The following is a 115,343-nucleotide window of genomic DNA, read 5'->3' on the forward strand; positions in this document are numbered from 1 at the left end:
TTCCCGGGCGGGAGCGTTTGATCGTCTCGCGCACCATGAGCAAGGCCTTTGCCCTTGCAGGTGCACGCCTGGGCTACATGGCCGCCGCACCTGAGGTTACTGATGCCATCAGGCTCGTCCGGCTGCCGTACCACCTCTCAGCGGTCACGCAAGCCACGGCCCTGGCTGCCCTCAACCACCGCGAAGCGCTCATGGCCGACGTCGAGGACATCAAGGTCCAACGCGACCGCATTGTGACCGAGCTCCTCCGAATGGGACTCAAGCCTGCGGCCTCGGACTCAAACTACGTTTTCTTCGGTGGGCTTTCGAACCCGCACGCGATCTGGCAGGGCCTGCTGGATGCGGGCGTCCTGATCCGTGACGTCGGCATTCCAGGACACCTGCGGGTGACTGCGGGAACGGAAAAGGAAACAACGGCCTTCCTTGAGGCCTTGGAAGCCCTTCTGGACAGCCCTGCGTCCCAGCCCAACTAAACTTGTCAATAGACCCACCCCATTCTTCGTGTATAAGGACGTCCCAATGAGCGAAACCGGCGCCACGCCGTCCGCTGACCGCACTGCGCGCATGGAGCGCACCACCAGCGAATCCTCCGTCCTGGTGGAGATCAACCTGGATGGCACCGGTGTCTCGGACATCAGCACCACGGTTCCCTTCTATGACCACATGCTGACGGCGTTGTGCAAGCACTCCCTGATCGACATGACCGTCAAGGCCACGGGTGACACCCACATCGATGCCCACCACACCGTGGAGGATGTGGCCATTACTTTTGGTGAGGTCTTGCGTACTGCCTTGGGCAACAAAGCCGGAATCCGCCGCTTTGGTGAAGCTACGGTTCCATTGGACGAAGCCTTGGCGCACGCTGTCGTGGATGTTTCGGGGCGCCCATATCTGGTACACGGAGGAGAACCCGCGGGGCAGGAGTACCACCTCATCGGTGGCCACTTCACGGGTTCGTTGACCCGTCACGTCTTTGAAGCCATCACGTTGCACGCCGGTATCTGCCTGCACATGAACGTCCTTGCAGGCCGCGATCCGCACCACATCGTCGAGGCCCAGTTCAAAGCCTTCGCGCGGGCTCTTCGCTCGGCAGTGGAGTCGGATCCCCGAGTCGAGGGCATTCCATCCACCAAGGGGGCGCTATGAGCGGGCAAATCCTGAAGGACGGTGCGGTTACTGACGCTTCGGCTAACCTCAAGCCGGAGTCGCCTGAAGGTAAGCCCACGGTTACGGTGCTGGACTACGGTTCGGGCAACGTCCGTTCGGCCGTTCGCGCCCTTGAGCGTGCCGGCGCCGAAGTGGTTCTCAGCTCCAAGCCTGAGGATGTGCTGAATGCCGACGGGCTGCTGGTCCCCGGCGTCGGCGCCTTTGAAACGGTAATGAAGGAACTCAAGGCCGTCGATGCCATCCGCATGATCGGCCGCCGCGTCGCAGGTGGGCGGCCCGTCCTGGCAATCTGCGTTGGGCTGCAGGTGCTCTTCGAAGCCGGAGTCGAGCACGGCACCGAGTCCGAGGGCATGGCCGAATGGCCGGGCAAGGTTGAACTCCTTCCCGCCCCTGTGGTTCCCCACATGGGTTGGAACACGGTGGACGTCCCTGAAGGATCAAAGCTTTTCGCGGGCGTTGAGCAGGAACGCTTCTACTTTGTGCACTCATACGGTGTGCAGGAGTGGAACTTCGACGTCGTCCAGCCTCGGATGGCCCCACCTCTGGTGACCTGGTCCGAGCACGGCGCACGCTTTATCGCCGCTGTCGAAAACGGCCCCCTGTGCGCAACCCAGTTCCACCCTGAGAAATCCGGAGACGCCGGGGCGCGCCTCCTGCGCAACTGGGTGGACGGCCTTCGCAAGCCTGGATCCACGGTGGCACAGGCTCCGGCAGCGGACGATCGTGGTGCAGCCTAGATGTGGTCGGTAGTGCTCATGGGCCTTGCCGGCGTGCTGGTGGGTGGAGGTATCTCTTTTCACCAGCAGAAGAAGCCACTGTGGGTTTCCGTTTCCTTCTATGTGCTCGCGGGGATGTCCCTGCTGGCCGCCTATCTCCTGACGCTGCCTGGCAACTGACGCCTCGCATCCCCATCAACTCCTAGGACACACATGACCACCTCTGCCCAGTCCGTTCTGGAACTCCTCCCCGCCGTCGACATCGTTGATGGCCAGGCAGTCCGCCTGCTGCAAGGCGAGGCAGGCTCGGAAACCAGTTACGGCACGCCCCTCGAAGCTGCCTTGAACTGGCAGAACGCCGGTGCTGAGTGGGTGCACATGGTGGACCTCGACGCCGCTTTTGGCCGTGGCAACAACGCGGACCTCATTAGCGAGGTCGTGTCCCAGCTCAACGTCAAGGTTGAGTTGTCCGGCGGCCTGCGGGATGACGAGTCGCTGGAACGGGCCCTGGAATTGGGCGTGGAGCGGGTGAACCTCGGTACAGCAGCATTGGAGAACCCTGAATGGACACGGCGCGCCATTGACCGCTTCGGTGACAAGATCGCCGTCGGCCTCGATGTCCGTGGTACCACCCTGGCCGGTCGCGGCTGGACCAAAGAAGGCGGCGACCTCTGGGAAGTTCTTGCCCGCTTGGAGGACGCCGGCTGCGCACGCTACGTGGTCACCGACGTCACCAAAGACGGAACCCTGCAAGGTCCAAATGTTGACTTGCTGCGCCAAATGGTGGAGAAAACGGGTAAGCCCGTGGTGGCTTCAGGTGGTATCTCCAGCCTTGAGGATCTTCGCGTGCTTCGTGAACTCGTGCCCCTGGGCGTTGAGGGCGCGATTGTTGGCAAAGCCCTTTATGCAGGTGCTTTCACCCTGCCCGAAGCGTTGGACGTAGCCGGTCGTCGTTGATGTCCGATTCACGACGCGAACTTCCAGGCCACATTGCTGCTGCCTTGGCCGGTGCCGGCGGAGCCACCGACTCGGCGGGGCAGCCTTGGGAAGGCCGCAGCCTTAGCGGTGACGATGTCAGGATCCACAATTTTGAGGACGACGACGGTTCGGCGGACTCAGGCTACCTCGCTGCCGTTGCTGCCCTGCTGAATGGGACGGGCAGTGAGGCGGAGGTTGTAGCTTCACTTGCGACCGCCCGGGTCTTCGTTCCCGTGGTAGCCCAGCTCGCCGAGGAAGCCGAAGGTGTTGATGGGCTGCACGCGGACAAGCATGCCGATATGGCATTAGTCACACTCAAGGCCCCTGATGGTCGGAAGGCCATGCCGGTGTTCACGACGGCCGCTGCTCTTGAAGCCTGGCATGCGGACGCCCGGCCGGTAGCTGTTTATGCGGCAAGGGCTGCCCTTTCGGCCGTTTCCGAAGGCGCACAATTGCTGGTGCTGGACCCCGGTTCCGCGTTCACGTTCGTGGTTCGGCGGCCAGCCATGTGGGCGTTGGCGCAGCAGCGGGACTGGACGCCGTCTTACCTTGATGATCAACTGGAGTCTGCTCTCGCTTCACAGGCCGAGGCGTTTCCGGCGGTTCGCCGACTCAAAACACAGGCCGGTGGTGGCGTAGCCTGCCTGACGGCGGATGGCCGGACGGTCCCTGGCGGAGGCGCTGGCCCGGAACTGCGGATAGTGCTGTTCCTTGAGGACGGACTCGACGCCGCATCCGTCCAGTCGCTGGTGGCTGACCTGAATGAGGCGTGGGCGAAGCTGGAATCGTTTGCCGAGGGCGTCGACTCCATCGAAGTAAAACTGCAACGTGCGGCGCAGGAGCCTGGGCTGCACTAGCGGCAGTACCCGTCCACCGGGACTGCCCCGGGGGAACAAGAGGAATTAGTCCGTGAACTTCGCTCTCTACAAAGAGATGCTGTCTATCCGCCCTGTCCGGCGGCTCCTGCTGGTGGGCATGATCGCCCGCATCCCACATTCGGCGGCTGGCGTGCTCCTGACGTTGCACATTGTCCTGACGCTGGGGGAAGGTTATGCCGCCGCGGGCGCCGCTGCCGCCGTCATGACCATTGGCATTGCCTTGGGGGCGCCTTGGCGTGGTCGGCGCGTGGACATGGTGGGCCTGCGGAAGGCCCTGATCCCATCCGTCATCTCGGAAACAGTGATTTGGTCCATTGTTCCGCACGTCCCGTACGCCTGGTTGCTTCCCTTGGTCTTCGTGGGGGGCTTGTTCACGTTGCCGATCTTCAGCGTCGTCCGTCAATCGCTGGGTGTCATGGTGGACGGGGACCAGCGACGCTCGGCGTTTGCGCTGGATTCCATCGCCACTGAGCTCGTGTTCATGATCGGCCCGGCTGTTGGTGCGATCGTCGCCACGAGCGGCTTCTCGGCAGTGGGACTCACCGCAGTGGGAATCTCTGTCTCCGTGGCTGGCCTGTTTTTGATCTGGTTCAACCCTCCCACCCGCAGCGATCCCAACTGCACTCCGGAGGAATCTGCGGCACGGGCCGCCGCCGACCTTGCCGCTGCCGAGGCGGCCATGGTGGCCTCCGCACCAGGTCACGTGCAGGAGGCGGCGTCTGAAATGGCGCCGGCGGCCGTGTCCCGCACAGCCGGCCTTCGGAATCGCGTGGCCCGCAATTTCACCTGGTTTACAGTTTCCGTTGCGGCCCTTTTCGCCGTAGCTGCGGGATCGGGGATGGTACTTAGCGGCTCCGACGTCAGCATCGTTGGCCTGTTGGAGCGCGGCGGTCACCAGAACGAGATCGGCATCGTCTTTTTCTTCTGGTGTGCGGCATCGGTTGTGGGTGGGCTCATTTACGGAGCCATGAACCGTTCGGTCTCTCCCATGCTGCTGTTGTTGGGCATGGCCGCGCTCACCATCCCGATGGGTTTCGCACACGACACCTGGACGCTTGCACTGCTCTCGATTCTCCCGGGCCTTCTTTGCGCTCCGGTGTTGTCGGCGTCCTCGGAGAAGGTGGCGGACCTCGTAGATGAGGAACGCCGCGGCGAGGCCATGGGCTGGTACGGATCCGCGCTAACGGCTGGCATCGCCTTCGGGGCGCCCCTTGCCGGGATATTTATTGACACTGTGGGGCCGTCCGGAGGTTTTGCCTCCGTCGGAACCGCAGGAGTCGTACTCTGCATCGCCGGCTTCGCCCTCATGTCCAGGCGGCGCCGGGCCCGGGTGTAGCTCCAACGTCGGTAAGTCTTCAGTGATCCCAGCGTTGACGACGATGGCGGCATTAACGACGACGGCGGCCCAGACCACATGTGGTCGGGGCCGCCGTCGTATGTATTTTGGGGCAGTTCCTGGCTAGTTCACCGGTCCGGTGAACTTCTCACCAGGGCCCTTGCCTGGTGCGTCAGGGATAAGGGAAGCTTCGCGGAAAGCCAGCTGGAGGGAGCGCAGTCCATCACGCAAAGGCCCGGCATGCTGGGAACCGATTTCGGGGGCAGCTGCCGTTACGAGGCCAGCCAATGCAGTGATGAGCTTGCGGGCCTCGTCAAGGTCTTTGAGGTCTTCAGCGTTGGGGTCATCGGCAAGGCCGACCTTCACAGCGGCGGCGCTCATCAGGTGGACCGCGCCGGTGGTGATGACTTCTACTGCCGCAACTTCCGCGATGTCACGGATCTGTTGGGAAACCCCGGCATCGGCGGCGGGGGCTGTGGCTGTGTCCTCGGAGTAGGAGTTGCGCGAATTGCTGTCTTCAGTGCTCATACTGGTAAGCTTGTCACAGACCGACTGGAAGTCGTTATTCGCATTAAATGCTCCCGCCACGTGCAGTGTGCGCTTGGCGGGTTATTTCTGTAGAATTGATTTTCAGTTTGCAAGCGGAGTTCTCTCCCACCCGCGTCAGCCGTTTTCCCTTCGGGGAACAGGATTCCTTCACGGAACAAGAGGTTGCCGGGTACTGGTCGGACGCTCAGAGGCCCAGCCTCCGGAGTGCGTGCTTCTTCACAAGGGAGCACACCCGATCCTTGAGGCCTTCGATTGCACCAGCAATTGGAGGCCTTCTCTATTTGCCGGTGAAACTCACCACAACCACAGGAGCTTTAACATTAGCGAGCCAAGAATCAATGAGCGTATCCGCGTCCCCGAGGTGCGGCTGGTCGGCCCTGCCGGCGAACAGGTAGGAATCGTCCGCATCGAGGACGCCCTGCGTCTTGCTGCCGAATCCGATCTCGATCTCGTTGAAGTTGCCCCGCAGGCTAAGCCTCCTGTTTGCAAGTTGATGGACTTCGGCAAGTACAAGTACGAAGCTGCCGTGAAGGCGCGTGAGGCCCGCAAGAACCAGACCAACACGGTTCTGAAGGAAATCCGTTTCCGCCTCAAGATCGACAAGCACGACTACGAAACCAAGCGCGGACATGCACTTCGCTTCCTCGGCGCTGGTGACAAGGTCAAGGCAATGATCCAGTTCCGTGGCCGCGAACAGCAGCGTCCGGAGATGGGCATCCGCCTGCTTCAGAAGTTTGCTGAAGACGTCGCCGAGGTTGGCATTGTTGAGTCCAGCCCACGCATCGATGGCCGCAACATGGTCATGGTGATCGGTCCGCTGAAGAACAAGGCAGAAGCCAAGGCTGAAGCCCGGCGTGCAGCCCAGCGTGCCGAAGCCAAGGCGCAGAACGAGGCCAAGGCCTCCGGACGCGTGGACACCACGGGTGACCAGGCTCCGCTGACGCAGACCCTGGGCGACCTTCTTCCGGCAGGCCTGCTTGCTTCCGAAGAAGAGCCCACGCAGGAAACTGTGGAGGCTTCCGAGGCTGAAACACCCGTTGCCGAAGAGGCTCCGGTTGTTGAGGAAGCTCCGGTAGTCGAAGAGGCACCGGTTGTTGAGGAAGCTCCGGTAGTCGAAGAGGCGCCGGTTGTTGAGGAAGCTCCGGTAGTCGAAGCGTCACCGGTAGCTGAAGCGGCTCCGGTAGTCGAAGAAGCACCCGTGGTTGAGAAAGCCCCGGCTGTGAAGGCTGCACCGGCGGAGAAAGCACCGGCCCCCAAGGCAGCCCCCGCACCGGCAGCTCCGAGGCCAGCTGTTCCGGCTGCTGCCCCGAAGCCTGCAGTTCCCTCGGCTCCGAAGCCCGTCGCCAAGCCGGCAGCTCCCAAGCCGGCAGCTCGGCCCGCAGCCCCCAAGGCTGCGCCGAAGCCTGCATCACGCAAGACCAACTAGTTCAACGCCGCGGAGGCTCTGGCCTCCAACGGCAAGCAACCAGCACGCCGGCCCTTGTAGGCCGGCTGCACGAAAGAACTGCGGACTTTGTCCGTGGACACGTAAGGAGATCGGTTCCCATGCCGAAGATGAAGACCCACAGCGGTGCTAAGAAGCGCTTCAAGCTGACCGGCACCGGCAAGCTGAAGCGTCAGCAGGCCAACCGCCGCCACTACCTGGAGCACAAGTCCTCCACGCTGACCCGTCGCCTCGCCGGCGACAAGATCGTCTTCAAGGGCGATGCCAAGGTCATCAAGAAGATGCTCGGCGTCTAAGTTCCAAGTTCTTTGGTTGCTGCCATCCGGTAGCGACCGACTACACCAAAAGCCTTCTCAGGCCGGCCGGATTTCCGGCAGTAGCAGCTTGGGATAAAGATTTCTGAAGGAGTACGCACGTGGCACGTGTGAAGCGGGCGGTAAACGCCCACAAGAAGCGCCGGGTTATCCTCGAACGCGCCAAGGGTTACCGCGGTCAGCGTTCGCGCCTGTACCGCAAGGCCAAAGAGCAGCTGCTGCACTCGTTTGTGTACAGCTACGGCGACCGCCGCAAGAAGAAGGGCGACTTCCGTCGCCTCTGGATCCAGCGCATCAACGCTGCATCCCGCGCCAACGGCCTCACCTACAACCGCCTGATCCAGGGCCTGAAGGCTGCTGAGGTTGAGGTTGACCGCCGCATGCTGGCCGAACTGGCTGTTTCGGACGCCAACGCATTCGCCGCACTGGTGAACATTGCCAAGGCTGCCCTCCCGGCCGACACGTCTGCTCCGGCTGCCAAGGCCGAGGTTGCCGCACCGAAGGCTGCCAAGGTTGCTCCGGCTGCTGCTACCGCAACGGCTGTCAAGGCTTCTGTCTCCGAGAAGCCGGCCATCGATGGCGCTATTGCTGCCGTTGAGGGCGAAGGTGCTCCTGAAGGCCACGCCATCAAGGGCAACGCCGAGTCCAAGAAGTACCACGTACCGGGTTCCACTTGGTACGAGAACACTGCTGCTGAATACTGGTTCTCCACGGTAGAGGCTGCAAAGGCTGCTGGCTTCGAGCCGGCCGGCGGCGAAGCCCGCCAGCAGATCAAGAACTAGTTGCAACTGCCACTAAAGTTCTTTATATGAACCAAACCGGGCGCCCGCAAGACTTTCCGATGACCAACCCCCGAGCAGATCGGGTGAGGGACGTCGCCAAGCTTGCCGGGCGCCCGGCCCGTTTAAAGCGCGGCCGTTTCCTGGCTGAGGGTCCACAGGCGGTTCGCGAGGCTTTGACGCTTCACCGGGAGCGCACAGCGGCTGGCGGTGCCGCCGTCGTGCATGAAGTCTTTGCGAGCGAAGCATGCCTTGAGCGGCTCCCGGAACTCGCGGACCTTGCAGTAGGAACACAGCTTCGGCTGGCCAGCGACGAAGTCCTTGCAGCCATGGCGGACACCGTCAACCCGCAGGGCATTGTTGCCGTATGTAGTTTTGTGGATGTCAGCCTCGAATCAGTGCTCGACGCCGGTCCTCGCCTTATTGCGGTGATGTGCCAGGTACGGGACCCCGGCAACGCGGGCACTGTCTTACGTGCGGCCGACGCTGCAGGTGCCGACGCTGTGATCCTGACGGGCTCCAGCGTGGACATCTACAACCCCAAGGCGGTACGGTCCACGGCCGGTTCGTTGTTCCACCTGCCTGTGGTCCTGGGGGCTGATGTTGAAGATCTCGTCGCGCGCTGCCGGGCACAGGGGATAGGAGTCCTGGCTGCCGACGGCTATGGGACAGTAAACCTGGACCAGCTCCAGGACGAGAATGCTGCCCGGAGGCTCGGAAATGACTCCGTTGCCTCGGATTATGCCCTTGAGGCACCCACAGCCTGGTTGTTCGGGAACGAAGCGCAAGGGCTCTCCGATGCTGAACTGGCACTCGCGGATCACCGCGTAGCCGTTCCTGTTTATGGCGCTGCCGAGAGCTTGAATCTGGGTACAGCGGCCACCGTTTGCCTCTATGCAAGCGCCCGTTCGCAGCAGGGCGCCCGGGTCGGGAATGCAGAAATAGCCTGACGCCCGGTACGGTATTTCTTGCAAGATAAGACGATGACGACTCTTCTTGGCACAATCCATACTTTCCCAAAACCGAAGAGGTGAAGCTTTCGTGGCTGCAAGTGGCGGTACCAAAGCGATCGTGGCGGCCCTCGCCGCGAACCTGACCATCGCTGTCCTGAAGTTCGTTGCATTCGTCCTGACACTGTCATCATCCATGCTCGCCGAGGCCATCCACTCGGTGGCCGACTCCGGCAACCAGATCCTTCTCCTGGTAGGAGGCAAGCGCGCACAGCGTGCCGCAAGCCCCGAGCACCCCTTCGGCTACGGACGCGAGCGGTACATCTACGCGTTCATCGTCTCCATCGTCTTGTTCAGCGTGGGTGGCCTCTTTGCCCTGTACGAAGCGTGGGAGAAGTTTCAGCACCCGCATGGCATCGAAGGCGACTTCTGGTGGGTGCCGTTGGCCGTCCTGGTTGGTGCCATCGTTGCCGAGTCGTTCTCCTTCCGAACCGCCATTGTGGAATCGAACCATATCCGTGGCAAGCAGACGTGGGCCAAGTTCATCCGCAACGCCAAGCAGCCCGAGCTGCCGGTCATCCTTCTGGAAGACTTTGGCGCCTTGCTGGGCTTGGCGTTCGCGCTCTTCGGCGTCAGTATGACCCTCGTCACCGGCGATGGCGTCTGGGACGCCTTCGGTACGGCCATGATCGGCCTGCTGCTGGTCGCCATTGCTGTCATCCTTGCGGTCGAGACCAAATCGCTTCTGTTGGGTGAGTCGGCTACCAAAGACGACGTCGCACGAATCACCGAGGCCCTGCAGGCGGATGGCACCAGGATCATCCATCTCAAGACGATGCACCTGGGGCCGGAAGAACTGCTGGTTGCTGCCAAGATCACCATGGGTGCCGCCGATACCGGTCAGGCAATTGCCCGGGTGATTGACGACGCCGAGCAACGGATCCGGGCGGCCGTTCCGATTGCGCGGGTCATCTACCTTGAACCGGATGTTGAGCGCGTCCAGGCGTAGTCAGGTCAGCATTAACCCAAGGTGGGCTCCGCTATTTGAACTGGTCAAATAGCGGAGCCCACCTTTTTGTTGCAGCATCCAGAAGTTAGATCACGCTCTATCGATTTATGAGGTAGCCAGCGGCTTCCTGCGTTCCAGCAGCCCGCTGATGATGGCAACTCCCAGACCGAGGATGGCGAGGACCGCACCCACGAGGGCCGGAGCCACGTAGCCCCAGCCCCAAGCGATCACGGTCCCGCCGAGGAAGGCGCCCAGAGCGTTGGCAATGTTCAGGGCGGAGTGGTTCAGCGATGAAGCGAGCGAGGCAGCGCCCGGGGCGGCATCCAGGAGACGGGTCTGCAACGCTGGCGTGAGCATGGAGCCTATGCCGCCAACGACGAAGGCCATGATGAATGCGGACCAAGCCCAGTGCGCTGCGACTGCGTAAACGACCAATGCTGCGGCGATGCCCGGCATGACCCAATAGATGGTGCCCATGACGGACTTATCCGCAATGCGGCCGCCAATCATGTTCCCCGCAACCATCCCCAGCCCGTATAACGCCACCACTGCCGGAATGAGGCTTTCTGGTATGCCTGCCACGCCCGTCATGGTGTGCGCGATGTAGGTGTAGACGGCGAAGAACCCACCAAAGCCTATGATGCCGATCAGCAAAGCAAGCCATACCTGAAGCCGCTTGAGGGCGCCGAGTTCGCGTCGAATACTCGCCTCGGGGTGCGCTGCTTCGAAGGGGACGAATTTCCACACCATGAACACAGTAAGCAAGCCAATGGCCCCAACGATGATGAAGAGAAGCCGCCAGCCGAAGGTCTGCCCCACCCAGGTAGCCAGAGGCACCCCGATGACGTTGGAGACGGTGAGGCCTGCCATCACCATGGAGATGGCCCAGCCCCGTTTGGTGGGTGCCACCAAGCCCGCAGCGATGACAGCAGCCACACCGAAGAACGCGCCGTGGGGCAGACCGGACCCGAAACGCGAAAGCAGCATGAAACCGTAGTCGGGAGCAATGAAAGAGGTCAGGTTGGCGATGGAAAGGAACAGCATCAGCCCCAGTGCCAGGTGCTTCCTGGGAAGTTTGGCTCCGAAGGCAGCGAAGATGGGCGCTCCAATGACAACGCCCAAGGCATAGGCGGAGATGAGGTTGCCAGCCTCGGGAGTGCTGATGCCCAGTCCTTCCTCAATTTCCTTGAGAAGACCCATCATGGCGAACTCGGTGGTGCCGATGGCGAACCCTCCCATGGCCAGCGCCAGGATGGCCAAGCCTAGGTGGCGCCTTGCTGCTTTGGCGACGGCCGGTGGGGACACAGTGATAGTCATGAGCCTGCTTCGTGAGGTGCCTTGAGGGCTGGGAAAAGGTGGAGAAAATCCGATAACAAGCTTAGTCCCGTGACCGTGACTTGACGTCGCTATGTGACGATCCCCATGATTCCCAGCACATAGACTGGTTCAGTGATTGGACTGGTAAACGTGGTGGGCGCCGCCGTCGTCGACTCCTTGGACGCCCCGGCCCGACTCCTTGTAGCGCGTCGCACTGCGCCGCCGCAGTTCGCCGGAATGTGGGAATTTCCCGGCGGCAAAGTAGAGGAGGGTGAGTCGGCCGAAGCAGCCCTTCATCGGGAGCTCGCGGAGGAGCTGGGAGTTACAGTTCGTCTCGGTGCGGAGCTGGAGTCCGGTGAGGCCGCGGGGTGGCCCCTCAATGAGCGCGCGGCCATGCGCGTGTGGTTGGCGGAACTCGCTGAAGGCACACCCCGTGCCCTGGAGGATCACGACGAATTGCGCTGGGTATCACTGGTTGATGAGGAAGAAGCTCTTAGCCTTGCCTGGATCCCGGCGGACTTCCCAATAGTCCGGGCATTACTGGAACGCGTGACTGCACGCGCCTAGCTGCCTAGAAAAGTGGCTCCTGCCCTGGCAACGGCGTCCCAAGGGCACTATCCGTGACCGAGGCGGCAGTGGTGGCTGGCCGGGCATTACGGTGGCTGAAGCCTTGTGTTCCAGTAAAGCAATGCTTGGCTTTGAAGTGATTGATCCTGGCCGACAACCAGGAGCGGTACTCTTTTGACGCATAAGATCCCTGCCCGTACAGGTGACGGTATCGTCCTACAAGTTCGGGATGGTGGGCGGCGAGCCACTTCATGTACCACTCACGTGTACCGGGCTTGAGGTAGAGGGCTCCTGCAGTGACGCCCGTGGCGCCTGCCTTGGAAAGTTCCGAGAATAAGGACTCAAGGGCTTCGTCTGAATCCGTGAGCCAAGGCAGGATGGGCATGGCCATGACTCCGCAACCCAGACCTGCCTCACGTAGCCGCGCAATGAGCTTGAGGCGGGCTCTCGGCGAGGGGGTGCCGGGCTCGACAATCTCGGCAAGGTCCTCGTTGGTCATGGCCAGTGAGATGCCCAGGTCCACTGGGACCTGGGTAGCCGCATGCTTGAGCAGGGGAATATCCCGGGCAAGCAACGTGCCTTTGGTCAGGATCGAAAACGGTGTGCCGGAATCGGCAAGGGCCCGGATGATCCCCGGCATCAGCGCGTATCGGCCTTCGGCGCGCTGGTAGGGGTCTGTGTTGGTTCCGAGGGCAACCTGGTGCCGTTCCCATGAGGGTTTGGCCAGTTCCTTCCGAAGGACCTCTGCCGCATTGATCTTCACTACCACCTGGGAGTCGAAGTCGCGTCCGGCGTCGAACTCCAGGTAGGTGTGCGTCTTCCGGGCGAAGCAATAGACGCAGGCATGGCTGCAGCCCCTGTAGGGATTCACTGTCCACTCGAAAGGCATGTTGGAACCGGAAGGCACCTTGTTGAGCACTGACTTTGCGGTGACCTCATGGAAGGTGACTCCGGAGAATTCGGGTGTTGAGATGGAACGCACAAGCCCGGCCAGCGGCAGCAGGGCGTCCATGGCCGGGGCAGGGCCAGGTGCCATACTGTCAAGGCTTTCGGACGCCGATCCATGCGTTGGCGAAAGTGCTTGTGCGTCCCATCTCATGCACTCCATTCGAATGTATGTTCGAACGAATGTCAAGGACTACGAATGCCGATTCCGGACATTGCTAAGGTTGGCCCATGATTCTGCTGACTGGCTTCGAACCGTTTGGCGAAGAGAACGTCAACCCTTCCTGGCAGGCTGTCCTGCTCGCTCGCGACATCCTTCGTTCGGAGGGGCACACGGTGGAAGCTCTAGAGCTGCCCTGCGTGTTCGGTGAAGCGGCGACAGTCCTGCTGGCCGCCGTCGAAACCCTGACGCCGGACGTCGTGGTGTGCGCTGGATTGGCGGGAGGGCGGGAAAGGGTCTCCCTGGAGCGTGTAGCCATCAATTGCGATGACGCCCGCATCCCGGATAACAAGGGCAAGCGGCCCATCGACGAGGATGTGGTTCCTGGCGGCCCGGCGGCTTACTTCTCGACGCTGCCGATCAAAGCCGCCCTTCGGAACTTGCAGATCGAAGGCATCAAGGGTGAGATCTCGCAGTCTGCAGGAACCTACGTCTGCAACCACGTGTTCTATGCGCTGATGCATGCCCTCGCAAGTAAGGACGGCGTTCAGGGAGGATTTGTCCATCTTCCCTATCTTCCGGAGCAGGTGCCCGAGGGGAACCCGACGCCGTCGATGCCGCTGGAGGCCATGGCCGCTGGTATCGCAGTGGTGGTGCGGACGGCGCTCCAAGTGCCATTGGATGGACCTAGGGTTTCAAAAGTTCCCATTCCACAGTGACGCTTGCCGCTACGGACGACTCGCCGGCCTGGATGGGAAGTGCTTCAGCAGCGGAGGCCCTAACGAGTCCACCCATCGGAATGGGGGAGCCGGGCATAGGTTGCTGGGAAATCGAAACCACGGAGCCCAGCCGGGCGGACGCTAAGGACGCGTACTGTTCAGCCCGCTGAAGCGCGTCCTGCCATGCCGCTTCCTGCGCCTGTTTAGTAACCGGGGATATATCTCCAAAACCCTGCTCTATGCCGTTGATCCGGATGTCGTCCCCACCGGCGGCCACCGCGGCAGCGATGGTGGCCGGAGCTTGGGCATGTGAGCGGATGCTGACGCGAACATTGGTGGTCGCCACATAGGCAGCGACCCTCTGTCCTTGTCCCTCTACCCACACGAGGTCTGCCCGAAGGTTTAAGCCGCTGGTGCGCATATCGGCGTCCTGCAGGCCAGCCGCCCGCAAACTGGCGACGACGGCGGCGGCTGCCTGGCCGGCGTCGTCGTATGCCTTGGACGCAGTCTCCCGTCGCGTCTCCACGCCCAGAGTCAGTGTCACCAGGTCCGGAACTGCCTTGGCGCTCGCCGTTCCGGTGACGGTTATGGTGCGCTTCATGCTTCGGCCTCGATTCGCTGGTCAATCTCGATTCGCTGGTCAATGTAGCCGCCCGCTGCGAGTCCAGCCTGCCGTTCAAAGAAATTCCTCGACGCCGGATTGCCCGCACGCAGCATGGACCAGCCAGCGGCGACACCGTAGAAAACGAGGAACGGCAACCCCAGACAGTAGGCGTACTGAGTGCTGTGCCGTTCCTCGTGGGCAAGGAGCAGCTCATTGCGTCCTGCCACGCCGTGGGCTGCACGGTAGAGGATGACGTTCCCCACCGTAAACGCCCCGGCGTGTGGGAGCTTCCACGCATACCCTGCTGCTATCAGCAGTCCCCGGGGCCCACGCGAAATGCGCGATCGGGACGTCCGCGCGACCAACAGCCCCAGCGGTGTGGTCAGGTTCAGCATGTTGGCCACTTGCCGTAAGCGCTGCCCGGGAGTCATGAAGCCATGCTAGACCCGTGGCGTACACAAACCAGGGGTTAAATGGCGCCTGTGAGCTTCAACTAGACTGAAGGGTAGTGCCTGCCATCCGTGGTGAGCACTGCCCTTTCGTTTTGCAGGCCAGCCATGCCGGCCGCTCCCGACTCGTAGCTAAGAACAGTAGATGACTGACACTTTGCCAGGCGCTGCCATCCCGAATCCGCTGGATGAAGCCGCCATCAACGCCGCCGTTGAGGATGCGATCGCCGCGATTGCGGCTGCCTCCTCCCTCGAAGAACTCAAGGCTGTCCGCCTCGCCCACACCGGAGAGAAGTCGCCCCTGAGCCTGGCCAACCGTGAAATCGGTGGCCTCGCCAAGGAGCACAAGGCTGCCGCCGGAAAGCTCATGGGATCCTCGCGCGGCCGGGTCAACCAAGCGCTCGCAGCCCGGACCGAAGTCCTGGAAGCCGAGAACGACGCCCGGATCCTGGTGGAGGAAACCGTTGATGTCACGGCTGCTCCGCGTCGACGCCGGGCGGGAGCGCGTCATCCGCTGTCCACGCTGCAGGACCGTGTTTCGGACATCTTCGTCGGCATGGGCTGGGAAATTGCCGAAGGCCCAGAGGTCGAGTCCGAGTGGTTCAACTTTGACGCCCTGAACTTCAAGCCGGACCACCCGGCCCGTGAAATGCAGGATACGTTCTTCGTGGAGCCTCCCGAGGCACACCTGCTCATGCGCACGCACACCTCTCCGGTGCAGGTGCGTTCCATGCTGGAGCGCGAAGTTCCCATCTACGTGCTGTGCCCGGGCAAGGTGTTCCGCACGGATGAGCTCGATGCAACGCACACGCCTGTCTTCCACCAGTTCGAAGGCCTGGCGATCGATAAGAACCTGAGCATGGCCGATCTCCGTGGAACCTTGGAGCACTTCGCCCGCCAGATGTTTGGCGACGAAGCCTCCATTCGCCTGCGCCCGAACTACTTCCCGTTCACCGAGCCCTCTGCTGAGCTGGACATCTGGCACCCCGGTGCCAAGGGTGGTCCCCACTGGATCGAATGGGGTGGCTGCGGCATGGTCAATCCCAACGTCCTCCGGGCTGCCGGCATCGACCCGGACGTCTATTCAGGTTTTGCCTTCGGCATGGGCATCGAGCGCACGCTCATGTTCCGCAACGAGGTCGGCGATATGCGCGACATGATCGAGGGCGATGTACGTTTCAGCGAGCACTTCGGGATGGAGATCTAACAGTGCGTATCCCACTTTCCTGGCTGCGTGAATTTGCGCAGGTTCCGGCCGATGCTACGGCCGAAGATGTCATGGCGGACCTGGTCAAGGTCGGTTTCGAAGAAGAAGAAGTCCACCGTCCCACGGATGAACTCACGGGTCCCATCGTGGTTGGCCAGGTGCTGAGCCTGGTCAAGGAACCGCAATCCAATGGCAAGACCATCAACTGGTGTCAGGTCCGTGTTGTCCCTGAAGGGCAGGAACAGACCCTGACTGGCGAGGGAATCGATCCCTCCGGCGTGCAGGGCATCATTTGTGGTGCCCACAACTTCGTGGAAGGCGACAAAGTTGTTGTCACGCTTCCCGGAGCTGTGCTGCCCGGAAACTTCCAGATTTCGGCGCGGAAGACCTACGGTCACCTGTCCGCAGGCATGATCGCTTCCGTTCGCGAATTGGGTATCGGCGATGACCACGATGGAATCCTGGTCCTCTCACGGATCGGGCTGGATCCGGAAATCGGCACGGACGCGATGAAACTCCTTGGTCTCTATGACCAGGCTGCAGAAATCAACGTCACCCCGGACCGCGGCTACGCCTTCTCCATCCGTGGTGTGGCACGCGAGTACGCACACGCCACCGGAACATCCTTCGTTGACCCGGCCTCCAGGGTCAACGCTCCGGCCAGCCTCCAAGGCGGGTACGGCGTCAAGCTCAACGACGACGCCCCCATCTATGGCAAGCCGGGCTGTGACCGCTTCGTGGCACGCACAGTGCGTGGCGTGGACGCTTCCCGTCCCACCCCGCCGTGGATGTCCGCCCGTCTTCGTCTGGCCGGCGTCCGTTCCATCTCCCTTCCCGTTGATATCTCCAACTACGTCATGCTTGAGCTCGGTCAGCCGAACCACTGCTACGACCTCGACAAGCTTGCGGGCGACATCGTGGTCCGCCGTGCCGTGGCCGGGGAGAAGATCACCACTCTGGACGACAAAGAGCGCACGCTCGACGTCGAAGACCTGCTGATCACTGATGACTCCGGAGCCATCGGCATTGCCGGGGTCATGGGCGGTGCCCACACCGAGGTTTCGGATTCCACTACGAACATCCTGGTGGAAGCCGCGCACTTCGATGAAGTATCTATTGCCCGTTCGCGTCGTCGGCACAAGCTCCCGTCCGAGGCTTCCAAGCGTTTCGAACGTGGGGTTGACTGGCACGTTGCCAATATCGCTGCCCAGCGCGTCGTGGACCTCTTGGTTGAACTCGCTGGTGGCACCGCTGACGAGACCGGAACCGACGTCGGAACGGCCCCTGACGCCGTCACGATTGAACTGCCGGCAGAGTTCGCGGCCGCCCGTATCGGCATCGACTTCACGGAAGAGCAGATCACCACGTCCTTGGTGGATCTTGGTGCTGCGGTGGAAAAGACTGCCACCGGCTACCTGGTGACGGCTCCGAGCTGGCGCAACGACCTCGAAACCAAGGAAGACCTCTCCGAGGAAATTGCGCGTTTGGTGGGTTATGACAACATCCCGGCCACGCTGCCCGTGGCGCCTCCGGGCCGTGGCCTGAGCCGCAGCCAGCAGCAGAAGCGCCGCGTGGTGCAGGCACTGGCAGATGCCGGGCTGACGGAAGTCTTGTCCTATCCGTTCGTGGCCAAGGCAGCCAACGACACCTTCGGCGTGCCAACGGAAGGCGAAGAACGTCCGGCGTTGAAGCTGGCGAATCCCATCAGCGAGGAACACGGTTACCTCCGTACGTCCATCCTGCCAGGACTCATCGAGGTTGCCCGCCGCAACCACTCCCGCGGCTTCCGTGACCTGGCACTCTACGAGGCCGGCTCTGTCTTCCTCCCTGGCGAGAAGCTTGGTACTGAATCCATCCCGCCGCTGGGCATCAAGCCTTCCGATGAGGTACTGGATGCACTGTACGACGGCGTCCCGCACCAGCCGCTGCACATCGCCGCTGTCTTGACTGGCCACGATTCGCCTGCGGCCGCGACGCACACGCCGCGTGCGTGGGACTGGGCCGATGCTTTGGACGTAGCCCGGCTCATCGCGGATGTTCTCGGCGTTGAACTCGTAGTCAGCCAGGGAAGCCACCAGGCATTCCATCCCGGACGTGCCGCACAGTTCGCGCTGCGGTCAGGCGACGTGGTGGGCTACGCCGGTGAGCTGCACCCGAAGCTCCTGGCAGCCCACGACATGCCAGCACGTTCTGTGGCGGTTGAGGTCAACGTGGAGGCGCTCTTTGAAGCTGCTGCCGACGTCATTGTTGCCAAGCACATCTCCGGATTCCCAGTGGCCACCCAGGATGTGGCCCTGGTTGTTCCGCAGGACGTGCCGGCTGACCAGGTCCTTGCAGCATTGCGTGAAGGTGCGGGCGAACTCCTCGAGGACGTCGCATTGTTCGATGTCTACGTTGGACCCGGGATTGAGGAAGGCAAGAAATCCTTGGCCTTCGGCCTTCGCTTCCGTGCCGACGACCGCACTTTGACGGCTGACGAGGCCTCGGAGGCCCGCGCCGGAGCCGTGGCTGTTGCTTCGGAGCGCTTCGGAGCAGTCCAGCGCTAGGCCTCTCTCTGCGAAGAAATCCCCGGAACCTCCTGGTTCCGGGGATTTTTTTCAGTTGCCTCCCCACGCGGCGGTGCTGGCGTGCCGAAATATAACCAATTGGTTAGTGTTTAAACTCAGCCGCGGCTCGTAGCCGTCAGGGACGTCCTGAACGATCGCTCCACGTCCCAGCCGGACCGAACTCGCAGATAGGAATCCTCAGGATGAAGTACTCCGTTCTCGGCCCGACCGGCGTGCGTGTGTCGCGCATCTGCGTGGGCACCGCGACCTTCGGCGTAGCACCGAGCGCACACGAAGCTAATGGCGTGGTCGAAGCAGCCCTGGATCTGGGCATCAACTTCTTCGACACCGCAGACGTTTACGGCTCCACGCCAACATTCGACCGGCCTGGTGCCCCGCCTGCCTCGGAGCGGGCGTCGGCAGAGGAGATCCTTGGTCGCGCCCTCGCCGGTCATCGGGATGAGGTGGTGCTGGCCACGAAGTCGGGGGAGCGCCGCTTCGACCCGGATGCCGGTCTCTCGCGCCGGTACATCATCCAGCAGGTTGAGCAGAGCCTGCGCCGGTTGCGCACAGACCGCATTGACCTCTATTACGCCCATTTCCCTGATCCGAATACGCCGCTGGAACAGACACTTGCTGTCTACGACGACCTGATCCGCCAAGGAAAGCTGCGCTACGTCGCACTGTCCAACCACCCGGCCTGGCAGGTGGCCGAGGCCCTGTGGATCGCCGATGACCGTCGGCTGGTCTCTGCTCCCGTGGCTGCGCAGGTAATGTACAACCTCCTGGACCGCAGCGTCGAGCGGGAGCTGAGCGCTGCCTGCCTGCGGTTCGGGGTGTCGATCGTCCCCTACGCGCCGCTGCACGGCGGCCTGCTCGCCGATCTGAGTGTTCTGGATCGCGAAATTGCGGGGGACAAGCGCTATGGTGGACCCGGATATTCGGAGTCCGCAATCGCCGTTGCCCGCAAGCTCGACCGTCTGGCCAGGGAATGGGGGCTCGGAATGCAGCAGGTGTCATTGGCGTGGCTGCTCTCCCGTCCTGCCGTGGCCTCGGTGATCGTCGGGGCCGAGACCGTCGACGAACTCCGCGCCAACGCCTCGGCAGCGGACCTCGAGCTCACGCCGGAGCAGCTGGATGCGGTCTCAGCGCTTACTGACGGGTCCACGTCCTGATCGGAAGGAACGGCGATAGTGCAAAGCCCTGTGCTTGAGCTGCAGAAGCTCGCCGACGTTCCTGTTCCGGACTCTGCCGTTCAGGAGCTCGGGCCGGCTGCCATGGAACGCGCACAGCGGTTCGCCAGCACCAAGGCTCGGGAAGAATTCATCGCCGGCCGGGTTGCCCTGCACCGCTTCGCGGCTTCGCTCCTTGGGGTAAGCCCCAACCGGCTGAACCCCGACTATCACTGCCCTCAATGCGGTCAAGGAAAGGACCACGGCCGCCCGGGCTTCACGCTCGACGGCGTGCCCGCGCCTCTCGCGCTGAGCGCGTCCAAAGCGCAGGGCTGGGTGCTGCTGGCCGCCGTCGTGAATCCAACGCTTGGCCTCCGGCTGGGAGTGGACCTTGAAGCGACTGATCAAGCAGCGTTCGTGGGCTTTGACGATGTCGCCTTGACCGAAGGCGAGAAGCATTTCCTGGCGTCCATCCCGGATAATCAGCGAGCCGGGCAGCGTGCCCAGCTCTGGGCGCGCAAGGAGGCCTGGTTGAAGATGACCGGGGATGGCCTTCGAAGGAACCCGGCGGAGGTGGATGTGCTGGAGCGTCCGGGCTTGCGGGACCTGAACAGCAGCGGCGATGCGGGCATTGATCTGCCGGAAGGTTTCGTCGCCGCCTTGGCAGTGGGCTAAAGAGGCGACGCTAGTGGAGGAAGTGCCGCCTCGTAGAGCCATGGCCAAAGGACGCTCGCGGCATCAAACCCTGGAATGAAAGAATCGGCGGCATCGATGAATGCCGCCGTGGAAATGGATCCATGCCGGTTCCGCTCCGTCCAATGCTGCAGGAACCCGAAGAACGCTTCGTCCCCGGCTGCCAGTCGGACGGCGTGGACAGCAAGGGCGCCGCGCTTGTACACGCGGTCATCGAACATCAGCTCCGGACCGGGGTCGCCAACCAGCAGGTCCTGGGGCCCGGCGTCGAGCTTTTTCCAAGCGGCCAAGGCGCGGGCCGCGACTGGCATGGTTTCGGACTCCTCGGACCACAGCCACTCGGCGTAGCAAGCGAACCCCTCGTGGAGCCAGATGTCTTTCCAGTTGCTGGCAGTCAGGGAGTTACCGAACCACTGGTGAGACAACTCATGGGCGATCAGTCGTTGGGCCTCCCACGTGCCGCGCATGTGATTGCGGCCGAAAATGGAGACGGTCTGTGCCTCCAATGGGATTTCCAACTCATCCTCGGTGACGACCGAGGTGTAATCACTGAACGGATAGGGGCCGAAGCAGTCCTCAAACGTCTTCATCATGTCCGGCTGGCGTTGAAGCCCTTGGCGGGCGTCGCCAGCCATGTCCGCAGTGACCGCGGCGAACTGCGGGACCCGATGATGGGTGTCTGAAGGGTTGAGCGGGATCATGACGTAACGGCCGATCTGCAGTGTGGCGAGATATGTGGCCATGGGCTCGGAATGTTCGTAGACCCAGGTCTCACGGCTCGATTTTCGTGATCGGGATACTAGCTGGCCGTTGCACACCGGCCGGTAATTGTCATCCGTGGTCACTGAAATCCGGAACGAGGATTTGCTGCGGGGATGATCGTTGCAAGGAAACCATGACGCTGCGCCGTTGGGCTGGCCGGCCACCAGGACGCCGTCATTCAGTTCTTCCCAGCCAACCTCGCCCCACAAGCCTCGGCGCGGTTGCGGATTGCCCTCATAGCGGATCTCGAGGACGAACGGCTGACCCGCCTTCAAGGGCGACGCAGTGGTGACCACGAGGTGTTCGGCCCGCTGGCTGAACCTTTGGACCTTCCTGCCATCCACCTGGATTTTGGATGCCCGAAGGCCCACCAGATCCAGGACTATCTGGGCAGCAGGCTCCAAGGCAGTGCAGCGGAGGATCGCTTTTCCGATCAGCTTGTTACTGCCGAGCCTGACATCGAGATCCAACTCATACCGATCCACACGGTAGCTCGTGCTGCCGTGGTCCAGGGTATAGGGGTCAGCAGGGGTCACAAGTTTGGTGATCGGTTCCGTCATGATCTGCCCCAATCTACTTGAGTCGGGCGGCCCGTGCTGCCGGACCCTCCCAAGGACTCACCGGATTTCCCATCCAGTATGTTCCGGCCGGCACGGTTTCGCCGCGCATGACCAACGACGCCGGCCCGACAGTTCCGCCGTTCCCGATGCTGGCCGCGGGGAGGATGACGCCGTGTGGTCCCATCGTCGCACCATTTCCCAACGTGACCGTATCCAAGCTCATGACCCTGTCGTGGAAGAGGTGTGTTTGGACAACGCAGCCCCGGTTGACTGTGGAGTTCTCCCCAAGTGTCACGAGGTCAGCCTCGGGAAGCCAATAGCTTTCACACCACGTTCCCCGCCCAATTTTCGCCCCGAGGCCGCGAAGCCACCACACCAGGGCCGGCGTGCCCGCTGCCGAACGGGCGAACCACGGTGCGCTCACCATCTCGATGAAGGTGTCCACTACCTCGTTCCGCCAAATGAACGAACTCCACAGCGGGTGTTCGCCGGCCCGGATGGCACCCACCAGCACCCACTTGGCAATGATGGAACTGAACGCGGCCACGGCACCGGCTGCCAGAACCACAACACCGCCCAGCAGGGCCGCTATCCCGTAACCCCAACCACGGGCAATCGAATCCAAGGCCAACATCACGCTGGCTGCGATGGCGACCGTGAGGATGACCGGGACAAGCCGGCATGCCTCCCACAGTGCTCTGGCTACCTTGAGTTTCAGGGGCGGCTGGAACGTCCGGGTCTGGTCGGCGTCGACGGCGGTCCGGCGCAGTCTGACAGGCGGGCTGCCCAGCCAGGAGGTCCCTGACTTCGCTTTTGCAGGCGTTGCCGAGAGCACCGCCACGAGTGAATTCTTGGGCACATTCCGTCCAGCTGCCGTCATGCCCGAGTTGCCCAGGAATGAGCGTTTTCCGATTTTGGCAGGGGCGATCCTCATCCAGCCGCCGCCGAGTTCATAGGACGCCACCATGGTGTCGTCTGCGAGGAAAGCACCATCGCCGATGGTGGTCATCCTGGGCACCAACAGCACAGTTGATGCTTCCACGTTCTTGCCCACTTTGGCCCCCAGCAGGCGTAGCCACACTGGAGTGAAGAGGCTTGCGTAGATGGGGAAGAGCAGGTCCCTCGCCATGTCCAGCAACCGCTCAGTGGCCCAAACCTGCCAGCCAATGCGGCTTCGGACCCGGTAATAGCCTCCCTTCAAGCCCAAGCCAAGAAGCCGCGCCACGGCCAGGATGAGGATGAGGTTGCCGAAGAACCAGACGAGGGCTGCGAGAGGCAGTGCAAGTGCAATCCGGGGGACTGCAGTCTCCAGGGAGTCATGGCCTTGGATGAAAGCAAGGACCACCATGGCGCCTGCGAACGCTGAAATGTAAGGGATCAATGCCAGCAATGCCGACGCAGCAGCGAAGGCGGAGAACCAGAGCCGGTCCATCAGGGAACGCCGGTTGCTGGGCTCAGGCCAGTCGTGTTTTGCTTTTCCGCGGCGTCCGGCGGGGGAACCGGCCACGAGGTGCCCGGCCTTCACCTTGCCCAGCACGGCAGACCCTGCTTCGACGTGTGCGCCTGCGCCGATGGTGGCACCGGGCATGAGCGTACTTCGGGAGCCCACGACGGCTCCAGCGCCAACATGGATTTGCCCTATGTGGACAGAATCGCCGTCCACCCACCAGCCGGAGAGATCCACCTCCGGCTCAATGTTGGCGCCAGTTCCCAAGGACAGTAGACCGGTTACCGGCGGCAAAGAATGCAGATGGACGTCCCTTCCAATCTTCGCGCCGAGGGCCCGTGCGTAGTATGGAACGAACGGTGCGCTGGCCAGACCAATGGCACCGGAGAGGTCCTGTATTTGCTCAGCCAGCCAAAGCCGCAGGTGCGTCTTGCCGGATCGGGGATATGTTCCTGGCTCAACCTTGCCCAACAGGATGCGGGCAGCCACCACCGAGATCGCCATCCGGCCGAGCGGACTGACGAAGACCAGCCAGGATGCCCCTATCCACCACCAGGAAACAACGGGGGCCGCAGTGAACCCAGCGAAATCGGCCAACAGCCTGTTGGCAGCCATAAGGTAGGTCAACCACCGCATCCCGACCAGGATGTGCAGTGGTACGCCCATGAGCACCTGGAAGACCTGCGACTTAAACGCAGTGGGCCGTACGGTGCGCTCCGCAGCGGGACCGGGCATGCCGCCGTCGGGAAGTGACTGCCGGGCAGTATCTATGAGCGCCCCCACCCGCGGTGTCGCGTAGATGTCCGCCACCGTGATGATCGGGTAGCGAACGCGCAATGCGGAAACAAGCTGTGCGGCCGCCAGTGAACCGCCACCGTACGCGAAGAAGTCCGCATCGAGGGAGCTCACAGGGCTGCCGAGGACCGATTCCCACTGCTCCACAATCCATCGGGCGTCGTCCGGCAAATTCAGCGGTGCTTTGCCGGCCTCCTTGGCCCCGGCCCCGGCAAGAGGCCACGGAAGCGCGCGACGATCCACTTTGCCGCTGGTCTTTGTCGGCAGCGAATCAACAACCGTCAGCAGGGGGATCAATGCTGCCGGCAGGCTCCCGCTCAACCGGCTGCGGGCTTCGTCCAGGTCCAGTACGTAGCCCTCGGCGGCCGCAAGGTAACCGACAAGGATTTGGTTACCTGCCGCCGTCGTTTGCACCGCGGCGGCCGCACCTGCCACCCCAGGCAGCGCCTGCAGTGCGGCATCGACTTCGCCCAGTTCGATCCGTCGCCCACCGAGCTTGACCTGTTCGTCCGCCCTGCCGATGAAAACCAGCCCCTCAGCTTCGAAGCGCACAAGGTCCCCGGACCGGTAGGCCCGGACCCAGCCCAGGGTGGGCATGGCCGCATACTTCTCAACGTCCTTGCCGGGATCCAGGTATCGGGCCAGTCCGACTCCGCCGATGATTAATTCCCCAATTTCGCCTTCGGCCACGGGAACGCCGGCAGAATCGACGACGGCGAGGTCCCAGCCGTCCAGCGGCAGTCCGATCCGAACGGGGCCGGGTCCGCCCAAGGGCGCCGCGCAGGCCACCACCGTAGCCTCGGTGGGCCCGTAGGTGTTCCAGACTTCACGACCGTCGACGGCGAGCCGTTCGGCAAGTTCAGGCGGGCAGGCCTCCCCACCGAAGATGAGGAGACGCACATTCTCGAGGGCTTCGACTGGCCATAAGGCAGCGAGGGTGGGCACTGTGGAAACAACGGTGATGCCGTGGTTGATGAGCCATGGGCCCAGATCCATGCCGGTCCGGACAAGGGCGCGCGGAGCCGGTACCAGGCAGGCGCCGTGCCGCCAGGCCAGCCACATCTCCTCGCAGGAAGCATCGAACGCAACCGATAGGCCTGCCAAGACTCTGTCCTGCGGTCCGATCGGGTCGGATTGAAGGAAGAGACGGGCTTCGGCGTCCACGAAAGCGGCCGAGGAACGATGAGTGACGGCTACACCCTTCGGCGTACCCGTGGAACCCGAGGTGAAGATGATCCATGAGTCGTCATCCAGCCCGGGTCTCTGCGGCTCGGTCACAGGCTGCCGTGCCTCGCCTGCCAGGTCAAGGGCCAGACCGGCGCCAACCACAGCGCCAGCCTTTGCTTCGCCGAAAACCAGCCTGGCGCGCTCGTCGGGGTCGTCCGCATCAACTGGGACGTACGCTGCTCCGGCCATGAGGATTCCCAGGATGGCGATGTAGAGATCGCTGGTGCCGGATGGGACGCGGACGCCGATCTTGTCCCCTCGGCCCAGACCAGCGGCGTTCAGGGTCCGCGCGAACGCTCGGACTGCTCCCAGGAGTTCGGTGTAGCTCAGTGACTTCCGGCCATCGTCCAGCGCCGAGGATTCCGGAAAAGCTGCCGCAGTTGTCTCGAGGATATCCACCAGGGTCCGCTGGGCCGGTGCTGCAGAAGCCCCCGGAAATTGGGGGCGATAGGTAGCCAAGGCAGGTGTGTTCCCGGCCACGGCAGAATGTTCTGTGCTCACGCAGTCAGCTTTTCCCAGAAAGGTGAACAAAAGGTGTCGGACGCTTCCTGCCCGTCACGGTTTGTTGCACAGATGTTCGCTTAGCGGTCACAGCTGAACTGCCCACTGGAGGTTCAGCGGGGCGACTACGGAAGCAGGAGGACCTTCCCCGTGGTGTGGCGCCCTTCAAGGTCCCGGTGCGCCTGTGCCGCTTCGGCCAGGGGGTAGGTAGCGCCGACGCGAACCGCCAGCGTACCGTTCGCTGCGGCTTCAAAGATCTCAGCTGAACGCCAACGCCGCTCGTGCCTGTTCTGGACGAAATGGCCCATCGTGGGGCGCGTCAACGACAGGGACCCGCCGGAGTTCAGGCGTTGGGGATCGAACGGGGGGACGGGCCCTGAAGCGGCGCCGAAGAGCACCATCGTCCCCCTGATGCGCAGGCTTCGGAGGGAGTCGTCGAACGTATCCTTGCCCACGCCGTCGTACACCACGTTCACGCCCCCGCCGTCGGTAAGCTCGCGGACCCTGTCCGCGAAGCCTTCATAGCGCAGGACTTCGTCGGCGCCGGCGAGCTTGGAGAGGTCGGCCTTTTCATCGGAAGAAACGGTGGTGATGACCCGTGCCCCCCGTGCCTTCAGCAGTTGGGTCAGCAGCAGCCCCACACCGCCGGCTCCCGCGTGCAGCAGCACTGTGTGCCCGGGTTCCACGCGGAAGGAGGAGTTCATGAGGTAGTGGGCGGTAATTCCTTGCAAGGGCAGGGCGGCGGCAGTGTGATCATCGACGCCGGCCGGCACGGGTAGCGCCTTCTCAGCTTCCACAATCGCGTAGTCAGCGTACGTCCTGGAGCCTTCGGCCGTGGCAATCCTGTCGCCTACCGCAAAGTCCTCCACACCCTCACCGATTGCTTCGATCGTACCGGCCGCTTCCGCGCCGGGGGTGAAGGGGTAGTCAACCTTGTAGGTGCCGCTGCGCTGGTAGGTTTCGATGAAATTGACCCCGGCAGCTGCGACTTTGATCAGCAGCTGCCCGGGACCTGGTACTGGTGGCTCCACGGAGGCATATTCGAGGACTTCAGGTCCTCCGGGCTCGTTGGCAACAATGGCGTGCGTCATGGTGGCTCCTTACTCCGGGGCGGTCCTTCCGGTGCCCGGTTCCAGGATCCATCCTATGAAGGATGCCGCCTTTGGTTGCGGAGGCCTAGAAGCGTCCGTGCGTCGAAGCGACGGGGCAGTCGAAGCCACGTCCAGCTGCCAGGCCTACCTCGTTGAGGTAGCTGACCACTATTCCATAGGACTGAATCAGCGTGGTTTCCGTGTAGGGGATGGAGTGCTTCGTGCAGAATTCGCGGACGATTCCGGCGGCCTTGTGAAGGTGGGGCCGGGCCATGTCAGGGAACAAGTGGTGTTCTACCTGGCGGTTCAGTCCGCCCAGCAGGAAGTCCATGAAGCGTCCGCCCGAGATGTTTCGCGAGGTGAGGATCTGGCGGTTGAGGAAGTCGACGCGGCTGTCCTTGGGAAGGACCGGCATGCCCTTGTGGTTGGGAGCAAAGGAAGCGCCCATGTAGAAGCCGTAGACCATGATCTGGACGCCGAGGAACGCAAACGCCAGACCAATCGGGAGGAACGTGAAGGCAAGGACGGGAAGAGCGGTAAGACGCGCAACCAGGATAGGCGTCTCCACCCAGCGATGGCGTACCTTCTGCTTGCCGAAGATAAAGCGAAGCGAGTCGAATTGCAGGCTCAGGCCAAGGAGTGTCAGGAGCGGAAAGAAGAACCATCCCTGTTTCTTGGTCAGGAAGGCCAGGCGTCCTTTGCGTTCGGCGGCTGCATCTTCGTAGAAGACCAGCGCGTTGTTCCGGATGTCGGGGTCCTTGGAAATGACGTTGGGATGGTTGTGGTGGGCACCGTGCTTTTGCTCCCACCAGGAGTAGCTGATGCCTGCGATTCCTGTTGCCAGGAGGCGGGCCGACCAATCGTTGGCACGACGCGAGGCAAAGATCTGCTTGTGCCCGGCCTCGTGGGCCAGGAAGCTCAACTGTGTACAGAAGATACCCACGGCGGCAGCGATCAGGAGCTGAAACCAGGAATCACCCAAGAGGGCGAAGCCTGTCCAGGTGGCGGCCATGAGGATCATGAGGGCTACGAAGAGCCAGATGTAGAACCCGCTGCGCCGTTCGAGGAGACCGGCAGCTTTCACGCTCTTGAGGAGCTCCGAATAGCTTTGGACAACGGGGTTTGGCTGAATTGCGCGTGTTTTGGGGCGCTCAGCGGTGGACGTGGGTGCCATATATGTGCCCCGTATCGCTAACGGGCAACGCTGCAGCCGACGTTCGGACTGCACGGTCTGGATCACCCTCCACTAAGCATACGCTGTCGGCACTAACCTATTGTGACGCCGTGCACTTGCCAGAAGACGGCATGCATAAATATCGGCAACCATGAATAGTTTTGCTGTACAGTGTAGCTATGACTATTTCTGTTGCCGTCTCCGGTGCCAGCGGCTACGCCGGGGGAGAAGTGCTGCGCCTGCTTGCAGGCCATCCGAACGTCACTATCGGTGCTATCACTGCGCACAGCAACGCCGGTTCCAGACTAGGGGAGTTGCAGCCTCATCTCCACGGTTTGGCCAGCCGGATTCTGGAAGACACCACGGTGGAGAACCTGTCCGGGCATGATGTCGTCTTCCTGGCACTCCCGCACGGCGCTTCTGCAGAGATCGCTGCCCAATTGCCGGAAGGCACAGTGGTCATCGACGCCGGTGCGGACCACCGCCTGCAGGATGCGGCTGCATGGGAAAAGTTTTACGGCTCGGCCCACGCTGGCACCTGGCCGTATGGGCTCCCGGAACTGCCGGGACAGCGCGACGCGCTCAAGGGCGCCAAGCGCATCGCCGTTCCTGGTTGCTACCCGACGTCGGCCCTGCTCGCCTTGACGCCCGGGTTCGCCAACAATCTCCTCCTGACGGACGACGTCGTGATTGTCTCGGCCTCTGGTACCTCCGGTGCCGGCAAGGCGGCAAAGGTCAACCTGATCGGCTCCGAGGTCATGGGTTCCATGAGCCCTTACGGTGTTGGCGGCGGTCATCGGCACACGCCGGAAATCGAGCAGGGATTGTCCAACGCCGCCGGCGAGCCGGTGACAGTGTCCTTCACTCCCACTCTCGCGCCGATGAGCCGTGGCATTCTCACCACGGCCACGGCAAAAGTTGGTCACGGCGTTACTTATGCAGAACTGCGCCAAGCCTGGGCGGACTCCTATGACGACGAACCGTTCGTCCACCTGCTGCCTGAAGGCCACTGGCCCACGACCAAGTCGGTGCAGGGTTCCAACCATGCCGTCATGCAGGTGGCTTTTGATCAGCACGCTGGCCGTGTGATCGTGACGTGCGCCATCGATAACCTGACCAAAGGAACCGCCGGCGGAGCCGTGCAGTCCATGAACATTGCCCTCGGCCTGGACGAAACCGCCGGCCTTAACCTGCAGGGAGTTGCACCGTGACCATTACCGCACCCAAGGGATTCCGGGCTTCCGGCGTCAAAGCCGGCATCAAGGCATCCGGCAACCCGGACCTGGCCCTGGTGGTCAACGACGGCCCCCAAAAGTCCGCTGCTGCTGTCTTCACCTCAAACCGCGTGGCCGCTGCTCCGGTTCACTGGTCACGCCAGGTGGTCAGCGACGGACGTGTTGACGCAGTGGTCCTGAACTCAGGGGGCGCCAACGCCTGCACTGGTCCGCAGGGATTCCAGAACACGCACGCCACGGCCGAGAAAGTGGCAGAAGTGCTGGGAGTCTCAGCTTCCGACGTCGTGGTTTGCTCCACTGGCTTGATTGGTGAGCAACTGCCCATGGACAAGATCCTTCCGGGCGTTGAGGCCGCATTCGGCGAGCTGTCCGCAGACGGAGGTTCGGCTGCTGCAACAGCCATCATGACGACGGACAGCGTGTCCAAGGAAGCTGTCTTCACAGGCACTGATGCTGAGGGCAAGCAATTCACCGTTGGCGGCATCGCCAAGGGTGCCGGCATGCTGGCCCCTGGCCTGGCAACGATGCTGGTTGTCCTCACCACCGACGCCGAGGTACCGGCGGACGAGCTCGACGTCGTCCTCCGCGATGCCACGCGGGTCACCTTTGACCGCGCCGACTCCGACGGCTGTATGTCCACCAACGACACCGTGGTGCTGCTGGCATCAGGTGCCTCGGAAGCTTTGCCTTCAGCGGAGCAGCTGAGCGAGGCCATCACGAAGGTCTGCGCCGAGTTGGCCCGGAAACTCATCGGCGACGCCGAAGGTGCCAGCCACGATATCGCCATTCGTACCTTCAATGCAGCAAGCGAAGGCGACGCCGAGATCGTTAGCCGCGCCGTTGCACGCTCCAACCTCTTCAAAGCCGCCATTTTCGGCAAGGACCCCAACTGGGGCCGCGTGCTCTCCGCCGTGGGCACCACCGACGCCATATTCGAGCCGGAGCAGCTCAACGTGTCCATGAACGGCGTGCAGATCTGCCGCAACGGCAGCATCGGCGACGACCGCAACCTCGTTGACCTGGAACCACGTGAAGTGCTCGTCGACATCGACCTTCAGGCCGGCAACGCCGAAGCAACCATCTGGACAAATGACCTCACGCACGACTACGTGCATGAGAACAGCGCATACTCGAGCTGAGCGGATGACTATGACTGCGCATACCCGGGAAACCACCTCCACGAGCCACGTTTCGGCGGAAGCAGCCCAGGACAAAGCGGGCACCCTGATCGAGGCACTGCCGTGGATCCAGCGTTTCGCCGGCACCACCATGGTGATCAAGTATGGCGGCAACGCCATGGTCAACGATGACCTTCGCCGTGCCTTCGCCGAGGACATCGTGTTCCTCCACCACGTGGGCATCCACCCTGTGGTGGTCCACGGCGGCGGCCCCCAGATCAACTCCATGCTGGGCAGGCTTGGCATTGAGTCCGAGTTCAAGGGTGGACTGCGGGTCACCACTCCGGAAGCCATGGACGTTGTGCGGATGGTCCTTACCGGTCAGGTAGGACGCGAACTCGTCGGCTTGATCAACTCCCATGGTCCTTACGCCGTTGGCATGTCCGGCGAGGATGGCGGCCTGTTGCGCGCAGTCCGTACCGGCACCGTGGTGGACGGCGAGGAAGTTGACCTCGGCCTGGTGGGCGAAGTCGTAGGCGTGGACCCCGCCGGGATCAAGGACATCCTCGACGCCGGTCGCATCCCGGTGATCTCGACGGTCGCCCCGGAAATCCTCGACGACGGGAACGGTTCCGGTCCCACTACCGGCCAGGTCCTGAACGTCAACGCAGACACAGCGGCCGCAGCTGTCGCCTCGGCGTTGGGCGCCACCAAGCTCGTCATCCTGACCGACGTTGAAGGCCTCTACGCGAACTGGCCGGACAAGTCGTCTCTGATCTCTTCGCTGACCGCGTCCGAGCTCCGAGAGATGCTGCCCAGGCTCGAGTCGGGCATGATCCCCAAGATGGCCGCGTGCCTGAAGGCGATCGACGAAGGCGTGGAACGCGCGCACATCGTGGATGGCCGCCTGCCGCACTCGATGCTGCTTGAAACTTTCACCACCGCCGGCATCGGCACGCAAGTAGTACCTGACGAGGAAGTGAACGCATGAGCACCGAACTGAGCCATACCGCTATCGCTGCGGAGGCTGCCGCAACCGCGCTCGTTTCCCAGAGCTCAGGCGCTGACTGGCTGGCCCGCTACTCGTCATCCCTTATGGGTGTCTTCGGTACGCCTCAGCGGGTCCTGGTCCGCGGCGCGGGTTGCCTCGTGTGGGACGCCGACGGGAAGGAGTACCTGGATCTCTTGGGCGGTATTGCCGTGAACGCACTGGGCCACGCCCACCCGTTCGTCACCTCAGTCATTTCCAGCCAGCTCGCCACGCTTGGACACGTGTCCAACTTCTTTACGAGCCCCACGCAGATCGCGCTGGCTGAAAAGCTGCTGGCCATCATCAACGCTCCTGCCGGTTCCAAGGTATTCTTTGCCAACTCCGGCACGGAAGCCAACGAGGCAGCGTTCAAGCTGGCCCGGCGGAACAGCGACGCCAAGCGGACCAAGATCATCGCCCTCGAAGGCGCTTTCCATGGCCGCACCATGGGTGCCCTCGCGCTCACGGCCAAAGAGGCTTACAGGGCGCCGTTCGAGCCCCTGCCCGGCGGCGTGGTCCACATCCCGTTCGATGACATCGAAGCCCTGCGCTCCGCCGTCGACGAATCCACAGCAGCCGTCTTCCTGGAACCAATCCAAGGCGAAGCGGGTGTCCGGCCGCTGAGCGCCGAATATCTGCAGGCGGCACGTGAAGCCACTACGGCGGCTGGCGCCTTGTTGATTTTGGACGAGGTCCAGACAGGCATTGGCCGGACCGGCAAATGGCTCGCCAGCGAGGATGCGGGCATCGTTCCCGATGCCATCACGCTTGCCAAGGGCCTTGGTGGCGGGTTCCCCATTGGTGCGCTGATCACCCTCGGAAGCACGACGTCGGCCCTGCTCACGGCCGGGCAGCACGGCACCACTTTCGGTGGAAACCCGGTGGCCACGGCCGCCGCTCTTGCCACGCTGCACGCGATCGAGAGCCAGGGTGTGCTGCAGAACGTACTGGCAGTCGGCGCTCATCTTCGCGAGGGACTGGCCGCCATCGAGGCTGTCACTGAAGTCCGCGGTGAGGGCCTGTTAATCGGGTTCGATGTGAACGCCGACGTCGCACCCGCCATGGTCACAGCCGCACTCGACGCTGGATTCATCATCAACAGCCCGGGCCCGAGGACCATCCGCCTCGCACCGCCGCTGATCCTGACCATCGATCAAGCGGACCGTTTCCTGGACGCTCTTCCCACCCTGATCGCTACGGCTACAGCCACCACCGCTAAGGACGCACAGTGACTACATCCACCACCACCCGTCACTTCCTGAAGGACACGGACCTCAGCCCGGCTGAGCAAGCCGAGGTCCTTGAACTCGCTGCCCGCATGAAGGCGGCGCCGTACAGCGTCCAGCCCTTCGCAGCCGATGGCAACGGACGTAAGACCGTCGCTGTCATCTTCGACAAAACCTCCACCCGCACCCGTGTTTCCTTCGCAACCGGCATCGCGGACATGGGCGGCAACGCCCTCATCATCAATCCCGGTGAAGCGCAGATTGGCCACAAGGAATCCGTCGAGGACACAGCCAAGGTCCTGGAGCGCATGGTCTCCACCATCGTGTGGCGGACTGGGGCCCACTCTGGCCTGGTGGCCATGGCGGAAAACTCGAAAGTCCCCGTCATCAACGCCCTGTGCGACGATTACCACCCCTGCCAGCTCCTCGCGGATCTTCTGGCCGTCAAAGAGCACAAAGGTGAACTGAAGGGCCTGAGCATGGCCTACCTCGGTGACGCGGCCAACAACATGGCCAATTCCTACCTTTTGGCAGGCGTTACAGCTGGCATGCACGTCCGCATTTCCGGACCCGAAGGCTACCTGCCCGCAGCCGAAATCGTCGCTGCCGCAGAAGAGCGCGCTGCTGAGACCGGTGGTTCTGTGCTGATCACGAGCGATGCCTCCGAGGCCCTTAAGGGCGCCGACGTCGTAGCTACAGACACCTGGGTGTCAATGGGCCAGGAAGCGGAGAAGGAAGCCCGGATGCAGTTGTTCCGCGACTACTCCGTCGATGAGGCAGCAATGGCACAGGCCGCGCCCGACGCCGTCGTTCTTCACTGCCTTCCCGCTTACCGCGGGTATGAAATTTCCGCTGGGGTTATTGACGGCCCGCAGTCGATCGTCTGGGACGAGGCGGAGAACCGCCTCCACGCGCAGAAGGCACTCATGGCCTGGCTGATGCACCGCTCGGGGCTCGCTTTTGTCGATGGCCTTTCACCTGTTGAAGGTACCGGGGAGAGCACGTTCTAGTGTCCACGAATCCGTCGGTTCCGGGTGCCAGCCCGGCCACCAAGACTGCCCGCCAGGCGCGTATTACCGCGATCCTGACGGGTGAGTCCGTGCGTTCCCAGGCAGAGCTTGCAGCCCTGCTGGCGGACGACGGCGTTCAGGTCACCCAAGCCACGCTGTCCCGCGACCTTGTGGAACTTGGGGCGGTGAGGGTCCGAGGCAAGGAAGGCGCCCTGGTCTATGCCGTTCCGGGGGAGGGCGGGGACCGCAATGCCAAGAGCGGCGTCACGCAGGAGATCCTGGACGCACGGCTTTCCCGGCTCTGCGGTGAACTGCTGGTCACTGCCGAGGCATCAGGCAACATTGTGGTCCTGCGAACACCTCCGGGAGCCGCGAACTTCCTGGCACTGGCCATCGACCACTCCGTAATGCCGTCGGTATTGGGTACGATCGCAGGCGACGACACTCTGCTGTTGGTTGCCAGGGATCCCGACGGCGGGGCGGAACTCGCGGCTCGCTTCCTCCAGCTGGCCGAGGAAGCCGGGCCTGGAAACTAACCGCCGTGGACGCGGCCCATGATTTTCACAGCATTGATTCACACAGCATTGATTCGAATGAACCAAGCAACAACAAAGGAGCACTCTCGTGACTGAGCGCATTGTTCTGGCCTACTCCGGTGGCCTTGATACGTCCGTAGCCATCGGCTGGATCGGTGAAGCCACCGGCGCCGAGGTCATCGCCGTGGCCGTCGACGTCGGACAGGGCGGCGAGTCCTTGGAGACCATTCGCCAGCGCGCCCTCGGTTGCGGCGCCGTCGAGGCTTACGTGGCAGACGCCCGCGACGAATTCGCCAATGAGTACGCCATGCCCACGCTGAAGGCCAACGCCCTTTACCAGGGGCACTACCCGCTGGTTTCGGCCATCTCGCGTCCGGTTATCGTGAAGCACCTCGTGAAGGCTGCCCGCGAATTCGGTGCCACCACCGTTGCCCACGGCTGCACCGGCAAGGGCAACGACCAGGTCCGCTTCGAAGTTGGCATCCAGACCCTCGGCCCGGACCTGAAGTGCATCGCACCGGTCCGCGACCTCGCCCTGACCCGCGACAAGGCCATTGCCTTCGCCGAGGAAAAGGGTCTGCCGATCGAGACCACCAAGAAGAACCCGTACTCGATTGACCAGAACGTCTGGGGACGCGCCGTCGAGACCGGTTACCTCGAGGACATCTGGAACGCTCCCACCAAGGACATTTACGACTACACCGCCACCCCGGAATTCCCGCCGGCACCGGATGAGGTCACCATTTCCTTCCAGGCTGGTGTACCGGTAGCGATCGACGGCGTCAAGGTCACCCCCTTGCAGGCCATCCAGGAACTGAACCGCCGAGCAGGCGCCCAGGGCGTTGGCCGCATCGACGTCGTCGAGGACCGCCTTGTGGGCATCAAGTCCCGCGAAATCTACGAAGCACCGGGTGCCATGGCGCTGATCACCGCGCACAAGCACCTCGAAGACATCACCATCGAGCGCGAGCAGGCCCGTTTCAAGGCCACCGTTGGCCAGCGCTGGGCAGAGCTGGTCTACGACGGCCAGTGGTTCTCCCCGCTCAAGCGCTCCCTGGACGCCTTCATCGAGGACACCCAGCAGTACGTTTCCGGCGACATCCGGATGGTCCTCCACGGCGGTCAGGCAATCGTCAACGGTCGTCGTTCCGAGACCTCGCTGTACGACTTTGACCTCGCCACCTACGACACCGGCGACACCTTCGATCAGTCCATGGCACGCGGCTTCATCGAGCTGTGGGGTATGTCCTCCAAGGTTGCCTCGGGCCGCGACCTGCGGGTTGCCGGCGAATGACAAGCGCCACAAACGAAGGTGCACTGTGGGGCGGCCGGTTCGCCGGCGGCCCCGCGGATGCGCTGGCAGCATTGAGCAAGTCCACGCACTTTGACTGGCGGCTGGCCCGCTATGACATCGCCGGCTCCAAGGCGCACGCCCGTGTGCTGGCCAAGGCCGGTCTGCTGGACGACGCCGAGCTTGAAGGCATGCTCGCCGCCCTCACCCAGCTGGACGAGGACGTCGCGAGCGGCGCCTACCTGCCGGCCGAGAGCGACGAGGACGTTCACGGATCGCTGGAACGTGGCCTGATCGAGCGTGCCGGAACCCAGTTGGGCGGCAAGCTTCGTGCCGGCCGGTCCCGCAACGACCAAGTGGCAACGCTCGGCCGGATGTTCCTGCGCGATCATGCAAGGATCATTGCCAGCGGTGTCCTTGCCACGATTGATGCCCTTGTTGACCAGGCCCAGGCCCACCAAGGTGTGGCCATGCCTGGACGGACGCACCTGCAGCACGCCCAGCCGGTATTGCTGAGCCATCACCTCCTTGCCCACGCCTGGGCGTTGCTGCGCGATGTGCAGCGCCTCCAGGACTGGGACAAGCGTGCGGGCGTTTCACCATACGGTTCGGGTGCCTTGGCAGGTTCGTCGCTGGGACTTGATCCCGAGGCCGTTGCAGCTGATCTTGGCTTCTTCTCGGCGGTCCACAACTCGATCGATGGCACCGCCTCCCGCGATGTCTTCGCCGAGTTCGCGTGGGTCTGCTCCATGATTGGCGTTGATCTGTCCCGGATCTCCGAGGAAGTAATTTTCTGGGCGACCAAGGAATTCTCCTTCGTGACGCTGCACGATTCGTATTCCACCGGGTCCTCGATCATGCCGCAGAAGAAGAACCCGGACGTTGCCGAGCTCGCACGCGGCAAGGCAGGACGCCTCATCGGCAACCTGACCGGACTGCTGGCAACGCTCAAGGGCCTCCCGCTCGCGTACAACCGCGATCTTCAGGAGGACAAGGAGCCGGTGTTCGACGCCGCCGACACCCTGGAGCTGTTGCTTCCGGCCGTGTCCGGCATGATCGCGACCCTCAAGTTCAACACCGAGCGCATGGAGTCCCTGGCTCCCCAGGGCTTTGCGCTGGCCACGGACATCGCAGAATGGCTCGTCCGCCAGGGCGTTCCCTTCCGTGAAGCACACGAGCTTTCAGGTGCTGCAGTCAAGCAGGCCGAAGGCCGTGGGGTTGAGCTGTGGGACCTGACGGATGAAGAATATTCAGCGATCTCGGAGCACCTGACTCCCGAGGTTCGCAGCGTTCTGAGCACCGAAGGTTCGCTCAACAGCCGCAACTCCCAGGGCGGAACAGCACCGGCCGCCGTCGAACGCCAATTGGTGGCGCTCAAGGCAGAACTGGACGCAGCGCGCAGCTACGCCAGCTGAGCCACGACGCCAGCTGAACCACGACGGGACGGCGCCCCGCAGGCAGGCTTCCAGGCCTTCTGCCACGGGGTGCCGTCCCGCTGTGCGTTAACATGGCGCTATGACCGCAATCACAGCTGAGACGCTGCCCGCAGAGCTTCACAAAGCCGCTGACGTCGTCACCCGCATCCTTGCCAAACTCGATGACTCTTCGATCCCGGAACCGTCCGAGCTCCCGGACTGGACCCGCGGCCATGTTCTGGCCCACCTCGCCGGAATTGCGAATGCCATGGCCCGGCAACTGGAGTTCGCGCAGCGTGGCGAAACCATCGAACTGTATGACGGAGGAGTTCAAGGCCGCACGAAAGCGATCGAACTTGCCGCCGGGCACAGCCTTCAGGAACACAAGCAGTCCGTGGAAACCGCCTTGGCGCGGGCGCTCTCAGCGTTCGACGCCTTGGGACCCGACGACTGGGCTGCACGCATCAGTTACCGGAACGGAACAGTCCTCGACGGCGGTCTGGCGCTCTGGCGCGAACTCGTCATCCACGCTTCGGACGTGGGTTTGGGCTACGGCCCGGAGACCTGGAGCCGCCCCTTCTGTGAACACCTGTTCACTTTCCTCGAAGCACGCGTTCCCGAGACGTACAAATTTGTCCTGCAGCCCACGGGCCTGCCCCAGCAAGTTATTGGCCACGGCACCACATCAATTGCCATTACGGGCATGCTCACGGACATTGCTGCATGGCTCGCCGGCCGCGAACCGAGCCTGGGAAGCCTGCGCGCCACGGCGGCTGCCGACGGCGTCGACTTGCCCGAGTTGCTCCCATGGCCCGCCGCCGCTCCCGCCGCCCGCTAGCGATCCTCTCTCACGTCCTGACCGGTTTGGGCCGATCTTCTCTCACGTCCTGCGGCTTTTGGGGCGATCTTCTCTCACGTCCTGACCGGTTTGGGCCGATGCTCTCTCACGTCCTGACCGGTTTGGGCCGATGCTCTCTCACGTCCTGACCGGTTTGGGCCGATCTTCTCTCACGTCCTGGCGCTTTTCGGCCGACGTTCTCTCACATCCTGGCGCTTTTCGGCCGATGTGTCCTTGGGCTTTGCTGCCGCCCGCCACAAGTGCATGGTGGCGTAGGACCGCCAAGGGCTCACTTCCCGGAAGTCAGAGCTCAGGCCCGGTCCAGGCGGGAGGACTCTCAACCCGTTTCGAACTGCCGCGTCATTGCCCAGGAAAACGTCCGGCGCTCCGAGCACCCGCATGGCGACGTACCCTACAGTCCACGGCCCGACACCTGGCAACGGCAGCAGCTTGCGCTCCAGCGCTGCAACGTCGTCGCCGTAGCCGAACTCAAGGGCCCCTGTGGCCATAGCTTCGGCCGCAGCAATGACGGATTCGATGCGACGCCGGGGTCCCCGCAGCATCTCGCGTCCGTGTTCGGCGATTTCAGCCGGCGTCGGGAACAGCCGCTCCAGCCCGGGCGTGGGGGTCTCAGCCAGGGAGCCAACAGCGGACAACTGTGTCAGTGCTGTTCGAGCAGCAGCAACTGTGATTTGTTGACCGATCATTGCCCTGACCAGCAATTCCTGGGGGTCCACTGCTCCCGGCACGCGAATTCCTGGAATCGCCGTGATGCTCCCCGCGAGCCGCGGGTCTGTTCCCAGTGCTTCGTCGATTGCCTGCGGGTCCGCGTCCAGGTCGAACAACCTCCGGACGCGGCTCAACAACGCAGGAAGATCGTGCAGGTCCACAGCCGTGGCCGTCAATTGCAAGGATTTGCCCGACGTCGAGGGGCTGTAAACCACGGAGAAAGAGGCGGTGCTTCGGGGGAGGCGGAGCGTGCGGCCGTAGCTCCTGGTTCCGTCGGCTTCGGTACGTGCCACTTCAATTCCGGGCACCGCACGGACGGCCAGGAAGTCGAAGATGCCTGGATCAAATGGTTCCCGGTAAGGCAGGTTAAGCGTCAGGGCAGTCGGCGCGGCAGCACCCCGGCGAACGCCGGACTTTGCGGCTGTGGCGCGTAACGCCGTCGGAGTCATCGCAAAAACCTCGCCGATGGTGTCGTTGAATTGCCGCACGCTATTGAATCCCGAGGCGAAGGCGACGTCGGCAAGGAGCATCTCCGTTGAGACCAACAGCGTCCTGGCTGTCTGCGCCCTGCTTGCCCGTGCCAGTGAGAGGGGACCGGCGCCCAGTTCGTGGCAAGGATCCGATTGAGTTGGCGCGCCGAGTAGCCCAGACGGTGCGCCAGACCGTCGACGCCCTCGCGGGTGATAACGCCGTCGTTGATCAAACGCATTGCACGGCCGGCAACGTCGGATCGGATGTTCCAGGCCGGCGTGCCGGGGACGGCCTCGGGGAGGCATCGCTTGCAAGCGCGGTACCCGGCTTCGTGGGCAGCGGCCGAGGTCTCGTAGAACGTGACGTTCTCGGCCTTCGGCGTCCGGGCGGGGCAGGATGGCCGGCAGTAGATACCAGTCGAGCTGACAGCCGTGAAGAATTGTCCGTCGAAACGGGTGTCGCGGGCGTCGATTGCCCTGTAGCGCTGCCAGAAGTCCATTCCTTCATCCTGTCAGGAGTCCACGTCCGCTGCTAGCGGAAATCGGACATGGCCGTTCCACGATTTTTGCTAGGGTCTGGGCATGAACTCGTCCATGGAGAAGGGAGTCAGCAATCCCGAAAAAGTGCGTAAGTTCCTAGAGGGCGACCCCCGCGCAATCGCTCCACTGATCCTTGGGGCCGTGCTCACCCACCACTCCGAAGCCGGTCCGGTGGCGGTCAGGCTCACTGAAGTGGAGGCGTATATGGGCCCACGCGATTCCGAACACCCCGATCCCGGATCGCACACCTTCGGCGGTCCCACAGCCAGGAACGCGCCTATGTTCGGACCACCGGGATTCCTGTACGTCTATTTCACGTACGGCATGCACTACTGCGCCAACATCGTCTGCGGTCCCAAAGGTTCACCGTCTGCGCTGCTCTTGCGCGCCGGCGAGATTGTAGAGGGGGAGGGGCTTGCCACTGTCCGCAGGCCTGCCTCCAAAACGCACAAGGACTTGGCCAGCGGACCGGCCCGCCTGGCATCGGCGCTGGGACTTACGACGGCGGACACGGGCCGTGACGCGCTCGCGTCACCGTTCAGCCTCTGGTTGCCTGAGACGCCTGCAGGGGCCGTGGCCAGCGGACCTCGGGTTGGGGTGGCTGGTCCGGGTGGAAGTACGGACTATCCCTGGCGTTTCTGGATCGAAGATGATCCAACGGTGTCACGCTACAAAGCGGCGCGGCCACGCAACCGGGCCTGAACTTTGGCCACTGGTCCGCCATATGACCTGGACCCCGCACGTTTACCAAAATCGCTGTAGAATGGACGGTCTGTCTTTTGCGATAGGGGTTACGGTTCGATGCACGACGCTGATTTGGTCCACGAGCAGGAATACGTTGCTGGGCTGTACGCCCGGCTCGATGAGCTGCGCGAAGAAAAGCGCGCCCAGCTGGCGCAGGTGCGCAAGGCCGGTGCAGTGGGAACCATGCAAAACGTGTCCGAACGTGACGCGTTCGCCGCGCTGTATGAGGACCGCCTTGCCCAGCTCGACGCCGTCGATGACCGTCTGGTTTTCGGCCGCCTTGATCTGGACTCGGGTGAGGCTCAGTACATTGGGCGCATCGGATTGTCTACGGCCGATCTCCAGCGGCTCATGGTTGACTGGCGTGCGCCCGAAGCCGGCCACTTCTATCAGGCCACCGCATTCGACCGCCAAGGTGTGCGCCGCCGTCGGCACCTGATCCTGCAAGGCCGTGACGTGAAGGCGATCGAGGACGATGTCCTGGATGCCGGGATGCTCGCGGACAACGATTCCCTGCAGGGCGAGGGCGCGCTCCTCGCGGCCCTGAATTCCAAGCGCACGGGCCGCATGTCGGACATCGTGGGAACCATCCAGTCGGAGCAGGACAGGATCATCCGTTCCTCGATCTCGGGCGCGCTCGTCGTGCAAGGTGGTCCCGGAACGGGTAAGACCGCAGTGGCACTGCACCGCGCCGCCTACCTGCTGTACACGCACCGTGATCGCCTTAAGAGTGCCGGCGTGCTGCTGGTGGGACCGTCGTCGTCGTTCATGCACTACATCGAGCGTGTGCTGCCGTCGCTGGGCGAGACCGGCGTCGTCATGGCCAGTCTTGGCCGACTCATGCCCGGAATCCACGCTGTTCCCGAGGAAGATCCCGATGTCGCTGCCCTCAAAGGCAAGCTCGACATGGCCACGGTGGTGGCCAACGCTGTAGCGAACCGGCAGCGCACGCCTGCAGAAGACCGCATTCTCGAAGTGGATTCCCGCAAGCTGACGCTGACCGTCCGACAGGTCCGCCGGGCGCGGGAAAAGGCCCGTGCCACCGGCAAACCCCACAATGAAGCCCGCCTGACGTTCGTCAAGATCCTCCTCCGTGAGCTCACGGAGCAACTGACGGACCTCGTCGAGGAATCGAACATCGGCAATAACGCCGATCGCGCCTACCTCGCCGAAGACGTCCGGTCTGCCCGGGACGTCCGTATCGCCTTGAACCTGTGCTGGATGCCGATGACGCCCGAGAAGCTGATCTCGGAGCTCTTCAGCAAGCCCGCCATCCTGGAAGCCTGCACGCCGCACCTCACACCGGAACAGCGATCCCTCCTGCAGAGGCCCGTCGATGCTCCCTGGACCGAGGCTGACGTACCGCTTTTGGACGAAGCTGCTGAGCTCCTCGGTGAGCTGGACCCTGCCGCGGGCAGGGGACTGGCCCAGCAGGAAGCCGACCGCGCCCGCGATCTCGCCAACGCCAAGCAGACCCTGGCCAACATGGAAGCCATGGGCGTGGATGTCCTGGTGAGCGCCGAAGAACTGGCAGACCAGAACCAGGAACGCGAGAACCGGCTCACCGCAGCCGAGCGCGCCACGAGTGACCGTTCCTGGGCTTTCGGCCACATCGTGGTTGATGAGGCACAGGAGCTTTCGGCCATGCAGTGGCGGCTTCTCGTGCGTCGCTGCCCGTTGAAGTCCTTCACAATCGTGGGGGACATCGCCCAAACGAGTGCCGCGGCTGGCGCCAATTCGTGGCAAAGCGCGCTGGCGCCGTCGTTCGGTGACCGCTGGCAGCTCGAAGAGCTCACCGTCAACTACCGCACGCCGTCCCAGATCGCGGAAGCCGCTGTCCGGATGGCCAACCGCGCAGGCCTGGTGGTCTCAGCTCCGAAGGCTGTGCGCGAAGGCAAATGGTGGCCCATTGTGGACCGCGTCGAAGCGGACGGTATTGTCTCCCGCCTGGTCGAGGTCCTGCCTGAGGAAGTGGAAGCAATCGACGGCGGCCTGCTGGCTGTGATCGCCGACGGCCCACTGCTGCCGCAGGCGGCTGCTGCGCTGCGTGAGATCTACGGCCGCCGCATCGGCTCGGGAGCCGGAAGCTACGAGCAGGACATCGTGGTCATCAGTCCCAAGGAGGCGAAGGGCCTGGAATTTGATGGCGTCATCGTCCTGGAGCCGGCCGCCATGCTCAATCACGAGCACGGCAAGGTGGGCGACCTCTACGTCGCTATGACCCGACCCACTCAGCGGCTCAGGCTCATCGCCGCGGCACCGCTGCCTGCCGGCATTGAGCGCTAGGAAAAGCAGGTTCAACAATCCTGCTAACTTAGAACTCGTGTCACACGTAAACAACATCGAGTCCCAGCACAACGATCCCGCCTTTGCCAACATCTGGCAGGAGCTCAAATGGCGCGGCCTTGTCCACGTTTCCACCGACGAAACGGAACTGGAAAAGCTGCTCGCCGGGGACCCGATCACGTATTACTGTGGCTTCGACCCCACCGCCCCGTCCCTTCACCTGGGTAACCTGGTGCAGCTCCTCCTGATGCGTCGATTGCAGCTGGCCGGCCACAAGCCGCTCGGCCTGGTTGGCGGGTCCACGGGCCTGATCGGCGATCCGCGTCCGACGGCGGAACGCACCTTGAACACCAAGGACACCGTTGCGGAGTGGGTCGGCTACCTTCAGGGCCAGGTGCGCCGTTTCCTCAGTTTTGAGGGCGACAACGCGGCGCGCATGGTCAACAACCTGGACTGGACGGCGCCGCTGAGCGCCATCGACTTCCTGCGGGAAATCGGCAAGCACTTCCGGGTGGGCACCATGCTGCGCAAAGATGCTGTCGCGTCGCGGTTGAGCTCCGACGAGGGCATCAGCTACACCGAGTTCAGCTACCAGATCCTGCAGGGCATGGACTACCTCCAACTGTTCCGCGACTACGGCTGTGCACTGCAGACCGGTGGCTCGGACCAGTGGGGCAACCTCACCAGCGGCACCGAACTCATCCGCAAGGTGGAGGGCAAGAGCGTCCACGCCCTGGGTACGCCTCTCATCACCAACTCGGACGGCACCAAGTTCGGCAAGAGCGAGGGCAACGCCATTTGGCTGGACCCCGAAATGTGCAGCCCGTACGCGTTCTACCAGTTCTGGCTGAACACGGCCGATGCTGATGTGGTGGATCGGCTGAAGGTCTTCACGTTCCTTTCACGTGCGGAAATTGAAGAGCTTGGCCAGTCAGTTGCTGAGCGCCCGTTTGCCCGCGAAGGCCAGAAGAAGCTTGCATTCGAAGTGACCTCATTGGTGCACGGGATCGATGCGACCGAAAAGGTTATCGCAGCCTCGGCAGCGCTCTTCGGCAACGGCGACCTCACCGTCCTTGATGAGCACACCCTGGAATCAGCGACGGCAGAACTTCCGTCCGCGAAGATCAGCGCCGACGGTCTGGGCATCATCGACTTGCTCGTGGCCTCCGGTTTGTCCGACAGCAAGTCGGCAGCCCGCCGGACCGTGGGGGAGGGCGGCGCCTACGTGAACAACACGAAAGTGTCCGATCCCGACGCCGTCATCGCCCAGGACGAGCTCTTGCACGGCCGCTACTTGCTCCTTCGACGGGGCAAGAAGAACCTGGCGACCATTGAGGTTTCAGCCTAGGTTTTCTCAGTAGTCCAGTTCCGAAAGGGCCGGTAACCGCTATGGTTGCCGGCCTTTTCTGCGTTTGATTAGGCGCCCGGCGGCGGGGGTCATCCTCTGCGCGCTCGCTCCTTCGTCGCTTGGACGCGCGCTGCCGGATGACCCCCGCCCCGGTTGTTCTCGCACATCGTCGTTGTTTTTGGGCATCCTTCTCGCACATCGTCGTTGTTTTCGAGCATCGTTCTCTCATGTCCTGTCGGGTCCTGGTGGTGGGGTTGGGAATGTTCGACGGCGGTGGTCGGGTTTGGTGTTTGGCGGACGGGACCGTGGGTTTTTGGTTGGTGTGACGGGGTTCACGGGTGGTTGTTGTGGTGGTTTTGGGGTGTTTTTGGGTTTGGGTGGTTCTGGTTGGCTTGTGTTTGCGGGGTTTTTGGGGGTGTGGGGGTGGATTTGTGTCGGGGCTGGTGGGCGTGTAATGTCTTCTGAGTCGCCGCGAGTGAGACAGCCTGGTGCTGGGAACTGCGGGGGCCAACCCCTTTGATAACAGCCTGGAATATGGTGCGCTTTTGGGCGTGCCGGTAACGGGTGGGGCCGATGCGGCGGGATCGAAAATCGCGGAAACGTTGATTTGCATGGATCCGGTTGATCGGGTAAGTTTGAAAAGTTGCTCCGGAGCGATCCTGTGGCCCTGTAAGGGGTTCTGGTGGTGCCGGTTAGTGTCTGTTGTTTGAGAACTCAATAGTGTGCCAAGTTTGTTGATGCCGATTGTTTTATTGATTGGTTGAAATTATGGCCAGGCCGTTGCGCACCCCCGTGTGTGGTGGTCTGGTTTTCAGCTGGTTTCGAATTTTGTGCAGCCGTGCCCGGCCGTTATTTCCGGTGGGTGTGGTTGTGTCTGTTATTTTTCAACGGAGAGTTTGATCCTGGCTCAGGATGAACGCTGGCGGCGTGCTTAACACATGCAAGTCGAACGATGATCCCAGCTTGCTGGGGGATTAGTGGCGAACGGGTGAGTAACACGTGAGTAACCTGCCCTTGACTCTGGGATAAGCCTGGGAAACTGGGTCTAATACCGGATATGACTCCTCATCGCATGGTGGGGGGTGGAAAGCTTTTGTGGTTTTGGATGGACTCGCGGCCTATCAGCTTGTTGGTGGGGTAATGGCCTACCAAGGCGACGACGGGTAGCCGGCCTGAGAGGGTGACCGGCCACACTGGGACTGAGACACGGCCCAGACTCCTACGGGAGGCAGCAGTGGGGAATATTGCACAATGGGCGAAAGCCTGATGCAGCGACGCCGCGTGAGGGATGACGGCCTTCGGGTTGTAAACCTCTTTCAGTAGGGAAGAAGCGAAAGTGACGGTACCTGCAGAAGAAGCGCCGGCTAACTACGTGCCAGCAGCCGCGGTAATACGTAGGGCGCAAGCGTTATCCGGAATTATTGGGCGTAAAGAGCTCGTAGGCGGTTTGTCGCGTCTGCTGTGAAAGACCGGGGCTCAACTCCGGTTCTGCAGTGGGTACGGGCAGACTAGAGTGCAGTAGGGGAGACTGGAATTCCTGGTGTAGCGGTGAAATGCGCAGATATCAGGAGGAACACCGATGGCGAAGGCAGGTCTCTGGGCTGTAACTGACGCTGAGGAGCGAAAGCATGGGGAGCGAACAGGATTAGATACCCTGGTAGTCCATGCCGTAAACGTTGGGCACTAGGTGTGGGGGACATTCCACGTTTTCCGCGCCGTAGCTAACGCATTAAGTGCCCCGCCTGGGGAGTACGGCCGCAAGGCTAAAACTCAAAGGAATTGACGGGGGCCCGCACAAGCGGCGGAGCATGCGGATTAATTCGATGCAACGCGAAGAACCTTACCAAGGCTTGACATGAACCGGAAAGACCTGGAAACAGGTGCCCCGCTTGCGGTCGGTTTACAGGTGGTGCATGGTTGTCGTCAGCTCGTGTCGTGAGATGTTGGGTTAAGTCCCGCAACGAGCGCAACCCTCGTTCTATGTTGCCAGCGCGTGATGGCGGGGACTCATAGGAGACTGCCGGGGTCAACTCGGAGGAAGGTGGGGACGACGTCAAATCATCATGCCCCTTATGTCTTGGGCTTCACGCATGCTACAATGGCCGGTACAAAGGGTTGCGATACTGTGAGGTGGAGCTAATCCCAAAAAGCCGGTCTCAGTTCGGATTGGGGTCTGCAACTCGACCCCATGAAGTCGGAGTCGCTAGTAATCGCAGATCAGCAACGCTGCGGTGAATACGTTCCCGGGCCTTGTACACACCGCCCGTCAAGTCACGAAAGTTGGTAACACCCGAAGCCGGTGGCCTAACCCTTGTGGGGGGAGCCGTCGAAGGTGGGACCGGCGATTGGGACTAAGTCGTAACAAGGTAGCCGTACCGGAAGGTGCGGCTGGATCACCTCCTTTCTAAGGAGCTGCTAACAACTGTGTTGTTCGCCTGCATGGGCGGATGACGGGTTGTCAGTGTTGCCCATTGCGCAGGCGTCTGTTCTGCGGTGGGTGCTCATGGGTGGAAACATCAACGAATCAAACTTCTTTGGCATGGCCTTTACCGGTTGTGTCCTGGTGTTAGTACGGCAACCCGTGCCCCTTTTTGGGGGTGTGGTGTTGTGTGGAACGCTGCCGGGGCGTGGCTGGTATGGGGTTGTGTTTGGCGCACTGTTGGGTCCTGAGGCAACAGGACCTTTTTGCAGCAATGCATGGGGGCATCTTCTGGTGTTTCTTTTGTTCCTGCTTCCGGCGTCCCGGTCACTGTCAGCAGCCCCTGCTCCCGCGTTTTTGTGGGTGTGTGGGTTGTGGTGGGTGGGGTGTGGTTGACGGGGTTGTTGTTTGAGAACTACATAGTGGACGCGAGCATCTAGAACACACACTTGTGTGTGTTCTTACAGCAATTTCTTATGAATGAACCTGGCCCTTGTGGTCGTGGTTCTCTCGAGTAAGTTTTTGATCTTTGTGTGGTCAAGTTTTTAAGGGCACACGGTGGATGCCTTGGCATTAGGAGCCGAAGAAGGACGTAGGAATCTGCGATAAGCCTGGGGGAGTTGATAACCGAGCGTTGATCCCAGGATGTCCGAATGGGGAAACCCCGCACAACGCTGTTAAAAGTGATTGTGTGACCCGCATCTGAACACATAGGGTGCGTGGGGGGAACGCGGGGAAGTGAAACATCTCAGTACCCGCAGGAAGAGAAAACAAGAGTGATTCCGTTAGTAGTGGCGAGCGAACGCGGATCAGGCTAAACCGTTTCCATGTGTGATAGCCGGCGGGCGTTGCATGGGCGGGGTTGTGGGACTTTCCGTACTGGTTCTGCCGGACTGGTGAGGTGAGGTGCAGGCATAGGTGAACGGTCTTGAAAGGCCGGCCAGAGAGGGTGTGAGCCCCGTAACCGTAATGTTGTGTACCGCCTGGAGAGGATCCCAAGTAGCACGGGGCCCGAGAAATCCCGTGCGAATCTGTCAGGACCACCTGATAAGCCTAAATACTTCCTAATGACCGATAGCGGACCAGTACCGTGAGGGAAAGGTGAAAAGTACCCCGGGAGGGGAGTGAAACAGTACCTGAAACCGTGTGCTTACAATCCGTCGGAGCCAGTCTGATTCTGGTGACGGCGTGCCTTTTGAAGAATGAGCCTGCGAGTTAGTGTTACGTCGCGAGGTTAACCCGTGTGGGGTAGCCGTAGCGAAAGCGAGTCTGAACAGGGCGAGTGTAGTGGCGTGATCTAGACCCGAAGCGGAGTGATCTACCCATGGCCAGGTTGAAGCGACGGTAAGACGTCGTGGAGGACCGAACCCACTTCAGTTGAAAATGGAGGGGATGAGCTGTGGGTAGGGGTGAAAGGCCAATCAAACTCCGTGATAGCTGGTTCTCCCCGAAATGCATTTAGGTGCAGCGTTGCGTGTTTCTTGCCGGAGGTAGAGCTACTGGATGGCCGATGGGCCCTACAAGGTTACTGACGTCAGCCAAACTCCGAATGCCGGTAAGTGAGAGCGCAGCAGTGAGACTGTGGGGGATAAGCTTCATAGTCGAGAGGGAAACAGCCCAGACCACCAACTAAGGCCCCTAAGCGTGTGCTAAGTGGGAAAGGATGTGGAGTTGCGAAGACAACCAGGAGGTTGGCTTAGAAGCAGCCATCCTTGAAAGAGTGCGTAATAGCTCACTGGTCAAGTGATTCCGCGCCGACAATGTAGCGGGGCTCAAGTACACCGCCGAAGTTGTGGATTTCACACAGTGCCCTAGCCTTCGTGGTTCAGGGGTGTGGAGTGGTAGGGGAGCGTCGTGTGGGCAGTGAAGTCGCGGTGGAAACCAGCGGTGGAGCCTACACGAGTGAGAATGCAGGCATGAGTAGCGAAAGACGGGTGAGAAACCCGTCCGCCGAATGATCAAGGGTTCCAGGGTCAAGCTAATCTGCCCTGGGTAAGTCGGGACCTAAGGCGAGGCCGACAGGCGTAGTCGATGGACAACGGGTTGATATTCCCGTACCGGCGAAAAACCGCCCATGCCAAGCGGGGGATACTAACCGCCCGGAGCCTGCCCTATCACCCTTGTGGTGTGTGGGTTTTGGCCGAGCGCGGGATCTGATCCCGGGAGGTAAGCGTATTAACAGGTGTGACGCAGGAAGGTAGCCGGGCCGGGCGATGGTTGCCCCGGTCCAAGGATGTAGGGTCAGGGATAGGCAAATCCGTTCCTGTGTGTTTCGAGCACGATCCTGAGATCTGATGGGACCCCCGTATGGGGGGATCCGGTGATCCTATGCTGCCTAGAAAAGCATCGACGCGAGGTTTTAGCCGCCCGTACCCCAAACCGACACAGGTGATCAGGTAGAGAATACCAAGGCGATCGAGAGAATTATGGTTAAGGAACTCGGCAAAATGCCCCCGTAACTTCGGGAGAAGGGGGGCCTGCCCCGTGATACAGACTTGCTCTGTGGAGCGGGTGTGGGCCGCAGAGACCAGGGGGAAGCGACTGTTTACTAAAAACACAGGTCCGTGCGAAGTCGCAAGACGATGTATACGGACTGACTCCTGCCCGGTGCTGGAAGGTTAAGAGGACCGGTTAGCCCGTAAGGGCGAAGCTGAGAATTTAAGCCCCAGTAAACGGCGGTGGTAACTATAACCATCCTAAGGTAGCGAAATTCCTTGTCGGGTAAGTTCCGACCTGCACGAATGGAGTAACGACTTCCCCGCTGTCTCAACCATAAACTCGGCGAAATTGCAGTACGAGTAAAGATGCTCGTTACGCGCAGCAGGACGGAAAGACCCCGAGACCTTTACTATAGTTTGGTATTGGTGTTCGGAGTGGCTTGTGTAGGATAGGTGGGAGACGTTGAAGCCCGGACGCCAGTTCGGGTGGAGTCATCGTTGAAATACCACTCTGGTCACTTTGGACATCTAACTTCGGCCCGTGATCCGGGTCAGGGACAGTGCCTGATGGGTAGTTTAACTGGGGCGGTTGCCTCCTAAAAAGTAACGGAGGCGCCCAAAGGTTCCCTCAGCCTGGTTGGCAATCAGGTGTCGAGTGTAAGTGCACAAGGGAGCTTGACTGTGAGAGAGACATCTCAAGCAGGGACGAAAGTCGGGACTAGTGATCCGGCGGTACATTGTGGAATGGCCGTCGCTCAACGGATAAAAGGTACCTCGGGGATAACAGGCTGATCTTGCCCAAGAGTCCATATCGACGGCATGGTTTGGCACCTCGATGTCGGCTCGTCGCATCCTGGGGCTGGAGTAGGTCCCAAGGGTTGGGCTGTTCGCCCATTAAAGCGGTACGCGAGCTGGGTTTAGAACGTCGTGAGACAGTTCGGTCCCTATCCGCTGCGCGCGCAGGAAATTTGAGAAGGGCTGTCCTTAGTACGAGAGGACCGGGACGGACGAACCTCTGGTGTGTCAGTTGTACTGCCAAGTGCATCGCTGATTAGCTACGTTCGGATGGGATAACCGCTGAAAGCATCTAAGCGGGAAGCTCGCTTCAAGATGAGATTTCCATACACAATTTGTGTGAGAGGCCCCCAGCCAGACCACTGGGTTGATAGGCCGGATGTGGAAGCGAGGACTAAAGACTCGTGAAGCTGACCGGTACTAATAGGCCAACAACTTACACCACACACAAAAACACTGCACGCGTCCACTATGTGGTTCCCGAACAACAAAACCATTTGTTGCTCACGGGAACAAAAACCACAACTAAATACACAACACCACAGGACCCTCAACATCGAGGGAACACACATGTTGTAACCACAAAGCTTCCCACCCCAACACCGGCACCAACAACCGGCACAGGGGTTCGGGTAACAAGGTTACGGCGGTCATAGCGTGGGGGAAACGCCCGGTCCCATTCCGAACCCGGAAGCTAAGACCCACAGCGCCGATGGTACTGCACCCGGGAGGGTGTGGGAGAGTAGGACACCGCCGGACACACATTAGGTCGAGACCCCCCAACCCACACCAGGGTCGGGGGGTCTCCCACATTAACGGCACGATCACCAAACCAGAACCAGGCAAGCCCCGACCACCACGGCCGGGGCTCCCCCATTTAAGACCCCAAAAGGCGCAGCGCCAACAAGGCTGTGAGACTTGCCACGGGATGCCCATGCAGGCGCCTTGACGTTCGGCGCCTGAGGCGCTGTCGCCTAGAATTGCATAAGACATACGAGTCGGCGGCCCAGTGCTGTAGACGGCGTGACAACGAAATAAGGGTTATGAGCGACTACGCACGCGCCAGTGGTCGGCTCGCAACAGGAGGAATCCACCATGGCTGAGCACAACGGCGGCAATCGCGACGGCAACCGCGGAAACTTTGGCGGGAATCGCGGTGAGCGCGGCTCTTTCCGCCCCAACAACAACTCCGGTGGAGACCCTCGCGGATTCCGTTCCAGGGAGAATCGCGACGGTAGTGAGCAGGGTCGTTCCTTCGGTGGCGATCGTGATCGTAAGCCCTTTGGTGACCGTGGTGACCGCGGTGATCGTCCGGCCCGTGATGGTGAGCGTCGTCCGTTCAACAATGACCGTGGCGAGCGTAAGCCGTTCGGCGACCGCCCGCCCCGCGATGGTGAGCGTCGTTCCTTCGGTGGCGATCGTGATCGTAAGCCGTTCGGTGACCGCGGTGACCGCGGTGATCGTCCGGCCCGTGATGGTGAGCGTCGTCCGTTCAACAACGACCGCGCCGAGCGTAAACCCTTCGGTGACCGTCCCGAGCGTGGCCCACGGAACTTCGATGGCCCGCGTCGAGATGGCGATGAGCGTCGTCCCTTCAACAATGACCGCGGTGATCGTCCGGCCCGTGATGGTGAGCGTCGTCCGTTCAACAACGACCGCGGCGAGCGTAAACCCTTCGGTGACCGTCCCGAGCGTGGCCCACGGAACTTCGATGGCCCGCGTCGAGATGGCGATGAGCGTCGTCCCTTCAACAATGACCGTGGTGACCGTCCCGCGCGCGATGGTGAGCGTCGTCCGTTCAACAGCGACCGTGGCGAGCGTAAGCCGTTTGGTGACCGTCCCGCGCGTGGTGGTGAGCGTCGTCCGTTCAACAGTGACCGTGGCGAGCGTAAGCCCTTCGGTAGCCGCCCTGAGCGTGGCCCGCGGAACTTTGATGGCCCGCGTCGTGATGGCGAGGAGCGTCGTCCGTTCAGCAATGATCGTGGCGAGCGTAAGCCGTTTGGTGACCGTCCCGAGCGTGGTGGCGAGCGTCGTCCGTTCAACAATGACCGCTCCAACTCCTGGGAAGACCGTCCCGCCCGCGTTCCCAACGCGAAGGACATTCGCAGCGCCAACCGCCCTGACCGCGAACGTTCTCCGGAGATCGATGAGGATGTCACGGGCAAGGAACTTGACCGCGCCACCGGGCACCAGATCAAGACCCTCGAAGAGCAGAGCGCAGGCTGGGTGGCGAAGCACCTGGTCATGGCCGGTCGCCTGATCGACATCGAGCCGGAGCTGGCCTTCCAACACGCTTTGGCCGCCAGCCGCAGGGGTGGCCGGCTGTCGGCTGTCCGGGAAGCTGTTGGCTTGACGGCTTACGCTGCAGGTCACTATGGCGAAGCGCTGCGCGAATTCCGTACGTACCGCCGCATCAGCGGATCCAACGTTCACCTGCCCGTCATGGCGGACTGTGAGCGTGGCCTTGGCCGCCCTGACCGTGCACTGGACATGGTCCGGTCTCCTGAAGCGCAGGATCTGGATGCTCCGGGCAAGGTAGAGCTGGCGATTGTGGCTTCGGGCGCCCGTGCTGACCTCAACCAACTTGATGCTGCTGTAGCCGAGCTTGAGATCCCGCAGCTGGACATTAACAGGGCGTTCTCTTACAGCCCCCGTCTGTTCCGCGCGTATGCAGAAGCACTGACTGCTGTGGGTCGCACTGAGGAAGCCGAAAAGTGGGCTCGTCAGGCACTGGTAGCTGAGAATGCCCTCGGCGTTGGTGACTTCGCCGAACCGGAAATTCTTGACCTCGGCTGGGACGAGCAGGAAGAAGCAGCGGCTGCACGGAAGCCACGCTTCGAGAAGCGCGGCGAGGATTCCGACGTCGTGAGGCCGGAAAGCGAAACGGTGATCGCGGAGGCGGCTGCTGCAGACGCCGAACACGACGACGTTGACATGGATGATGCCGAGTCGGATTACTTCGAGTCGGACGACGCCGAATCGGACATCGATTCAGCAGAAGAGGCTGACGAAGCAGAAACAGAAGAAACAGAAGAAGAAGCCGACGAAACCGTATCCCATACGGAATCCACCGAGGAACAGGGCACTGACTCACAGCATGGCTGATTCACTCATTTCGTCCTTTGACGCGGTTCTTTCCGATCTTGATGGTGTCGTTTACGCAGGTCCCCATGCAATTCCCGGGGCTGTGGAGTCGCTGCAGCGCCTGGAGACCGTAGGCGTCGGCTTGGGTTACGTGACGAACAACGCCTCGCGTACTCCCGCCCAGGTTGCTGCGCACTTGCGGGAACTGGGGGCTCCTGCGGAGGATCACCAGGTGGTCAGTTCTTCGCAGGCTGCCGGGGAGCTGCTTGCTTCCATGCTGCCTGCGGGGGCTCACGTGCTCATTACCGGCAGCGCGGCGTTGGCCCACGAGATCGAACTGGTGGGCCTGAAGCCCGTGCATAGTGCGGCGGAATCGCCGGTAGCTGTTGTCCAGGGCTTCAACCCTGAGATCGGCTGGAAGGACCTCGCTGAGGCCTCCTATGTTGTTGCCGGTGGCGCCCAGTGGTTTGCGACCAACACGGATATGTCGATCCCGCAGGCGCGCGGTATGGCTCCTGGCAACGGTACTCTCGTTGCCGCAGTTGCGGCCGCAACGGGCAAGACGCCGATGGTGGCCGGTAAACCGGAGGCGCCATTGTTCCACGCTGCTGCCAAGCGCCTGAAGTCTGATCGCCCTTTGGTGGTGGGGGACCGTTTGGATACCGACATCCTGGGCGGCAACCGTGCGGGATTTTCGACGGCGGCGGTACTCACCGGCGTCGATACCACGCTGTCGATTCTGGCTGCCCGGACGGAAGAGCGTCCGGACTACCTTTTGGCAGACTTGGGGGACCTTTACGCCCCTTACCCGGAAATCGTCAACGACGCCGGCACTTACCGTTGCGGTGCAGCGTCAGCAGTTGCTGAGGATGGCAAGGTCACGTTGACCGGGGATAAGGATGACCTCGACGCGTGGCGTGCTGCCTGCGCGGCCTGGTGGGCTGAGGTTCCGGACACTGCTGTAGCTCAGGCGCCCCAGCTGGAATGGCGAACTCACTAGACTGGTGCGATGACCCAGGCCAACAATTACCCGGAAGCTGAGGCTGAACGGCCCCCTGTGCGCTGGCCAGAGGCTCTTGAAGCCACCGGCGACGCCCCTGTGGACCGCGCCCTTGGCTTGCTGGAGGACGTTCATAGCGCTCCGGTGTCCGAGCATGCTGGGCTGTATTCAGCACTTCATGACTCCCTCCTGGAGGCTCTGGATGCTGAGCCCGGCCTGCCGCCGGTAGCGGACCGGGATACCGCTCGTACCCGCCCGGAAGGCGAGAATTAGCGAATGGCAAGACTTGATCAGGAACTCGTCACCCGTGGGCTGGCGAGGTCCCGGACGCACGCTGCCAAGCTCATTAGCGATGGCAAGGTGAGTTCAGGCGGGGTTGTCTTCGCCAAAGCGGCCCAGCAAGTGGACGCCGACACAGACCTGGAAGTCCAATCCCACCTTGAGGACATTTACGTCAGCCGCGCCGGGCACAAACTGGCCGGCGCGCTGGCCGCGTTTCCGGCGGTAGCAGTATCCGGTCGCCAGTGTCTCGACGCCGGAGCCTCCACTGGCGGCTTCACGGACGTGCTGCTTCGGCAGGGAGCCGCGCAAGTGGTGGCGGTCGACGTCGGGCATGGCCAACTGATGCCGCTGCTCCGCGATGATCCCCGGGTGGTGGTCCATGAGGGGCTCAATGTCAGGTATATGACGCCGGACCAGATCGGTGGCACCGCAAGCCTGACTGTCGCAGATCTGTCCTTCATTTCCCTGACGTTGGTCCTGGGCCCCCTTGCTGCCTGCACGGAACCTGGCGGAGACCTTGTCCTGATGGTCAAGCCGCAGTTTGAAGTCGGCAAGGAGCGGCTAAGCCGCACGGGCGTCGTGTCTTCCGAGAATGAACGACGCCGGGCGGTGGCCCAGGTTGCCCGCGCTGCAGTTGATGCCGGACTGGAACTTCATGGCCTTGCGGCAAGCCCGCTCCCGGGCCAGGACGGAAATGTTGAGTACTTCCTGTGGATGAAGCGCAGGATGTCCGCTGTGTTGCCTAAGATCGAAGAGCGGGACGAGGACGTTGCTGCATTGATAAAGAATCTCTGGCCAAACGACTAGAAAGCAGAACCCGATGAGCAGGCATGTACTTGTCCTTGCCCACACAGGGCGGGAGGAATCGCTCCGGGCGGCGTGGGATGCTTGTACGCAATTGCACTCGTCGGGCCTGGTGCCCGTCCTTCAGAAGTCAGAATTGGCAGATGTCGAGCGCTTCTTTGGTGCCGTTGATACCCCCATTGAGATCCTCCACGACGACGTGAGTCTGGAAGACGTGGAATTGGTGATGGTCCTGGGTGGCGACGGAACCATCCTGCGCGCGGCGGAACTTGTCCGGGAAGTGGACGTTCCCTTGCTGGGCGTCAACCTCGGCCACGTGGGCTTCCTTGCAGAGAGCGAGCGTGCTGACTTGGCCCAGACGGTCGAATGGATCGCGAGCCGCCAGTACACCGTTGAAGAGCGCATGACGATCGATGTCCAGGTGTGGATCAAGGGCCAGAAGATCTGGCACACCTGGGCACTGAACGAGGCCGCAATTGAGAAGGCCAACCGGGAACGGATGCTCGAAGTCGTCACTGAGGTGGATGAACGGCCGTTGACGTCGTTTGGTTGTGATGGCGTGGTCCTTGCGACGCCAACAGGATCAACGGCATACGCGTTTTCGTCTGGTGGGCCGGTGGTGTGGCCTGAGGTGGAGGCGCTCGTCATTGTGCCAATCAGCGCCCATGCCCTTTTTGCCAAACCCTTGGTGGTCTCTCCGCGATCCAAGCTGGCCGTGGAAATCATGAACCGGACGGATGCCTTGGGCGTCCTTTGGTGTGATGGCAGGCGCTCCGTTGACTTGCCTCCGGGAGCCCGTGTTGAGGTGACACGCTCGGCCACACCGGTAAGGCTGGCACGGACACACAAGACTCCTTTCTCGGCACGGCTTGTGCGCAAGTTCCAGCTTCCCATCCACGGCTGGCGTGGTCCGGCTCCCCGCTCAGGGGAAGTCCACACCGGGCCCATCCCCGTGATTCGAACACTTTCACCGGCTCCTTTGCCTACCCCCCGGGACGCGAGTGATCTCCGGGATACCGAAACGTCCCTGAACCCGGGGCACGGTGAGCCATCCGACCCCACGAATGCGAAGTGAAGCATGCTTGAAGAACTCCGAATCCGTGATCTCGGCGTCATTACCGATGCCGCCCTGCCGCTAGGGCCCGGCCTCAGCGTGGTAACCGGTGAAACTGGTGCCGGCAAGACCATGGTGGTGACCGCCGTCGGGCTCCTCCTGGGTGCCCGTTCGGACGCCGGCGCAGTCCGGAGCGGCGCCAAATCTGCCTCTGCGGAGGCGGTCCTGAAGCTTGATCCAGGCCACAGCGCCGTAGAGCGGGCCAAGGAGGCCGGCGGTGAGGCGGAGGAGTTCGACGGCGTCGCTGAACTCCTGCTGGCCCGCACCGTTGGTGCCGATGGCCGCAGCCGGGCTTACGTTGGGGGACGGGCGGCACCGGTAGGGGTTCTGGCCGAACTTGGGGAGAGCCTGGTGGTGGTGCATGGACAGTCGGACCAGATCCGGCTGAAAAGCGCTACGGCACAGCGACACGCCCTGGATCGCTTCGCTGGTGCAGCGCTGGCCAAGGTTCTGGGGGAGTACCAGAACCTGTACAACCACTGGAAGTCCATTCAGGCCGAGCTGGAGACACTTCGCAGCGAAGCGCGGGAACGGCTTCGTGAGGCGGAATCGCTGGACGCCGCTCTCAAAGAGATCGATGACGTGGATCCCCAGCCTGGTGAGGATGAGACCCTCAAGGCTGAGGCCGTGAAGCTTGCCAATGTCGAAGAACTCCGGCTCGCAGCGGCCGCGGCACATGAGTCGCTCATTGCCGAGGAATTCGGCGATGCCAGCGATGCCACATCGATGGTGGATGCGGCCAAGCGGACGCTGGAGCACGTTGCAGAACACGATGAGGCGTTGGGGGCCGCTGCTGCACGTCTTGCAGAAGTTGGCTTCCTGCTGAACGATATCGCCGCTGACTTGTCCAGCTACCAAGCTGCATTGGACACTGAAGGCCCGGAGCGGCTCTCAGAAATTGAGGAACGCCGCGCAGCCTTGGCCAAACTGATCCGCAAGTACGCCCCCAGCATCGATGAGGTGTTGGAGTGGGCGACTACGGCCCGGATACGTTTGGACGAGCTGCAGGACGATTCAAGCCGCATCGAATCCTTGGATGCCGAGGTGGCTTCGAGCGAAGCTACCCTGCGCAAGCAGGCCGCAGCGATCAGCAAGGCCCGGCTGAAGGCGGCCAAGGACCTCTCAGCCCGCGTGAGTGCAGAGTTGAAGGCTTTGGCCATGGCGGATGCCACGTTGATCATCCAGATAGAGGACAGCGGATCGCTTGGCCCCTGGGGGACTGACGAGATCGCCTTCCTCCTCCAGCCACACTCCGGCGCTCCGGCGCGTCCACTGGGCAAGGGAGCCTCCGGCGGTGAACTCTCAAGGGTGATGCTGGCCATCGAGGTGGTGCTCGCGGCGGTGGATCCTGTTCCTACGTTCGTCTTTGACGAGGTGGATGCCGGTGTGGGTGGACGGGCCGCCGTCGAGATCGGGCGCCGGTTGGCCATGTTGGCCCGCCACGTCCAGGTCCTCGTTGTGACGCACCTGCCGCAGGTTGCCGCCTTCGCTGATCAGCACATCCGGGTTACCAAAACCTCAGTTCGGGGCGCCGACGGAAAAACGTCCACCGGATTCACCTCCAGCGATGTGCAACTGCTGGATGACGACGAGCGCGTGAAGGAGCTTGCCCGTATGTTGGCCGGGCAGGAGGACTCAGAATCTGCCCAGGCACACGCGCAGGAATTGTTGGACGATGCGAAATTGCTTCCCCAGCGGGCCTAGGAAATTCCCGGCACGGGGCTTATTAAGGACTGCGACCACTATCACATCCGTGCACTTGGTCCCGCCCGGCTCTTGATTGCAGGCATGGTCTTGGGCAACTATTGACCATTTGGGGAATCCGGACGGACGCTTGGAAGGCGTAATTGATGATAAGCTCGAATTCCGTGGTGCAGCGATCAAATTCCCGTGTAAATTCCCGGTTCCCGGGCTCGTCCAAGACGACCAAACACATCTTCGTCACCGGTGGTGTGGCGTCCTCGCTCGGTAAGGGTCTGACGGCTTCCAGCCTCGGCCACCTGCTGCGGGCACGCGGTTTGTCTGTAACTATGCAGAAGCTCGATCCCTATTTGAACGTGGATCCGGGCACTATGAATCCCTTCCAGCACGGCGAAGTTTTCGTGACGGATGATGGCGCCGAAACCGACCTCGACATCGGACACTACGAGCGTTTCCTCGATGAAAACCTCGAAGGTTCGGCCAACGTCACAACAGGCCAGATCTACTCGACGGTCATCGCAAAGGAACGCCGTGGTGAATACCTCGGAGACACCGTTCAGGTCATCCCGCACATCACGGATGAAATCAAGCGCCGCATGCGCCTTCCCGCCGAAGGCAAGAACGCTCCGGATGTCATCATCACCGAAATCGGTGGCACGGTGGGCGACATCGAATCGCAGCCCTTCCTTGAGTCGGCCCGCCAGGTGCGCCAGGACATCGGCCGAAACAATGTCTTCTTCCTCCACGTTTCCCTGGTTCCGTACATCGGTCCTTCCCAGGAACTGAAGACCAAGCCCACGCAGCACTCCGTGGCAGCCCTTCGTTCCATCGGTATCCAGCCCGAAGCCATCGTGATCCGTTCGGACCGCGAAGTGCCGGACGCCATGCGCGAGAAAATCGGCCGCATGTGCGACGTCGATATCGACGCCGTCGTCAACGCCGCTGACGCACCCAGCATCTACGACATCCCCAAGACGCTGCACTCCCAAGGCCTGGACTCCTACATCGTCCGTGCACTGGACCTGCCGTTCAAGGACGTTGACTGGAGCAAGTGGGACAAGCTGCTCGAAGCTGTCCACAACCCCAAGCATGAGGTCGAGATCGCCCTGGTGGGCAAGTACATCGATCTTCCCGATGCTTACCTTTCGGTGACCGAGGCCCTCCGTGCAGGTGGGTTCGCGAATGAAGCCAAAGTCAAGATCCGCTGGGTCCCCTCTGACGAGTGCGAAACCCTTGCCGGCGCCACCAAGTCCCTTGCCGGCGTCGACGCCATCTGCGTGCCGGGAGGCTTCGGCATCCGTGGCCTGGAGGGCAAGTTGGGCGCGTTGAAGTTTGCCCGCGAATCCAAGCTCCCGGTTCTGGGCCTGTGCCTTGGCCTTCAGTGCATGGTGATCGAGTACGCCCGCAACGTGGTTGGCCTGGAAGGCGCCTCGTCCAGTGAGTTCGAGCCGGACTCCAAGTACCCGGTTATCGCCACTATGGAAGAGCAGCTGGACATTGTGGAAGGCAAGGGAGACCTCGGCGGCACCATGCGCCTGGGACTCTACGAAGCCAAGCTGGACGAGGGCTCCGTTGTCGCAGAGACGTACGGCACCACTTCGGTGAGCGAACGCCACCGCCACCGCTACGAGGTTAACAACAAGTACCGTGACCAGATCGCGGCGGAGGGCCTGGTCTTCTCGGGTACCTCTCCTGACGGCAAGCTGGTTGAGTACGTTGAACTTCCCCGCGAAGTGCACCCGTACTACGTCGCGACGCAGGCACACCCTGAGCTCAGCTCCCGCCCGACGCGCCCGCACCCGCTCTTCGCAGGCCTCGTGAAGGCTGCCTTGGAGCGTCGTGAAGGCGCCGTTGTGGGAACCAAGACGGGTGCCCGCGCGGTAGCTGCCAAGTAAGCAGCTGCCAAATAAACGGTAAACGCAAGCACTAACGAAGGACGGCGCGATGCCCGGCATTTCTGAAACCCCCAGCACCTCAAGGCAGGTTTCGGATATGCCGAGCCCGCGCCGTCTTTTGTCCACCAGCAAGGTCTACGAAGGCCGCATCTGGGATGTGGTCAGCGACGCCTTCCAGCTCAGCGAGGATACGGACACCCTGGTCCGGGATTACATCGACCACCCTGGGGCGGTGGCCGTGCTGCCCATGAACGTTGACGGCGAAATCCTGCTCCTGAAGCAGTACAGGCACCCCGTTGGTATGGACCTCTGGGAAATCCCCGCCGGCTTGCTGGACATTGAGGGCGAGGATTTCGTCGTGGGTGCTGCCAGGGAGCTCGCTGAGGAAGCTGATCTTGTTGCGGCCACGTGGAATGTCCTGGTGGACTTCTTCAACTCTCCGGGATCCTCCAGCGAGGCTGTTCGCATCTATCTGGCTCGTGGGCTGAGCGCTGTTCCCGAGGCTGACCTGCATGTCCGCACGGACGAAGAGTCAGAAATTGAGTTCCACTGGATTCCGCTCGACGACGCCGTGAAAGCGGTTCTGGAAGGGCGCCTGCACAATCCGTCCGCGGTCCTGGGAATCCTTGCAGCCGCCGCCGCGAAGGCTGATGGCTTTTCCAGCCTGCGCCCCGCTGACGCGCCGTGGCCCGCGCACCCGAGCCAGCGCTGAGAATGGCCGAGGCCGCCACCCGCACCGCCAACGGCATCGATCGCGGAGTTACGGACTACCTCCAGCACGTCGGGGTGGAACGTGGCCTGGCTGCCAACACCTTGGCTGCCTATCGCCGTGACCTTGCCCGCTATTCGAACTTCCTGGCGAGTCAAGGAGTGGAACGGCCCGGAGACATCACACGGCATCATGTCACCGCCTTTGCCCAGGCCTTGTCCGACGGCTCCGATGGGGCTGCGGCCCTCGGCGTCCGCTCTGCCGCCAGAACCATCGTGGCCGTGCGGGGGCTCCACAAGTTTTGGGCCCTTGAGGGAACCACGACGTCGGATCCCGCCAGCGATGTCCACCCGCCGATGCCGGGCAAACGGCTTCCGAAAGCCATCAGCGTTGGTGAAGTAACGCGGATCCTTGAAGCTGCGGGTTCGGACTCTGCGACCGGCCTGAGGGACCGGGCCTTGCTTGAATTTCTCTACTCCACCGGTGCGCGCATCAGCGAGGCCGTAGGGCTGGACGTTGACGATGTATCCCTGGAGCACGCCGGTGGCGAACCTGCAATCGTCAGGCTCTTCGGCAAAGGTTCCAAGGAGCGGTTGGTTCCTTTGGGCTCTTACGGTGCACGCGCCGTCGGAGCCTATGTGGTCCGGGGAAGGCCACTGCTGGCATCCAAGGGCAAGGGCACTCCCGCCTTGTTCCTGAATGCCCGTGGCGGCAGGATCAGCAGGCAAAGTGCCTGGACAATCCTCAAGACTGCCGCGGAGAAGGCAAACATCACCAAGGACGTTTCGCCACACACCTTGCGGCACTCTTTTGCCACGCATCTTCTGGAAGGCGGGGCTGACGTGCGCGTAGTCCAGGAGCTGTTGGGGCACGCATCGGTGACCACCACCCAGGTCTACACGTTGGTCACGGCCGATACTTTGCGGGAAGATTACGCTGCTGCCCATCCCAGGGCGCTCGGCTGAACCTGTGGTCGGCAGGAGCCGCAACTAGTCCAGGACACTGAACGTCAATTCCACGGCATCGACGAACAAGGCCAGCAGCGACGTCCCCAAACCGGCCACCAGCAAGAGTCCGGGGTGGGCCAGCCCCACCACCACCCGCTTCAGCCGTGGCTGACCCTTGAGGAACTTTTTGGGTACCCGCGTCTTCAGGGGTATTTGCCGCCAACCGCGTAGCCGGCGGAGGAACCAGGCGCACCGCACTATGAACGCCATCCACAGGACAGAGAGCACCAGCGGGACCGAAGCCAGCATGAGGTTGAAGCCGAGTGCGGTCACCTCCTTTTCGGAGTCGCCGATGACGGTTTGCACGGTGGTCGAGATGGAAGCACTCATCACCACAGAGGCGGCCCACACCATGAAGGCCACTACCAGGGCGAGGAAGCGGACGAAGAAATGGCCCAGGACAGTGGCATCCACTGCCTTGAGGTGGCTGCGGGGCGTGGCATGAAGCACAGCCAGCGTGGACAGCAGCGTTGGCAAAGCAGCGGCGAGGACCAGCAAATACCAGGTCCATCCGGCCAGGTCCACCACTTCATCCAGAACAATGAGCCCGGCCCACACCACCGTCCAGACCCAGCCGACGTATAGCGGATGCGCAACCACCCAACGGGGCAGCCAGGCATCGCGCTCCTGCCCGGCTCGGACCTGTGCTGGTGACTCGGCCACAGGAACTGTTTCGACATCTTCCGCTGCCTGGGGCTTCGCAGCGTGATTGATGGCCTGCGCCTGCGTCTCGGCGCGCGCTTCGCCGCCACCTTCGTTCATGGGCTCACTGTAGGCAACTGGGCTCACGGTAGCAATTGGGCTGACCGTCGCAATGCCAGCCCTGGTAGAGGAGATCGGGTTAAGGTAGGCAGCATGACAGCAGCCCATGTGACACTGTGCTTCCTCCTCCGCGATGACGCGGACGGGGAACACGTCCTCCTCGGCACCAAGAAGACCGGTTTTGGGCGCGGCAAAGTGGTGGGAGTGGGTGGGCACGTGGAACCGGGGGAGACCGCAATCCAGGCGGTGTGCCGCGAGGTCATGGAGGAGATCAGCGTGGTGGTCCATGCTGCGGACCTCATCCCCGCCGGCATCATTGATTTCGTGTTTCCTGCCAGACCGGAATGGAACATGGCCACCACCGTGTACCTGACGCGGATTTGGGAGGGTGAACCGGTTGAAAGCGATGAGATCGCGCCGGAATGGTTCCCAGTGTCCAAGTTACCGGTGGAACGGATGTGGGCCGACGCCGAGCATTGGCTGCCAGCGATGATTTCCGGGCAGCGGATCGCAGTTCGAGTGGACCTGGCTGCCGATAACGAGAGCGTGGCCAATGTCCACACCATCGATTGGATCGGAACCGAGCAGTAGAAAAGGTTTCCCAGCGTACGACGGCGGGCCGGTCGCCTTTCGGTGACCGACCCGCCGTCGTCTGCTTCCTTAGCGCCCGAGCGCCAAGAGGCTACGGCACGTGCCGCTCTTCGGGTCCGTTGTATTCGCTGAGCGGACGGATAAGGGAATTCGAGGCAAACTGTTCCATGATGTGTGCTGTCCAGCCGGTGATCCGGCTGGCGACGAACAATGGGGTGAACGTCTGCGTATCGAAGCCCATGAGGTGGTACGTGGGGCCCGCGGGGTAATCGAGGTTGGGCTTGATGGCTTTGGCTTCGTCCATGGCTTGTTCGAGTCCGTTGTAGAGTCCCAGGAGTTCGGGGCGTCCGTAATGGGCGATCATCTTGTCCAGGGCGGCCTTCATGGTGGGTACCCGGGAGTCGCCGTGCTTGTAGACGCGGTGCCCGAAGCCCATGACTTTCTTCTTCTGGGCCAGGGCGTCTTCCATCCATGCCCGGGCCCGGACCGCGGCTTCCTCCATGGATTCTTCGCTGCGGATGCCGATCTCATCGAAGGTGTGCATGACGGCTTCGTTGGCGCCGCCGTGGAGCGGGCCTTTGAGGGCGCCGATGGCAGCGGTCACGGCCGAGTGCAGATCCGAGAGCGTGGAGGTGACTACGCGGGCTGTGAACGTGGAGGCGTTGAAGGAGTGCTCCGCGTACAGGATCATCGAGACGTTGAACGCCTCCACAACCTCCACCACAGCTTCTTCACCGAACGTCATCCACAGGAAGTTCGCGGAGTAGTCCAGGTCCTCCCGCGGTTCCACTGCGTCCTGGCCGCGCCGGCGGCGCTGGTCATAGGCCACGACGGCAGGCATCGCAGCCCAGAGGTCAATCGCCTTCTTCATGTTGGCATCGGGAGATGAGTCCTCGGCCAGCTCGTGCCGGGCTCCCAGCACGGACGCTGCCGTACGGCAAACATCCATGGGATGTGAGGTGGTGGGCAACGTGTCTATAACTGACTTGACCACAGGGTCCAGGGCACGCCCCCGGCGTTCGCGGGCAACAAATTCAGCCAGTTGGGCATCGTCGGGCAGTTCGCCGTTCCACAGCAGGTAGGCAACTTCTTCGAAGCTGCACTTGGCGGCCAGTTCCTGGACCGGGTATCCCCGGTACAGCAGCGAGTTGGTGTCCGGGTTGACCTTCGAGACGGCGGTGTAGTCCACCACGACGCCGGCAAGGCCTTTTTTAATGTCTTCAGCAGCCATGCTGAACTCCTTCGTTCATTATGCAAGCGCCCCGGTTTGCCGGAGTGCCTGCTGTCCCCTTGGTGATTCCCGGACCTAGCGGATGCCAGGAACCTGGAAGTTGAAAACGCCGGTATCGAACTGGTTGTAGGCCTCGTAATCCACGAGTTCATAGAGGCGCGCACGCGTGAGCATGTTTTCCACTTGTGCCTCTTGGGTCCCCGCAGCCTTAATCGATTCCAGCGTACGCTCTGCAGCGCCCATGGCAATGCGGAGGAGGGTAACGGGGTATATGACCATGTTTACCCCGACGCCCTGGAGCTGGTCCACGGTGAAGAGGTCGCTTTTGCCGAACTCTGTCATGTTGGCCAGGATGGGCACGTCCACGGCGTCGCGGATGGCCTGGAATTCGCTCAAATCGGCCATGGCTTCGGGGAAGATGGCGTCGGCGCCGGCGTCCACGAGGGCTTTGGCGCGGTCCTGGGCTGCTTGGATTCCATCGACGGCGCGGATATCGGTGCGGGCCATGATGAGGAAGTTCGCATCCCGGCGTGCGTCTGCTGCGGCGCGGATGCGTTTGGTGGCGGTGTCGATGTCCACGACGTTTTTGCCGTCCAGGTGGCCACAGCGTTTGGGGTTGAACTGGTCCTCGATGTGGCATCCGGCCAGGCCTGCGTTTTCGAGTTCCTGGATGGTGCGGGCCACGTTCATGGGTTCACCGAAGCCGGTGTCCGCATCCACGAGTGACGGAAGGTCGGTCATACGGGCGATCTGCCCGGCGCGGGTGGCCACCTCTGTCAGCGTGGTCAGGCCGATGTCGGGCAGGCCGAGGTCGTTGGCCAGGACCGCGCCGGAGATGTAGACCCCGGCGAAGCCCTTTTCCTCGATCAGCCGTGCCGAGAGCGGGTTGAACGCGCCCGGGAACTGGTGCACGGTCCCGGAAGCCAGCAGTTCCCTGAGCTTCAGCCTTTTCTGTTCGGGTGTGGTTGTGGAGTACAGCATTTAGAACAGTCCCTTCGGCGCGTTGGTGAGGTCGATCACGCCGGGGGCTGCGGTGATGTTCAGCTGGTCCAGTTCGCCTGCGGCCAGTTCGGTGACGCGTTCGACGGCGGTGAGGAACCTTTCGATTTCGGCTTCCTCTACGAGACCGGCGGCGAGGGTGCGGAACTTGTTGATGTACTGCTCGCGGGCGAACGGCCGGGCACCGAGCGGGTGCGCATCGGCCACGGCGATTTCATCGGTGATGACGGTGCCGTCGGTGAGCGTGATTTCCACGGAACCGCCGAAGGCCTTTTCCGCGATGTCCAGGGAGTGGTAGCGGCGGGTCCATTCCGGGTCTTCCACGGTGGTGACTTTCTGCCACAGTTCCACGGTGTCCGGGCGGGCCGCGCGTTCGGGAGTGTAGGAATCCACGTGGTGCCAGGCGCCGTCCTGCAGGGCGACGGTGAAGATGTATGGGATGGAGTGGTCCAGGGTTTCCCGGGACGCTGTGGGGGAGTACTTCTGGGGATCGTTCGCGCCGGAACCGATCACGTAGTGCGTGTGGTGGCTGGTTTTGATCAGCACCGACTTCACATTTGCAGGTTCGGTGGTTTCGGGGTGCTCGCGGTTGAGTTTGCGGGCCAGGTCGATCCACGCCTGGGCCTGGTACTCGGCGGAGTGTTCCTTGGTGTAGGTGTCCAGGATGGCGCGCTTGGCTTCACCGGGCAGCGGCAGGGGGACTTCGTAGGAGGCGTCCGGGCCGTCCAGCATCCAGGCGATCACGCCGTCTTCGCCTTCGTAGATCGGCACGGGGGAGGTCTGTCCGCGCATGGAACGGTCCACCGCTTCGACGGCCATCTTGCCCGCGAAGGCCGGGGCGTGGGCCTTCCATGTGGAGATTTCGCCCTTGCGGGACTGCCGGGTGGCGGTGGTGGTGTGCAGGGCCTGGCCCACGGACTGGAAGATCGTCTCCACATCCAGCCCAAGGAGAGTACCGATACCTGCGGCTGCGGACGGGCCAAGGTGGGCGACGTGGTCGATCTTGTGCTTGTGCAGGCAGATGGCCTTGACCAGGTTCACCTGGATTTCATACCCGGTGGCGATGCCGCGCACGAGGTCGGCACCGCTGGCACCGACGTGCTGGGCGACGGCGAGGATCGGCGGGATGTTATCTCCGGGGTGGGAGTAGTCCGCGGCCAGGAACGTGTCGTGGTAGTCCAGCTCGCGAACGGCTACCCCGTTGGCCCAGGCAGCCCATTCGGGGGAGACCCGTTCCGTGATACCGAAAACGTGCCCGCCCTTGCCGTTCGTGGACGGCCCATGCGTCAATGCCTGGGCACGTGCTGCGACGATCGGTGCCCGGTTCAGGGAGGCAATGGCCACCGACGCGTTGTCGATGATCCGGTTGATCACCATATCCGTGACCTCGGGAGTGACGTCGACGGGGTCGGCGGCGACCACGGCGATCTTGTGCGCCAACTGCTCCTCACGCGGGAGGTTCTCTTCGCTCTTGTAAACGCGGATGTGGTGGTTCTTAACCATGGTGCTCCTTCTACTGAGGGTCTTTAGCGGGCCACATGAGCGGCTTTGACGTGGGTAAGGCTGCGGTGCAAATGAAGTGTGGTGGCTGCTTCGGCCAGCCGGGGATTCCCTGCGGCGATCGCTTCGGCAATGGCCGCATGTTCTGCGGCTGCGGCATGGAGCCTGGCGGCGTCATCGGCTGCCAGCCGGCGCACCCGTACCAGATGCACGCGCAGGCTCCGCATGGCCTGGGCAAGGTAGGAGTTGGAGATCGCAGCATCGATGGCCTCATCGAGCCGGCTAACCAACGCGTAATACTCGTGCCGGCCAGGATCCTTCTCGCTGAGCAGATCCGGAGCCCTCAGCAGCTGCGCCTGCAGCTCGGCGAAGACGCCCGGCTCTCCGCGCTGTGCGGCCAACGCTGCGGCCCTGACTTCGAGTGTTTCGCGCAATTCGAACAGTTCGTCGATGCTGTCCAGCGAGATATCGGTGACGACGACGCCGCGGCCGCCTGCCGCCGTCGTCAATCCCTCAGCCATCAGCCGGCCCAACGCCTCCCGCACCGGCGTGCGGGAAACCCCCAGCCGCTCGGACTGCTCCACTTCCGCGAGGACCGTGCCCGGCCGCAGGCGCCACTCAATGATGTCTTCACGGAGAGCCGCATAGGCCCGATCACTGGCGCGCATGATCTCAGTGTATACACAAACTCGAGAAAATTGAATAAATCTTCAAGAAGAGTGGAGCAATGTATACATTTGCGGGCTCTGTGGGGAACTTGAGGTCCAGATCGCGGGCGGACCAGTCGTTAAGGCGCGTGTTAGCCCCGGTTCCAGCCGTACTCGTTCTCCGGGCGGCCCGGTGTTCCGTAGCGCGGGGCCCTGGTGACCGTCCCGGCGTCGGCCAGGTACTCCAAGTACCGGCGGGCCGTGACCCGGGACATTCCCAAGGCTTCCATGACTTCACTGGCGGATACGGCTTGCTGCCGCGCGCGGACCAAATCCTTCACCGACTCCAAGGTGGAACCGGACAACCCCTTCGGCAGTGGTAGTTCCGTGGGTGCCCGGAGACTCGCGAAGGCCTGGTCCACGTCGCTCTGGGATGCTCCGGCCTTGGAGATGCCGGACACCGCGCCCGCCAGTTGATCACGGAAAGTGCGGTAGCTGTTCAGCTTGTCGGCAAAGGTCGCGTAAGTGAAGGGCTTGATCAAATACTGCACGACGCCGATGGAAACGGCGCTGCGCACGATGTTCAATTCACGGACGGCTGTGATGGCAACAATGTCGGCGAAGACTCCCGCCGAGCGCATGCGTCGGGCAACATCCAACCCATGAAGGTCCGGCAGGTTCATATCGAGCAGCACCAGGTCCACCGGCGAGCCGGACGCAGCGAATTCGCCAAGGATGCGCAGTGCAGACTGGCCATCCGGGGCCGTTCCCACCAGCGTGAACCCTTGGAGCCTGCCCACGTAAATAGAGTGGGCGTCTGAGGCGATGGGCTCGTCCTCGACCACCAGGACGCGGATGTCTGTCATGCATTCTCTTCCTCGGTAACGGGCGCGGGCAGCACAACATGGAACTGGGCGCCGCCTGGATTGCTGATCGTCATAGTACCGTTCAGCCGCTGGACCGCCTGCCGGACCAAGGCAAGGCCGACACCACGCCCATGGGCTCCCCGCGGATTGTCCTGGGCGGACTTGGTGCTGTACCCGTACTGCAACACATCATCGATCGAACCAGGATCGATACCGGCCCCGGAATCCCGAACAGTGAATCCAACACCGGCCACACTGGCTTCGACGTCCAGTTCCACCTTTCGGGGCATCTCACCGGACGCGGCAGCATCAATGGCGTTGTCCAGGAGGTTTCCCAGAATCGTCACAAGGTCCTGGATTTCCAGACCACGGACACCCGAACTCCCTGATGTCCGAACCACCAATTCCACCCCACGCTCATGTGCTTCGGCGGACTTGCCCATCACCAATGCACTCATCACCGGTTCATCCACCGAAGCAAGCATGTCGTCCGTGAGCTGCTGGCTGAGCTCCAGGTCCTTGGTGGCGAACTCCAGTGCTTGGGGCGTGCGGCCCAACTCAAGAAGGGAAACGATCATATGCAGGCGATTGGCATGCTCATGGGTCTGGGCCCGCAAGGCATCCGAGAGTGTCTTCATTGTCTCCAGCTCTGTCCCCAAAGACTCAATCTCAGTGCGGTCGCGAATGGTGGCCACTGTGCCGTAGACCGATGGCTTTTGCCGGCTGCGGGCAGGAACCGGGCCCACTGCAGGGGCTTGGTTGACCACCAGGATCCGTGAACCAGTCAAATGGATTTCGTCATGGGCTGGCCTGCCGGATTCGAAAAGCGCTCGCAGGCTCCCGTCGAAGGGGAGGTCGGACAGCTTGGGAGCATCATCGGGGGAGCGATCGGCCTCGGAAGGTTCCAGTCCCAGCAACTCCGCGGCTTGATCGTTGTACATCACTGCTTTTCCGCGGGTATCGATCAGGATCACGCCTTCACGGACGGAGTGCAGGACTGATTCGTAGTAGGCGAAGAGCTGTGCGAGCTGTTCCGGACCCCAGCCACGCGTCACGGAGCGCAGGTAACGTCCGAGCAGCCAGGAGGCTATGGAGCCAAAGAACAACACCACCAGCGCGATGCCGCCAATCACTCCCAGCCTTTCGGCGACATCAGTGTCCACGGTTCTGACGGTGATGCCTGCCGCCACCAAGGCCTTGACGGTTCCACCAGAGTCCTTCACCGGCACAATCGTCCGGACCGAGGGCCCCAATGTACCCGCAGTGACTTCCGTGAAAGTCTCACCCCGCAGGGCAGGCTCGATCGTGCCGATATACGGCTTGCCCAGCTCTTCGGGACGGGGATGGGTCCATCGGGTCCGGTCGGGAGCCATGATGGTGATGAAATCTGCGTCCGCGTCCTTCATGACCTCCAGCGCATAGGGCTGCAGTATGGCTGACGGATCAGAAGTTGCCGCCGCCTGCAACACCAGTGGGTTGTTGGCAATGGACGTCGCGATCGCAAGCATCCGGCTGCCCGCATCCTCGTATGCCCTGTCCCGTGCCTCCAGTACCGAGAACGCGCCGAAGACAGCTGTCAGCACCAGCACGAACAGCAGGTTTGCCACAAACAAGCGGCGGGCGATGCTCCAGCGATGAAACAAGTAGGCCTCCCATGACCAATATGACCGCAACGGTGATGTGTGTCACCCATGGCTGAATGATGGATATCACACAAGGGCAGCGGATTGGACACAAGTGCAGGACCGCAGCGCCTTACACAGTATCCAGAAGGAGAATCCCATGACCTCTCAACGAGGAGAGTCGGCAGTAGCCACCACCGGTGGACGCAGGGGGCTCGACAAGTCGCATTACCTGTACATCGCGGTCATCCTGGCCGTAGTGCTCGGTGCCGTGGTCGGCCTGCTGTTCCCTGAGGTTGGAAAGTCCCTGAAGCCGCTCGGTGATGGCTTCATCAAGCTCATCAAAATGATGATCGCTCCGGTCATCTTCTGCACCATCGTCCTGGGCATCGGTTCCATCGCCAAAGCCGCAACCGTCGGCAAGGTAGGTGGACTCGCACTTGGCTACTTCGTGGCCATGTCAACCTTCGCACTGGCTATCGGCCTCGTTGTCGGCAACCTCATTCACCCGGGTGAGGGCCTGAAGCTGACTCCGTACGATCCCAACAAGAAGGCGGCCACGGACAGCACCGTGGACTTCCTGATGGGCATCATCCCCAGCGACATTCCCGTCCTGCCCACACTCCTCGCAGCCATCCTGGTGGGCTTCGCGCTCCAGAAGATGGGTAAGCAGGGCACCCCGATCCTTACCGCCATCGGCCACGGACAGCGCCTTGTCTTCCGGATCCTCATCATGATCATGTGGCTGGCTCCCGTCGGCGCCTTCGGTGCGATCGCCGCCGTCGTTGGTGCCACTGGCGTCCAGGCAATCCTCGGCATGTTCACCCTGATGGTGGCCTTCTATATCACCTGCGCAGTGTTCATCGTGGTCATCCTCGGCTCCCTGCTCCGTGCGGTGGCCGGTGTCAACATCTTCAAGCTGATGAAGTACCTGGCCCGTGAATACCTCCTCATCTTCTCCACGTCATCCTCCGAGGCAGCCCTGCCCCGCCTTATCGCCAAGATGGAACACCTGGGTGTCTCCAAGCCGGTTGTCGGCGTGACCGTGCCCACCGGCTACTCGTTCAACCTTGACGGCACGGCCATCTACCTGACCATGGCCTCCCTGTTCGTCGCCAACGCCATGGGTACGCCGCTGGACCTGGGTGCCCAGATCTCACTGCTCGTGTTCATGATCATCGCTTCCAAGGGCGCCGCAGGCGTCACTGGAGCTGGCCTGGCAACGCTTGCCGCTGGCCTGCAGGCACACAGGCCCGAGCTCCTTGGCGGCGTGGGCATGATCGTTGGCATCGACCGCTTCATGTCAGAGGCCCGTGCACTGACGAACTTCACCGGCAACGCCGTTGCCACCGTTCTGATCGGCACCTGGGTCAAGGAAATCGACAACGCCCAGGTGGAGCGCGTTCTCTCCGGCAGCGAGCCGTTCGACGAGACGACAATGATCGCCCACGGCGCCGAGGCTGAGACGGCTCCGGAAACTGAAACCCGCCACAAGGCAACCATCTAACACCAATACATAGCAACGAGGACCGACACCCATTCGGGGTGTCGGTCCTCTGCCGTTCGTCAAGGAAGACAAGGAGGCCCGGCAGCCAAGCAAAGCAAGCCTTCGACCGGCCAACCTTCGACCTCAACTAGAGGGTCAAGGCTCAAAGATCAACGAAAGTCAAGTTCCCTGAAATGCCGTGTCGGGCGCTGTAGCCTAGGTGGGTAGCAGCGCTGTACCCAGGGGAACAGCGGCAGGGAAGATCGTCGTCGAAAGAGTGGTTAGATACGTGAGCAGCGAACGGGGAACAGCTACGCTGGGAGACACCGAGCTCGATCTGGAAGACGCCATCATGGGGCCTACGGGCCGTCCTTACCGCGACTTCCCGGAACCGGCTCCACTTGCCTCCCACGGCCCGGCAAGGGTCATCGCCATGGTTAACCAGAAGGGCGGAGTGGGCAAAACCACGTCCACCATCAACCTTGCGGCGGCCCTCGCGGAGTATGGCCGGCGGGTGCTTTTGGTGGACTTTGATCCACAAGGTGCTCTTTCTGCAGGGCTCGGCGCCAATCCGCACGAACTCGATCTCACCGTCTACAACGTCCTCATGGACCGCAAAGTGAACATCCGGGATGCTATCCAGCAGACCGGCGTGGAAGGTGTGGATCTTCTGCCTGCAAACATCGACCTCTCCGCTGCTGAAGTGCAGCTGGTCAACGAAGTCGCCCGCGAGCAAGTCCTGGACCGCGCACTCAAGAGTGTTGAAGATGACTACGACGTCGTGCTGATCGACTGCCAGCCGTCGCTCGGCCTGTTGACTGTCAACGCACTGACCGCCGCCCATGGCGTCATCATTCCGTTGATTTGCGAGTTCTTCGCGCTTCGCGCAGTGGCCCTCCTCGTGGAAACCATCGAGAAGGTGCAGGACCGTTTGAATCCACGTCTGCAGGTGGACGGCGTCCTGGCCACCATGTACGACGCCCGCACCCTGCACAGCCGCGAAGTCATCTCGCGCCTCGTGGAGGCCTTCGGTGACAAGGTTTTCGAGACCGTCATCAAGCGTTCCATTAAGTTCGCGGACGCCACAGTGGCCGCGGAACCCATTACGAGCTACGCCGGCAACCACATCGGTGCAGACGCCTACCGCCGCCTCGCAAAAGAACTTATCTCGCGCGGCGGCGCGCCGTAGCGGACACGTGGGACGGTCACTCGCCGAGGCGGCAAGTCCGGAGAAAACGTCCGACGCCGGCACCTCCGACACCCGCAAGGCGGGCTTTGAGGTTCGGCTCGCAAACTTTACCGGGCCGTTCGACCTCTTGCTGGGCCTGATATCCAAGCACAAGCTGGACATCACCGAGGTGGCCTTGGCTACCGTCACCGATGAATTCATCAAGTACATCCGCCGCCTCCAGGAACTGGGGGAGGACTGGGCGTTGGACGAGGCCAGCGAATTCCTGGTGATCGCTGCCACGCTCCTGGACCTCAAAGCTGCCCGGCTCCTTCCCGCTGGCGAAGTAGAGGACGACGAAGATATTGCTCTCCTGGAAGCCCGGGACTTGCTCTTCGCACGGCTGCTCCAGTACAAGGCGTTCAAGCAAGTGGCAGGTCTCATCAGTGAAACCCTGGAACAGGAAGAGCGAAGATACCCGCGCCAAGTGGCACTGGAGGCCCATTTCGCCGCGCTGCTGCCCGAACTTGTGTGGCGGCACACCCCTGAACAGTTCGCGGAGCTTGCCGCCAAGGCACTGAAGCCAAAGGACTCGGCGCCCGCAGAGGTGGGATTGGACCATCTCCACGCACCCCCGGTGAGCGTCAAGGAGCAAGCCGAGATCATCGGATACCGGCTTCAACTTGGAGCCCCCCTCTCCTTCCGCGTGCTGATAGCCGACGCCGAGACAACATTGGTGGTGGTGGCCCGCTTCCTGGCCTTGCTGGAGATGTTCCGGGACAGGGTTGTGGCATTCGAGCAGGCAGGTCCGTTGGCAGAACTGACAGTGCGATGGACCGCGGATGTGGCCGAATGGGACAGCTCGAACCTGAGCGAAGAGTACGAGGAAACGACCGAAGGGGACAGCGAATGACTGAGCAGGACATGGCCGCAGCCGGCCTTGCTGAGCTCGAAACCCTGCCTGGCGGGGCGCGGGCAGCGTTGGAAGCTGTGCTCATGGTCATCGATGAGCCAGCCACCTCGGAGGAGTTGGCTGCGGGATTGAACGTAACGGTCGCCGTCGTCGAGGATTTGCTGCAGGACCTGCAGCGGGAGTATAGCGGCTATACTGTTAAAGCCCCGGACGTGGATGCTGTCGGCTTTGCCGTTGCCAGCTCTGCCCCCCGGGGTTTTGAATTGCGGAACGTCGCCGGTGGGTGGCGGATCTATTCACGGTCTGACTTTGCGGACATCGTGGGCAGGTTCGTCCTCGAAGGGCAGACCACCAGGCTCACTCAGGCAGCGCTTGAAACTCTGGCGGTCATTGCCTACAGGCAGCCGGTCTCCAGGGCCCGGGTGTCCGCAATTCGAGGCGTCAACGTCGATTCTGTGGTCCGGACTCTTACCCAGCGTGGTCTGATCGAAGACTCCGGGAACGATCCCGAATCAGGGGCTGTCCTGTACAGGACAACCTCCTACTTCCTGGAACGGATGGGCATCGGCTCGGTGGCGGAACTGCCCCAGCTCTCGCCGCACCTTCCGGGTTTGGAAGGGATCGACGAGTACTACGACGCCAGCCGGATGTAAGCCCGGCAACGCACGAAAACTACATACTGATTCACGGCAGCGCATGGACGGTGCCACGGCAACAAGGGGCAGACGATGTCTGCCCGGCTGGCTAGTGTTGATTGCAGCACTAATTGCCGGCCATTACTACACAAGGACGGGTCATGACACAGGCGGGACGCCAGGGTTCACCACGTAACAGTTCGGGACGCAACAGTTCTGGACGCAATGAGGCAAGGGGCGGCACAGGCCGCTCCAACGCCGGCGGCTTCTCCGGCCGCGGCGGCAGTGCCGGCGCTGGAAAGCGCAACTTCACTCAGGGCGAGGGCCGCCCGTTCAAGGCTTCAAAGCCACGGGAAGCGGCCCCTTTCGATCCCGATAACCCCACAACGGCTGGCGATTACGATCGCGGCCAGGCCGCCAGGCCTGCCAAGCCCTTCCGCAAGCCCGGCTCCAACAAGCCTGGTTACGGCAAGGCTCCCGGAACACCCGGTGCGTTGAAGCCCAAGGCGAAGCCCGCCAGGCAGTATGGCTCCAAGGCTTTCGGCAGCGAACGCTTCGGCCAGAACCTGGGCCCCATCCGCAAGCCTGCCCGCAACCGCGGTCCGCGCCAGGAAGTCCCGCAGTCGGACCTCCACGATGTCGACGGCGTGCGCCTGCAGAAGGTCATGGCGCAGGCCGGCGTGGCTTCCCGGCGCGTGTGTGAGGAAATGATCCTCGAAGGCCGCGTCGAGGTAGATGGCGTGGTCACTACCGAGCTTGGCATGCGTGTGGATCCCAAGACCGCCGTGATTCACGTTGACGGTATCCGTATCCAGCTCGACGAAACCCTTGTCTACATGGTCTTCAACAAGCCCAAGGGCGTTGTTTCCACCATGGAAGACCCCGAGGGCCGCCCGTGCATCAGCGATTTCCTGAAGAACGCCAAGGGGGAGAGGCTCTTCCACGTCGGGCGCTTGGATGTCGGCACCGAAGGGCTGCTGTTGTTGACCAACGACGGCGAACTCGCCAACCGCCTGACCCACCCGTCCTATGAGGTTCCCAAGACGTACCTGGTCCAGGTTCGCGGTCCCTTCCCGCAGGGCGTCGGCGCGCAGCTGAAGTCCGGCGTCGAGCTTGAAGACGGTCTGGCAACAGTGGATTCCTTCCGCCTGGTTGACTCCACACCTGGCCACGTCCTCATTGAAGTTGTCCTGCACTCCGGCAAGAACCGAATCGTTCGCCGCATGTTTGATGCCGTTGGTTTCCCGGTAGAGCGTCTTGTCCGTGTCAAGATCGGTCCCATTGGCCTGGGAGACCAGCGCCAAGGAAGCATCCGCAACCTCGGCAGGCAGGAAGTCGGTCACCTTCTGGCATCTGTGGGGCTCTAGGGCATGTCGGCATTCCGCTCGCACGGCCGCGGCCATCTTGATGGCCCGGTCGTGGTTCTTGGTACAGGCCTGCTTGGAGCCAGCATTGGCCTCGGCCTGCGCGGACGCGGTGTTCCGGTTTTCCTTTTCGACCCCTCGCCGACCAACCAGGCGGTCGCGGTGGACATTGGTGCCGGCAGGCCGTTGGCCGAGCTTGATGAGCAACCTCAGTTGGTTGTTGTCGCTGCACCGCCTGACGTGACGGCCGACGTCGTGGAGAAGGCCCTGGCGGACTACCCTTCCGCCGTCGTCGTTGACATTGCCAGCGTTAAGGCCACTATTCAATCCCAATTGCGGGAGCGCGGCGTGGATTTGGCCAGGTATGTGGGGACCCATCCGATGGCCGGACGGGAAAAGTCGGGGCCCGTTGCGGCCAGGGGCGAGCTTTTCACATCCATGCCCTGGGTGGTTTGCCCATCGGAGGAAACCGACACCGACGCCGTGCACACGGCACGTTCGCTGGCGGGGGATTTGGGAGCAATCGTCTCCCAGTTCACCGCTGATGAGCATGACGAAGCGGTCGCTCTGGTGTCTCATCTGCCGCAGATCATGTCTTCGCTTCTGGCGAGCCGTTTGCAGGGAACGCCCTTGCATGCCCTGTCCTTGGCCGGGAACGGGTTGCGGGACACAACGCGTATCGCTGCCAGTGATCCCACCCTTTGGGTGCAGATACTGGGTGGCAATGCGGAAAAGGTTGTTTCCATCCTGCACGGCGTTCGTGAGGACCTAAATCGATTGATTGGGACTTTGGAAGCGCCGCTTGCACCGGGAGCGCGGTTGGATCTTGCACAGCTCATCAGCGAAGGGAACGCCGGGCAGGCCCGGATTCCGGGCAAGCACGGCGGGCCTCCACAAGCGTATTCCTGGCTTACGATCCTCGTGGATGACAAGCCCGGACAGATCGCGCAGCTCCTTACCGAAATTGGCGAGATCGGCGTGAACGTCGAAGACCTCCGGCTCGATCACTCCTCGGGTCAGAACGTGGGCATGGTGGAGCTCTCAGTCCTGCCGAGCAAGCACGACCTCCTTGTTGAAGCCTTGACCGATCGTGGATGGCGGGTACTCCAGTAATGACGCGTGAATTCTTTGGGCCGGAGACAGTTGCCCGCCCCGGCAAGCCGCTCGTGATCGCGATCGACGGCCCCTCGGGGTCGGGCAAATCCAGCGTCAGCAAGGAAGTTGCCCGGCGCTTGAAGCTGGCGTACCTGGATACCGGTGCGATGTACCGCGCGCTCACGTGGTACTGCCTCAAAACAGGCCTCGACCTCCAGGACGGCGCTGCGGTGGAGCAGGCTTCCAAACTTATGCCCCTGGAGATCAGTACCAGCACGGCTACCGAGTATGTGGCAGTAGACGGCACCGACATCACAGATGAAATCCGCGATCCCTTGATTTCGTCCTCCGTGAGCGCCGTCGCTACTACGCTGGGTGCCCGCACGGAGCTGATCCGCCGCCAGCGCCAGCTCATCGACCAACACCATCACCGGATGGTGGTGGAGGGACGCGACATCACCACGGTGGTTGCACCCAACGCCGAGGTCCGTATGCTCCTGACCGCGAGTGAAGAAGCCAGGCTCCGGCGTCGTGGTATTCAGTTGGGCGGTACGCAGACCAAGGAACAGCTTGCCGCGCAGGTGACACAGCGTGATGCCAAGGACTCCACGGTGGTGAACTTCACCCAAGCGGCCGACGGCGTTGTAACCCTCGATTCCTCGGACCTCGACTTTGAGGAAACAGTGGAAACAGCCCTGGCGATCGTTAGCAAGGTCATCTATGGCGACTAAGAACCAGCTTTCAGCACCACTCCTTCCAGCCAAGTGGACAGGCATCTGGAGCCGTCCCGTTGGCTGGATCCTGGATCATGTCATCTATCGGACGGTCGTGGCGGGCAAGGGCAACATACCAGCTGCTGGTCCAGTGATATTTGCAGGCAACCACATCAGCTTCCTCGACGGTCCCGTGATGTTCGGCGCTTCGCCGCGCCCCATGCACATCCTGGTCAAGAAAGAGATGTTCCAGGGATTCCTGGGCCGCGTCCTCAGGGGATCAGGGCAGATTCCGGTGGACCGAAGCGGTGACCGCAGCGCACTGCACATAGGCAAGCAATTGCTCGACGCCGGCCGTTGCGTTGGGATCCTTCCTGAAGGAACCCGGGGGAGCGGCTCCGCTGACAACATCAGCAATGGTGTCGCCTGGCTGGCTATCAACTCCGGCGCCACGGTCATACCCGTCGCGATTCTCGGAACCCGTGCGGGTGATGAGCACCGCGACCATATTCCCAAACCCCGCCGCAGGCTGTATGTCAGCTTCGGCGAACCCCTCACGGTGCAGCGCCGGAAGGGCGAACCGGGGCGTGTTTCAATGGACAGGGCGGCTGCGGCAATCCGCGATGCACTGGCCGGACACATCCAGGATGCAGTCAGGACTACAGGGCAGGGCCTTCCCCAGGAACCTCCGTCCGGACCATCCACAACGCAGCACCGCCAAACAGAAGTAGCCGGGACGCCGGCAGACCACCATTAAGGAACGTGCAATGAGCGATACGACTCAAAAATCCGGCCTCCACGGAGCCGGCGACGACGAATACACGCCCACCGGCACCGACCAGGTGGCTGAAAACCTGGCTGCCCTGGACGATGAAGAGGCCGAACTCCGTGCGGCCACCCTCCGGGCCGGCCTGGATGATTACGACCTCGACGAAGACGACGCAGCGCTGCTTAGCGGCGATTACGACGACGAAGGCGACGAAGGTCCCCTCAAGCTGGACCCGGTTTTGGCCATCATCGGCCGCCCGAACGTGGGCAAGTCCACCTTGGTCAACCGCATCCTTGGCCGCCGCGAAGCCGTCGTGGAGGACACCCCGGGTGTTACCCGCGACCGCGTCATGTACTCCGCACGTTGGAATGGCCGTAACTTCACGTTGGTAGACACCGGCGGATGGGAACACGATGCCAAGGGCATCCACGCCCGAGTTGCCGAGCAGGCCGAAATGGCTGTTGAGCTTGCCGACGCTGTTCTCTTCGTGGTGGACTCCGCCGTTGGCGCGACTGCGACGGATGAAGGCGTCATGAAGATGCTGCGCAAGAGCAAGAAGCCGGTCATCATGGTGGCCAACAAGGTGGATGACTTCGCACAGGAAGCTGACTCCGCTGCATTGTGGGGCCTTGGTTTCGGCCAGCCTTACCCGGTGTCCGCCCTTCACGGCCGCGGCGTAGCCGATCTCCTGGACCACGTCATGGACACGCTTCCCGAGTATTCCTTGGTGGAAGGTGTGGAGCGCTCCGGCGGTCCTCGCCGCATCGCCCTGATCGGTCGCCCGAACGTGGGTAAGTCCTCCTTGCTGAACAAGCTTGCAGGCTCCGAGCGCGTAGTGGTTGATCCGCTGGCCGGCACCACGCGTGACCCGGTTGACGAGTTCATTGAACTTGGCGACCGCACGTGGCGCTTCGTGGACACCGCAGGTATCCGCCGGCGCCAGCACATGGCACAGGGCGCCGACTTCTACGCGTCCCTGCGTACGCAGGCCGCCCTCGAAAAGGCGGAGGTCGCCGTCGTGCTCCTCGCAGTGGACGAGGTCCTCAGCGAACAGGACGTCCGCATTCTGCAGTTGGCCATTGAGTCCGGCCGTGCGCTGGTACTCGCGTTCAACAAGTGGGACCTGCTGGACGACGAACGCCGCCGTTACCTCGAGCGTGAAATCGAGCAGGACCTGGCCCACGTTGAGTGGGCTCCCCGGGTCAACATTTCCGCGAAAACCGGTTGGCACAAGGACCGCCTGGTTCCTGCCTTGGATACTGCGCTGGAGAGCTGGGACCGCCGTATCCCCACTGGCCGCCTGAACGCGTTCCTCGGTGAACTGGTTGCTGCCCACCCGCACCCGGTTCGCGGTGGCAAGCAGCCGCGCATCCTCTTCGGCACCCAGGCCTCCAGCCGGCCGCCGAAATTCGTGCTGTTCACCACCGGTTTCCTGGACCCCGGATACCGCCGCTTCATCACGCGTCGCTTGCGCGAAACGTTCGGCTTCGAAGGCACGCCCATCGAGGTCAACATGCGTGTCCGTGAGAAGCGCGGCAAGAAGCGCTAAATGAGACGGGCATCACAGTCGAGTTTGGCTCTGATGGCATTGGCACCCTCCAACTTCGTGTAAGCTTTTGGAGGTGGTTCGGCCGGACTGCTTAGGTGGGATTCTTCGGAGGAAAACCTAGGCGGAGAACGGTGGAACCAGCGGGCTGTAGCGCAGCTTGGTAGCGCACTTGACTGGGGGTCAAGGGGTCGCAGGTTCAAATCCTGTCAGCCCGACCATAAAGGCCGGAATCACGCGGAAACGCGGGGTTCCGGCCTTTGGTCGTTAAGCCCGAATCTGCGTATGCGGCGGCCAAACCCGGTCTTGTTCGCTTCTCTCCCCGTTGTGCGGTGAGGAGAGCGAACAAGTGCGGGACTGGCCAACTCCGACGTCGAAACTCAGGCCTTCTGCAGGGCTCCCAGTGCGCGTACCAAGGGCTCGAGTTCCGGAACCTGCTCAGCGGCTTCCAGGGCCGACGCCAAGGTCTCATCATGGACAGGCTTTGCTGCCTCAAGCAGCTTTTGGCCGGCGACCGTGAGCTCGGTGTAGATCCCACGACGATCATCCGCGCAGAGGATCCGCGTCAGCAGTCCCCGGTCCTCCAGGCGGTTGACCAGGCGGGTGGTTGCACTGCTGGAAAGAGCCGTGGCCCGGGCAAGCTGCTGCATGCGCATGTGCCATCCGTCCTGGCGGCTCAGGGCGTCAAGAACTGTGTATTCGACGACCGACAGCTCGGTGGAAGCCTGGAGTGCTTTCTCGAGTTCAGCCTCGATGCTTCCGTGCAGGGCAGCGAGGGTGCGCCATCCCTGTGCGCGTACTTCTACGGCGTCATCCTTGATGCCCATGCTTATTGTGCTCCTGCCTTGGTTTGCGTATCAGTGCAGCCGATCGAAAGTAGTTGCTTGCGCAATTATCTAGCGTGTGCAACTATATATACAGCGTCTGCAACTATTATTCTACGGGTTTCCAGAGGCGCACATCTACCTTGCTTTTGGGAGCCACCCAACTAAGGAGTTCCACATGCCCGCAGGGTTGATAGCCCTCGCCCTTGGCGGATTTGGCATCGGATTAACCGAGTTCGTCATCGTGGGCCTTTTGCCGGAAGTAGCGGCAGATTTCCAAGTGAGCGAGGCCTCAGCGGGCTGGTTCATTTCCGGTTATGCGCTAAGCGTGACAGTCGGCGCCCTTCTGGTTACTGCCGCCGTTACCAGACTTCCGCGCAAGCCCGTCCTTGTTGGGCTGCTTGTTCTGTTCATCGTCGGCAACTTCCTCTCCGCCATCGCCGACTCGTACACGGCGATGCTTGTAGGCCGCATCATTGCGGCGTTGTGCCACGGTGCGTTCTTCGGAATCGGCTCTGTGGTGGCAGCCAGCCTGGTTCCTCCGCACAAAAAAGCCGGTGCCATTGCCATCATGTTCACAGGACTTACTGCCGCCAACGTCCTCGGCGTTCCGTTCGGTACCCTCCTTGGCCAGAACCTGGGTTGGCGTTCAACGTTCTGGGCCATCACCGGAATCGGCGTGGTGGCACTGCTCGGAATAGCGCTGATGGTGCCGAAGGGGAGTACGGAGCCGACCAAAGGCCTCCGAAGCGAACTGGGAGCCTTCAAATCCGGCCAGGTCTGGCTGTCCCTCGTCGTGACGATTTTGGGCTTTGGCGGCATGTTCGGCGCGTTCACCTACATCGCATTCACGCTTACTGAAATTTCCGGGTTTGAGCCGGGCGCCGTCCCATGGTTGTTGGTGCTCTTCGGTGGCGGACTGTTCGTCGGCAACTTCCTGGGCGGGAAGGCGGCCGACAAAAACCTGGACGGATCCCTCGTCATAATCCTCGCCGGCTTGGTGCTGGTCCTGGGCTTCTTCGCCCTCACCGCGTCCAGCAGCATCGCTACCTTGATCTCGCTGGCCCTCATGGGCGGCTTCGGTTTTGCTACCGTCCCCGGTCTGCAGATGCGCGTGATGCACTTTGCCTCCTCCGCTCCCACCCTGGCATCCGGGGCCAACATTGGCGCCTTCAACCTGGGGAATGCGCTGGGCGCCTGGCTCGGAGGGGTCACCATTTCGGCTGGTCTGGGCTACACCTCGCCCATCTGGGCAGGGACCGCGATTACTGTAGCCGCGTTGTTGGTCATGCTTGCTGCCACCGCAGCAGCCAAGCGCAAGGAAGTTGGAGCAGCAAAGACCAGGCCCGACGTCGAACGCGAACCTCAGGGGGCGGCAGTCTCCTGACGCTGGGCTGCAAACCCAAAAAGCCCGCCACGGACAATAATCCGTGGCGGGCTTTCGCGTCCTAGGGGTTGGGTGCAGCGTCCCGGGCTTCCTGCTCTGCCCTCTTCGCAGCCTTGGTTCGTTCGCTCTCAGCCTGCCTCAACGCCCGCATTTGCTTGCCTCGCCGGCGCCACAGGGCCCAAAGAACAGTAACCACCGCAAAAATCACCGCAGCCGCTACCGCCGAGATCCCCGTCCACGTAGTGAAGAATCCGGCATCCACGCTCAAGGTGCGCTGGCCGGCGTGCGCAGATTCGGTGGAACCGAACACAATGCCTGCCGTCAGCAGGTTCGGCGTGGCGATTGCGACAGCCGCCAGCAGGATGACGATCTTCCACGGCCAGGAGACAGCCTTGTGGGTTGCCTGCCACGCCACCACGAGGGGAACGAAGGTGAAGACGAAGCCGTAGAACATGCCCACCAATACGCTCGCGCCGAGGTCCCGCCGGATCTGCCCCGCGATGACGTCGGACCACCAACGGGGCAGAATGGCCCCAAGGATAAAGTAGGCTGCCACAGCGACAAGCAATGCCACCAGGATCAGAATAATTTTGACGCCCCAATTGCGTTTTTTCCGAGCCGGTACTTGTGCTTGTTCAGTCATGGGTCAATCATGGCAGAGACCTCATCAGGCACAGGGGAATTGTGCCTATACTTTCAGCGGTGGCCGGATGCCCGGGCCGCCGTCGAGATCCGTAAATGTCCCGATGAAAGGCGACCCATGAGCAATATTCCAGCCGATCTTTCCTACACCGCAGAGCACGAGTGGGTTTCTGCCCCTGACGCCGATGGCGTGGTGCGGATTGGTATTACCGACTTCGCGCAGGACGCCCTGGGTGACGTTGTATACGCCCAGATGCCCGAACCCGGGACAAAGATCACCGGGAATGAAGTTGTTGGGGAGGTTGAGTCCACCAAGAGCGTCAGTGATATCTATGCTCCCGTTAGCGGTGAAGTCATTAACCGCAATGACTCTTTGGACCAGGATCCGGCACTGATCAACTCTGATCCTTACGGCGATGGTTGGCTTTTTGAAGTAAAGCTGGCAGAAGCCGATGCAGTGGATTCCCTGCTCAGTGCATCGGAGTACGAACAACAGGTAGGCTAAAGTTATCTGGCCCGCCCGGCTGCATTCTTTTAGCCAAGGACGCGGGAAGGCGGGCCAGCAACCGATTTGCCCGGCGGTACCGGGAGGCGGAAGTGGCCGGCAAGGTTTGGAATTGCCGGCGGATGAGGAGGAAATTCCATGGTTGGCGGCGAACAGAACCAAGCCAATGTCGGAAGGGGCGCGGAAGAGCAACCCACGTCGGAGACCACCTCGATCAGCATCACGCCAACGTGGGACGAGCCAAGCGTTGCACCCCGGCTTGCACCCGAAGAGCGTGCCTCCGTTGATGCCCTGCCGCCGGACTCTGCCTTGCTCATCGCGCACAGCGGACCAAACGCGGGGGCCCGGTTCCTTCTGGACGCAGATACCACTACGGCCGGCAGGCACCCGGACGCAGACATCTTCCTGGATGACGTCACGGTGTCGCGCAAGCACGTGGAGTTCCACCGCACCCCAACGGGCTTCGAACTCGTGGACATGGGTAGCCTCAATGGAACCTATGTGAACCACGACCGCGTGGATCGGGTGCTGCTGAAGAGTGGCAATGAGGTGCAGATCGGCAAGTTCCGGCTGACCTACTACTTCAGCCCTGGCCGCCCGGCGGGCCAAGTCTGACCCCGGGGTACCTGCCTGTGGCAATGGCCCAGCCGGAACGTCGCGGACCGCAGGTCCTGAACATCGGGGAAGTCCTGGCGCAGTTGAGCGACGACTTCCCAGGGATGACTGCGTCCAAAATCCGCTTTCTTGAGGAAAAGGGCCTCATTAATCCGAAGCGGACCCCTGCCGGGTACCGGCAGTACGCGGACAGTGATGTTGAGCGCCTCCGTTTCGTCCTTGCCCTTCAGCGCGACCAGTACTTGCCGCTCAAGGTCATCAAGGATTACTTGGACGCGATCGATCGCGGGGAGCGTCCCGAAAACCTGCCTCCAGGCGTCACGGTGTCACCCCGGGTAGTTTCGGCGGAAATGGCTGCCGAAATCCAAGGCCGTGCCCGCGCATTGACCGAGGAGCAGCTCCGGGCCGAATCGGGTGCAAGCGTACCCTTGCTGGAGTCGCTCCTGAGCTTCGGACTAATAAGCCATGTTGGCGGCAAGTTCGACGAACACGCCCTCCAGGTTGCGCGTGCCTGCGTCCAGTTGGAGGGTCATGGTTTGGAGCCGCGCCATCTCCGGCCGTTCCAGGCTGCAGCCGAGCGTGAGTTCGGCCTGGTGGAGAGAGCGGTTGCGCCCCTGACGTCCAGGCGCGACGCCGCCTCCCAAGCACGGGCTGCCGAAGCAGCACGTGAAATCAGCGAACTGTGCCTGACGCTGCACAGGGCGCTCGTCCACGACCGTATCTCCCGGATGGACACCTGATGATCGAAGTTGAAATTGTCGGCGTCCGGATCGAACTGCCGTCCAACCAGCCTTTGGTCCTCCTGCGGGAGATCAAGGGTGAACGGCATGTCCCCATCTGGATTGGAACACCCGAGGCCAGCGCCATTGCCCTGGCCCAGCAAGGTGTGGTCCCACCGCGGCCGATGACCCACGATCTCCTGATTGACGTCGTAGAATCCTTGGGGCATTCAATCATCAGCGTTAACATCGTGGCGGTCGAAGACAACATCTTCTACGGGCAACTGCAATTCGACGATGGCACTGTAGTGAGTTCGCGCGCTTCCGATGCGTTGGCCCTTGCATTGCGGGCCAAATGCCGCATTTGGTGCGCGGATGCGGTGATGGAGGAAGCAGGAGTCCGGATCACTGAGCATGACGAAGGCGAAGATTCAGAGCCGGATCCCAGTGTGGACGAAGAACGTGAAATGCGGCGTTTCCGCGAGTTCCTGGACGACGTGGAACCTGAGGATTTCGAAGGCTGAATCACCCTAAGCCTAAAGTTGAGGGTGAAACTTTCGACACGACCGGATTTTGCGCCCGAGGTCTTTGACCTAACGCCCTCCCGGGCCTAACGTCGAAGGTATCAAGTTCCCGTTGCATACACTGCCCGCGCAAGTCACACTGGAAGGTGCCGACTTGTGGGAATTACACGGCTGAATTTCGGCGTTGTGATCAGTGGTAAGCACCGTCCCCAAGGGAACTGAGAACAAGGAGGTCACGTGAGTCCGAAAGGCGAAGCAGGCGAGCTGAAGCAGGCCTCGACCGGCATTGCTGCGCCCGCATCCGGCGCCCAAGGTTTGCTCTTCACAGAGGACCTTCCAGTGCTGGACGAGGACGCGGGCTACCGCGGGCCCACTGCCTGCAAGGCTGCAGGTATCACGTACCGACAGCTGGACTATTGGGCGCGCACCGGTTTGGTTGAGCCGGCCGTCCGTGGTGCTGCGGGTTCCGGCTCGCAACGTCTCTATGGATTCCGCGACATCCTGGTGCTCAAGGTAGTCAAGCGACTACTTGATACCGGTGTTTCCCTGCAGCAGATCCGCACAGCCGTGGAGCATCTTCGCGAGCGTGGTGTTGAAGACCTTGCGCAGATTACGCTGATGAGCGATGGCGCCAGTGTTTACGAATGTACCTCTGCCGACGAAGTCATTGACCTCGTGCAAGGCGGACAGGGTGTCTTTGGCATCGCGGTGGGACGTGTATGGCGGGAAGTCGAGGGAAGCCTTGCCGCGCTTCCGAGCGAGCACGCCGCCGAGCAGTCCTTTCCGGACGACGAATTGAGCAAGCGGCGCGTTGCCCGCCGTATCGGCTAAATAAGCCCAACTGGATGTCTTGGTAACGGATGAAGCCGCCCCTTGGATAGAGGGTGCGGCTTCTTCCGTCATATGGCTGGCGCGTGGGGGCTAGCGCTGCTGGCGATTCCGCAAGCCGGCTTGACCCTCAAGTAGGCTCTGCAAGAGTGCGTCGAAGAGTTTTGCGGAGTTCTTGGCTGAATCGCCAGGCCAGTGGTGCACGGAGTGGGCTGCGCCTTGGATTTGCTGCCAGTTTGCCTGCTCCGGAATGTGCGGCGTCAGGAGCAGCTCGCCGAACATGGACTCCATCTCGGACAGCCGGAAGGTGTGCTCTGCTGAGCCGGTGCGAACGCGGTTGGCGACGATTCCCGCTGGCGCCAGATGAGGAGCGAATTCCTGTCGGAACAACTGGATGGCGCGCATGGTCCGTTCGGTACCGGCCACGGAGAACAGGCCGGGCTCGGCCACGAGCACTACGCGGTCGCTGGCGCTCCATGCCATGCGGGTGAGCCCGTTCAGCGAAGGAGGGCAGTCCACAAGAATCAGTTCATAGTTGGTGGTTCCTGCAAGAACGGCCGAGAGCCTGCGAAGGTCGCGGCGGCCGAGATCCGGGCGGTCATAGATACCCGTGAACGCTGATCCAACAGCAACGTCAAGCTTGCCGCCGCTGGAACCGTTGGAAACCCAGCTGCTGCTGGCGACGTTCTCGGGAAGTTTCGCTTTCCGGGGACTCTTGAGCATGCGGCCAATGTCCAACTGGTCACCTCGCTGGACGCCGAGTGCCGTCGTAGCGTCGGCATGGGGATCGAGGTCCACCACGAGGGTTGGAATGCCGGCCGCGAGGGCCGCGGACGCCAGGCCGGTGGTCACTGACGTCTTTCCCACTCCGCCTTTGAGGCTGCTGATGCTGACTACTTGCACTTGAAAACCCAAAACCTAACGCCGGTTGCCGTATCGCGCTGTTTTCCGCTCCGGGACCGCCGGAGCCGGGGCTTGCCGAAGCCCCTCCAACATCATATGGGGCGGGGCCGTGGATTCCCGCTTTCTACGCGCCCGGGTGCCGGAGGATGCTGCGGCCATTAGCACGGTGGGGAGTCGCGCGCACGCATATACAGCCCAGATGACGATTCCATTGTGATGGTTGCCACAAAGATTTGTGTTTGATGCTGGCGGCACTACACACTGTGACCACCGACCGATCCACCCGCAATGATGCAGGAGAAGTATGTTTTCGAAAATTCTGGTGGCCAATCGCGGCGAAATCGCGATCAGGGCGTTTCGCGCTGGTTATGAACTGGGCGCCAAGACCGTAGCCGTCTTTCCGCATGAGGATCGCAACTCGATCCACCGGCAGAAGGCCGACGAAGCTTACCTGATCGGCGAGGTGGGCCACCCTGTCCGCGCCTACCTGGACGTCGAGGAGGTTGTCCGCGTCGCCAAGGAAGCCGGCGCCGACGCCATCTACCCCGGCTATGGCTTCCTCTCGGAAAACCCTGACCTGGCCCGTGCGGCCAAGGCCGCGGGAATCACCTTCGTGGGCCCGCCTGCCGAGGTCCTGGAACTCGCAGGCAACAAGGTTGCTGCCCTGGAAGCTGCCCGCAAGGCCGGTGTCCCCGTGCTGAAGTCGAGCAAGCCTTCAAAGGACCTCGATGAACTGATCGCGGCAGCCGACGAAATCGGCTTCCCGATCTTCGCCAAGGCTGTTGCCGGCGGTGGTGGACGTGGCATGCGTCGCGTGGAGACCCGTGAAGCCCTCCCCGAAGCCCTGCAGTCCGCCATGCGCGAGGCCGATGCTGCTTTCGGCGATCCCACCATGTTCCTCGAGCAGGCCGTGTTGCGCCCGCGCCACATCGAAGTGCAGATCCTGGCCGACGCCGAGGGTAACGTCATGCACCTGTTCGAGCGTGACTGTTCCTTGCAGCGCCGCCACCAGAAGGTAGTGGAAATCGCGCCGGCGCCCAACCTGGATGAAAACATCCGCCAGGCGCTCTACCGTGACGCCGTGGCCTTCGCCAAGGCCCTGAACTACGTCAACGCCGGAACGGTTGAGTTCCTGGTAGACACCGAAGGCGAGCGTGCAGGCCAGCACGTGTTCATCGAAATGAACCCGCGCATCCAGGTGGAGCACACTGTCACCGAGGAAATCACGGATGTGGACCTCGTGCAGGCACAGATGCGTATTGCCTCGGGTGAGACCCTCGCGGACCTTGGCCTGAGCCAGGAGACAGTATCCATCAAGGGCGCCGCCCTGCAGTGCCGCATCACCACGGAGGATCCGGCCAACGGCTTCCGCCCGGACGTCGGAAAGATCACCGGCTACCGTTCCGCAGGTGGCGCGGGCGTGCGTCTCGACGGCGGCACCGTCTACTCCGGTGCCGAGATCAGCCCGCACTTCGACTCCATGCTCGTCAAGCTGACCTGCCGTGGCCGCGATTACCCGGCTGCAGTTGCCCGTGCGCGGCGTGGCCTGGCGGAATTCCGCATTCGTGGCGTGTCCACGAACATTCCTTTCCTGCAAGCCGTCCTCGCTGATCCGGACTTCAACGCCGGGAACGTGGCCACGGACTTCATCGACAAGCGCCCTGAACTGCTCAAGTCGCACATCTCTGCCGACCGTGGAACCAAGCTGCTCACGTGGCTGGCCGAGGTCACTGTGAACAAGCCGAACGGTGAGCTCAAGGTCCACTCCGACCCCGCCAGCAAGCTGCCCGTGATCGAGGGACCGGTGCCCACGTCCGGTTCGCGCCAGAAGCTCCGGGAGCTCGGCCCTGAGGGCTTTGCGAAAGCGCTGCGTGAGCAGCAGGCAGTCGCCGTCACGGACACCACGTTCCGTGACGCCCACCAGTCCTTGCTGGCTACCCGTGTCCGTACCCGCGACCTCGTGGCTGCCGGCCCGGCCGTCACGGCGTTGCTGCCGGAGCTGCTTTCCGTCGAGGCCTGGGGTGGTGCAACGTACGACGTCGCGCTCCGCTTCCTTGGCGAGGACCCTTGGGACCGCTTGGCTGCTCTGCGGCAGGCACTGCCGAACACGTGTATCCAGATGCTGCTCCGTGGACGGAACACTGTTGGTTACACTCCTTACCCGGAAGAGGTGACCGAGGCCTTCGTCAACGAAGCAGCGGCTACCGGCATCGACATCTTCCGCATCTTCGACGCCCTCAATGACGTCAACCAGATGGCCCCGGCAATCCGGGCTGTGCGTGCAACAGGGACTGCCGTCGCAGAGGTCGCACTCTGCTACACCGGCAACCTCCTTGACCCCAACGAGGACCTGTACACCCTCGACTACTACCTGGACCTTGCCCAGAAGATCGTCGACGCCGGTGCCCACATCCTCGCCATCAAGGACATGGCAGGACTCCTGCGTCCCGCCGCGGCTGCCAAGCTCGTCTCCGCCCTGCGAGAGCGTTTCGACCTGCCCGTGCACTTGCACACGCACGACACCGCCGGTGGCCAGCTCGCAACGCTTCTGGCGGCCGTCGACGCCGGTGTGGACGCCGTTGACGTCGCTGCTGCCTCCCTGGCCGGGACTACAAGCCAGCCTGCCGCTTCGGCGCTGGTGGCAGCATTGGCCAATACACCGCGCGACACCGGGATGAGTCTTGCCAACGTCGGTGCACTGGAGCCTTACTGGGAAGCGGTTCGGCGGGTCTACGCGCCCTTCGAGTCCGGCCTGCCGGGTCCCACAGGCCGTGTGTACCAGCACGAGATCCCAGGTGGCCAGCTGTCCAACCTTCGCCAGCAGGCCATCGCCTTGGGCTTGGGGGAGCAGTTCGAAGCCATCGAGGACATGTACACGGCGGCAGACCGCATCCTGGGCCGCCTGGTCAAGGTGACTCCATCCTCCAAGGTGGTGGGCGATCTCGCACTGCACCTTGTCGGCCTGAACGCTGACCCTGCGGACTTCAACGAGAACCCGCAGAACTACGACATCCCGGACTCCGTCATCGGCTTCCTTTCCGGCGAACTCGGAGATCCTCCCGGAGGCTGGCCCGAGCCGTTCCGTACCAAGGCCCTTCAAGGCCGCAGCATCAAGGTCCGGGACGTTGAGATCAGTTCAGAGGACAGCGCCGCGCTGAAGGGTAATTCGAAGACCCGCCAGCACACCCTGAACCGCTTGCTCTTCGCAGGTCCTACCAAGGACTACCTCAAGAGCGTGGAGACCTACGGCAATATCTCCGTGCTGGACACCCGTGATTACCTCTACGGTTTCCAGCAGGGCTCGGAGCACGTGATCGAGCTGGAGAAGGGCGTCCGCCTCATTGCCCAGCTTGAGGCCGTGTCCGAAGCTGACGAAAAGGGCATGCGTACGGTGATGTGTACGCTGAACGGCCAGTCGCGTCCAGTGGTTGTCCGCGACCGTTCCGTGGTGAGCAACGTCAAGGCGGCAGAGAAGGCCGACCCAGCACAGCCCGGGCAGGTTGCAGCCCCGTTCGCCGGGGCGGTTACCGTCACGGTCAAAGCAGGCGATGTGGTCAAGGCCGGCGATACGGTTGCCACGATCGAGGCAATGAAGATGGAAGCATCCATCACGACGCCGGTGGCCGGCACGGTCTCCCGCCTCGCCATCTCCTCGGTGGAGCAGGTCCAGGGCGGCGATTTGCTGCTGGTGATCGGCTAACGATCCACCAACAAAAACCCCTTCCGGAGGAATTCCGGAAGGGGTTTTTCGTTTACGGTGGCGTTTTTGCTGTGCCGTGTTCAGTACTACTGCGCCCGGGGCGCCGAATACATCTCTTCGATCACGGCGTCAAAGTCCTTCATGACCTGTGCGCGCTTGACCTTCAGCGACGGAGTGAGGTGGCCTGAAGCCTCGGTGAAGTCGGCAGGGACGATTCGGAAGGACTTGATTGCCTCCGCTTGGGAGACGGACTGGTTGGCTTTGCTGATGAGGTCCTGGACCGCAGCCCTTACCACCGGGTTCCCGGCAGCTTCTTCCAAGGAGGTACCGGATGGAAGTCCATGGCGTTCCAGCCATCCCGGCAACGCCTCCTCATCCAAGGTCACCAAAGCGCCGATGAACGGACGGTTATCGCCTACTACCAGGACCTGGGAAACCAGGGCGTCTGCGCGGATCTGGTCTTCCAGCAGCGCAGGAACCACGTTCTTTCCACCGGCCGTGACGATGATTTCCTTCTTGCGCCCGGTGATCTTGAGGAAGCCGTTGCTGTCCAGCTCACCGATGTCCCCGGTGCGGAACCACCCGTCGGCGGCAAAGGTTTCCTGCGTGAGGTCTTCGCGCTTGTAGTAGCCACGCATAACGCAGACGCCCTTGGCGAGAATTTCGCCGTCGTCTGCGATCTTGACGGCGTTGCCCGGAAGCGGGGCGCCCACGGTGCCGATCCTGATCATCGAGGGTGTGTTGACGGAGATGGGCGCCGTGGTTTCCGTCAGGCCGTATCCCTCCAGGATCTGCAGGCCAATGCCTTGGAAGAAGTGGCCCAGGCGTTCGCCCAAGGGGCCGCCACCCGAAACAGCGTGTGCCACATGTCCGCCCATGGCGTCGCGGAGCTTTCCGTAGACGAGTTTGTCGAACACTGCATGCTTGAGCTTCAACCCCAAGCCCAGGGAACCGGCCTGGCGCGCCTTGGAGTACTCGATCGCGGTGTCCACTGCACGGTGGAAGATGGCGCCCTTGCCGCTATCCTCGGCTTTGGTCAGCGCCGAGTTGTAGACCTTCTCGAAGACGCGCGGCACCGCAAGGATGAACGTTGGCTGGAAGCTCTGGAGGTCGGCCAGCAGATGCTTGATATCCGGCGTGTGGGCTACTTTGACGCCCCCTGCCACGGCCAGCACGGAGATGAACCGTGCAAAGACGTGGGCCAGCGGGAGGAACATAATGGTCTTGGCTGACTCGTTGATGATCTCGCCCAGTGCCGCACGTGCATTCTCGGACAGCTCCACGAAGTTTCCGTGGGTCAGCTCGCAGCCCTTGGGCCTGCCTGTGGTTCCGGAGGTGTAGATGATGGTGGCCAGATCCGTCAAGCCTGCAGCGGAGCGGCGCGTCTCAAGTTCCTCATCTGTGACACTGGTGCCGGCGGTGCGCAGGGCGTCAAGGCCGGCACCCTCAAGTTGCCAAACGTTGGCCACTGACTGGATGTCTTCGGCCGCAACAGCTTGCCGGATGATGTCCTCGTGGTGGGCGGCTTCACCGAAGGCGGCCACAGCGCCGGAATCGCCCAGGTTCCAAGCCACCTGCGATGGGGAAGAGGTCTCGTAAATTGGGACAGAAACGCCTCCTGCGAACCAGATGGCAAAGTCAACCAGCGACCATTCATAACGGGTACGCGACATGATGCCAACACGATCGCCGGCGCCCACGCCACTGGCGATAAGGCCCTTGGCCAAGGTCTTGACGTCGGCAAGGAAATCCGTGGCCCGGATGTCCTGCCACTGTGCGCTGCTGTCCAGCTTGGCGAAAAGTGCAGGGTTGGAAGCCTTGGTGGCGGCCCGGACGACGAGGTCCGTGATGTTGGTTTCAGGGGCAACATTGACAAGAGGCGGAACACTGAATTCACGCACGGTAGCTCCTTTGATATCCATGGGCCGCGAGAGGCTGCTTTCACTCTAGTATGCCCACTCGCGGGGGTGTGTCCTATTTAACCTACTGGCGAGTAACTTTACGGATGACCGGCCGTTTCGAGCAACTCGGCGTTATCCAGCGCTTGGCGATGTCTGCCTGCCCGGGCCCGGCAGAATAGGATGTTGGGATGCCTTCATTACGGTCCAGTTCCCGTGCCCGGCCCCGGCCACCAGTCGCTGCCTGGAAGGACGTTCCCTGGGCTGGACGCAGGAGTCATTTGGGCAGGCGGGGGCTGGCCATCGGCATTGACATCGGCGGCACCAAGGTAGCTGCCGGCGTTGTTGACGCCGAGGGCAGGATCCTCGCCGAGGCGCGCAGGTCCACGCCGGGCGCGGACCCCCGCGCCGTGGAGCAGACCATCGTGGAACTGGTTGACGAACTCAGCGCGGACCACCGGATTGCCTCCGTTGGTATTGGCGCGGCGGGTTGGATGGACCTCGACGGCGGTACGGTACTGTTCAGTCCGCACCTTGCCTGGCGCAACGAGCCCCTGAGGGAAAGCCTTCAGAATCTGTTGAGGCGGCCGGTCTTACTAACGAACGACGCCGACGCAGCCGCCTGGGCGGAGTGGCGCTTTGGCGCCGGCCAAGGTGAGAGCCGCCTGGTGTGCATCACGTTGGGCACGGGCATCGGCGGCGCAATGGTGATGGACGGGAGGGTTGAACGCGGCCGCTACGGTGTGGCAGGCGAATTCGGTCACCAGATCATTTTCCCCGGCGGGCACCGTTGCGAATGCGGCAATCGTGGCTGTTGGGAGCAATACGCGTCGGGGAACGCCCTCGGCCGTGAGGCCCGCCAATTGGTGCGAACCAACTCGCCTGAGGGCCGCGCACTCCTTGAACGCGCAGGCGGTGTGGAGGAGAGCATCACCGGCGCTGCAGTTACAACATTGGCGCTGGCCGGCGACTCTACGTCAAGGGAACTGTTGGCGGACCAAGGTGAATGGTTGGGCTTGGGGCTGGCCAACCTGGCGGCGGCACTGGATCCCGGGATGTTCGTGATTGGCGGCGGATTGTGCGACGCCGGGGACCTGCTCGCCGGACCGGCCCGTGAGGCATTCGCCCGGAATTTGACGGGGCGTGGATTCCGTCCGATGGCAAGGATTGAGCTCGCCGCTCTGGGACCCCGCGCAGGCATGATCGGCGCTGCTGACCTTTCGAGGGTCAGCGGCCGTGCCCACAGCTAAGCCGGCCGACAACCAAGTGGGCGCGCGCACCTAGATGCGTGCGCCGTCGTCGTCCTCGTTTTTCTCATGCGGTAGGCGCATGATCAGGTAAACGACCGAGGCCGCAAAGGCAACCACTATGCCAAGGATGGCCAGCAAGGGTGCCGAACGCCAAAACATCGCCGTAAAAAGCAGGGCGAGGGGGCCGCCCACAGCGCCAATCCATGCCAGCATGGTCAGCGGGTCCGTTCCCACCAGGCTGGGAGGCTCCTCGGGCACGAAGGCGCCGTCGTCGTCGTCCACCTCGAAATCGCGGGGACCCAGGGGCCTGCCGTCTGATTCTTCCTTTTCTCCTTGTGGCGTCCGGGCATCAGGCGCCGCTGCCGTGGCCGGAGAGGATAGTCCCAGCGGATCAAAGTCCCTGAAGCCCTTTGGGGCATCTTCCCTGGCCGGAGCGTCTTCCCTGGCTGGCGCGGCTCCTGCCTGTTCCCTTTCCGGCCGGCCCGGTTCGGGGGCCTCACCCAAGGGTGAGGATTCCGTTGCTTCCAGCCTGGCCACCAAATCCAACCACACGGCGTCGTCGTCTTTGTTGGCGCTCTGATCGGCAGAGTTGGGATCAGGCCTGTTCATCGGCTTTGTCCTTTTCGAGGGAAGACCCATCGCCGGCCAGGGCCGCCATGGTCTTTTGGATGAAGTCGACGGTTCCCGTGAAGATTTCAGGGGCGTCGTTGTCAAGGGTCGCAACATGATGGCTGTTGCTGAGGTAGGTGACGTCAACGGGCGCCTGGACCCGTGCACGAAGGAATTCGAGGCTGGCGTTGGAGATGACATTGTCCACTGTGGAGCGAAAGACCCTGACAGGGGAACTGATGCGGGGCAATAGCGCGGCAGTGTCTTTGTACATCTTCTTCAACTCGTGGGCCGCTGCAACCGGGGTGCGGGAATATGCCCCTTCGTCCTGGTCCGGCTTCAAAATGTCATTGGCGATTGCCGGAGTGCTCTTCATGACGTACTTGAGGGCCGCAACGATCACGGCGCGCGGGTCATCAAGTACCAGGCCGGGGTTTACCACAATGGTGCCGGCCACGGGCCGTGTCGCCGCAATGCGCAGCGCCAGCGTTCCGCCCATGGACAGTCCAGCCGCGAACACGAAATCGCATTCGCCTGCCAGTTCCCTGTAGGAATCGTCAACGGCCCGGTGCCATTCACGCCATGAACGCGTGGCCATATCCTGCCAGGTAGTTCCGTGCCCGGGGAGCAACGGAACCCTGACGGCATATCCCGCCGCTGCCAGGTGCTCCGCCCAGGGCCGGACGCTGTGGGGGCTTCCCGTAAACCCGTGTGACATGACGACGCCAACCCGGGGGCCTGGGCCAGTCCAGTTGCTGAGGAACGGGGAGAAATCGGGAAGCATTTTCATGATGACTCTGAGGCTACTCTGTCCGCGGCATGCTGACGGAAAAACTGCGCCGATTCTTCAAAGATGGTGGGTGCATCCACATCCAACGTGGCTACGTGGCCGCTCGCCGGGAGGGTCACCACTTTGAGTCGGGAAGGGTCCATATGCCTGCTGATCATAGCTACGGAAGTGGGCGGGATGACGCCGTCCACTGAAGATTTGAAGACCAGCGCCGGGGCTTGAATTTGTGGGAGGGCCCGGGTTGCCTGGCGGAAGAGCTTCTTCAGTTCGTGCACTGACTTCAAAGGCGTCTTTGAGTAGTCACCGTCCTGTGTGGCGGCCGCCGTCGGTTTTTCTTCCTCAATGGGTGAGGTGGTGGGCATGACGTACTTGAGTGCTCCGACATACCTGACCCGGCGATCGTAGAAACTCAACCCTGGGTTCACCAGGACCAGGCCTGGAACATCGTGCAGTGAAGCGAGGCGGAGGGCAACAGCACCGCCCATGGACAGGCCTGCCACAAAACACGTCTCGGTCCGGGCGGCAAGGTCCAGATAGCTTCGCTCAAATGTCCTGTACCAGTCCTGCCATCGTGTGGTGGCGAGATCGTGCCAGCTGGTTCCGTGACCGGGAAGCAAAGGCACTGAAACGGAAAATCCCTGCCCGGCCAGATACTCGGCCCAGGGCAGGACGCTCAGCGGGCTACCCGTAAATCCGTGGCAGATGGCCACTCCGGTGGAAGCATTGGCTCCATGGCCGGGATGGTGGAAAGCGAGCGGCGCGGCTGGTTTGTTGCGTTCCGTCATGGCTCCATCGTGTCACTCCTACCGATATTTCTCACTGGAGTAGGGTTGCTGTTGAGTCCCACCGGCTTGGCCGGAAGGACGCCCGTAAACCGGTCGTGAGAGGACAAACGTGTTCTATTGGGTCATGAAGAGGATCTTTCTTGGTCCTGTTCTCAAACTGCTGTTCCGGCCATGGGTCAAAGGGCTGGACAACGTCCCCGGAAACGGCCCGGCAATCCTGGCGTCCAACCATTTGTCCTTTTCGGACTCCATCTTCCTGCCCCTGATGGTGGATCGGCCCGTGATCTTCCTTGCCAAGTCCGAGTACTTCACCGGCAAGGGCATGAAGGGCCGCTTGACGGCGCTGTTCTTCAGGCTCACGAACCAACTGCCTATGGACCGCTCCGGCGGAGCCGCGTCGGAGCTATCGCTGCAAGCCGGGAAGGACGTCCTGAATTCCGGCGGGCTCTTGGGAATCTACCCCGAAGGCACCCGGAGTCCGGACGCCAAGCTCTACCGCGGCAAGGTGGGTGTTGCGCGCCTCGCGCTCCAGACCCGTGTCCCTGTGGTGCCGGTGGCGATGATTGGCACGGAAAAGGTCCAGCCCATTGGCAACAGGCTGCCCAGCATCCGGCGCATCGGTGTCATCTTTGGGCAGCCCTTGGACTTCAGCCGTTATTACGGCATGGAGGATGACCGGCTCATTCAACGGGCTGCAACTGACGAAATCATGTACGAGCTGATGCGGCTTTCCGGACAAGAGTATGTGGACGAGTACGCAGCTGTGGTCAAGGCCCGCCTGGACGGCAAAGGGCCCGGGACCGTGGGTAAAGTCAAAGCGGCCGAGGAGGCTCCTTCAGACATCGCCGATGACAAGGATGAACCCAAGGAAGACGGGGGAGCGGCCAGCGGGGGACTGTGACGCATTCGGCAGGGACAGTTACGCCTGCAGTGCCCCAACCTTGGCGGAGGCTACTACTCTTGAAGGGTGACTGAGCTAACCGCGAACACCGCACCCCCTGTAGTAGACCCGCTCGCCAGCACCGCCCAGAGTGGGGCTGCAAATTACCCCGGCCTTGACGCCTGGCGGGACCTGCCCATTTCCCAGCAGCCCACGTGGTCTGACTCCGAGGTCTTCAAGGCCTCCGTCAAGGAACTTTCCGTCGTTCCGCCTTTGGTATTTGCCGGCGAAGTTGATGTTCTTCGGGAGCGCTTGGCTGCGGCCGCCCAGGGCAAGGCTTTCCTCCTGCAGGGTGGAGACTGCGCAGAAACCTTTGAAGCCGCTACCGCGGACAAGATCAGCGCACGCGTCAAGACGATCCTCCAGATGGCCGTCGTGCTGACGTACGGTGCGGCGATGCCGGTCATCAAGATGGGCCGCATGGCCGGCCAATTTGCCAAGCCGCGATCGTCCAACGATGAAACCCGCGACGGCGTGACGCTTCCCGCATACCGCGGAGATATCGTCAACGGCTACGACTTCACACCCGAGTCCCGCGCGCACGACGCCGGCAGGATGCTGAAGGCTTACCACACGTCGGCATCCACACTTAACCTGATCCGGGCATTCACCCAAGGTGGCTTCGCGGATCTTCGGCTGGTCCACCAATGGAACAAGGGCTTCACTGAGAACCCGGCGCATGCCCGGTACGAGTCCCTTGCCCGCGACATTGATCGCGCCATCATGTTCATGGACTCCTGTGGTGCTGACTTCGAGGCGCTCAAGCGGGTTGAGTTCTTCGCCAGCCACGAGGCACTGCTGCTCGACTACGAACGCGCACTGACCCGCATCGACTCCCGCACCGGCCTGCCCTACGACACTTCCGCCCACTTCCTCTGGATCGGCGAGCGGACCCGCGAACTCGATCATGCCCACGTGGACTTCCTTTCCCGTGTACGGAACCCCATTGGAGTCAAGCTCGGCCCCACCACCAGCGGCGACGATGCCCTGCGCCTCATCGACAAGCTGGACCCCAACCGCGAACCCGGGCGCCTGACATTCATTACCCGCATGGGTGCCACCAACATCCGCGAAAAGCTGCCGGCCGTCGTCGAGCGCGTTACTGCATCCGGTGCCCAGGTCCTGTGGGTGACGGACCCGATGCACGGCAACACGGTGACCTCGCCAAACGGGTACAAGACCCGCAACTTCGACGACGTCATCGATGAAGTACGTGGATTCTTCGAAGTACACCACTCCTTGGGAACGGTTCCGGGTGGTCTGCATGTCGAAATGACCGGCGACGACGTCGCTGAGTGCCTCGGTGGTGCAGATCCCATCGATCAGGACGCTTTCCTGGACCGCTACGAGTCTGTCTGCGATCCGCGCCTGAACCACATGCAGTCCCTTGAGATGGCATTCCTGGTGGCAGGAGCTCTCTCCAAGAGGTAGTAGATACAAGAAAGGTGCGGTCCGGATGAATCCGGACCGCACCTTTTTCGCTTCTCGCTTTTGTACTAAACGACGGTCAGCATGACGACCGATCCTTCGGGAACTTCTTTGTCCACAGGATTCTGGTCCCGGACGGTGCCAAAAAATCCACCCAGGATCTCATTCACCTTCACTTCGAAACCCAGCGCCTCCAGCTGTTGCCGTGCTTCCTTGGCCTGCTTGCCAATAAAGCTCGGCACCCGCACCAGCTTGGGTCCCTTGGACAGCGTCAGGGTCACAGTTTCGCCGCGGACCAGCGTGCCGTTGCCAGGGGACTGTGCCACAACGGCACCCTTGGGTACAGATTTGTCGTTGACAGTCTCTGGAGCGACAACGGCCTTCAACCCCGCATCCTGAATTGCTTTCACGGCAGCATCCTGCGTCAAACCCCGAACATCGGGAACGGGGATGGGCTGCGGTCCCTTTGAAACAACGAAGGAAACGGGCGTGCCGTGGCGTACTTCTTTGCCCGGTGCAGGGTCTTGGGAGATGACAATGCCTGCGGGGATCTTTTCATCAAAAGCCTCCGTGACATTGCCAAGGGTCATTTGGGCGGCGTTCAGGGCCGTCTTTGCGTCATCAAGGGTCCCACCTGTCAGCCCGGGGAGCGCGAAGAGTTGTGCACCTTTTGAAACGAAAAGCGCGATGGTTTGAAACTTCCGTACCACTTCCCCGGATTTGGGTTCAGTCCCGACGGCGAGCCCCGCCTGGACGTCGTCGTCGAAGACGTCCTTGGGCTCGGACTGGAATCCTGCCGTTCGCAGGAGTTGTTGGGCCTCGGCCACTGTCTTGTTCTTGACATCGGGAACGGTGCCTGGAGATCCAGGCCCCATGCCGAAGAACCACCCGGCAGAACCTGCCAGCAGCGCCAGGATCACGATCACGACTGTCCAAATAACAGCGCGCCGCCGGGGATTGCCTTCACGCAAGGGGCGCATCGGGGTGGCAGCAGCCCGGGCCTGGTCTTTAGCCTGTTGCCGCTCCAGCTTCTTCTGCTCCCGTTTGCTGGGCTGGGGCAGGTCATCGTCCACACCGGGAAGGGCCAGGCCGGCGTTGCGTGGTTGCCGTGCAGGTCCTGCCATCACGGTTGTCGGGTTGCTCTGGTGTGGGATGAATTCGGTGGGCGATGCTGTCGTGGCAAGGGCCTCGGTGGGATTCTCTTGCGGGGTGGCCCCATGCCGAGCGGCGCCGGAAGCGGGACCCGCGGAAGCGGCTGCCCCGATGGAACCCGCTGCCCCAGCAGCAGCGCCAGGGGAGAGGGGCCGGGAGGACGGCTGCCTGTGGTCCAGTTGTTCGTCGCTCAGGGTGGTTCGGATGTGGCGAAGTTCCGATAGCAAGGCGGAGCCGTCGACGGGCCGGTTTTCGGCGTCTACAGCAGTACACCACTGCACAAGTTCGTCCAGGTCTTCGGCAAGACCGGGAGCAGCCTCTGAGGGGCGGCCAACCACGGCGTTGACGTGCTGGTAGGCAACTTGAATCGGGGACTCGCCAGCATATGGCTGCTTGCCTGTGAGCATTTCGTAGAGCATGATGCCCGCTGAGTAGACGTCGCTGCGGGCATCGGCGGGTTTGCCGAGCACCAATTCGGGAGCGAGGTACGCGACCGTGCCGATCAAGGCGCCTGTACTTGTGGTGGCCGTGACAGCCCGGGCTAATCCGAAGTCGCCTACCTTGATCCGGCCGTCGTCCGCTATGAGCACGTTCTCCGGCTTGATGTCCCGATGGATGAGTCCTGATCCATGGGCTGCCGCTAAACCTTCGATGACCGGATCGATCAGGGCGAGGGCAAGGCGCGGTGGAAGTGCACCGTGCTGGTTGATGACGTCACGAAGTGTATGGCCTTTGACATACTCCATCACCAGATAAGCGATATGCCCGTCTTCGCCTTGGTCCAGCACGCTGACAACGTGGGGATGGGACAGGCTCGCAGCGGCCTTGGCCTCGCGGCTGAGTCGCTCCAGGAACGTCTCGTCATTGGCCAGGTGCGGGTGCAGGACTTTGAGGGCCACGTCGCGCTCCAGGCGCTGGTCCGTGGCCAGGTAGACGGTGGACATTCCACCTCTGGCAAGGCGTGATCGGACGTTGTAGCGCCCGTCCACGGTGGTCCCGATGAGGTGGTCCTGCGTTGGTTCCTGCACCATACGATCCTAAACGAGGCAGGGAAGAGGCCCGAATCCGCAAAGGACCCGGGCCTCGTCCGAAGGTGCTTGGGAACGGCCTAGCCGAAAGTGCGTTGCCGGGCCTTGATCGATTCGACGTAGCGCTTGGTGTCGTCGTACATGCCGTACTTGCTGACCGAGTACTGCCCTTGGTAGTAACCCGCAATGGCGTCGTCGAGGTCTTTGCTGGTGGCGATGAGTGCCCTGATGATGGCGACGCCGGCCGTTGCATTGTCATAGGGATCCAGGAGGTTGAGCTTGCGGCCCACCAAATCAGATGCCCATTGGCCGGAGGAAGGAATGACCTGCATGGTTCCAATGGCGTTGGCGGGGGAGACCGCACGCTGGTCGAAGCCGGATTCCTGCTCGGCGAAGGCAAGTGCCAATGAGGGGCTGACTCCCATGCGCCGGGCGGTATCAGCCACGATTGTTTTCATTTCATCACGGCTCGGGACAGGCGAAGCGTTCAGCAGCGCCTTGTTCTCGTTGGCGGAGCTGACGACAGCGGGCGGGTACGTAAAGCCGAGGAACGAGCTAGGCACCAGGGGCTTGGTTTCCCCGGCGGGCTGCAGTGACGTAGTGCCGGGGATGGTGAGCTTCTGTCCGGGGTAAATGACGGTCGTTGCCGAAACTGTATTGACGCTCATCAGCGCTGATAACGAAACGTTGTGACGCGATGCAATGGAGCTCAGGGTGTCGCCGGCTTTGATGGTGTAGGAGCCCGTGTTGGCCACGGGAGTGGCCGCAGGTGCCGGAGCCGGGGCAGGAGCAGGGGGAGTCGCGGGCGAAGAGTCACCACTCACCTTGATCTTCTGGCCAGGGTAGATGATGGAGCTGCCACTGAGATTGTTCCAGCTGAAGATGCTGGACAGTGGGATACCGTACCGGGCGGCGATCGCGCCCAGCGTATCGCCAGAAACCACCGTGTAGGTTGTGGCATTTGAAGGTGCGCTCGGCGCCGGCGCGGGCGCCTGGTCAGGGGCGGCCGGGGCAGTGCCAGTGAGTTTGATGGTCTGGCCCGGGTAAATAAGCGTTGTCGCCGTGAGCTTGTTCAACTGCAGGACGGCGGACGTGTCCAGGTTGAAGCGGCGTGCAATGGCACTGATGGTGTCTCCGCGGACGATCTTGTAGGTGTCCGGTACGGAGGGAGTCATGGGCCGCAGGGCGGACGGAAGCGTCGCCGCAACCGCTTGGGCGGGAATCACATTGCCCACTTTGGTGGCCTGGGCCTTCATGGCTGCAGCGAGGGTAGCGGGAATCTTGCGCGGCTGGGGTGCCGGTGCAGCCGTGGCTGGCTGGGCCAAGGCAAGCGAGGACAAAACCACGGCGGGAAGCGCAGCCGTGGTTGCCGCAATAACCGGCATGCTCATGGTTCGTTTCGGCGAGCGGGGCGTCGTCATGGAATGTGTCCTCATCTCAGCAGCGGGAGTTAGTTTGTGTTGCCGCTGTTACCAGTGTTGCCAATGTTACTGATGTTATCAATGTTGCAAGTGTGATCAGTGTGAATCTCTCACACTTATTCATCAGGCACAACAATTCGCGCGCTTTGGAAATCTCCTCGCCGAATTCACCCCCATGAAAAGGCGACTTTCTCCGGCGTGGAGGGTCGCCGTCGTACTTCGGCTAGGCGACAGGCAGCCCGGCGTGGCAACCTTGTTCCGTGAGTAATGTAGAAAGCCTTGTTTCCGACTGGTTGCCGCTGCCGGATGTCGCCGAGCTGCTCGGAGTTTCCATCACCAAAGTCCACGGACTGTTGGATGAGCGTGCGCTGGTTGCCATCAGGCGGGGGGAGCGGAATATCCGCTCGATTCCGGCGCTGTTTATTCAGGATGGACACGTCGTGGACAGCTTGAAGGGAACCATTGCGGTTCTTAGCGATGCCGGTTACAACGACGAAGAACTCATCGTGTGGTTGTTTACCCCTGACGATTCATTGCGCGGACGGCCTATCGATGCATTGCGCGAAGGACGCAAGACGGAGATTCGGCGTCGCGCCCAGTCTCTCGCCTGGTAACGCAGTCTCGCCCGGTAGTCGGTTAGCCGACAGTTGGATTCCGTCATAAGCAGTTAAACATCGGACGACGGCGGTTCTTGACCGCCGTCGTCGTCTCAACGCCTGGGAAGTGCCATCAAGCGGCCCGGCTGACAGCTGCCTCAGCCAGTTGGCGCAATGCTGTGAGCGGTAATTCTTCCACCGGCAGCTCTTCCAGGGCGGCGAAGGCTTGGTCGCTCAGCTCGTCAATAAGGGACTCCGTGGCATCAAGCGCTCCGCAGTTGACCATTATATTGCGGATTGTGGAAACATCGTCCTCACCCAGATCCGGTTTCCCCAGCATTTCGTCCAGGTACGTGGCTTGATCCGTGGGAGCCAGGTTAATGGCAAATCCAACGAGCACTGTCCGTTTGCCCTCGCGGAGGTCATCGCCCGCGGGTTTTCCTGTCGTCTCGGGATCGCCGAAAACACCCAGGACATCATCGCGCAATTGGAACGCCTCGCCCAAGGGCAAGGAAAATGCGGAATATGCCTTCAGCAGCTCTTTGGATGCGCCTGCCAACGCTCCACCCAGGGCCAAGGGGTGCTCGGTGGAATATTTTGCGGATTTGTAGCGAATAATCGAGGTGGCGCGGTCCACGGAACCCGCTCGATCGCGTACAGGGCCGGCTACTTCCTCGAGAATGTCCAGGTATTGCCCGGCCATTACCTCGGCCCGCATGAGATTGAAAATACGGCGTGCTTCGCTTCCTGCTGCTGCCCGGGGTCCGATTTCCGTGAAGGATTCCTCGCTGAAGGAAAGGCACAAATCGCCGGTCAGGATCGCCGCTGCATGGCCGAAGCGTTCATTGTCCAGCGCCCAACCATTGGCCTGATGGAGTTGGCTGAAGCGACGGTGCACACTGGGACCCCCGCGACGCGTATCCGAACGGTCAATGATGTCGTCGTGGATGAGGGCCGCGGCTTGGAAAAGTTCCAAAGCACAACCGGCCGTCAGGATGTCCGAGTCACCGGCGGGACCGCCCGCACCCCGCCAGCCCCAGTAGCACATCAGCGCACGGAGCCGTTTTCCGCCGGTGACGAGGTTCGATATTGACCCCATAAGGGGAGCGACATCGGGCGAAATCGTAGCCATCATGTCCTGCTGGACCGCCAGGAACTCATTCAGCTTCCCGGCTACGCCGCCAATAAACTCGAGTTGCTCCGTGTGGAGTTGGGAAACCGGTGTCACTTGACGGACCCGGCCGCCACGTTCGCGCCGATCGTGAACGTGGAAACGCCTTCCTTTTGCCTCACGGAGACATTGACCGTTTCACCGTCACCGCGGATGAAGTCGATCGACGTGACGTTGCCTACGGCTTGGGCGCCCGGAACAACCTTGAACCCTTGCGCTTCAAGGGATGTCTTGTAGTAATCCACCACGCTTTCCGGCGGAGCTTTAACCGTTCCTACGAGCGCAACCGTGGCAGGAGACACGTTTTTGTCAAAGCTGCTGGAGCGCACGGACGTCTTGGGCATCACCGGGATGAGCTGTTCCGGAAAGCCGGGGACCAAGGCGCCCACCGTGGCCGTCGCGCCCGGCACAGGTCCGGCTGATCCGGACGAGTCAGGAGCCTGAGTCGGGGATGAAGGCGATGCCGGGGAAGATGGCGCAGCCGTGGAGGAATCAGAGGAGCTCCCCGATGCGGATGGGGCCGGGCTGCTGGTGGGCGGAGTACAGGCGGAAACCGCCAGGGCGACACTCGCTGCGAGCAGGGCAAACCCTCGCGATTGAGGAGTTCCAAAGAGCTTCACAGGGGTATCCTTCCTTGGGCTGACGGGGGACTGTGCCTCCAGTTTAGTCAGTGGCCGGGCATAGTATTGCCGTTGTGAGTCAGGAAGCATCCGGTAGCGCCCAAAGCGTGGGCAGCGAACCAGCCCGCAGCGCCCAGGATGCTCTGCGGGAACAGCGGCGAACCAGCATCCTCCACGTGGACATGGATGCCTTTTTCGTTTCCGTGGAATTGCGCAGCCGGCCGGACTTGCGGGGCAAGCCAGTAATCGTCGGCTTCCCTGCTGAACGTTCGGTTGTGTTATCGGCGTCCTACGAAGCCCGGGCCACAGGTGTGAAGTCAGCGATGCCCATGGCCATTGCCATGCGGATGTGCCCGGGCGCTGTCATCATCCACCCGCGCCACAAGCTCTACTACGAGGTTTCGGCGCAGCTCATGGAGATCTTCGCCTCCATCACGGACCTCGTGGAGCCGTTGAGCGTTGACGAGGCTTTCCTGGACGTCGGCGGTGCAATCCGCCGTCTCGGATCTCCCTTGGACATTGGCCATCTCATCCGCAAACGGGTTCGGTCTGAGCTTGGTATCACCGCTTCAGTGGGGATTGCCGGAACCAAATTTGTGGCCAAGATCGCATCCACCCGCTGCAAGCCGGACGGCATCCTCCAGATCGACGCCGAGGACACCATCCCGTACCTCCACAGCCTGCCCGTCAATGCCCTCTGGGGCGTCGGCGGCAAGACCGCCGAGGTGCTGGCACGCCTCGGCATACGGACGGTGGCCGACGTGGCAGCAACGCCCGTGGCATCGTTGAAAAAGGTCCTTGGCGCCAGCGGAGAGCATGTGCACCGACTGTCCCTGGGAATAGATCCCCGGCCAGTCACTCCTACCAGGCTGGAAAAGAGCATCGGGGCAGAAGAGACCTTCGCTACAGATTCGGCAGACGACGCCCTGGTGCAGCGGGAGCTCCTCAGGTTGTCCCATCGCACGGCAGCGCGGCTGCGAAGTTCCGGGATGCTGGCCCGAACCATAGCTTTGAAACTCCGATACGCCGACTTTTCCACTGTGACGCGTAGCCGGACGGTACATACTCCCGTTGACAGCGCCCAGCTTATTTACCAGGTTGCCGTGCAATTGCTGGAGTCCTTGGGGGCACGATCCATGAGCGTCCGTCTTGTAGGCGTCCGTGCTGAGCAGCTGGAACCGGCCGGCCAGGCGTCCCTGCAGCTCAGCCTTGACCGGCGGGATGACAACTGGCGGGCCGCGGAGCAGGCCCTTGACCGCGTTGCGGAACGCTTCGGCTCCAAAACCCTGCTCCCGGCCAGGCTCCTGGATCCGGGCAAGACTCCTGACGCCCAATGACCCCCGCGAAGCCGGGCAGGCGCCCTCCGCGCGTCTTTCAGAACAGCGCCTGACAAACTATCCTAATTAGTACAGATATTTAGATCGTCTGGACAGCTGTTTCCTGAGCAGTCGGTCCCAGGATGTCCGCTAACACAGCGGAAATTTTTGGGAACGCTTTTCGTGGCCCGATCGTTTTGGAAACAGACGCACAGGCCGCGATTCGTCCAGACGCTGGCTGACTAAAGGAGGTCGCGATGCCCCTCTCGGAGCATGAACAGAAGCTGCTTGAGCAACTTGAGAAGCAGCTTCATGAGGACGATCCGAAGTTTGCCAACACCATGGGTTCGGATCCCATCCGCAGCTGGTCAACCCGGCACGTGATAATTGGTGTCCTGGGTGCCATTGCAGGCATCCTTTTGCTGCTGGTCGGCGTGTCACTCCAACAGATTTTCGTTGGTGTCCTCGGCTTTGTCGTGATGGGCGCAGGTGTCTACTTTGCGACTCTTCGGGGCGCGGCGTTCGGCAAGGCCCGGAAAGGGAAAGCCGGAAAGTCAAAGTCCAAGAGTTCGTTCATGAGCAATCTTGAGGAGCGCTGGGACGAGCGTCGCCGCGACGACAATTGAGCGTGACCGCCAGCATTAGCCCGGAAACGGATCCTTCCGAGTAGCGATTCCATAATTACCTGCGTCGTAATTGGCGCATGCCCCTGAGTTGCAGGGGACACAAAAGACCCCTAACGGGTCTTTTTGCGTTTAACTGCACAGTCCTCCCAACTGCCCAGTCCTCCTTGCTGCACCATCCTCCACTTTCCACCCCTTCAGGATTGGCAGCCCACTGTGGAGCCTCAGCGACACCGTGCTGCGCCTGATTCCAGCGTGGCCCATTGAGGCGCGCACCCAGACCTGCCTTTGTCCTCCACTTCCCACCACGTCCGTGGATCCGCGCCATTACGCGCCTTCAGAAACTCAAAGTGGTGGAGAAATGCCCTGTTGTGCGTTGACTGTGGGGCTTTGTGGAGTAAAGTGGAGCGCATAAGAGGGTATTGGCAGGGTTGGGTATGAACGGGCACCTTGACTGAGGGGCGGTGGGCCGGTGTTTCTTGGCACCCATTCCCCACGTCTTGATGAAAAGGGCCGGATCATACTTCCCGCGAAGTTCCGTGAGGAACTTGCCGAGGGCCTGGTTCTCACAAGGGGTCAGGAACGTTGCATTTACGTCTTCAGCCAGAAGGAATTCGAGCGCATTCACGAATCGATGCGGGAGGCACCACTGTCCTCCAAGCAGGCTCGTGATTACATTCGGGTTTTCCTGTCTGGAGCCTCTGACGAGGTACCTGACAAGCAGGGGCGCGTGACGATTCCGCCGGCGCTCCGGGCCTATGCAGGGCTTGGCCGGGAATTGGCAGTTATCGGTGCCGGTACCCGCGCGGAGATCTGGGATGCCGAGGCTTGGAATGAATACCTCGCCGAGAAGGAAGCAGCCTTCTCGGAAACCGACGATGACAATCTGCCCGGGTTCATCTAACCGGCGGAGGGGGCCTTGGCCCCGGTTCTTGGATGGGATCTCCAGCCGCCCATCGAACTGTCTTCCTGGCTCAACTTCCCCTGAGCCAGGCCGGCGGAACGATAGGCGCGGATGGGGATCCGATCCAAGGAATTGAATGCAAGCGATTGAGGAAAGAGGAGGCAACGTGGAAGAGCAGGACGCGGCAAAGCCCACATCTGAGCGCCACGTGCCCGTCCTGAAGGACCGCTGCATCAATTTGCTCGCCCCCGGCTTCGAAGCAGCACGCACCCGTGGTGAGAGGCCGATCGTTATCGATGCGACGCTGGGCATGGGCGGACACTCCGAGGCCATGCTGCAACGCTTCCCTGATCTGCACCTCGTGGGTATCGACCGCGATGAGGAAGCGTTGGCGTTGGCCGGTGCGCGACTGGAACCATTCTCGGATCGCACGGATTTGGTTCACGCGGTCTACGACGAAATCGAGGACGTCCTGGCGGATTTGGGTATCCCTGAGGTCCACGGCATCCTCATGGACCTGGGTGTATCGTCCTTGCAGCTGGATGAACGGGAGCGTGGCTTCGCCTACTCCTACGATGCACCGCTGGACATGCGCATGGACACCAGCCGGGGGCAAACCGCGGCAGATGTCGTCAACAACTACAGCGAAGAAGACCTGGTCCGCATCATCCGCAAGTGGGGCGAAGAGAAGTTCGCCGGGCGGATTGCGAACAGGATCGTTACTGCCCGGGCTGAGAAGCCCTTCGCCACAACGGGAGAACTCGTTGAGCAAATCCGGGGCGTGGTACCTGCTGCCGCGGCCAAGAGCGGTGGCCACCCGGCCAAACGGACCTTCCAGGCGCTGCGTATCGAGGTCAACGAAGAGCTCGACGTCCTGGAACGGGCTGTTCCAGCCGCCGTCGCAGCGACGGCCATGGGCGGGCGGATTGTCGTGATGTCCTACCACTCCCTGGAGGACAAGATCGTAAAGTCCGTCTTTCAGGCCGGATCCAAGTCCTCAGCACCGCTCGGATTCCCCGTTGAACTCGAAGAACACAAACCCGAACTGAAAACGCTGACCAAAGGCACGGAAGTGCCTACGGCCGCAGAAATTGCCGAGAACCCCCGCGCGGCGTCTGCCCGACTCAGGGCCGTGGAGCGCATCAAGCCAAGGAGAGTCGCATGAGCACCGCCGCAGCGAAGACACTGCCCTCCTCCGTGGTAGGCAACACGGCCAGGGCACTCCCGGCTCCAGCAGGCCAGCCCGACGTCGGCCGCAAGGCGCGCACGCCGCTTTCGCTTGTGCGCAGCGTCCCCGGGAAGCGGCGCACTCCCTTTGTTGTCCTGTGCTTCGTGGTGATGGCGGCCGCCCTGCTGACGGTGCTCGTCCTTAACATCTCTGTATCCACAGCCCAGTACCGGTTGGTGCAGCTGAAATCAGAAGCAGCCACGCTGAACAAGGAAAACCAGGACCTGACACAGAAGAAGCAGAACTTCGAGGCTCCCCAGAATCTGGCTGCAAAGGCTGCAGAATTGGGAATGGTACAGTCCACCGTCAAGGGTCAGATCGATTTGAGCACCATGACGGTCACCGGAAAGGCAACCCCGGCTGTCAAGGGAGACACCCCCGCGGCCGTGATCGCCCCTCCGGCCGTTGCCGGCCAGCTTGATGTGGTTCCCTCGGTGACTACCAAGGATCCGTTGGAGAACCTCAAGCCGGCAACACCGAAAACGCCCGAGGCCAAACCCGCTGCACCTGCTGCCAAGCCGGCAACTCCGGCAGCCGCGCCCGCGGAGCTTCACGGGGGATCCGTTCCGGCGCCCCAGCAGAAGGCACCAGGGCACTAGCCCGCAAGATCACCGAAGCAAGGCCAGCAGCAAGGAATCAACGTGGCGCAAAACCCCGGCAAATCAAAAAAGACCAAGGTGCCGGCGGCAAGGAAGCGGCTCCGTGTTGGTCTTGGCATCATGCTGACCCTGCTGTTGGTGGTGGGCGGAAAACTCTTTATGGTGCAAGGCCTTGATGTCGGTGGCATGGCCGAGGCCGCCCTTGCGAACCGCCTCACGCCGCAGGTACTGCCGGCCGAACGCGGCAGGATCCTGGACGCCAACGGTACTGTCCTCGCCAGCAGTGTCATCCGCTACAACATTGTTGTGGACCAGGTCCTGAATACTGCTACAGCTGAGTTCAAACGGTACAACGAGAAGACTGAAGAAATAGAGACGATCTCCCGGGACCAGGGGATCTCCGAACTGGCTTCGCTCCTCGGGGCTGACCCTGCCAAGGTCAGGGAGTCGCTCACTGGCGACAAGAAGTACTCTACGGTGGCCAAGGACGTGAAGCCGGAGCTTGAAGACCGCATCTCCAAGCTGCACATTCCGGGTGTGGCCGCCGAAGGCGTCAGTAAGCGTGTCTATCCGAACGGCAGCGTTGCAGGGGGCGTGGTGGGTTTCCTCCAGGATGGCACCACAGGCCAGGCAGGCATCGAGCAAACCCAGGACCAAGTGCTCCGCGGTACCGAGGGCAAGCGTGTTTTCGAGATTGGCGCGGATGGCCTCAGGATTCCCGTGGCCACCGATGAGCTCACGCCAGCTGTCGATGGAAGCGATGTCAAGCTGACCCTCAATACAGACATCCAGTACTTCGCACAGCAGGCCATCCAAAGCCAGGTCAACAAGATGAACGCTGAGTGGGGTTCGATCATTGTGATCGACACCAAGACGGGCAACCTCATCGCCTTGGCCGACACGAACGCCCCGGACCCCAACGACCCCGGGAAGGTTGATGCCAAGGACCGCGGTGTGCGTTCTGTGACGGCCGCCTACGAGCCTGGATCCGTCGAGAAGATGATCACTGCCTCTGCCGTGATTGAGGAGGGAAAGTCTTTTCCGCTGGACCACTTCACCATCCCGCCCTCGTATACCATCGACGGTCAGACGTTCACCGATGCGTTCGAGCACGGCACCGAAGAACGCACGCTGGCCGGAATCCTGGGCTGGTCCATGAACACCGGCACCGTGATGGCGGGAAGCAGGCTGAGCAAAGAGCAGCGCTACGAATGGTTGAAGAAGTTCGGCGTCGGCGAACAAACGGACATTGGCCTTCCCGCGGAAGCGACGGGTATCCTCGCCAAGCCTGATCAGTGGGATGAACGCCAGCAGTACACGGTCCTGTTTGGTCAGGGAGTTTCGCAGTCGACGCTGCAAACCGTCCGGGCCTTCCAGACGATTGCCAACGACGGCGTGATGGTGCAGCCAAGGCTCATCGATAGTTACATCACGCCTGAGGGTGAAGAGCAGAAGGTGCCTGCCAAGGAGTCCCGGCAGGTGGTGTCCAAGGAGACTGCCCAACAAATGAAGGACATCCTGGAAAGCGCAGTGACCGAAGGACAGATCAAGGACGCGGCCATTGACGGGTACCGGGTGGGAGCAAAGACAGGCACCTCACAGGCGCCCCGGGAAGATGGACTCGCCGGTTTTGACGGGTATACGGCCTCGATGGTGGGGATGGCGCCCATGGATGACCCGCGCTTCATCGTGGAGGTAGTCCTGCAGCGTCCCAGGGGAAATATCTACGGCATCACCAATGGTCCCGTGTTCCGTTCGGTCATGTCCCAGGTCCTCAGGACCTACAACGTGGCGCCATCCACCGGCACCCCCGCGCGCCTGCCGCAGTTCGTCAAGTAAGCTTCTTGGGCGTCTGTTTCGGCCAAAGAATTTGATCCATCACTTTCGGCTTGGCGCCGCTGGCCCCAAGCCGGTCGTTCCACCGAGCATCAACGGAGAACCACGTGTCAGAGCACAATGAGGCCGCTTTCCATGCCGAGACGCCCGAGACGGGCACCTCCGGCTTTCGTCCGGCGTCTGTGGCTGCAGTGCCTTTGTCGACCCTTGCGGAAGCCCTTGGTGTCCCCGTCCCGGCGGACGGCGACAACAAGGGAGTTACGGGGATCTCGCTGAACTCCCGGTCCATTGAACCGGGTGACCTTTACATGGCCCTGCCCGGCGCTTCGCGCCATGGAGCCGACTTTGTCCCACAGGCGGTCGAGGCCGGCGCCGTCGCTGTAGTCACTGATGACGCCGGGGCACGGCAGCTCGCCCTGGCAGGCGAGCAACCCGTACCTGTCCTCATCGTCGACGAGCCGCGCGCCGTCGTCGGGCGTTTGGCGGCCCTGATCTACCGCAGCCAGCCGGACGACGGCGGGTTCCCGACGCTGTTTGGAGTGACCGGGACCAACGGTAAAACGACTACAACATACTTCATCAACTCCTTGCTCCGTGCCCTGGGTAAAACCCCGGGACTCATCGGAACAATCGAGATCCTGGCCGGGGGAGATCCTATTCCGAGCCTGTTGACCACGCCGGAATCCACCGACGTCCATGCACTGCTCGCCTTAATGCGGGAACGCGGGCTGGAGGCGGCCTCCATGGAGGTGTCCTCCCACGCCGTTGCTTATCACCGCGTCGATGGCGTGATGTTCGACGTCGCCGGCTTCACGAACCTCACTCAGGACCACTTGGACCTGCACGGCAGCATGGAAGAGTACTTCCGCACCAAGGCCGAGCTGTTCACTGCCGGACGGGCACGCCAGGCAGTGGTGATGGTCGATGACGAGTGGGGCCGCAACCTGGCGCGAACAGCGGACATTCCGGTCACCACACTTACTGCCACGACAGATGGCAGCCCTGCCGATTGGTCCGTTGCCTCAACAACCTCCCGTGGACTCGGCACCGATTTTGAACTGCGGCACACAGACGGCCGTGTCCTGCGCGTACACACTGGCTTACCGGGTGACTTCAACGTGGCGAACGCGGCCCTTGCCACGATCATGGTGTTGTCATCAGGCATAGATGTAGAGACCCTCCAAGGCGCACTGGACGCCCACGATCCCTTCACCGTGGCCGTTCCTGGACGAATGCAGCTCATCTCCACCGCGCCGGCGGCCGTGGTTGATTTTGCCCACAATCCCGACGCCCTGGCCCGCGCACTCCAGGCTGTGCGTTCACGTGAGGAAGGTTCCCGGGTGATCGTGGTGTTCGGGGCCACCGGGCAGCGGGACCAAAGCAAGCGTCCGACCATGGGCGCCATCGCGGCACGCTTGGCGGATATTGTCATTGTCAGTGACGACGACCCCCATGACGAGGATGCGGCGGCTATCCGGTCAGAGGTCCTCGCAGGTGCCCATGCCGCCCGTGAATCAGGGAACCTGAGCAGCCAAATCATCGAATCATCACCTCGGGATGCCGCCATCCGACTCGCCGTGGAGCTGGCCACTGCGAAGGACACCATCCTGATCGCTGGTCGTGGCCACGAGGTATGGCAAGAGGTCAAGGGCGTCAACCTGGCTCTCGACGACAGAGTGGAACTACGGACCGCCTTGACATCCAGTGGATTCAGCGTTTCAACGGACCAGCGGATAGAGTCCTAAACCGAGATGATTGCACTTACTGCGGCGGATATCGCCCACATCACCCATGGCCGTTTGACCGGAGGCGGGGACATCGCGCCCACTTCTGTCGTCACTGATTCCCGGGAAGCTACACCTGGTTCGCTCTATGTGGCGAAGCCGGGCGAGCACGCAGATGGTCATGACTTCGTTGACGCTGCCTTCGAGCGGGGTGCCGTCCTGGTGTTGGCCGAACGCGAGGTCACTGCCGTTGACGGTAAGCCGTATCCCGCCGTCGTTGTTGATGACGCCGTGCTCGCCATGGGAGCGCTTGCTGCCGAAGCAGTCCGCCGCATCCGCTCTGCCCGGGAACAGCGCGGCGAGCAATTTACAGTGATCGGTATTACTGGCTCGGCCGGCAAGACCACCACCAAGGACTTACTCGCCGGCGTGTTGTCCCAAGCCGGGCCCACAGTGGCTCCCCGGGGCTCATACAACGGTGAGGTCGGCGTGCCCCTGACCGTGTTTGCCGCCGATACGGACACCCGCTTCCTCGTCATTGAGATGGGAGCCACCGGCATCGGGCATATCAAGTACCTCGCTGGGATGGTGCAGCCCGATATTGGTGTGGTGCTGGTGGTCGGCACCGCCCACGCCGGGGAATTCGGCGGTGTCGAAAACATCGCTACGGCCAAGGGCGAACTTGTAGAAGGGCTTAGTGAGAACGGCACAGCCGTCCTGAACCTGGACGATGGCCGCGTTGCTGCCATGAAGACCCGCACCACGGCCAAAGTCCTCGGCTTCAGTGCCTCTCCAGCGACGAACGAAGACGTGGAAGCGCGCAACGTTGTGGTCAACGCCGAAGGCCACCCCGAGTTTGAACTTGTACTGCCCGACGGCGGCCCTTCCGTTCACGTCCGAAGCCGCCTGATCGGCGGCCATCACGTGACAAACCTGCTGGCGGCTGCTGCTGCGGCATTTGCCGCGGGCATCCCTGCGGCAGACATTGCCTCCTCGCTTAGTTCCCAGTCCGCTGCCAGCCGCTGGCGCATGGAGCGAACCGAGCGCCCTGACGGTGTCACCATCATCAACGACGCGTACAACGCCAATCCTGAGTCGATGCGGGCTGCGCTGCGCACCCTCGCTGATCTTGGCCAAGGCAGGCGCACATGGGCCGTCCTTGGGGCCATGCTTGAGCTCGGCGAGGATTCCATCCGGGAGCACACTGCAGTGGGAACACAGGTGGTGCGCTTGAACATCTCCAGGCTCGTGGTGGTGGGACGCGAAGCGCGGGCCCTTTACATATCGGCCATCCAGGAAGGTTCGTGGGGGGACGAATGTTCGTTCACGGAGACTGCCGAAGAAGCCTACGAACTCCTGCAAAGGGAGCTGCAACCCGGAGACCTGGTCTTGTTCAAGTCCTCCAATGGCGTGGGGCTGAGGCATTTGGGCGATCGGATAGCATTACCCCCACGGGCCGAGTCCACCGGGGAAAGCGCGGCTGAAGATGCCGCAAGCGAAGGGAACGAGCTGCTGTGATTGCACTTTTGATCGGCGCCGGCGTCGCCCTCCTAGCGGCCCTGATAGGGACGCCCCTGTTCATCAGATTCCTGGTGGCCAAGAGCTATGGGCAGTTCATCCGGGATGACGGTCCCACCTCGCACCACACCAAGCGAGGCACGCCTACAATGGGCGGGACCGTGGTTGTTGCCGCGGTTCTGATCAGCTACTTCGTGACCCACTTGATCATGTGGATGATGAATCCGCGGTCCGCCGGACCCTCCGCGTCCGGGCTGCTGCTGCTGTTCCTCATGGTGGGAATGGGCTTCGTTGGCTTCCTGGATGACTACATCAAGATTTCCAACAAGCGCAGTTTGGGCCTGAACGCCCGCGCCAAGCTGATCCTGCAAGCCGCCGTCGGCATCATTTTTGCCGTTCTGGTTTTGCAGTTTCCGAACGAGGACGGGCTCCGTCCGGCTTCCACGCAAATTTCCCTCGTCCGCGACATCCCCTGGCTGGATCTCGCCTTTGGTGGGACCGTCCTGGGCGCAATTCTCTTTGTCGTTTGGTCCAACCTCATCATCACCGCAGCAACCAACGGCGTGAACCTGACAGACGGCCTGGATGGGCTCGCGTCGGGAGCATCCATCATGGTGTTCGGCGCTTACACGATTATGGGGATCTGGCAGAACAACCAGGCCTGCGGTTCGCCGCGTGAGGCCGGCAGCGGTTGTTATCAAGTGCGCGACCCCATGGACCTGGCGCTCCTCGCGGCCATCCTGAGCGCTGCTTTGGTGGGCTTCCTCTGGTGGAATACATCACCGGCCAAGATCTTCATGGGTGACACCGGTTCCCTGGCAATCGGAGGCGCCGTTGCCGCTTTCGCGATCCTGTCCCGCACAGAACTTTTACTGGCCTTCATCGGTGGCTTGTTCGTCCTGATTACCCTTTCCGTCATCATCCAGGTGGGTTTTTTCAAGCTGTCAGGTGGCAAACGCGTCTTCAAGATGGCCCCATTGCAACATCACTTCGAACTGAAGGGGTGGGCAGAGGTCACGGTTGTTGTCCGCTTCTGGATCCTTGCCGGGCTCTTCGTGGCCGCCGGCCTTGGAATCTTCTACGCTGAATGGGTGGTGCTGCTGTGAATGCAAACCAGGAGAGCGCGCCGTCGGCCAACGACCGCCTTAAGGATCTGACCAGTTGGGATGCCGACTGGAGTGGCTTGCGTGTAGTGGTGACGGGAATCGGCGTGTCCGGTTTTGCCGCCGCAGATACCCTCATCGAACTTGGTGCAAGAGTTGTGGTGGTGGATGCCTCCACCACGGCGAAAGCAAAGGCGCAGGCCGACACCCTGAAAATCGTGGGGGCGGTGGATGTACTGCTGGGCGAAGAGGCCGTGAAGGTCCTTCCCCTCATTGACGGCAACAAGCCGGAGCTCATTGTGACCTCGCCGGGGTGGCGCCCGGACCAAGCCCTGCTGGCCGCCGCCGCACGCAAGCACATTCCGGTGTGGGGCGACGTCGAATTAGCGTGGCGCGTCCGCGAACGGGCGGGCCGGAAGACCGCTGATTGGCTCACCATCACCGGCACCAACGGTAAGACCACCACGGTAGGGATGACCGAGTCCATGCTGCAGGCCGCCGGACTCAAAGCCATTGCCGTGGGGAACGTGGGCACGCCCATCCTTGACGCTCTCAGGGACCCGGTGGAGTACGACGCTTTTGCGGTGGAACTCTCAAGCTTCCAGTTGCATTGGAGCCATTCGTTGTCCCCGGTGGCCAGCGTATGCCTGAACGTGGCCGAAGACCACGTGGACTGGCATGGCTCCTACGCCTCTTACCTTGCCGATAAAGCCAAGGTCTACGAGAACACGCAGAAGGCGGCCATCTACAACGCCGACCAAATTGAAACCGAACGCATGGTGGAGAACGCTGACGTCGTGGAAGGTTGCCGTGCGGTCGGATTCACCACGAACACCCCCGGCATCAGCATGCTGGGTGTGGTGAATGGATTGTTGGTTGACCGCGCGTTCATCGAAGAGCGGAAAAACTCAGCCGCCGAACTCGCGTCCATTTCCGATCTTGGGCCAGTGGCACCACGCCACATGGTGGCCAACGCCTTGGCCGCCGCGGCCCTCGTGCGTGCTTATGGGGTTGAGCCTGCCGCGGTGAAGCAGGGCTTGGTCAACTATCTGCCTGGCGAGCATCGTATCCAGCTCGTGGCCAAACACGACGACGTCCTGTGGATCAATGATTCAAAGGCCACCAACCCC

Annotated in this window: 99 protein-coding genes, 1 tRNA gene, 3 rRNA genes and 1 pseudogene (2 of these 104 running past the window's edge); 75 read left to right on the forward strand and 29 right to left on the reverse strand. The window is 62.1% G+C overall.

What is annotated here, in order from left to right:
• The 7 genes in view from VUN82_08240 to VUN82_08270 are tightly spaced (at most 52 nt apart) and all read left to right on the forward strand, a layout consistent with a single transcriptional unit that may run on beyond the window.
• Positions 1 to 473, forward strand: the end of a protein-coding gene (locus VUN82_08240) for a histidinol-phosphate transaminase (protein ID XAS73810.1). 646 nt of this gene lie to the left of the window's left edge; only the last 473 of its 1,119 coding nucleotides appear in the window; its start codon lies off the left edge, out of view; the stop codon is at positions 471 to 473.
• A gap of 46 nt (positions 474 to 519) precedes the next feature.
• Positions 520 to 1,146, forward strand: a complete 627-nt coding sequence (gene hisB / locus VUN82_08245) for an imidazoleglycerol-phosphate dehydratase HisB (GenBank protein ID XAS73811.1) — start codon at positions 520 to 522, stop codon at positions 1,144 to 1,146.
• On the forward strand, positions 1,143 to 1,904 hold the full coding sequence (gene hisH / locus VUN82_08250) for an imidazole glycerol phosphate synthase subunit HisH (GenBank protein XAS73812.1): 762 nt from the start codon (positions 1,143 to 1,145) through the stop codon (positions 1,902 to 1,904). Before hisB ends, hisH begins: the two co-directional genes overlap by 4 nt.
• On the forward strand, positions 1,905 to 2,063 hold the full coding sequence (locus tag VUN82_08255) for a hypothetical protein (protein XAS73813.1): 159 nt from the start codon (positions 1,905 to 1,907) through the stop codon (positions 2,061 to 2,063).
• 33 nt (positions 2,064 to 2,096) lie between these two features.
• A complete protein-coding gene (gene priA, locus VUN82_08260) occupies positions 2,097 to 2,840 on the forward strand; it encodes a bifunctional 1-(5-phosphoribosyl)-5-((5-phosphoribosylamino)methylideneamino)imidazole-4-carboxamide isomerase/phosphoribosylanthranilate isomerase PriA (protein ID XAS73814.1) in 744 nt (247 codons plus the stop codon).
• Complete coding sequence (locus VUN82_08265; GenBank protein XAS73815.1) at positions 2,840 to 3,718, forward strand: SseB family protein; 879 nt, start codon at positions 2,840 to 2,842, stop codon at positions 3,716 to 3,718. Before priA ends, VUN82_08265 begins: the two co-directional genes overlap by 1 nt.
• Positions 3,719 to 3,770: 52 nt before the next feature.
• On the forward strand, positions 3,771 to 5,075 hold the full coding sequence (locus tag VUN82_08270; protein ID XAS73816.1) for an MFS transporter: 1,305 nt from the start codon (positions 3,771 to 3,773) through the stop codon (positions 5,073 to 5,075).
• Positions 5,076 to 5,198: 123 nt separating this feature from the next.
• On the opposite strand, the gene VUN82_08275 is transcribed toward VUN82_08270, so the two are convergent.
• Complete coding sequence (locus VUN82_08275) at positions 5,199 to 5,603, reverse strand: DUF1844 domain-containing protein (GenBank protein XAS73817.1); 405 nt, start codon at positions 5,601 to 5,603, stop codon at positions 5,199 to 5,201.
• 382 nt (positions 5,604 to 5,985) lie between these two features.
• Between VUN82_08275 and infC the strand changes: the two genes are divergently transcribed.
• The 5 genes from infC (at position 5,986) to VUN82_08300 (ending at position 10,120) form a co-directional block, all read left to right on the forward strand.
• Positions 5,986 to 7,050 carry a translation initiation factor IF-3 gene (gene infC, locus VUN82_08280; GenBank protein ID XAS73818.1) on the forward strand — a complete coding sequence of 355 codons (1,065 nt, stop codon included), beginning with the start codon at positions 5,986 to 5,988 and terminating at the stop codon, positions 7,048 to 7,050.
• Between the two features lie 119 nt (positions 7,051 to 7,169).
• Complete coding sequence (gene rpmI, locus VUN82_08285) at positions 7,170 to 7,364, forward strand: 50S ribosomal protein L35 (protein XAS73819.1); 195 nt, start codon at positions 7,170 to 7,172, stop codon at positions 7,362 to 7,364.
• A gap of 119 nt (positions 7,365 to 7,483) precedes the next feature.
• A complete protein-coding gene (gene rplT / locus VUN82_08290) occupies positions 7,484 to 8,164 on the forward strand; it encodes a 50S ribosomal protein L20 (GenBank protein ID XAS73820.1) in 681 nt (226 codons plus the stop codon).
• Positions 8,165 to 8,190: 26 nt separating this feature from the next.
• The gene (locus VUN82_08295) at positions 8,191 to 9,111 is read left to right on the forward strand and encodes an RNA methyltransferase (protein XAS73821.1); all 921 of its coding nucleotides are present in this window, start codon (positions 8,191 to 8,193) and stop codon (positions 9,109 to 9,111) included.
• Positions 9,112 to 9,202: 91 nt separating this feature from the next.
• Complete coding sequence (locus tag VUN82_08300; GenBank protein ID XAS73822.1) at positions 9,203 to 10,120, forward strand: cation diffusion facilitator family transporter; 918 nt, start codon at positions 9,203 to 9,205, stop codon at positions 10,118 to 10,120.
• 105 nt (positions 10,121 to 10,225) lie between these two features.
• Here VUN82_08300 and VUN82_08305 read toward each other — a convergent pair whose 3' ends face one another.
• Positions 10,226 to 11,437, reverse strand: coding sequence for an MFS transporter (locus VUN82_08305; protein XAS73823.1), 1,212 nt, complete (start codon positions 11,435 to 11,437; stop codon positions 10,226 to 10,228).
• Between the two features lie 132 nt (positions 11,438 to 11,569).
• Between VUN82_08305 and VUN82_08310 the strand changes: the two genes are divergently transcribed.
• Positions 11,570 to 12,004, forward strand: coding sequence for a (deoxy)nucleoside triphosphate pyrophosphohydrolase (locus tag VUN82_08310; GenBank protein ID XAS73824.1), 435 nt, complete (start codon positions 11,570 to 11,572; stop codon positions 12,002 to 12,004).
• A 4-nt stretch (positions 12,005 to 12,008) separates the two neighbouring features.
• On the opposite strand, the gene VUN82_08315 is transcribed toward VUN82_08310, so the two are convergent.
• Positions 12,009 to 13,103, reverse strand: a complete 1,095-nt coding sequence (locus VUN82_08315) for an Rv2578c family radical SAM protein (GenBank protein XAS73825.1) — start codon at positions 13,101 to 13,103, stop codon at positions 12,009 to 12,011.
• Between the two features lie 77 nt (positions 13,104 to 13,180).
• Between VUN82_08315 and pcp the strand changes: the two genes are divergently transcribed.
• A complete protein-coding gene (pcp, locus tag VUN82_08320) occupies positions 13,181 to 13,828 on the forward strand; it encodes a pyroglutamyl-peptidase I (GenBank protein ID XAS73826.1) in 648 nt (215 codons plus the stop codon).
• On the opposite strand, the gene VUN82_08325 is transcribed toward pcp, so the two are convergent.
• Positions 13,797 to 14,429, reverse strand: a complete 633-nt coding sequence (locus VUN82_08325; GenBank protein XAS73827.1) for an SIMPL domain-containing protein — start codon at positions 14,427 to 14,429, stop codon at positions 13,797 to 13,799. The two genes, pcp and VUN82_08325, sit on opposite strands and share 32 nt — an antisense overlap.
• A complete protein-coding gene (locus VUN82_08330; protein XAS73828.1) occupies positions 14,426 to 14,863 on the reverse strand; it encodes a hypothetical protein in 438 nt (145 codons plus the stop codon). Before VUN82_08330 ends, VUN82_08325 begins: the two co-directional genes overlap by 4 nt.
• A 163-nt stretch (positions 14,864 to 15,026) precedes the next feature.
• On the opposite strand from VUN82_08330, the gene pheS reads away from it, so the two are divergent.
• The 4 genes from pheS to VUN82_08350 all read left to right on the forward strand — a co-directional run bounded on the left by pheS (position 15,027) and on the right by VUN82_08350 (position 20,481).
• A complete protein-coding gene (gene pheS / locus VUN82_08335; GenBank protein XAS73829.1) occupies positions 15,027 to 16,088 on the forward strand; it encodes a phenylalanine--tRNA ligase subunit alpha in 1,062 nt (353 codons plus the stop codon).
• A 2-nt stretch (positions 16,089 to 16,090) separates the two neighbouring features.
• Positions 16,091 to 18,634, forward strand: a complete 2,544-nt coding sequence (gene pheT, locus VUN82_08340; GenBank protein XAS73830.1) for a phenylalanine--tRNA ligase subunit beta — start codon at positions 16,091 to 16,093, stop codon at positions 18,632 to 18,634.
• 203 nt (positions 18,635 to 18,837) lie between these two features.
• Entirely contained in the window at positions 18,838 to 19,809 is a 972-nt protein-coding gene (locus tag VUN82_08345; GenBank protein XAS73831.1) for an aldo/keto reductase, read from the forward strand.
• A gap of 18 nt (positions 19,810 to 19,827) precedes the next feature.
• Positions 19,828 to 20,481 (forward strand): 4'-phosphopantetheinyl transferase superfamily protein, encoded by a 654-nt coding sequence (locus VUN82_08350; protein XAS73832.1) that lies wholly within the window; start codon positions 19,828 to 19,830, stop codon positions 20,479 to 20,481.
• Here the strand turns inward: VUN82_08350 and VUN82_08355 are convergent.
• The 4 genes from VUN82_08355 to VUN82_08370 form a co-directional block, all read right to left on the reverse strand.
• On the reverse strand, positions 20,478 to 21,821 hold the full coding sequence (locus tag VUN82_08355; protein XAS73833.1) for a M1 family metallopeptidase: 1,344 nt from the start codon (positions 21,819 to 21,821) through the stop codon (positions 20,478 to 20,480). The two genes, VUN82_08350 and VUN82_08355, sit on opposite strands and share 4 nt — an antisense overlap.
• A 13-nt stretch (positions 21,822 to 21,834) precedes the next feature.
• Positions 21,835 to 25,791, reverse strand: a complete 3,957-nt coding sequence (locus VUN82_08360; protein XAS73834.1) for a Pls/PosA family non-ribosomal peptide synthetase — start codon at positions 25,789 to 25,791, stop codon at positions 21,835 to 21,837.
• A 125-nt stretch (positions 25,792 to 25,916) separates the two neighbouring features.
• Positions 25,917 to 26,882 (reverse strand): quinone oxidoreductase, encoded by a 966-nt coding sequence (locus VUN82_08365; protein XAS73835.1) that lies wholly within the window; start codon positions 26,880 to 26,882, stop codon positions 25,917 to 25,919.
• Positions 26,883 to 26,967: 85 nt separating this feature from the next.
• Positions 26,968 to 28,056 (reverse strand): acyl-CoA desaturase, encoded by a 1,089-nt coding sequence (locus VUN82_08370; protein ID XAS73836.1) that lies wholly within the window; start codon positions 28,054 to 28,056, stop codon positions 26,968 to 26,970.
• 179 nt (positions 28,057 to 28,235) lie between these two features.
• Here VUN82_08370 and argC point away from each other — a divergent pair, with 179 nt between their 5' ends.
• The 9 genes from argC (at position 28,236) to VUN82_08415 (ending at position 37,755) form a co-directional block, all read left to right on the forward strand.
• On the forward strand, positions 28,236 to 29,267 hold the full coding sequence (argC, locus tag VUN82_08375; protein XAS73837.1) for an N-acetyl-gamma-glutamyl-phosphate reductase: 1,032 nt from the start codon (positions 28,236 to 28,238) through the stop codon (positions 29,265 to 29,267).
• On the forward strand, positions 29,264 to 30,430 hold the full coding sequence (gene argJ / locus VUN82_08380) for a bifunctional glutamate N-acetyltransferase/amino-acid acetyltransferase ArgJ (GenBank protein ID XAS73838.1): 1,167 nt from the start codon (positions 29,264 to 29,266) through the stop codon (positions 30,428 to 30,430). Before argC ends, argJ begins: the two co-directional genes overlap by 4 nt.
• A 10-nt stretch (positions 30,431 to 30,440) precedes the next feature.
• Positions 30,441 to 31,400 (forward strand): acetylglutamate kinase, encoded by a 960-nt coding sequence (argB, locus tag VUN82_08385; protein XAS73839.1) that lies wholly within the window; start codon positions 30,441 to 30,443, stop codon positions 31,398 to 31,400.
• Positions 31,397 to 32,671, forward strand: a complete 1,275-nt coding sequence (locus VUN82_08390) for an acetylornithine transaminase (GenBank protein XAS73840.1) — start codon at positions 31,397 to 31,399, stop codon at positions 32,669 to 32,671. Before argB ends, VUN82_08390 begins: the two co-directional genes overlap by 4 nt.
• Positions 32,668 to 33,675: an ornithine carbamoyltransferase gene (gene argF, locus VUN82_08395; GenBank protein ID XAS73841.1), complete on the forward strand. Its 1,008-nt coding sequence runs from the start codon at positions 32,668 to 32,670 to the stop codon at positions 33,673 to 33,675. The genes VUN82_08390 and argF overlap by 4 nt, the downstream gene beginning before the upstream one ends.
• Positions 33,675 to 34,211: an arginine repressor gene (locus VUN82_08400; protein XAS73842.1), complete on the forward strand. Its 537-nt coding sequence runs from the start codon at positions 33,675 to 33,677 to the stop codon at positions 34,209 to 34,211. Before argF ends, VUN82_08400 begins: the two co-directional genes overlap by 1 nt.
• Positions 34,212 to 34,299: 88 nt before the next feature.
• Positions 34,300 to 35,505 carry an argininosuccinate synthase gene (locus tag VUN82_08405; GenBank protein ID XAS73843.1) on the forward strand — a complete coding sequence of 402 codons (1,206 nt, stop codon included), beginning with the start codon at positions 34,300 to 34,302 and terminating at the stop codon, positions 35,503 to 35,505.
• Positions 35,502 to 36,917, forward strand: a complete 1,416-nt coding sequence (gene argH, locus VUN82_08410) for an argininosuccinate lyase (GenBank protein XAS73844.1) — start codon at positions 35,502 to 35,504, stop codon at positions 36,915 to 36,917. The genes VUN82_08405 and argH overlap by 4 nt, the downstream gene beginning before the upstream one ends.
• Before the next feature lie 100 nt (positions 36,918 to 37,017).
• Complete coding sequence (locus tag VUN82_08415; GenBank protein XAS73845.1) at positions 37,018 to 37,755, forward strand: maleylpyruvate isomerase family mycothiol-dependent enzyme; 738 nt, start codon at positions 37,018 to 37,020, stop codon at positions 37,753 to 37,755.
• Between the two features lie 170 nt (positions 37,756 to 37,925).
• Here VUN82_08415 and VUN82_08420 read toward each other — a convergent pair.
• A pseudogene (locus VUN82_08420) lies at positions 37,926 to 39,454 on the reverse strand (AlkA N-terminal domain-containing protein).
• Positions 39,455 to 39,536: 82 nt separating this feature from the next.
• Here VUN82_08420 and VUN82_08425 point away from each other — a divergent pair.
• From VUN82_08425 to rrf, 7 genes are all read left to right on the forward strand, one after another.
• On the forward strand, positions 39,537 to 40,196 hold the full coding sequence (locus VUN82_08425) for a DNA-3-methyladenine glycosylase (protein ID XAS73846.1): 660 nt from the start codon (positions 39,537 to 39,539) through the stop codon (positions 40,194 to 40,196).
• A gap of 99 nt (positions 40,197 to 40,295) precedes the next feature.
• Positions 40,296 to 42,524, forward strand: a complete 2,229-nt coding sequence (locus tag VUN82_08430; GenBank protein XAS73847.1) for an AAA family ATPase — start codon at positions 40,296 to 40,298, stop codon at positions 42,522 to 42,524.
• Between the two features lie 37 nt (positions 42,525 to 42,561).
• Entirely contained in the window at positions 42,562 to 43,872 is a 1,311-nt protein-coding gene (tyrS, locus tag VUN82_08435) for a tyrosine--tRNA ligase (GenBank protein XAS73848.1), read from the forward strand.
• A gap of 884 nt (positions 43,873 to 44,756) precedes the next feature.
• Positions 44,757 to 46,276 (forward strand): 16S ribosomal RNA (locus tag VUN82_08440).
• A gap of 293 nt (positions 46,277 to 46,569) precedes the next feature.
• Entirely contained in the window at positions 46,570 to 46,731 is a 162-nt protein-coding gene (locus tag VUN82_08445; protein XAS73849.1) for a hypothetical protein, read from the forward strand.
• Between the two features lie 95 nt (positions 46,732 to 46,826).
• Positions 46,827 to 49,969, forward strand: a 23S ribosomal RNA gene (locus tag VUN82_08450).
• A 197-nt stretch (positions 49,970 to 50,166) separates the two neighbouring features.
• Positions 50,167 to 50,283 (forward strand): 5S ribosomal RNA (gene rrf, locus VUN82_08455).
• Together the 16S, 23S and 5S rRNA genes form the textbook arrangement of a ribosomal RNA operon.
• 282 nt (positions 50,284 to 50,565) lie before the next feature.
• On the opposite strand, the gene VUN82_08460 is transcribed toward rrf, so the two are convergent.
• Positions 50,566 to 51,762, reverse strand: a complete 1,197-nt coding sequence (locus VUN82_08460) for a hypothetical protein (GenBank protein XAS73850.1) — start codon at positions 51,760 to 51,762, stop codon at positions 50,566 to 50,568.
• On the opposite strand from VUN82_08460, the gene VUN82_08465 reads away from it, so the two are divergent.
• The 9 genes from VUN82_08465 (at position 51,751) to xerD (ending at position 61,078) form a co-directional block, all read left to right on the forward strand.
• The gene (locus VUN82_08465) at positions 51,751 to 52,629 is read left to right on the forward strand and encodes a hypothetical protein (GenBank protein XAS73851.1); all 879 of its coding nucleotides are present in this window, start codon (positions 51,751 to 51,753) and stop codon (positions 52,627 to 52,629) included. The genes VUN82_08460 and VUN82_08465 overlap by 12 nt on opposite strands.
• Positions 52,622 to 53,608 carry an HAD-IIA family hydrolase gene (locus tag VUN82_08470; GenBank protein ID XAS73852.1) on the forward strand — a complete coding sequence of 329 codons (987 nt, stop codon included), beginning with the start codon at positions 52,622 to 52,624 and terminating at the stop codon, positions 53,606 to 53,608. The genes VUN82_08465 and VUN82_08470 overlap by 8 nt, the downstream gene beginning before the upstream one ends.
• A 9-nt stretch (positions 53,609 to 53,617) precedes the next feature.
• Positions 53,618 to 53,881, forward strand: a complete 264-nt coding sequence (locus tag VUN82_08475) for a hypothetical protein (GenBank protein XAS73853.1) — start codon at positions 53,618 to 53,620, stop codon at positions 53,879 to 53,881.
• Positions 53,882 to 53,884: 3 nt separating this feature from the next.
• Positions 53,885 to 54,697, forward strand: coding sequence for a TlyA family RNA methyltransferase (locus VUN82_08480; protein XAS73854.1), 813 nt, complete (start codon positions 53,885 to 53,887; stop codon positions 54,695 to 54,697).
• Positions 54,698 to 54,710: 13 nt separating this feature from the next.
• Positions 54,711 to 55,769 (forward strand): NAD kinase, encoded by a 1,059-nt coding sequence (locus tag VUN82_08485; GenBank protein ID XAS73855.1) that lies wholly within the window; start codon positions 54,711 to 54,713, stop codon positions 55,767 to 55,769.
• Positions 55,770 to 55,772: 3 nt separating this feature from the next.
• Positions 55,773 to 57,512 carry a DNA repair protein RecN gene (gene recN / locus VUN82_08490; protein XAS73856.1) on the forward strand — a complete coding sequence of 580 codons (1,740 nt, stop codon included), beginning with the start codon at positions 55,773 to 55,775 and terminating at the stop codon, positions 57,510 to 57,512.
• Between the two features lie 146 nt (positions 57,513 to 57,658).
• Positions 57,659 to 59,404, forward strand: a complete 1,746-nt coding sequence (locus VUN82_08495) for a CTP synthase (GenBank protein XAS73857.1) — start codon at positions 57,659 to 57,661, stop codon at positions 59,402 to 59,404.
• Positions 59,405 to 59,453: 49 nt separating this feature from the next.
• Positions 59,454 to 60,116 carry an NUDIX hydrolase gene (locus tag VUN82_08500; GenBank protein XAS73858.1) on the forward strand — a complete coding sequence of 221 codons (663 nt, stop codon included), beginning with the start codon at positions 59,454 to 59,456 and terminating at the stop codon, positions 60,114 to 60,116.
• Positions 60,117 to 60,118: 2 nt separating this feature from the next.
• Positions 60,119 to 61,078, forward strand: coding sequence for a site-specific tyrosine recombinase XerD (gene xerD / locus VUN82_08505; protein XAS73859.1), 960 nt, complete (start codon positions 60,119 to 60,121; stop codon positions 61,076 to 61,078).
• A 24-nt stretch (positions 61,079 to 61,102) separates the two neighbouring features.
• Here xerD and VUN82_08510 read toward each other — a convergent pair whose 3' ends face one another.
• On the reverse strand, positions 61,103 to 61,882 hold the full coding sequence (locus VUN82_08510) for a hypothetical protein (GenBank protein XAS73860.1): 780 nt from the start codon (positions 61,880 to 61,882) through the stop codon (positions 61,103 to 61,105).
• Positions 61,883 to 61,975: 93 nt separating this feature from the next.
• On the opposite strand from VUN82_08510, the gene VUN82_08515 reads away from it, so the two are divergent.
• On the forward strand, positions 61,976 to 62,473 hold the full coding sequence (locus VUN82_08515) for an NUDIX domain-containing protein (GenBank protein XAS73861.1): 498 nt from the start codon (positions 61,976 to 61,978) through the stop codon (positions 62,471 to 62,473).
• A gap of 91 nt (positions 62,474 to 62,564) precedes the next feature.
• Here the strand turns inward: VUN82_08515 and VUN82_08520 are convergent, their stop codons facing one another.
• From VUN82_08520 to VUN82_08545, 6 genes are all read right to left on the reverse strand, one after another.
• Positions 62,565 to 63,704 carry a bifunctional 2-methylcitrate synthase/citrate synthase gene (locus VUN82_08520; GenBank protein ID XAS73862.1) on the reverse strand — a complete coding sequence of 380 codons (1,140 nt, stop codon included), beginning with the start codon at positions 63,702 to 63,704 and terminating at the stop codon, positions 62,565 to 62,567.
• 75 nt (positions 63,705 to 63,779) lie between these two features.
• The gene (gene prpB / locus VUN82_08525) at positions 63,780 to 64,685 is read right to left on the reverse strand and encodes a methylisocitrate lyase (GenBank protein XAS73863.1); all 906 of its coding nucleotides are present in this window, start codon (positions 64,683 to 64,685) and stop codon (positions 63,780 to 63,782) included.
• Positions 64,686 to 66,206, reverse strand: a complete 1,521-nt coding sequence (locus VUN82_08530; GenBank protein ID XAS73864.1) for an MmgE/PrpD family protein — start codon at positions 66,204 to 66,206, stop codon at positions 64,686 to 64,688. It abuts the gene before it with no gap.
• Positions 66,207 to 66,229: 23 nt separating this feature from the next.
• The gene (locus VUN82_08535; protein ID XAS73865.1) at positions 66,230 to 66,871 is read right to left on the reverse strand and encodes a GntR family transcriptional regulator; all 642 of its coding nucleotides are present in this window, start codon (positions 66,869 to 66,871) and stop codon (positions 66,230 to 66,232) included.
• A gap of 131 nt (positions 66,872 to 67,002) precedes the next feature.
• Positions 67,003 to 67,716 carry a response regulator gene (locus tag VUN82_08540; GenBank protein XAS73866.1) on the reverse strand — a complete coding sequence of 238 codons (714 nt, stop codon included), beginning with the start codon at positions 67,714 to 67,716 and terminating at the stop codon, positions 67,003 to 67,005.
• A complete protein-coding gene (locus tag VUN82_08545; protein ID XAS73867.1) occupies positions 67,713 to 69,359 on the reverse strand; it encodes a sensor histidine kinase in 1,647 nt (548 codons plus the stop codon). Before VUN82_08545 ends, VUN82_08540 begins: the two co-directional genes overlap by 4 nt.
• Positions 69,360 to 69,498: 139 nt before the next feature.
• Between VUN82_08545 and VUN82_08550 the strand changes: the two genes are divergently transcribed.
• From VUN82_08550 to VUN82_08595, 10 genes are all read left to right on the forward strand, one after another.
• Positions 69,499 to 70,845 (forward strand): cation:dicarboxylase symporter family transporter, encoded by a 1,347-nt coding sequence (locus VUN82_08550; GenBank protein ID XAS73868.1) that lies wholly within the window; start codon positions 69,499 to 69,501, stop codon positions 70,843 to 70,845.
• Between the two features lie 268 nt (positions 70,846 to 71,113).
• A complete protein-coding gene (locus VUN82_08555; protein ID XAS73869.1) occupies positions 71,114 to 72,013 on the forward strand; it encodes an AAA family ATPase in 900 nt (299 codons plus the stop codon).
• Between the two features lie 7 nt (positions 72,014 to 72,020).
• Positions 72,021 to 72,905: a ScpA family protein gene (locus tag VUN82_08560; GenBank protein ID XAS73870.1), complete on the forward strand. Its 885-nt coding sequence runs from the start codon at positions 72,021 to 72,023 to the stop codon at positions 72,903 to 72,905.
• Positions 72,902 to 73,558, forward strand: coding sequence for an SMC-Scp complex subunit ScpB (locus tag VUN82_08565; GenBank protein ID XAS73871.1), 657 nt, complete (start codon positions 72,902 to 72,904; stop codon positions 73,556 to 73,558). The genes VUN82_08560 and VUN82_08565 overlap by 4 nt, the downstream gene beginning before the upstream one ends.
• Positions 73,559 to 73,701: 143 nt before the next feature.
• On the forward strand, positions 73,702 to 74,907 hold the full coding sequence (locus tag VUN82_08570) for a pseudouridine synthase (protein ID XAS73872.1): 1,206 nt from the start codon (positions 73,702 to 73,704) through the stop codon (positions 74,905 to 74,907).
• Positions 74,908 to 74,910: 3 nt separating this feature from the next.
• Entirely contained in the window at positions 74,911 to 76,017 is a 1,107-nt protein-coding gene (locus VUN82_08575) for a prephenate dehydrogenase (protein ID XAS73873.1), read from the forward strand.
• The gene (gene cmk / locus VUN82_08580; GenBank protein ID XAS73874.1) at positions 76,017 to 76,730 is read left to right on the forward strand and encodes a (d)CMP kinase; all 714 of its coding nucleotides are present in this window, start codon (positions 76,017 to 76,019) and stop codon (positions 76,728 to 76,730) included. The genes VUN82_08575 and cmk overlap by 1 nt, the downstream gene beginning before the upstream one ends.
• A complete protein-coding gene (locus VUN82_08585; protein XAS73875.1) occupies positions 76,720 to 77,469 on the forward strand; it encodes a lysophospholipid acyltransferase family protein in 750 nt (249 codons plus the stop codon). Before cmk ends, VUN82_08585 begins: the two co-directional genes overlap by 11 nt.
• A gap of 10 nt (positions 77,470 to 77,479) precedes the next feature.
• The gene (der, locus tag VUN82_08590) at positions 77,480 to 79,030 is read left to right on the forward strand and encodes a ribosome biogenesis GTPase Der (protein XAS73876.1); all 1,551 of its coding nucleotides are present in this window, start codon (positions 77,480 to 77,482) and stop codon (positions 79,028 to 79,030) included.
• Between the two features lie 141 nt (positions 79,031 to 79,171).
• Positions 79,172 to 79,248 (forward strand) — tRNA-Pro (locus VUN82_08595).
• 159 nt (positions 79,249 to 79,407) lie between these two features.
• Here the strand turns inward: VUN82_08595 and VUN82_08600 are convergent.
• Positions 79,408 to 79,854 carry a MarR family transcriptional regulator gene (locus tag VUN82_08600; protein ID XAS73877.1) on the reverse strand — a complete coding sequence of 149 codons (447 nt, stop codon included), beginning with the start codon at positions 79,852 to 79,854 and terminating at the stop codon, positions 79,408 to 79,410.
• Between the two features lie 175 nt (positions 79,855 to 80,029).
• On the opposite strand from VUN82_08600, the gene VUN82_08605 reads away from it, so the two are divergent.
• Positions 80,030 to 81,238: an MFS transporter gene (locus VUN82_08605; GenBank protein XAS73878.1), complete on the forward strand. Its 1,209-nt coding sequence runs from the start codon at positions 80,030 to 80,032 to the stop codon at positions 81,236 to 81,238.
• 61 nt (positions 81,239 to 81,299) lie between these two features.
• Here the strand turns inward: VUN82_08605 and VUN82_08610 are convergent, their stop codons facing one another.
• A complete protein-coding gene (locus VUN82_08610; GenBank protein XAS73879.1) occupies positions 81,300 to 81,881 on the reverse strand; it encodes a hypothetical protein in 582 nt (193 codons plus the stop codon).
• A 117-nt stretch (positions 81,882 to 81,998) separates the two neighbouring features.
• Between VUN82_08610 and gcvH the strand changes: the two genes are divergently transcribed.
• From gcvH to VUN82_08635, 5 genes are all read left to right on the forward strand, one after another.
• A complete protein-coding gene (gene gcvH / locus VUN82_08615) occupies positions 81,999 to 82,385 on the forward strand; it encodes a glycine cleavage system protein GcvH (GenBank protein ID XAS73880.1) in 387 nt (128 codons plus the stop codon).
• Between the two features lie 138 nt (positions 82,386 to 82,523).
• The gene (locus tag VUN82_08620) at positions 82,524 to 83,000 is read left to right on the forward strand and encodes an FHA domain-containing protein (protein ID XAS73881.1); all 477 of its coding nucleotides are present in this window, start codon (positions 82,524 to 82,526) and stop codon (positions 82,998 to 83,000) included.
• A 23-nt stretch (positions 83,001 to 83,023) separates the two neighbouring features.
• Positions 83,024 to 83,740, forward strand: coding sequence for a MerR family transcriptional regulator (locus VUN82_08625; protein XAS73882.1), 717 nt, complete (start codon positions 83,024 to 83,026; stop codon positions 83,738 to 83,740).
• Positions 83,740 to 84,243 (forward strand): bifunctional nuclease family protein, encoded by a 504-nt coding sequence (locus VUN82_08630; GenBank protein ID XAS73883.1) that lies wholly within the window; start codon positions 83,740 to 83,742, stop codon positions 84,241 to 84,243. The genes VUN82_08625 and VUN82_08630 overlap by 1 nt, the downstream gene beginning before the upstream one ends.
• Before the next feature lie 237 nt (positions 84,244 to 84,480).
• The gene (locus tag VUN82_08635; GenBank protein XAS73884.1) at positions 84,481 to 85,074 is read left to right on the forward strand and encodes a MerR family transcriptional regulator; all 594 of its coding nucleotides are present in this window, start codon (positions 84,481 to 84,483) and stop codon (positions 85,072 to 85,074) included.
• 90 nt (positions 85,075 to 85,164) lie between these two features.
• Here VUN82_08635 and VUN82_08640 read toward each other — a convergent pair whose 3' ends face one another.
• A complete protein-coding gene (locus VUN82_08640) occupies positions 85,165 to 85,974 on the reverse strand; it encodes a ParA family protein (protein XAS73885.1) in 810 nt (269 codons plus the stop codon).
• Positions 85,975 to 86,278: 304 nt separating this feature from the next.
• On the opposite strand from VUN82_08640, the gene VUN82_08645 reads away from it, so the two are divergent.
• Positions 86,279 to 89,674 (forward strand): pyruvate carboxylase, encoded by a 3,396-nt coding sequence (locus tag VUN82_08645; GenBank protein ID XAS73886.1) that lies wholly within the window; start codon positions 86,279 to 86,281, stop codon positions 89,672 to 89,674.
• Positions 89,675 to 89,760: 86 nt separating this feature from the next.
• Here VUN82_08645 and VUN82_08650 read toward each other — a convergent pair whose 3' ends face one another.
• Positions 89,761 to 91,575: a long-chain fatty acid--CoA ligase gene (locus VUN82_08650; protein ID XAS73887.1), complete on the reverse strand. Its 1,815-nt coding sequence runs from the start codon at positions 91,573 to 91,575 to the stop codon at positions 89,761 to 89,763.
• 188 nt (positions 91,576 to 91,763) lie between these two features.
• Between VUN82_08650 and VUN82_08655 the strand changes: the two genes are divergently transcribed.
• Positions 91,764 to 92,822 carry an ROK family protein gene (locus VUN82_08655; GenBank protein XAS73888.1) on the forward strand — a complete coding sequence of 353 codons (1,059 nt, stop codon included), beginning with the start codon at positions 91,764 to 91,766 and terminating at the stop codon, positions 92,820 to 92,822.
• Between the two features lie 30 nt (positions 92,823 to 92,852).
• Here VUN82_08655 and VUN82_08660 read toward each other — a convergent pair whose 3' ends face one another.
• The 3 genes from VUN82_08660 to VUN82_08670 are packed head-to-tail and all read right to left on the reverse strand — an operon-like array spanning position 92,853 to position 95,006.
• Positions 92,853 to 93,431: a hypothetical protein gene (locus tag VUN82_08660; GenBank protein XAS73889.1), complete on the reverse strand. Its 579-nt coding sequence runs from the start codon at positions 93,429 to 93,431 to the stop codon at positions 92,853 to 92,855.
• On the reverse strand, positions 93,418 to 94,221 hold the full coding sequence (locus tag VUN82_08665; GenBank protein XAS73890.1) for an alpha/beta fold hydrolase: 804 nt from the start codon (positions 94,219 to 94,221) through the stop codon (positions 93,418 to 93,420). The genes VUN82_08660 and VUN82_08665 overlap by 14 nt, the downstream gene beginning before the upstream one ends.
• The gene (locus tag VUN82_08670; GenBank protein XAS73891.1) at positions 94,218 to 95,006 is read right to left on the reverse strand and encodes an alpha/beta fold hydrolase; all 789 of its coding nucleotides are present in this window, start codon (positions 95,004 to 95,006) and stop codon (positions 94,218 to 94,220) included. The genes VUN82_08665 and VUN82_08670 overlap by 4 nt, the downstream gene beginning before the upstream one ends.
• 109 nt (positions 95,007 to 95,115) lie before the next feature.
• Here VUN82_08670 and VUN82_08675 point away from each other — a divergent pair, with 109 nt between their 5' ends.
• Together VUN82_08675 and VUN82_08680 are read left to right on the forward strand one after the other, a co-directional pair.
• Positions 95,116 to 95,907, forward strand: coding sequence for a lysophospholipid acyltransferase family protein (locus VUN82_08675; GenBank protein XAS73892.1), 792 nt, complete (start codon positions 95,116 to 95,118; stop codon positions 95,905 to 95,907).
• 66 nt (positions 95,908 to 95,973) lie between these two features.
• Positions 95,974 to 97,377, forward strand: a complete 1,404-nt coding sequence (locus tag VUN82_08680) for a 3-deoxy-7-phosphoheptulonate synthase class II (protein ID XAS73893.1) — start codon at positions 95,974 to 95,976, stop codon at positions 97,375 to 97,377.
• A gap of 65 nt (positions 97,378 to 97,442) precedes the next feature.
• Here VUN82_08680 and VUN82_08685 read toward each other — a convergent pair whose 3' ends face one another.
• Positions 97,443 to 99,557, reverse strand: coding sequence for a PASTA domain-containing protein (locus tag VUN82_08685; protein ID XAS73894.1), 2,115 nt, complete (start codon positions 99,555 to 99,557; stop codon positions 97,443 to 97,445).
• 77 nt (positions 99,558 to 99,634) lie between these two features.
• On the reverse strand, positions 99,635 to 100,975 hold the full coding sequence (locus VUN82_08690; GenBank protein ID XAS73895.1) for a LysM peptidoglycan-binding domain-containing protein: 1,341 nt from the start codon (positions 100,973 to 100,975) through the stop codon (positions 99,635 to 99,637).
• A gap of 260 nt (positions 100,976 to 101,235) precedes the next feature.
• Here VUN82_08690 and VUN82_08695 point away from each other — a divergent pair, with 260 nt between their 5' ends.
• Positions 101,236 to 101,589 carry an Rv2175c family DNA-binding protein gene (locus tag VUN82_08695; protein XAS73896.1) on the forward strand — a complete coding sequence of 118 codons (354 nt, stop codon included), beginning with the start codon at positions 101,236 to 101,238 and terminating at the stop codon, positions 101,587 to 101,589.
• 115 nt (positions 101,590 to 101,704) lie between these two features.
• Here VUN82_08695 and VUN82_08700 read toward each other — a convergent pair whose 3' ends face one another.
• Entirely contained in the window at positions 101,705 to 102,799 is a 1,095-nt protein-coding gene (locus VUN82_08700) for a polyprenyl synthetase family protein (protein XAS73897.1), read from the reverse strand.
• Positions 102,796 to 103,362: a hypothetical protein gene (locus VUN82_08705; protein ID XAS73898.1), complete on the reverse strand. Its 567-nt coding sequence runs from the start codon at positions 103,360 to 103,362 to the stop codon at positions 102,796 to 102,798. The genes VUN82_08700 and VUN82_08705 overlap by 4 nt, the downstream gene beginning before the upstream one ends.
• 107 nt (positions 103,363 to 103,469) lie before the next feature.
• Between VUN82_08705 and dinB the strand changes: the two genes are divergently transcribed.
• The 10 genes from dinB to murD form a co-directional block, all read left to right on the forward strand.
• Positions 103,470 to 104,699: a DNA polymerase IV gene (gene dinB, locus VUN82_08710; GenBank protein ID XAS74649.1), complete on the forward strand. Its 1,230-nt coding sequence runs from the start codon at positions 103,470 to 103,472 to the stop codon at positions 104,697 to 104,699.
• Positions 104,700 to 104,935: 236 nt separating this feature from the next.
• Positions 104,936 to 105,304, forward strand: a complete 369-nt coding sequence (locus tag VUN82_08715; protein XAS73899.1) for a DUF3040 domain-containing protein — start codon at positions 104,936 to 104,938, stop codon at positions 105,302 to 105,304.
• 469 nt (positions 105,305 to 105,773) lie between these two features.
• Entirely contained in the window at positions 105,774 to 106,205 is a 432-nt protein-coding gene (gene mraZ, locus VUN82_08720; protein XAS73900.1) for a division/cell wall cluster transcriptional repressor MraZ, read from the forward strand.
• 136 nt (positions 106,206 to 106,341) lie between these two features.
• Positions 106,342 to 107,370: a 16S rRNA (cytosine(1402)-N(4))-methyltransferase RsmH gene (gene rsmH / locus VUN82_08725; GenBank protein XAS73901.1), complete on the forward strand. Its 1,029-nt coding sequence runs from the start codon at positions 106,342 to 106,344 to the stop codon at positions 107,368 to 107,370.
• Positions 107,367 to 108,032, forward strand: a complete 666-nt coding sequence (locus tag VUN82_08730) for a hypothetical protein (GenBank protein XAS73902.1) — start codon at positions 107,367 to 107,369, stop codon at positions 108,030 to 108,032. Before rsmH ends, VUN82_08730 begins: the two co-directional genes overlap by 4 nt.
• A gap of 42 nt (positions 108,033 to 108,074) precedes the next feature.
• On the forward strand, positions 108,075 to 109,871 hold the full coding sequence (locus VUN82_08735; GenBank protein XAS73903.1) for a penicillin-binding protein 2: 1,797 nt from the start codon (positions 108,075 to 108,077) through the stop codon (positions 109,869 to 109,871).
• 104 nt (positions 109,872 to 109,975) lie between these two features.
• Positions 109,976 to 111,613: a UDP-N-acetylmuramoyl-L-alanyl-D-glutamate--2,6-diaminopimelate ligase gene (locus tag VUN82_08740; GenBank protein ID XAS73904.1), complete on the forward strand. Its 1,638-nt coding sequence runs from the start codon at positions 109,976 to 109,978 to the stop codon at positions 111,611 to 111,613.
• 6 nt (positions 111,614 to 111,619) lie between these two features.
• The gene (murF, locus tag VUN82_08745; GenBank protein XAS73905.1) at positions 111,620 to 113,110 is read left to right on the forward strand and encodes a UDP-N-acetylmuramoyl-tripeptide--D-alanyl-D-alanine ligase; all 1,491 of its coding nucleotides are present in this window, start codon (positions 111,620 to 111,622) and stop codon (positions 113,108 to 113,110) included.
• On the forward strand, positions 113,107 to 114,216 hold the full coding sequence (mraY, locus tag VUN82_08750; GenBank protein ID XAS73906.1) for a phospho-N-acetylmuramoyl-pentapeptide-transferase: 1,110 nt from the start codon (positions 113,107 to 113,109) through the stop codon (positions 114,214 to 114,216). The genes murF and mraY overlap by 4 nt, the downstream gene beginning before the upstream one ends.
• Positions 114,198 to 115,343 carry the 5' portion of a UDP-N-acetylmuramoyl-L-alanine--D-glutamate ligase gene (murD, locus tag VUN82_08755; protein ID XAS73907.1) on the forward strand. 444 nt of this gene lie beyond the right edge of the window, so only the first 1,146 of its 1,590 coding nucleotides appear in the window; the start codon lies at positions 114,198 to 114,200; the stop codon falls past the right edge of the window. The genes mraY and murD overlap by 19 nt, the downstream gene beginning before the upstream one ends.

The organism is Micrococcaceae bacterium Sec5.1, from assembly GCA_039636795.1.
GTDB lineage: Bacteria > Actinomycetota > Actinomycetes > Actinomycetales > Micrococcaceae > Arthrobacter.

Coding starts and splice junctions, on each gene's coding strand:
- VUN82_08390 (XAS73840.1), top strand. CDS start 31,397: ATGAGCACCGAACTGAGCCATACCGCTATCGCTGCGGAGGCTGCCGCA.
- VUN82_08570 (XAS73872.1), top strand. CDS start 73,702: ATGACACAGGCGGGACGCCAGGGTTCACCACGTAACAGTTCGGGACGC.
- VUN82_08510 (XAS73860.1), bottom strand. CDS start 61,882: ATGAACGAAGGTGGCGGCGAAGCGCGCGCCGAGACGCAGGCGCAGGCC.
- argH (XAS73844.1), top strand. CDS start 35,502: ATGACAAGCGCCACAAACGAAGGTGCACTGTGGGGCGGCCGGTTCGCC.
- VUN82_08535 (XAS73865.1), bottom strand. CDS start 66,871: ATGCGCGCCAGTGATCGGGCCTATGCGGCTCTCCGTGAAGACATCATT.
- VUN82_08415 (XAS73845.1), top strand. CDS start 37,018: ATGACCGCAATCACAGCTGAGACGCTGCCCGCAGAGCTTCACAAAGCC.
- cmk (XAS73874.1), top strand. CDS start 76,017: ATGACGCGTGAATTCTTTGGGCCGGAGACAGTTGCCCGCCCCGGCAAG.
- VUN82_08430 (XAS73847.1), top strand. CDS start 40,296: ATGCACGACGCTGATTTGGTCCACGAGCAGGAATACGTTGCTGGGCTG.
- VUN82_08610 (XAS73879.1), bottom strand. CDS start 81,881: ATGACTGAACAAGCACAAGTACCGGCTCGGAAAAAACGCAATTGGGGC.
- VUN82_08625 (XAS73882.1), top strand. CDS start 83,024: ATGGCCCAGCCGGAACGTCGCGGACCGCAGGTCCTGAACATCGGGGAA.
- VUN82_08475 (XAS73853.1), top strand. CDS start 53,618: ATGACCCAGGCCAACAATTACCCGGAAGCTGAGGCTGAACGGCCCCCT.
- VUN82_08345 (XAS73831.1), top strand. CDS start 18,838: ATGAAGTACTCCGTTCTCGGCCCGACCGGCGTGCGTGTGTCGCGCATC.
- VUN82_08685 (XAS73894.1), bottom strand. CDS start 99,557: ATGGTGCAGGAACCAACGCAGGACCACCTCATCGGGACCACCGTGGAC.
- VUN82_08275 (XAS73817.1), bottom strand. CDS start 5,603: ATGAGCACTGAAGACAGCAATTCGCGCAACTCCTACTCCGAGGACACA.
- VUN82_08530 (XAS73864.1), bottom strand. CDS start 66,206: ATGGTTAAGAACCACCACATCCGCGTTTACAAGAGCGAAGAGAACCTC.
- VUN82_08330 (XAS73828.1), bottom strand. CDS start 14,863: ATGACTCCCGGGCAGCGCTTACGGCAAGTGGCCAACATGCTGAACCTG.
- VUN82_08255 (XAS73813.1), top strand. CDS start 1,905: ATGTGGTCGGTAGTGCTCATGGGCCTTGCCGGCGTGCTGGTGGGTGGA.
- VUN82_08670 (XAS73891.1), bottom strand. CDS start 95,006: ATGACGGAACGCAACAAACCAGCCGCGCCGCTCGCTTTCCACCATCCC.
- VUN82_08445 (XAS73849.1), top strand. CDS start 46,570: ATGGGGGCATCTTCTGGTGTTTCTTTTGTTCCTGCTTCCGGCGTCCCG.
- VUN82_08550 (XAS73868.1), top strand. CDS start 69,499: ATGACCTCTCAACGAGGAGAGTCGGCAGTAGCCACCACCGGTGGACGC.
- gcvH (XAS73880.1), top strand. CDS start 81,999: ATGAGCAATATTCCAGCCGATCTTTCCTACACCGCAGAGCACGAGTGG.
- VUN82_08565 (XAS73871.1), top strand. CDS start 72,902: ATGACTGAGCAGGACATGGCCGCAGCCGGCCTTGCTGAGCTCGAAACC.
- VUN82_08495 (XAS73857.1), top strand. CDS start 57,659: ATGATAAGCTCGAATTCCGTGGTGCAGCGATCAAATTCCCGTGTAAAT.
- VUN82_08325 (XAS73827.1), bottom strand. CDS start 14,429: ATGAAGCGCACCATAACCGTCACCGGAACGGCGAGCGCCAAGGCAGTT.
- hisH (XAS73812.1), top strand. CDS start 1,143: ATGAGCGGGCAAATCCTGAAGGACGGTGCGGTTACTGACGCTTCGGCT.
- prpB (XAS73863.1), bottom strand. CDS start 64,685: ATGCTGTACTCCACAACCACACCCGAACAGAAAAGGCTGAAGCTCAGG.
- argC (XAS73837.1), top strand. CDS start 28,236: ATGACTATTTCTGTTGCCGTCTCCGGTGCCAGCGGCTACGCCGGGGGA.
- VUN82_08730 (XAS73902.1), top strand. CDS start 107,367: ATGAGCACCGCCGCAGCGAAGACACTGCCCTCCTCCGTGGTAGGCAAC.
- VUN82_08660 (XAS73889.1), bottom strand. CDS start 93,431: ATGAACAGGCCTGATCCCAACTCTGCCGATCAGAGCGCCAACAAAGAC.
- rsmH (XAS73901.1), top strand. CDS start 106,342: ATGCAAGCGATTGAGGAAAGAGGAGGCAACGTGGAAGAGCAGGACGCG.
- VUN82_08520 (XAS73862.1), bottom strand. CDS start 63,704: ATGGCTGCTGAAGACATTAAAAAAGGCCTTGCCGGCGTCGTGGTGGAC.
- VUN82_08355 (XAS73833.1), bottom strand. CDS start 21,821: ATGACGGAACCGATCACCAAACTTGTGACCCCTGCTGACCCCTATACC.
- xerD (XAS73859.1), top strand. CDS start 60,119: ATGGCCGAGGCCGCCACCCGCACCGCCAACGGCATCGATCGCGGAGTT.
- der (XAS73876.1), top strand. CDS start 77,480: ATGAGCGATACGACTCAAAAATCCGGCCTCCACGGAGCCGGCGACGAC.
- VUN82_08425 (XAS73846.1), top strand. CDS start 39,537: ATGAACTCGTCCATGGAGAAGGGAGTCAGCAATCCCGAAAAAGTGCGT.
- VUN82_08480 (XAS73854.1), top strand. CDS start 53,885: ATGGCAAGACTTGATCAGGAACTCGTCACCCGTGGGCTGGCGAGGTCC.
- VUN82_08265 (XAS73815.1), top strand. CDS start 2,840: ATGTCCGATTCACGACGCGAACTTCCAGGCCACATTGCTGCTGCCTTG.
- VUN82_08485 (XAS73855.1), top strand. CDS start 54,711: ATGAGCAGGCATGTACTTGTCCTTGCCCACACAGGGCGGGAGGAATCG.
- rpmI (XAS73819.1), top strand. CDS start 7,170: ATGCCGAAGATGAAGACCCACAGCGGTGCTAAGAAGCGCTTCAAGCTG.
- hisB (XAS73811.1), top strand. CDS start 520: ATGAGCGAAACCGGCGCCACGCCGTCCGCTGACCGCACTGCGCGCATG.
- VUN82_08655 (XAS73888.1), top strand. CDS start 91,764: ATGCCTTCATTACGGTCCAGTTCCCGTGCCCGGCCCCGGCCACCAGTC.
- VUN82_08715 (XAS73899.1), top strand. CDS start 104,936: ATGCCCCTCTCGGAGCATGAACAGAAGCTGCTTGAGCAACTTGAGAAG.
- VUN82_08540 (XAS73866.1), bottom strand. CDS start 67,716: ATGACAGACATCCGCGTCCTGGTGGTCGAGGACGAGCCCATCGCCTCA.
- VUN82_08600 (XAS73877.1), bottom strand. CDS start 79,854: ATGGGCATCAAGGATGACGCCGTAGAAGTACGCGCACAGGGATGGCGC.
- VUN82_08690 (XAS73895.1), bottom strand. CDS start 100,975: ATGACGACGCCCCGCTCGCCGAAACGAACCATGAGCATGCCGGTTATT.
- pheS (XAS73829.1), top strand. CDS start 15,027: ATGACTGACACTTTGCCAGGCGCTGCCATCCCGAATCCGCTGGATGAA.
- VUN82_08295 (XAS73821.1), top strand. CDS start 8,191: ATGAACCAAACCGGGCGCCCGCAAGACTTTCCGATGACCAACCCCCGA.
- VUN82_08470 (XAS73852.1), top strand. CDS start 52,622: ATGGCTGATTCACTCATTTCGTCCTTTGACGCGGTTCTTTCCGATCTT.
- pcp (XAS73826.1), top strand. CDS start 13,181: ATGATTCTGCTGACTGGCTTCGAACCGTTTGGCGAAGAGAACGTCAAC.
- VUN82_08365 (XAS73835.1), bottom strand. CDS start 26,882: ATGACGCACGCCATTGTTGCCAACGAGCCCGGAGGACCTGAAGTCCTC.
- VUN82_08585 (XAS73875.1), top strand. CDS start 76,720: ATGGCGACTAAGAACCAGCTTTCAGCACCACTCCTTCCAGCCAAGTGG.
- VUN82_08665 (XAS73890.1), bottom strand. CDS start 94,221: ATGAAAATGCTTCCCGATTTCTCCCCGTTCCTCAGCAACTGGACTGGC.
- VUN82_08645 (XAS73886.1), top strand. CDS start 86,279: ATGTTTTCGAAAATTCTGGTGGCCAATCGCGGCGAAATCGCGATCAGG.
- priA (XAS73814.1), top strand. CDS start 2,097: ATGACCACCTCTGCCCAGTCCGTTCTGGAACTCCTCCCCGCCGTCGAC.
- recN (XAS73856.1), top strand. CDS start 55,773: ATGCTTGAAGAACTCCGAATCCGTGATCTCGGCGTCATTACCGATGCC.
- VUN82_08605 (XAS73878.1), top strand. CDS start 80,030: ATGCCCGCAGGGTTGATAGCCCTCGCCCTTGGCGGATTTGGCATCGGA.
- VUN82_08315 (XAS73825.1), bottom strand. CDS start 13,103: ATGAGATGGGACGCACAAGCACTTTCGCCAACGCATGGATCGGCGTCC.
- VUN82_08630 (XAS73883.1), top strand. CDS start 83,740: ATGATCGAAGTTGAAATTGTCGGCGTCCGGATCGAACTGCCGTCCAAC.
- VUN82_08620 (XAS73881.1), top strand. CDS start 82,524: ATGGTTGGCGGCGAACAGAACCAAGCCAATGTCGGAAGGGGCGCGGAA.
- VUN82_08515 (XAS73861.1), top strand. CDS start 61,976: ATGACAGCAGCCCATGTGACACTGTGCTTCCTCCTCCGCGATGACGCG.
- VUN82_08370 (XAS73836.1), bottom strand. CDS start 28,056: ATGGCACCCACGTCCACCGCTGAGCGCCCCAAAACACGCGCAATTCAG.
- argB (XAS73839.1), top strand. CDS start 30,441: ATGACTGCGCATACCCGGGAAACCACCTCCACGAGCCACGTTTCGGCG.
- VUN82_08305 (XAS73823.1), bottom strand. CDS start 11,437: ATGACTATCACTGTGTCCCCACCGGCCGTCGCCAAAGCAGCAAGGCGC.
- VUN82_08575 (XAS73873.1), top strand. CDS start 74,911: ATGTCGGCATTCCGCTCGCACGGCCGCGGCCATCTTGATGGCCCGGTC.
- VUN82_08500 (XAS73858.1), top strand. CDS start 59,454: ATGCCCGGCATTTCTGAAACCCCCAGCACCTCAAGGCAGGTTTCGGAT.
- murF (XAS73905.1), top strand. CDS start 111,620: ATGATTGCACTTACTGCGGCGGATATCGCCCACATCACCCATGGCCGT.